The organism is Geofilum rhodophaeum, assembly GCF_002210225.1.
Classification (GTDB): Bacteria; Bacteroidota; Bacteroidia; order Bacteroidales; family Marinilabiliaceae; genus Geofilum; species Geofilum rhodophaeum.
Genome location: NZ_MWUJ01000007.1, coordinates 1 through 115,343, shown reverse-complemented (window position 1 = coordinate 115,343; position 115,343 = coordinate 1). Strand labels below are relative to the sequence as shown.

75 protein-coding genes and 2 tRNA genes (1 of these 77 running past the window's edge) are annotated in these 115,343 nt (G+C 50.3%); 45 read left to right on the top strand and 32 right to left on the bottom strand.

The annotated features are described in order from the left end of the window. From B4W65_RS08545 to B4W65_RS08530, 4 genes are all read right to left on the bottom strand, one after another. Positions 1–318: the 5' portion of a hypothetical protein gene (locus B4W65_RS08545; RefSeq protein WP_088654728.1), read on the bottom strand. Its footprint begins 231 nt before the window's first position; the window shows 318 of its 549 coding nt (coding positions 1–318); the start codon lies at positions 316–318; its stop codon lies off the left edge, out of view. A gap of 106 nt (positions 319–424) precedes the next feature. Further along, positions 425–1,960, bottom strand: a complete 1,536-nt coding sequence (locus tag B4W65_RS08540) for a hypothetical protein (protein ID WP_088654727.1) — start codon at positions 1,958–1,960, stop codon at positions 425–427. A 134-nt stretch (positions 1,961–2,094) separates the two neighbouring features. Further along, the gene (locus B4W65_RS08535; protein ID WP_088654726.1) at positions 2,095–2,862 is read right to left on the bottom strand and encodes a LytR/AlgR family response regulator transcription factor; all 768 of its coding nucleotides are present in this window, start codon (positions 2,860–2,862) and stop codon (positions 2,095–2,097) included. A gap of 11 nt (positions 2,863–2,873) precedes the next feature. After that, positions 2,874–4,886, bottom strand: a complete 2,013-nt coding sequence (locus tag B4W65_RS08530; RefSeq protein ID WP_158522810.1) for a tetratricopeptide repeat protein — start codon at positions 4,884–4,886, stop codon at positions 2,874–2,876. Positions 4,887–4,997: 111 nt separating this feature from the next. On the opposite strand from B4W65_RS08530, the gene B4W65_RS08525 reads away from it, so the two are divergent. Then, positions 4,998–5,837, top strand: a complete 840-nt coding sequence (locus B4W65_RS08525; RefSeq protein ID WP_088654724.1) for an AraC family transcriptional regulator — start codon at positions 4,998–5,000, stop codon at positions 5,835–5,837. Here B4W65_RS08525 and B4W65_RS08520 read toward each other — a convergent pair. Next, positions 5,764–7,965: a cation:proton antiporter gene (locus B4W65_RS08520; RefSeq protein ID WP_088654723.1), complete on the bottom strand. Its 2,202-nt coding sequence runs from the start codon at positions 7,963–7,965 to the stop codon at positions 5,764–5,766. The two genes, B4W65_RS08525 and B4W65_RS08520, sit on opposite strands and share 74 nt — an antisense overlap. Positions 7,966–8,179: 214 nt before the next feature. Between B4W65_RS08520 and B4W65_RS08515 the strand changes: the two genes are divergently transcribed. The 7 genes from B4W65_RS08515 to B4W65_RS08485 all read left to right on the top strand — a co-directional run bounded on the left by B4W65_RS08515 (position 8,180) and on the right by B4W65_RS08485 (position 14,940). Continuing rightward, on the top strand, positions 8,180–8,707 hold the full coding sequence (locus B4W65_RS08515) for a YceI family protein (RefSeq protein WP_088654722.1): 528 nt from the start codon (positions 8,180–8,182) through the stop codon (positions 8,705–8,707). Positions 8,708–8,767: 60 nt separating this feature from the next. After that, a complete protein-coding gene (locus B4W65_RS08510; RefSeq protein ID WP_088654721.1) occupies positions 8,768–9,487 on the top strand; it encodes a pirin family protein in 720 nt (239 codons plus the stop codon). Positions 9,488–9,523: 36 nt separating this feature from the next. Further along, positions 9,524–10,348, top strand: coding sequence for a 4,5-DOPA-extradiol-dioxygenase (gene ygiD, locus B4W65_RS08505; protein ID WP_088654720.1), 825 nt, complete (start codon positions 9,524–9,526; stop codon positions 10,346–10,348). A gap of 145 nt (positions 10,349–10,493) precedes the next feature. Further along, the gene (locus B4W65_RS08500; RefSeq protein WP_088654719.1) at positions 10,494–10,826 is read left to right on the top strand and encodes a type II toxin-antitoxin system HigB family toxin; all 333 of its coding nucleotides are present in this window, start codon (positions 10,494–10,496) and stop codon (positions 10,824–10,826) included. A 14-nt stretch (positions 10,827–10,840) separates the two neighbouring features. Next, positions 10,841–11,281 (top strand): helix-turn-helix domain-containing protein, encoded by a 441-nt coding sequence (locus B4W65_RS08495; RefSeq protein WP_088654718.1) that lies wholly within the window; start codon positions 10,841–10,843, stop codon positions 11,279–11,281. 76 nt (positions 11,282–11,357) lie between these two features. Further along, complete coding sequence (locus tag B4W65_RS08490) at positions 11,358–12,128, top strand: copper resistance protein NlpE N-terminal domain-containing protein (protein ID WP_088654717.1); 771 nt, start codon at positions 11,358–11,360, stop codon at positions 12,126–12,128. Between the two features lie 64 nt (positions 12,129–12,192). Further along, positions 12,193–14,940, top strand: a complete 2,748-nt coding sequence (locus B4W65_RS08485) for a LamG-like jellyroll fold domain-containing protein (RefSeq protein ID WP_088654716.1) — start codon at positions 12,193–12,195, stop codon at positions 14,938–14,940. 37 nt (positions 14,941–14,977) lie between these two features. On the opposite strand, the gene B4W65_RS08480 is transcribed toward B4W65_RS08485, so the two are convergent. Continuing rightward, on the bottom strand, positions 14,978–17,026 hold the full coding sequence (locus B4W65_RS08480) for a DUF6055 domain-containing protein (protein ID WP_088654715.1): 2,049 nt from the start codon (positions 17,024–17,026) through the stop codon (positions 14,978–14,980). Between the two features lie 157 nt (positions 17,027–17,183). Here B4W65_RS08480 and B4W65_RS08475 point away from each other — a divergent pair, with 157 nt between their 5' ends. Further along, on the top strand, positions 17,184–19,640 hold the full coding sequence (locus B4W65_RS08475) for an immunoglobulin-like domain-containing protein (protein WP_158522809.1): 2,457 nt from the start codon (positions 17,184–17,186) through the stop codon (positions 19,638–19,640). 41 nt (positions 19,641–19,681) lie between these two features. Next, on the top strand, positions 19,682–20,128 hold the full coding sequence (locus B4W65_RS08470) for a hypothetical protein (protein WP_088654713.1): 447 nt from the start codon (positions 19,682–19,684) through the stop codon (positions 20,126–20,128). Between the two features lie 102 nt (positions 20,129–20,230). Here B4W65_RS08470 and B4W65_RS08465 read toward each other — a convergent pair whose 3' ends face one another. Continuing rightward, positions 20,231–22,654, bottom strand: a complete 2,424-nt coding sequence (locus B4W65_RS08465) for a sugar-binding domain-containing protein (RefSeq protein WP_088654712.1) — start codon at positions 22,652–22,654, stop codon at positions 20,231–20,233. A 178-nt stretch (positions 22,655–22,832) separates the two neighbouring features. Between B4W65_RS08465 and B4W65_RS08460 the strand changes: the two genes are divergently transcribed. The 4 genes from B4W65_RS08460 (at position 22,833) to wecC (ending at position 32,684) form a co-directional block, all read left to right on the top strand. Then, entirely contained in the window at positions 22,833–25,943 is a 3,111-nt protein-coding gene (locus B4W65_RS08460; protein ID WP_088654711.1) for a glycoside hydrolase family 2 TIM barrel-domain containing protein, read from the top strand. A 75-nt stretch (positions 25,944–26,018) separates the two neighbouring features. Continuing rightward, positions 26,019–30,491: a rhamnogalacturonan lyase family protein gene (locus B4W65_RS08455; protein ID WP_146697753.1), complete on the top strand. Its 4,473-nt coding sequence runs from the start codon at positions 26,019–26,021 to the stop codon at positions 30,489–30,491. A 168-nt stretch (positions 30,492–30,659) separates the two neighbouring features. Further along, complete coding sequence (locus B4W65_RS08450; protein WP_205741241.1) at positions 30,660–31,379, top strand: aspartate/glutamate racemase family protein; 720 nt, start codon at positions 30,660–30,662, stop codon at positions 31,377–31,379. A gap of 87 nt (positions 31,380–31,466) precedes the next feature. Next, a complete protein-coding gene (gene wecC, locus B4W65_RS08445; protein WP_088654709.1) occupies positions 31,467–32,684 on the top strand; it encodes a UDP-N-acetyl-D-mannosamine dehydrogenase in 1,218 nt (405 codons plus the stop codon). Positions 32,685–32,689: 5 nt separating this feature from the next. On the opposite strand, the gene B4W65_RS08440 is transcribed toward wecC, so the two are convergent. Together B4W65_RS08440 and ilvD are read right to left on the bottom strand one after the other, a co-directional pair. Next, complete coding sequence (locus B4W65_RS08440) at positions 32,690–33,250, bottom strand: DNA-3-methyladenine glycosylase I (protein ID WP_088654708.1); 561 nt, start codon at positions 33,248–33,250, stop codon at positions 32,690–32,692. Positions 33,251–33,260: 10 nt separating this feature from the next. Continuing rightward, a complete protein-coding gene (gene ilvD / locus B4W65_RS08435; RefSeq protein WP_088654707.1) occupies positions 33,261–34,940 on the bottom strand; it encodes a dihydroxy-acid dehydratase in 1,680 nt (559 codons plus the stop codon). Positions 34,941–35,178: 238 nt separating this feature from the next. Between ilvD and B4W65_RS08425 the strand changes: the two genes are divergently transcribed. The 8 genes from B4W65_RS08425 to B4W65_RS08390 all read left to right on the top strand — a co-directional run bounded on the left by B4W65_RS08425 (position 35,179) and on the right by B4W65_RS08390 (position 48,364). Next, the gene (locus B4W65_RS08425; protein WP_088654705.1) at positions 35,179–35,718 is read left to right on the top strand and encodes an RNA polymerase sigma factor; all 540 of its coding nucleotides are present in this window, start codon (positions 35,179–35,181) and stop codon (positions 35,716–35,718) included. Positions 35,719–35,825: 107 nt separating this feature from the next. After that, positions 35,826–37,052, top strand: coding sequence for a FecR family protein (locus B4W65_RS08420; RefSeq protein ID WP_158522808.1), 1,227 nt, complete (start codon positions 35,826–35,828; stop codon positions 37,050–37,052). Between the two features lie 61 nt (positions 37,053–37,113). Further along, positions 37,114–40,413, top strand: a complete 3,300-nt coding sequence (locus B4W65_RS08415) for a SusC/RagA family TonB-linked outer membrane protein (protein WP_088654703.1) — start codon at positions 37,114–37,116, stop codon at positions 40,411–40,413. 48 nt (positions 40,414–40,461) lie between these two features. After that, positions 40,462–41,886: a RagB/SusD family nutrient uptake outer membrane protein gene (locus tag B4W65_RS08410; RefSeq protein ID WP_158522807.1), complete on the top strand. Its 1,425-nt coding sequence runs from the start codon at positions 40,462–40,464 to the stop codon at positions 41,884–41,886. 5 nt (positions 41,887–41,891) lie between these two features. Beyond that, on the top strand, positions 41,892–42,365 hold the full coding sequence (locus tag B4W65_RS08405) for a hypothetical protein (protein ID WP_240509518.1): 474 nt from the start codon (positions 41,892–41,894) through the stop codon (positions 42,363–42,365). A gap of 92 nt (positions 42,366–42,457) precedes the next feature. Continuing rightward, positions 42,458–45,262 carry a M16 family metallopeptidase gene (locus B4W65_RS08400; RefSeq protein ID WP_088654700.1) on the top strand — a complete coding sequence of 935 codons (2,805 nt, stop codon included), beginning with the start codon at positions 42,458–42,460 and terminating at the stop codon, positions 45,260–45,262. Positions 45,263–45,300: 38 nt separating this feature from the next. Next, positions 45,301–46,779 carry a hypothetical protein gene (locus B4W65_RS08395; protein ID WP_088654699.1) on the top strand — a complete coding sequence of 493 codons (1,479 nt, stop codon included), beginning with the start codon at positions 45,301–45,303 and terminating at the stop codon, positions 46,777–46,779. A 79-nt stretch (positions 46,780–46,858) separates the two neighbouring features. Next, the gene (locus tag B4W65_RS08390) at positions 46,859–48,364 is read left to right on the top strand and encodes a calcineurin-like phosphoesterase C-terminal domain-containing protein (protein WP_088654698.1); all 1,506 of its coding nucleotides are present in this window, start codon (positions 46,859–46,861) and stop codon (positions 48,362–48,364) included. A 91-nt stretch (positions 48,365–48,455) separates the two neighbouring features. On the opposite strand, the gene B4W65_RS08385 is transcribed toward B4W65_RS08390, so the two are convergent. The 5 genes from B4W65_RS08385 to B4W65_RS08365 form a co-directional block, all read right to left on the bottom strand. Continuing rightward, a tRNA-Arg gene (locus B4W65_RS08385) sits at positions 48,456–48,529 on the bottom strand. A 105-nt stretch (positions 48,530–48,634) separates the two neighbouring features. After that, the gene (locus B4W65_RS08380; protein WP_088654697.1) at positions 48,635–49,084 is read right to left on the bottom strand and encodes a hypothetical protein; all 450 of its coding nucleotides are present in this window, start codon (positions 49,082–49,084) and stop codon (positions 48,635–48,637) included. Between the two features lie 27 nt (positions 49,085–49,111). Further along, positions 49,112–49,972, bottom strand: coding sequence for a hypothetical protein (locus B4W65_RS08375; protein WP_088654696.1), 861 nt, complete (start codon positions 49,970–49,972; stop codon positions 49,112–49,114). 47 nt (positions 49,973–50,019) lie between these two features. Continuing rightward, complete coding sequence (locus B4W65_RS08370; RefSeq protein ID WP_088654695.1) at positions 50,020–51,183, bottom strand: hybrid sensor histidine kinase/response regulator; 1,164 nt, start codon at positions 51,181–51,183, stop codon at positions 50,020–50,022. A 60-nt stretch (positions 51,184–51,243) separates the two neighbouring features. Continuing rightward, positions 51,244–54,417, bottom strand: a complete 3,174-nt coding sequence (locus tag B4W65_RS08365; RefSeq protein ID WP_088654694.1) for a PAS domain-containing sensor histidine kinase — start codon at positions 54,415–54,417, stop codon at positions 51,244–51,246. Between the two features lie 109 nt (positions 54,418–54,526). Here B4W65_RS08365 and B4W65_RS08360 point away from each other — a divergent pair, with 109 nt between their 5' ends. Further along, positions 54,527–56,704: an ATP-binding protein gene (locus tag B4W65_RS08360; protein WP_088654693.1), complete on the top strand. Its 2,178-nt coding sequence runs from the start codon at positions 54,527–54,529 to the stop codon at positions 56,702–56,704. Here B4W65_RS08360 and B4W65_RS08355 read toward each other — a convergent pair. Genes B4W65_RS08355 through B4W65_RS08340 form a run of 4 tightly spaced genes read right to left on the bottom strand, consistent with a single transcriptional unit; the run spans position 56,701 to position 66,080 of the window. Then, positions 56,701–59,697, bottom strand: a complete 2,997-nt coding sequence (locus B4W65_RS08355) for an ATP-binding cassette domain-containing protein (RefSeq protein WP_088654692.1) — start codon at positions 59,695–59,697, stop codon at positions 56,701–56,703. The genes B4W65_RS08360 and B4W65_RS08355 overlap by 4 nt on opposite strands. Positions 59,698–59,721: 24 nt before the next feature. Continuing rightward, positions 59,722–62,988: a PAS domain S-box protein gene (locus B4W65_RS08350; RefSeq protein WP_088654691.1), complete on the bottom strand. Its 3,267-nt coding sequence runs from the start codon at positions 62,986–62,988 to the stop codon at positions 59,722–59,724. Between the two features lie 12 nt (positions 62,989–63,000). Further along, positions 63,001–65,070, bottom strand: coding sequence for an OmpA family protein (locus B4W65_RS08345; protein WP_088654690.1), 2,070 nt, complete (start codon positions 65,068–65,070; stop codon positions 63,001–63,003). Next, complete coding sequence (locus B4W65_RS08340) at positions 65,055–66,080, bottom strand: PorP/SprF family type IX secretion system membrane protein (protein ID WP_158522806.1); 1,026 nt, start codon at positions 66,078–66,080, stop codon at positions 65,055–65,057. The genes B4W65_RS08345 and B4W65_RS08340 overlap by 16 nt, the downstream gene beginning before the upstream one ends. A gap of 186 nt (positions 66,081–66,266) precedes the next feature. Between B4W65_RS08340 and B4W65_RS08335 the strand changes: the two genes are divergently transcribed. Further along, entirely contained in the window at positions 66,267–70,625 is a 4,359-nt protein-coding gene (locus tag B4W65_RS08335; protein WP_158522805.1) for a PKD domain-containing protein, read from the top strand. Positions 70,626–70,635: 10 nt separating this feature from the next. Here the strand turns inward: B4W65_RS08335 and B4W65_RS08330 are convergent, their stop codons facing one another. Further along, positions 70,636–71,193: a hypothetical protein gene (locus B4W65_RS08330; RefSeq protein WP_088654687.1), complete on the bottom strand. Its 558-nt coding sequence runs from the start codon at positions 71,191–71,193 to the stop codon at positions 70,636–70,638. Positions 71,194–71,528: 335 nt separating this feature from the next. On the opposite strand from B4W65_RS08330, the gene B4W65_RS08325 reads away from it, so the two are divergent. The 3 genes from B4W65_RS08325 to B4W65_RS08315 are packed head-to-tail and all read left to right on the top strand — an operon-like array spanning position 71,529 to position 77,118. After that, positions 71,529–74,006 carry an OmpA family protein gene (locus B4W65_RS08325; RefSeq protein WP_088654686.1) on the top strand — a complete coding sequence of 826 codons (2,478 nt, stop codon included), beginning with the start codon at positions 71,529–71,531 and terminating at the stop codon, positions 74,004–74,006. Between the two features lie 15 nt (positions 74,007–74,021). Beyond that, complete coding sequence (locus B4W65_RS08320; RefSeq protein ID WP_146697751.1) at positions 74,022–75,638, top strand: hypothetical protein; 1,617 nt, start codon at positions 74,022–74,024, stop codon at positions 75,636–75,638. Positions 75,639–75,684: 46 nt separating this feature from the next. Beyond that, the gene (locus B4W65_RS08315; RefSeq protein ID WP_088654684.1) at positions 75,685–77,118 is read left to right on the top strand and encodes a DUF5723 family protein; all 1,434 of its coding nucleotides are present in this window, start codon (positions 75,685–75,687) and stop codon (positions 77,116–77,118) included. A 62-nt stretch (positions 77,119–77,180) separates the two neighbouring features. On the opposite strand, the gene queF is transcribed toward B4W65_RS08315, so the two are convergent. Further along, positions 77,181–77,621 carry a preQ(1) synthase gene (queF, locus tag B4W65_RS08310; RefSeq protein ID WP_088654683.1) on the bottom strand — a complete coding sequence of 147 codons (441 nt, stop codon included), beginning with the start codon at positions 77,619–77,621 and terminating at the stop codon, positions 77,181–77,183. Between the two features lie 111 nt (positions 77,622–77,732). Here queF and rlmD point away from each other — a divergent pair, with 111 nt between their 5' ends. The 4 genes from rlmD (at position 77,733) to B4W65_RS08290 (ending at position 84,599) form a co-directional block, all read left to right on the top strand. Beyond that, on the top strand, positions 77,733–79,142 hold the full coding sequence (rlmD, locus tag B4W65_RS08305) for a 23S rRNA (uracil(1939)-C(5))-methyltransferase RlmD (RefSeq protein ID WP_088654786.1): 1,410 nt from the start codon (positions 77,733–77,735) through the stop codon (positions 79,140–79,142). Between the two features lie 98 nt (positions 79,143–79,240). Then, positions 79,241–81,844: a xylan 1,4-beta-xylosidase gene (gene xyl3A / locus B4W65_RS08300; protein WP_088654682.1), complete on the top strand. Its 2,604-nt coding sequence runs from the start codon at positions 79,241–79,243 to the stop codon at positions 81,842–81,844. 40 nt (positions 81,845–81,884) lie between these two features. After that, positions 81,885–83,036, top strand: coding sequence for an alpha/beta hydrolase-fold protein (locus B4W65_RS08295; protein WP_088654681.1), 1,152 nt, complete (start codon positions 81,885–81,887; stop codon positions 83,034–83,036). 12 nt (positions 83,037–83,048) lie between these two features. Further along, a complete protein-coding gene (locus tag B4W65_RS08290; protein ID WP_088654680.1) occupies positions 83,049–84,599 on the top strand; it encodes a carboxylesterase/lipase family protein in 1,551 nt (516 codons plus the stop codon). Positions 84,600–84,601: 2 nt separating this feature from the next. On the opposite strand, the gene B4W65_RS08285 is transcribed toward B4W65_RS08290, so the two are convergent. Continuing rightward, positions 84,602–87,073, bottom strand: coding sequence for a TonB-dependent receptor domain-containing protein (locus tag B4W65_RS08285; protein ID WP_088654679.1), 2,472 nt, complete (start codon positions 87,071–87,073; stop codon positions 84,602–84,604). Between the two features lie 195 nt (positions 87,074–87,268). Between B4W65_RS08285 and agaR the strand changes: the two genes are divergently transcribed. From agaR to B4W65_RS17210, 4 genes are all read left to right on the top strand, one after another. Further along, positions 87,269–88,051 carry a transcriptional repressor AgaR gene (gene agaR / locus B4W65_RS08280; protein ID WP_088654678.1) on the top strand — a complete coding sequence of 261 codons (783 nt, stop codon included), beginning with the start codon at positions 87,269–87,271 and terminating at the stop codon, positions 88,049–88,051. A 9-nt stretch (positions 88,052–88,060) separates the two neighbouring features. Next, a complete protein-coding gene (locus tag B4W65_RS08275) occupies positions 88,061–88,783 on the top strand; it encodes a class I SAM-dependent methyltransferase (protein ID WP_088654677.1) in 723 nt (240 codons plus the stop codon). A gap of 267 nt (positions 88,784–89,050) precedes the next feature. Then, complete coding sequence (locus B4W65_RS08270) at positions 89,051–93,082, top strand: Ig-like domain-containing protein (RefSeq protein ID WP_088654676.1); 4,032 nt, start codon at positions 89,051–89,053, stop codon at positions 93,080–93,082. Between the two features lie 39 nt (positions 93,083–93,121). Next, positions 93,122–93,310 carry a hypothetical protein gene (locus B4W65_RS17210; protein ID WP_146697750.1) on the top strand — a complete coding sequence of 63 codons (189 nt, stop codon included), beginning with the start codon at positions 93,122–93,124 and terminating at the stop codon, positions 93,308–93,310. A 95-nt stretch (positions 93,311–93,405) separates the two neighbouring features. On the opposite strand, the gene lepB is transcribed toward B4W65_RS17210, so the two are convergent. The 7 genes from lepB to thrS form a co-directional block, all read right to left on the bottom strand. Further along, positions 93,406–94,263 (bottom strand): signal peptidase I, encoded by an 858-nt coding sequence (gene lepB, locus B4W65_RS08265; protein ID WP_146697749.1) that lies wholly within the window; start codon positions 94,261–94,263, stop codon positions 93,406–93,408. Positions 94,264–94,344: 81 nt separating this feature from the next. Further along, the gene (locus B4W65_RS17205; RefSeq protein ID WP_146697748.1) at positions 94,345–95,784 is read right to left on the bottom strand and encodes a S26 family signal peptidase; all 1,440 of its coding nucleotides are present in this window, start codon (positions 95,782–95,784) and stop codon (positions 94,345–94,347) included. Positions 95,785–95,795: 11 nt separating this feature from the next. Beyond that, the gene (gene dapB, locus B4W65_RS08255) at positions 95,796–96,509 is read right to left on the bottom strand and encodes a 4-hydroxy-tetrahydrodipicolinate reductase (protein ID WP_088654674.1); all 714 of its coding nucleotides are present in this window, start codon (positions 96,507–96,509) and stop codon (positions 95,796–95,798) included. 135 nt (positions 96,510–96,644) lie between these two features. Further along, positions 96,645–96,995 carry a 50S ribosomal protein L20 gene (gene rplT / locus B4W65_RS08250; RefSeq protein ID WP_088654673.1) on the bottom strand — a complete coding sequence of 117 codons (351 nt, stop codon included), beginning with the start codon at positions 96,993–96,995 and terminating at the stop codon, positions 96,645–96,647. A gap of 96 nt (positions 96,996–97,091) precedes the next feature. Next, positions 97,092–97,280: a 50S ribosomal protein L35 gene (gene rpmI / locus B4W65_RS08245; RefSeq protein WP_449404137.1), complete on the bottom strand. Its 189-nt coding sequence runs from the start codon at positions 97,278–97,280 to the stop codon at positions 97,092–97,094. A 40-nt stretch (positions 97,281–97,320) separates the two neighbouring features. Then, positions 97,321–97,821 (bottom strand): translation initiation factor IF-3, encoded by a 501-nt coding sequence (gene infC / locus B4W65_RS08240; RefSeq protein WP_146697747.1) that lies wholly within the window; start codon positions 97,819–97,821, stop codon positions 97,321–97,323. A 196-nt stretch (positions 97,822–98,017) separates the two neighbouring features. Then, positions 98,018–99,958, bottom strand: a complete 1,941-nt coding sequence (gene thrS, locus B4W65_RS08235) for a threonine--tRNA ligase (protein ID WP_088654784.1) — start codon at positions 99,956–99,958, stop codon at positions 98,018–98,020. A 189-nt stretch (positions 99,959–100,147) separates the two neighbouring features. On the opposite strand from thrS, the gene B4W65_RS08230 reads away from it, so the two are divergent. The 3 genes from B4W65_RS08230 to B4W65_RS08215 all read left to right on the top strand — a co-directional run bounded on the left by B4W65_RS08230 (position 100,148) and on the right by B4W65_RS08215 (position 103,557). After that, the gene (locus B4W65_RS08230) at positions 100,148–102,337 is read left to right on the top strand and encodes a S9 family peptidase (RefSeq protein ID WP_088654670.1); all 2,190 of its coding nucleotides are present in this window, start codon (positions 100,148–100,150) and stop codon (positions 102,335–102,337) included. A 221-nt stretch (positions 102,338–102,558) separates the two neighbouring features. Continuing rightward, positions 102,559–102,642 (top strand) — tRNA-Leu (locus B4W65_RS08220). Between the two features lie 102 nt (positions 102,643–102,744). Further along, positions 102,745–103,557, top strand: coding sequence for an ADP-ribosylglycohydrolase family protein (locus B4W65_RS08215; RefSeq protein ID WP_088654668.1), 813 nt, complete (start codon positions 102,745–102,747; stop codon positions 103,555–103,557). A gap of 467 nt (positions 103,558–104,024) precedes the next feature. Here B4W65_RS08215 and B4W65_RS08210 read toward each other — a convergent pair whose 3' ends face one another. The 3 genes from B4W65_RS08210 to feoB form a co-directional block, all read right to left on the bottom strand. After that, the gene (locus tag B4W65_RS08210; RefSeq protein ID WP_088654667.1) at positions 104,025–106,934 is read right to left on the bottom strand and encodes a glycosyl hydrolase 115 family protein; all 2,910 of its coding nucleotides are present in this window, start codon (positions 106,932–106,934) and stop codon (positions 104,025–104,027) included. A gap of 125 nt (positions 106,935–107,059) precedes the next feature. Then, positions 107,060–107,269, bottom strand: a complete 210-nt coding sequence (locus B4W65_RS08205) for a FeoB-associated Cys-rich membrane protein (RefSeq protein WP_088654666.1) — start codon at positions 107,267–107,269, stop codon at positions 107,060–107,062. 33 nt (positions 107,270–107,302) lie between these two features. Then, on the bottom strand, positions 107,303–109,798 hold the full coding sequence (gene feoB / locus B4W65_RS08200; RefSeq protein WP_088654665.1) for a ferrous iron transport protein B: 2,496 nt from the start codon (positions 109,796–109,798) through the stop codon (positions 107,303–107,305). A 138-nt stretch (positions 109,799–109,936) separates the two neighbouring features. On the opposite strand from feoB, the gene B4W65_RS08195 reads away from it, so the two are divergent. Continuing rightward, complete coding sequence (locus B4W65_RS08195) at positions 109,937–110,233, top strand: thiamine-binding protein (protein WP_088654783.1); 297 nt, start codon at positions 109,937–109,939, stop codon at positions 110,231–110,233. Between the two features lie 42 nt (positions 110,234–110,275). Here the strand turns inward: B4W65_RS08195 and B4W65_RS08190 are convergent, their stop codons facing one another. Further along, positions 110,276–110,650 carry a DUF3276 family protein gene (locus tag B4W65_RS08190; protein WP_088654664.1) on the bottom strand — a complete coding sequence of 125 codons (375 nt, stop codon included), beginning with the start codon at positions 110,648–110,650 and terminating at the stop codon, positions 110,276–110,278. 219 nt (positions 110,651–110,869) lie between these two features. Here B4W65_RS08190 and nusB point away from each other — a divergent pair, with 219 nt between their 5' ends. The 6 genes from nusB (at position 110,870) to B4W65_RS08160 (ending at position 115,250) form a co-directional block, all read left to right on the top strand. Beyond that, a complete protein-coding gene (nusB, locus tag B4W65_RS08185) occupies positions 110,870–111,814 on the top strand; it encodes a transcription antitermination factor NusB (protein ID WP_088654663.1) in 945 nt (314 codons plus the stop codon). A gap of 86 nt (positions 111,815–111,900) precedes the next feature. After that, positions 111,901–112,218: a preprotein translocase subunit YajC gene (gene yajC, locus B4W65_RS08180; protein ID WP_240509517.1), complete on the top strand. Its 318-nt coding sequence runs from the start codon at positions 111,901–111,903 to the stop codon at positions 112,216–112,218. 91 nt (positions 112,219–112,309) lie between these two features. Next, on the top strand, positions 112,310–113,359 hold the full coding sequence (locus tag B4W65_RS08175; protein ID WP_146697746.1) for a CdaR family protein: 1,050 nt from the start codon (positions 112,310–112,312) through the stop codon (positions 113,357–113,359). 32 nt (positions 113,360–113,391) lie between these two features. Continuing rightward, a complete protein-coding gene (coaE, locus tag B4W65_RS08170; RefSeq protein WP_088654661.1) occupies positions 113,392–113,988 on the top strand; it encodes a dephospho-CoA kinase in 597 nt (198 codons plus the stop codon). Beyond that, positions 113,989–114,708 (top strand): TerB family tellurite resistance protein, encoded by a 720-nt coding sequence (locus B4W65_RS08165; protein WP_088654660.1) that lies wholly within the window; start codon positions 113,989–113,991, stop codon positions 114,706–114,708. A gap of 113 nt (positions 114,709–114,821) precedes the next feature. Beyond that, positions 114,822–115,250 (top strand): DUF5606 family protein, encoded by a 429-nt coding sequence (locus B4W65_RS08160; protein WP_088654659.1) that lies wholly within the window; start codon positions 114,822–114,824, stop codon positions 115,248–115,250. Positions 115,251–115,343 lie beyond the last annotated feature (93 nt).

Here is a 115,343-nt window from a genome sequence, read left to right as displayed (position 1 = left end):
ATAGGAGTTGCTCAGCGGATAAAGTCCGGTGGTCAGCTCCATGTCCTCCTGCGAAAAGCGGCTGATGCCGATTAAAAATGTGGATTCGGCAGGGTTGTGCTGGTCCATAAACTCGAAGCTGTTGACGTAGAGTTCGGAGTCTGCATCAAAGTGTTCGAAATAGGAGCCCAGAGCTTTGTATTCGCCTTCTACTTCTCCGCTTACGCTGAGCTCGGTGTTGGAGGCTATTTCCTCCATTTCGTTTTCGTTTTCGTCTTCGGAACAGGCGTTGAAGCTTATAAGCGCCAATAGGGCCATAAAGTTGGTGTACAGTTTCATAATGTTTTTTGTTTTTTGAATGGAAGGGCCCTTGCATGATAAGGAGCCCTCCTTAGTTTATTTGAAGACGGATCATGCCCGTTGTTTTGTCTTGTTCGGTTGGTGCTTACAACATAATGACGTTGTAGAGGTCGCCGTTGAGGTTGGTGGCTGTCAGGTTGTCGCCTCCGCTGATTTGCGTGTTCATGGTGCGGTAAACCCCGTAGCCGTCGCCGTCTTCAAAATGGGTGTTTTCGATGTAGAGCGAGCCGCTGCGAATGGCGATGTTGGCTTTTTCGAGTCCGCTTCGTAAGACGGCCGAACCAGCATTTTTGATGTGTAGGTGGTCGATGTGGTTGTCAAAACTGGCCATTTCGATGCCCATCCAGGTGGCGCCTCCGCCGTGCTCTCCTTCTATGAGTACCTGATTTTCGGCTTCTCCTTCGATGTGCAAGTGACCGTCGATGGCCCGAATGTAACTGTCCTGGGTCATTTTTAAGTGGAGACCGGCTTGAAGGGTGAGTTTGTTTTCGATGACGATGCGCTCGGCCAGATAGGGCACGTTAAGGGCCTGCCATTCTACCGGCGCATCGGGGGTGTTGCCCAGCTTGCCATCGGCGTCGATGGCATCGATGTCGTTGCCGCTGTAGTCCGATTCGGCATCTAAAAAGTGAAAGGCATCGGGACGGGCAAAGACGGGGCGCTGGTTGTTTTTATACACATTGGCGATGTGGGTCAGGTGCTGATCGGGGTTGCCGGTGACGATGCCCAGTTCCAAAGCGGCTCCGCTGGCATTGCTCAGGGTGCAGCGCTCCATGTGCAGGCGCCCTTCGTTGCCCAGGGTGATCATGCCGCGGTCGTTGTTGCGGTTTTTGCCGCCATCGGAAATCTCGACATATTGCAGTCGGTTGTTGGTGGTGTTCGATACAAAGCGAATGCTGTGCCAGTAGCCGCGGATGGCTTCCTGACCGCGAATTATGATGGGGTTTGCTTCACTTCCTACGGCCGAGAGGTAGCTGTCCTGATTCACATTGATGTAGGCATTTTGGCTCATCTCGATGATGACGCCGGGGGCTACGTCAATTTCGCTGCGGTGGAGACTTAAGGGTCCGATAATGCGGTAGTCGGTCATGCCCGGAGGGGTGGTGGGCATCCAGGTTTCTTTCAGGTCGTTGAGGTCGCCGGAGAGTTCTACCACCTGGGCATCTACATCGACCGAGACCAGGGCGGTTTGGGTCTCAAATTCGGTGGAGGCGGTGACTCTAAAGGTGAATTCGCCTACATCGTAGGGGTGGAAGGTGGCTGTGGCTGTGCTGGCCTGTTGCAGGTATTCTTCCAGAAAATGGTCGCCGGGAAAACTTACTGCTTCCCATTTAAAATCGATGGCTGCATCGAGTTTGTCGTGGGTCTGTGAAGCATCTAGTTTTATGGTTTGGCTGTACCGGGCTTCCAGCTGATTGTCCACTATGAGCTCCAGACTGTCGGGGCGAAGTTCTTCTTCTTTGTCGTCTTCCTCTTCGCAGCTGCTGAAAAAAATCAGGGTAAAGAGTGCGGTGAAGACCAGCAGGAGGGTGGCCCCGCTGCGCTTGATGTTTCTGAGTTCCTCCTGCGGTGTTTCGGCCGACTGAATGTGGCCTTTGTGTGTGTAGGTACTTGTTTTCATCTTGAGTACTTTTGGTTGGTTTAACATTTAATTCGTACTCAAATGTCCGAAATGAAAGGGCGTCAAAAAACAGCAGATTACCCGGTGGCGGGTTCCGATGAGTAAGTGGTGCTTTTGAATGAGAATTTGGTCGCCTACTGGTTTTTGCTGATCACTTCGAAGAGTTGGGTGAGCAGATCTTTGCGGCTTTTGCTGACGGGCAGGCGTTTGTCGTCTTCCATGATGACGTAGCCGCCGTCGTTGCGGTGGTATTTTTTGAGGTAGTTGGGGTTGATGAGGTGGCTCTGGTGGATGCGCAGGAAGAGGTAGTTGCCGAGGGTTTGCTCTACTTCTTTGAGGGTTTTGCTGATGAGTTTTTGGCCGCCGTCGGCCAAAATGATGCGGGTGTAGTTGTTTTCACTCTGACAGTAGGCGATTTGGGCGACTTCAATGAATTCAAAGCCGTCGGCTACGGGAATGGCTATTTTGTTTTTGAGGAGGCCTTCGGTTTTGATTTTTTGGATGAGTTCGCGGACGGCTGTTTCGCTGAGGAGCATTTTTTGGGTTTGGCGCTGGCTCTGCCAATCGCCCAGCAAGGCTTCGAGGTCGTCGATGTCGACGGGCTTCAGCAAAAAGTTGTAGGCTTTATTGCGAAAGGCGCGTACGGCGTATTCGCTGTGGGCGGTGGTAAATACCACATCAAAGTGGATGTGGGGGAGCAGTTCGAGCAACTCAAAGCCGTTGATGCCGGGCATTTCTACATCGAGAAAAAGCAGGTCGATTTGCTCGTTTTGAAGGCGCTCGAGGCAATCCTGCGGTCGGGTCGATTTCAGCACAATTTCCAGGTCGGTTGTTAGCGACTGGAGGTCGAGGGCGAGACTCTCTACGCAGTGTTTTTCGTCGTCGATGATGGCTATACGCATGGTTTAATGATTTAGGAAACGGGGAGGTTGATGCTTAGTTCTACCCGGGTGCCAGCGGCTTGTTGCTGCTCATCTACCAGGTCGATGGTTTGCGTGCGCAGGGTGTTGTGGGTTATTTTGTTGTAAAGGGCGATGCGGTCGCGGGTAATTTGCAGGCCCATGCTGCGGTGTCCTTTGGTGGGTGTTTGGGGCTTGCGACTTCGTCCTACCCCGTTGTCGCTGATGCTGATGCGCAACTCTTGCTGGTGCTGTTGCAGCTCAATGTGCAGCACTTTCTGTGCTTTTGTACTGGGGATGAGTCCGTGCCAAATGGCGTTTTCGAGGAAGGGTTGCAGCACCATGGGGGGCAGTTGAATGTCCCTGAGTCGGTCTTTAAGTGCCTCGGGGGTGTGGACGACAAAATCGAGGTCCTGGTCGAAGCGCAGGGCTTCGAGGGTGACGTACTTTTGGGCCAGTTCCAGCTCCTGCTCCAGGGCCACACTCTGCTGTTTGCCGGTCTCCAAAAGTTCGCGCATAAATTTACTCAGGGTGGTGAGGTATTTGATGGCTTCGCGCTGCTGTCCCTTTTGGATGAGGTATTTGATGGAGTTGAGGCAGTTGAACAGAAAGTGGGGATTCATTTGCAGGCGGGTGGCCAGGATTTCGGCCTGCCAGAGGTTGCGCTGAAACTCTTGCTGTACCTGCTCGTGGCGATGGGCTTCGCGGGTAAGGCGGATGTTTTTCTTCAGGTTGAGGTTGCGCAGGATGAGCACTACAACGGTGGTACTGGTCAGCAAAATGAGCAGGAGGGCTACGTAGAAGTTGCGTTCCCTTTTGAAGCGCTCCTGCTGGGCACTGAAGGCGGCTTCCCGGGTTTCCTGCTGGGCACGCAGCAGCATGATTTCGTTTTCTTTTTGCTCAAAGTTGTACTGCATTTGCAGGCCCTCCATGACCGATTGCTGTTGCAGTACATCGAGACTGTCTTTATAGGCTTCAGATATTTTGTTGTAGTGCAGGGCCCTGGCGTAGTTGTTCTGCTTTTCGAACAAGCGGGAGAGCCTTTCGGCGGTGCCGGCAATCAGGGCTTTGTGTTGGCCTTGCTCAGCCAGTTCCAGGGCCTGACGGTAGTATTGTTCGGCCCGTCCGGTCTGGTTCAACGCCTCGGCAGTCTGCCCCAGGTGGTGAAGGAGGTCGGACATCTTAAGTCGGTTGTTTTCCGCTTCAAAGCCCCGGAGGGCTTGCTGGTAGTAGACGCGTGCCTGTGTGTAGCGGCCTTCAGATGAGGCATTATGTCCAAAATACTCGTAGGTGATAGCCAGTCCGTGTCCGTCGTTGATTTGCTGGTTGATGGTCAGGAGGCGTTCGAGCAAGTGCTGGGCTTGCCGGTGTTCTTTTTGCCGGGTGTGGTAGCTGGCCATGGATAGGAGGTTCATGGCCATGCCGCGTGGGTTGCCTCTGACTTCTTCTACTTCGAGGGCACGGGTGAAGTGCTGCGTAGCTTCGGGACTATCGGGATTGATGTAGCTGAGGCTGTTGCCGAGTCCGTTGCTGGCTATGGCGATGTTGCGCAGGTCGTTTTCTTCTTCGGCCAGGCGCAGGGCGTTGAGGTAGTATTCTACGGCCAGGGCATGGTCCTGGTTGTAACGTGCTGCCACGGCGGCGTTGTTGGCAAAGCGCATAAGGTAGCGCTTGCGGTCGCTGCGCGCCTGGGTCAGTTCGTAGGCTTTGCGGTGGAGGGGGATGGATTGGGCGTAGCGTTGATTGTAGCGGTAAAGCAGGCCCAGGTTGTCGAGACTGTTGGCCATGAGCAGGGTGTCGCTGCCTGTGGCTGCCCAATCCACGGCCCGGCGGGCATAGAAAAAGGCGGAGTCTTTTTCCGCCTTGTTGCGGTTGAGTTCGCGGGAGAGGCGTATGGCGGTTTCTACTTTTTCGTTGAGGTCTTCGGCATAGTTCAGACTGAGGCGGAGACTGTCGGCACCAGACATGGCCGAAAGGTGGGCGCTCAAAAGAAGCAGGACCAGAGTGACTGTTGAGTACTTGCGCATGGGGCTGACTTTATGAGGGGTGCATGACTTAACATAAAGGAGCAACATTGTTGGGGCTGCTTTGTTCAAAAAGGCTGATTGTCCTCGTCAAATTTGACTTATCTTTAGACTATGGATAGATTGTTTACTATTGAGCGTATTGATGCGGAGCGGGCGCGGCAGATTGCGGCCCAACCCGATGAGGTGCATGTGCACGACTTTGAGGAGCTGATTGTGGGCATCAGCGGGGGATTGGAGCATACCATCAATTGTGAGGTGGCGCAGGTGGCGGCGCCTTTGGTGGCCTTTGTGGCGAAGGGGCAGCCGCACCGACTGGTAACGCGGGTGGTGGAGGGGCAGTTTGATATGTGGGTGCTGCGTTTTAAGAGTGAATTCATTGCCGAGACGGTGTTTCAGCTTTACTACAGCTTTCATCAAAAGGCCAATGTGTCGCTGCAAACGGGCACTTGTTTCAATCGGCTGGGACAGCTTTGTGAACTGATTGATTTGGAGATGCGTCATCCTGCGCCCGATTTGTCGGTGGTGCGCCACTTGTTGAGTGCGCTCTTTATAATGATTGAGTCGGAAAAGAAGAAGGTGGCGGCCGATGATTCGGAGGGACTGGCCATTCAGAACGAGAGTTTTCTGGCTTTTTTAAAAATACTGGAGGACAATTTCAGGCGACCTTTAAGTGTGGAATTCTATGCCGAAAAACTCTTTATGTCGTCGCGCAACCTCAATTTGATCTGCCAGAAAATTATGAACCAGAGTGTTTCGGAGCTGATTGAGACGCGTAAGCTGACCGAAGCCAAGCACCTGCTGGCCCACAGTGCCAAGTCGGTCTCCGAAATTGGCTTTGAACTGGGCTACAACGAAAAGTCCTATTTTTCCAAGGTCTTTAAGAAGAAGGCGGGGGTGACCCCGTCGGAGTTTCGGGAAGAGGCAGCTGTTCTTTTGAACGGCGCTTCCTGAAAAGACCCGCCAGGGTTTTGCCGATGCCGTCGATTTTCTCCACCGTTTCCATCAAAGAGGGGTAGGTCAGGTCCACCTTCTCGTCGTCGATGTTGACCTGCGAGGGGTAAATCAACAGGAAGTTTTGGTGCTTGAGGTACTTGTTGATGAAGGCCGGGATGTAGGCCATAGAGCTGTTGTAAGAGGGCAGGTTTTCGCGACTCAGTACAAAGGTGATGTTGTCGTCCTTGCGGAATTTGTCTTTGATCAGCAGCAGTTCCTTCCAATCGCTGAGCTCCATGAATGCCACTTTGATGGGGTGGTGCAGGTGAATGCTTTTGATGAATTTGAGGGTTTCGGGGGCGGCATAAAAGATGATGGTGGCGCCGGTATTCAGGGCCATGTTCCATATTTTGGCCAGCCAAAAGGAGAAGCCGGTTTCCTGTTCGGCTTTTTCGGGAATCAATACAAAGTGGCGGCGGATGGTGGCTATCGGTTGATGGGGATGGTAGATGTAGGTGGTGATGTTGCTGTTGCTGAGAATGTTTTGCGTTACCTTGCCCAGGAAAGAGTCGGACAGCCCTTTGCTCTCGTGCAGACCCAGCAGCAAATCGGTGATGTTTTTTTCTTGCAGCAAGTGGGTGATGCCTTTTACGGGACTGTCGCTGTAGCGCAGGGAGGTTTTTATTTTCAGGTCGGCTGCGGCTGCAGCCACCAGGGCCTTGTCGAGCAATTTCTTGGCCTTCATTCCGGCATCGGCATCGTTGCTGTCGCTGGGCACCACACTCAGGGCAATGAGTCCGTCCCTATTGCTTTTTGATTTCAGGATGGTGCTGATGTTGATGAGCTCTTCGAGGGTATTGGGGTTGCTGATGGGGATTAATATGCGCTCGGGAACGTCGGAGGGCGTGTTGTGGGCCTGGTCGGAATAGGCGATGCTTTGGGCGCCCCGCTGGGTGGCGAAGGAGGCGATGGTACAGGTGACCAGAATCATGATGATGGTGCCGTTGAGCACGTGGTCGTTGAGCAGGCGCAGGGGTTCGCCCAGTTCGTTGTAGCCCAAAATGATGTTGTAACCTACCAATACGGCAGCCAGTGTGGCGGCGGCCTGGGAGTTGGTGAGTCCGAAAATCAGCTGGCGCTCTTCTTTCGAAAAGCGGAAATTCTTTTGGGTGAGCCAGGCGGCCAGGAATTTAGCGAGGGTGGCGATGGCACTCATGATGAAGGCCACCAGCAAGGTCTGGGTATCGCCAAAAGCCCGGTAGTCGATCAGCATGCCCACGCCAATCAAAAAGAAGGGGATGAATATGGCGTTGCCTACGAAGTTGACCCGATTCATCAAGGGCGAAAATCTTGGGATGAGGCGGTTCAGTGCCAGTCCCGCCATAAAGGCGCCGATGATGCCTTCGATGCCGGCCCATTGCGAAAATATGGCGCCCAGAAAAACGATGACCAGTACAAAGATGTATTGCGAGACGCTGTCGCTGTAGCGCTTGAAAAACCAGCGGGCGATGCGTGGAAAGACCAGCAGAATGACGAGGGTGGAGGCGGTGAAGGACAAAAGGAGTCTTACCCAAAAGGCCCCACCCATGGTGCCGTTGGAGGTGCCCACGACTATGGCCAGCACCAGCAGGGCCAGGATGTTGGTGATGAGGGTGCTGCCCACGGAAATGTTCACGGCCCTGTTTTTGGCGATGCCCAGTTTGCTGACGATGGGGTAGGTGATGAGGGTGTGGGAGGCAAACATACTGGCCAGCAGCACCGAAGTCATGGGCGGGAAGTCGAGCAGGTACATGCCCGCCAGGGTGCCGAGCACCATGGGGATGAAAAAGCCGTAGAGGCCCAAAACGGTACTCTTCCCAATATTCTTTCGGAAATCGTTTATGTCGATTTCCAAACCCGACAAAAACATAATGTATAAAAGTCCCGCCGTACCCGATAAAATGATGCTGCTGTCGCGCGCCAGCAGATTGAGTCCGTATGGCCCAATGACCACGCCTGCCAATATCATTCCCAGTAAGTGCGGCAGGCGCAGGCGGTCGCTCAGGATGGGAATGACCAGAATGACCACCAGGATGATCAGGAACTTGAGTACCGGATCGCTGATGGGAAAACTAAAATCCAAAATATCGAGGAAATGAAGGCTCATTGGCGCTTAATTAGACCCTAAAATTACGCATTTTCCGAAAAGTACCACACTGCTTCCGATTACTGTTACCCCTTGCCCTTGTTTGTGCCCTACTTTTGTATCGTAGTTCTTTTACAGCTAAGCTCCAGTTTTTCGAAAGCAATGTTTGGGTGCTTTCTTTTTAAAGAATGTAAAAGGAGTAATTGTTTACTTAAACACTTAAAAATTTAATATCATGGAAAATGCAAAATGGGTATTGGATCCCACACACAGCGAATTGACTTTTAAAGTAAAGCACTTGATGATCAGCAATGTTAAGGGCGAATTCAAGACTTTTTCGGCCAGTATTGATCAGGAGGATTTCAGCAAAGCTAAGGTAGCCGTAACGGTCGACAGTGCATCGGTTTATACCAACAACGAGGACCGCGACAAGCACCTGAAGAGTGGCGATTTTTTTGACGTGGAGGCGCATCCCGAAATGACTTTTGAGAGCACCAGCTTTGAGAAAGAGAGCGACGATGAGTATGTGTTGAAGGGTAAGTTGAGCATCAAGGGCGTAAGCAAGGAGATTAAGCTGGATGTAGAGTTCGGCGGTGTCAACAAGGATCCCTGGGGCAATCAGAAAGCCGGCTTTTCGTTCAGCGGAAAAATCAATCGTAAGGATTGGGGCCTGAACTGGAATGCCGCGCTGGAAACCGGCGGCGTACTGGTGAGTGATGAGGTGCGTATTTTCGGCGAAGTCCAGTTTACCAAGCAGGCTTGAAACCGGGCTGTGCGGGAAGCAGGTAAGTAATAGTTTAAGCAACAGTTAAATAACAAGAATATGGCTAAGACCATCTTACATAAGGCAGACAGTCGTGGTGATGCCAACCACGGCTGGCTGCACAGCCGACACACGTTCAGCTTTGCCAATTATCATGATCCCGAAAGGATGCATTTTGGCGCGCTGCGGGTGTTGAACGACGATTGGGTGCAGGAGGGCATGGGTTTTGGTACCCATCCGCACAACGATATGGAAATTGTTTCCATTCCCCTGGAGGGCGACCTGGAGCATAAGGACAGCATGGGCAATGTTACCGTTATACGTAAGGGCGACATTCAGGTGATGAGTGCCGGAACGGGCGTCACCCACAGTGAGTACAACAAGAATGCTGATCAGCCGGTGAAGTTTTTGCAGATTTGGGTCTTCCCCGATCAAAAGGGGCACCGTCCCCGCTACGATCAAATCAGTCTCCGTGCCGAAGACCGGCACAACCGCCTGCAACAAATCGTCTCGCCCAGTGCCGACGATGAGGGCGTTTGGATGCATCAGCAAAGCTGGTTTCACCTGGGGCATTTTGATGCAGGAGCCGGGGCGAGCTACAAGCTGAAAAAGGAGGGCAATGGCGTTTATGCATTTGTACTGAAGGGCGCCTTTAAAGTGGGTGCTACCGAATTGGCACAGCGCGACGGTCTGGGTATCTGGGAAACCGCAGGCTTTGCCCTGGAAGCCTTAGAACCCGATTCCGAAATATTATTAATGGAAGTCCCCATGAGCTGGTAATCCCAGCCGGGGCATGGGGCTGTAAAACTTATACTTATGTCACTTTCTTTATTGAGTAAGATGGCCGGGGACTTTCGGCCAACGCCCCCCATGCCCGTCTTGTTTCTGGGTCACGGAAGTCCCATGAACGCCATCGAGGAGAATGAATTTGTGGCCGGTTTCAGACAGGTAGCGGCGGATTTGCCGCGACCGGCGGCCATTTTGTGCATTTCGGCCCACTGGGAGACGCGGGGTACGCAGTTGACGGCCATGGCGCAGCCGCCTACCATTCATGATTTTGGGGGCTTTCCCCAGGCCTTGTTTGAAGTGCAGTATCCCGCCCCGGGCTCGCCCGCCCTGGTGCAGCTGACCCGGGAAACCGTGCAGTCGGTCCACCCGGAGCCCGTGCAGACTTGGGGCCTCGACCACGGTGCCTGGAGCGTGCTGCGTCATTTGTATCCCGAGGCCAATGTGCCTGTGGTGCAAATGAGTCTCGACTACCTGCAAACGCCCGACTATCACTATCAACTGGCGCGGGAACTGCAAGTACTGCGTGAGCGTGGGGTGCTGATTGTGGGCAGCGGCAATATGGTGCACAACCTGAGGTTGCTCGACTGGCGTCGGATGAACAGTCCCTTTGCCTTCGACTGGGCCGAGGAGGCTTCGGAAAAGATGAAGCGCTTTTTACAGGAGGGCGATCACAAGCGCCTGATCAACTACCGCTGTCACGGTAAGGCCTTTGAGCAGGCCATTCCCACGCCGGAGCATTATTTGCCCATGCTGTATGCCCTGGGCTTACAGCAGCCGGGTGAAAAGCTGGTCTTGTTCAACGACCGGCCCCTGGGCGGAAGTCTCACCATGACCTCCTTTCAAATCGGCTGAGGCCGATTTGACATTTTGCTATTTTTATCGTTGTTTTGTTTCAACCTTTAACCCCTTGGTATGAACATTACTTCTGAATTTCCTCCTTCAATATTCTTTAAAGTTGCCTTTTGTGAAACTTTTGCTTATCTTTAACAGCGGTAAGATGAAAGTTCATTTAATCAAAAGATTATCCATTGATTCTTATTCAGCTGCGCATGCCGATGGGAAAGCTGCTTTTGATCGATGGGTTTATCTCGTGAGACAAGCCTATTGGAAGGTGCCAGCTGATATTATTAAAACTTTTAATCATGCAGATATTTTGGGTCGGGGTGTCAATCGGGTGGTTTTCAATATTGGCGGCAATTCTTACCGATTGATTTGTAAATATTTCTTTGGTAGAACAATGGTTCATTTATTTGTAGTTTGGGTGGGAACACATGCTGAATATGATAAGCTTTGTGGAGAGCAGAAGCAATATGATGTGAATATGTTTTAGGAAAAAGGGGACTTATGGCAAAATTAAAGTACACGGTAATTAAAAACCCGACTCAATACGAGGAATATTGTGGTTTATTGCTTTCCCTTTTGGAACAAGAGGGTGCCGATGTTGAAGAGGAAGTGGAATTGTTGACTTTACTGATTGAAAAGTGGGAGAGCGACAATACTGTGCTATCTGAAGCTGATCCGGTGGAGTTGTTGAAGAGTCTGATGGATGAACATAATCTAAAAGCTGTAGATCTTTCTCAGATTCTTGATCTTTCGAAGGGCACCGTCTCAAAAATTTTGAATTATCAGAAGGGCTTTTCTAAAGAAACGATCCGAAAACTGGCTGATTACTTTAAAGTAAGTCAGGAAGTTTTCAATAGAGCCTACCCTTTGGTTCATTCTATAAACAGGCAATATCCGGATGCGCGTCTGATGAACACGGTTAAAGAAGTTTCTGAACTGTAAGGCGCATATTTCTTCCTGCACTACGCAACCCTGCAGCTTTTTTCGTATCTTCCTTGTTTAATCTTAAAGAGAAAGTATGGAAAAGTATAGACTGCAGAAATTTGTTTTGTTGCTTATGTTGATGGGTGCCGCTTTGGGTTCCTGTAAAAGCAAGCAGGCGGTGAGCAGTGCAGCTGAAAGCAGCCCTGCTTGGGCGGGGACTTACAGCGGCGTGCTGCCTTGTGCCAGTTGTCCCGGTATTGTTACCATACTGCAATTGAATGGCGATCTTTCTTACCGTTTGGAAACCACCTACCTCGAAGAAGAAAACGGCAGCTTCAGCGACAGTGGCAGCTTTCACTGGAACGAGCCGGGCAGGGTACTTACCCTGGATAGTCCCGACAATACCGAGGCGCCAAGTATGTATGCTCTTGCCGATGGACGTGTGATTCAATTGGATATGGAGGGGATGATGGTTACCGGACAGCTGGCCGACAAATATGTGTTGACGCCGGTGGCTCCTTTGGAGGAGAAGTACTGGAAGCTGGTAGAGCTTAATGGTAAGCCGGTGGGGTTTTTGGACGACTGGAACCGGGAGCCGCATGTGCGTTTTCAGTCGGCCGATCAGCGGGTGAGCGGTACAAGTGGTTGTAATTCCTTTTTTGGAAGCTATGCGCTTGAAGGGGAGAATCAGGTGGTGTTTTCCGCCCTGGGCGCCACAAAAATGGCCTGTCCCGAAATGTGGGTGGAGCAGGAGTTGTTTCAAGTGCTTGATGGTACTGTCGACTATGCGGTGAAGGGTAATAAGCTCACCTTCAGCAAGAATACACAGGTGTTGGCACGTTTTGAATCGGTGGCACTTTATTAAACCGCGTGCTGTTGGCCCCTCCGGGGGTTGCTTTAGTGGCGTTGAACACTTTTAGAGAGAGACTATGATGAGGAAGATTCAACTACTATTGCTGGTTTTTTTTTTAACGTCTGCTTCCTTAGTGGTTGCTCAAGGCTTTGTTCATCCCGGATTGCTCCACACTGAAGAAGATTTTGAACGAATACGGGAACAGTTGGACGATGGACATCCTGCTGTTGTTCAGGCTTATGAAAACCTTAAGGCCAATGAATGGTCGCAGTCCGATGTGGCCACCTGGCCGGTGGAGACCATTAAACGTGGTATTGCCGGGGATGAAAACTATATGAATGCTGCCCGGGGTGCAGCCGCCGCCTACCAAAATGCCCTGCGCTGGAAAATAAGCGGGGAGCAGGCACATGCCGATAGAGCTGTGTTTATTTTAAACGCTTGGGCGGAGACTTGTACAGGAATTCATGGCAACACCAATATGTCGCTGGCAAGTGGAATTTATGGCTACCAGTTTGCCAATGCCGCTGAGCTGATGCGCGACTACGATGGTTGGGATCCTGCTGCTTTCAAGAAGTTTCAGGAGTTTATGATGCGGGTGTTTTATCCCACGGCCCTCGATTTTTTGACGAGAAGGCACGATACCTGGGAGCGCGGATTTCCGGGGCATTACTGGGCCAATTGGGGCTTGTGTAATGCCTTGACTGTTATGAGTATTGGTGTTTTGTGCGACGATGTGTTTGTTTACAATCAGGGTGTTTCTTATTACAAGTATGATTTGGTGGGGAGCTTTAACGAAAATCGCACCTCGCCTGTTGAGAATGACGGTTTAAATGAGTTTTTGGGAAATCTTGTTCCCATTCTTTATGAGGACGAAAGGGGACCCTTTGGTTATTTGGGGCAATGTCAGGAATCGGGTCGCGATCAGGGGCATTCCACCATGGCTGTGGGACTGGCGGTGGATATTGCACAGACAGGCTGGAATCAGGGGGATGATTTGTTTGCCCACATGGACAATCGTCTGGCTGCCGGATTGGAGTATGTTGCGGCCTACAATTCGGGGATCGATGATTTGCCCTGGGCGGAATACCGTTACCGCAGCGTAGGTACCGCAGCGCATTTGGCCTGGGTGCAAACCTGGAACAATGAGCATGCCCGAGGGCAGTTTCGCCCTTACTGGGACCGCGTAATTGGGCACTATACCGGAATTAAGGGCATTTCTATGCCCTTTTCTGAAGCTATGCGTAATAAGGTTGTGGCCGATGCAGGGGGCAGTGGTGGCACCAGTGGCGGCTACGATCACCTGGGCTATTCCACGCTTACCAGCACCCGTCCGGCAGCCACTCCCGAAAGAGCCCCAACAACTTTACAAACCAGTATTGTTTATAAGGGCTCAAACATCCCCCGGGGCGAATTGATGCATGTGGAGCCGGGGACTACAGTAAAGTTTGTCCCTGCTTTGCCCGATGGAGAAGTCGATACCGGAAACTGGACCTGGAGCACAGGGGAGGCCGGCAAAGATTTGGAGCTGGTGGCAGACAGCAGCGGATTGTATCGGGTTAAGTATGTCAATGCCAGTGGTGTTGCCAGCACCCAATTGTTCAGTATTGCTGTTAATCTTCACATTAACGTGGAGCCTGTCGGTCCCGCCTATTCCATTGCTGACGGTCCTGTTGAAAACAATGCTCATGTGCGCGTTTTAGCGGGACAAAGTGTAGCGCTGATGCCTGTGCTGAAATCAGGATGGGAGGGTGGATCCTGGATGTGGAGCGATGGAAGCAAGGAAGAAACTCTGGTGTTGGAGCAGATTGGGGAGGCCAGGGAGGTTTCCGTAGTGTACACCCTCAATGGGGAGGACTTTGAGCTTACCTATCGTATTTCGGTGCTCCCATTTGAAGGTGCTTTTGGTTACTGGCCCATGGATGAAGCCGAAGGGAGTGTAGTTAATGATGTTTGGGCCGGAAACAATGCGGAAAAACTAGTGGGTGGATGGACCAATGGGATAGCCCAAGGAGGCATTTTTTTAATGGATGCTGCTTCCTCTTACTTGCAATTTCCCACCGGCTTTATCCGCCCTTTAAGGGAGTTTAGTATTTCTATATGGGTCAAGCCAGCGGCCCTTGAAGGCTGGGCGCGTGCCTGGGATTTTGGCAGAGGGACGGATTTCAACATGTTTCTTACGCTAAGTGCAGAAGGGAATGATCGGCCTTGTCGCTTCGCCATTAAGGCCGGAGGGGCTGAGGAGCAAATTAACACCACGCAGGTATTGGAGCTGGGAAAATGGTCGCATTTAACCATAACGAGGAGTGGCAATATGGGCCTTATGTATCTGAATGGCAAAGAAGTCGGTCGAAACAGCAATATGACGCTTTTCCCAGCGGATTTGGGCTTAACGAATCAGAATTATGTTGGAAAATCGCAATGGCCAGATCCCATGTTCAACGGGGTTGTTGATGAACTGCGGATTTATAGTAAGGCCCTGAGTCCGAATGAAGTTATGGCGCTTACGAACCTGGTTGTCCCCGAAACCCCTGTGCATTTGCCCGCTTATCGGGAGGGTGGACCTCAATCAAAGTTGCGGGAAGACGCCTGGACCATTTGGCCCAATCCTGTTGCGACTGACCTGAGGATTGCCCCGGCACCGGATTTGGCCCATGGTCTTGAAATCGGAGTTTTTGACAGCAGGGGTACCCGACTGGCATTGGTCACAAAGCAGGAAGAGGATTCCTATGTTGTAGAGATGGGGGGACTGCCGGCAGGGGTATATTTTGTTGCCGTACAATATGGAAGTCGACGTTTTGTTAATAAAGTTGTTAAAGTGAACTGATTAGAAAAGTACACACTGATTTTTTTTTTTGGTGTTTTTATCTCACTATAACCTTTAGGGTGCGCTGGTCGGCCCTCAGCAGGTAAAGGCCGTATGGAAGGCCCTGGGTGCTGAGGGTAGTGCTGTTTTGTGCTCGACGCACGGCCTGGCCCTGAAGATTAAAGAGCTGCAGCTGTCGGCAGCTTTGGCTTAATTCCAGGTGGTTTTCATATACACGCACCTCTGGCAGGGGACTGTCCTCAGTGTCTGGTCCGGAGGTGAGGGTGGTTGGGACATCTTCTTCGCCAATGTTGATGACGAAGGTAAAGGTGGCTTGTACAGTTGGGCCGGAGGCCGGGGTGTAAACAAGGGCTTGTTGCAGGGTAAATTGATTGCCCAATTGATTCACGTTGGGGTATTGGCCCAGGTTGAAGCTGAGGTTGTTGGTCTTGAATTCAGAAAAAACACGGCTGTTGTTGCCCCAGTTGGTGGTGTTTCCGGTGGCGTTGAACCAGTGCCCGGGGGCATTGGCGGTGGAGTTGTAGTTGAGGGTTCCGTTGGGTTGTACAGCGGCATAGCGTATGCTGTTGCCAATTTTGTCTTTGAGATCGGACAGTTGCAGCTTAAAGGCACGGCAAACCCTTTCCCAGTCGGGCACTACCGGACTCGAGGGATAGGGATTGGCATTGCCGGTAAAGGGAAGTTGATACAAGGTGTAGCTGAGGTCGATGTTTTCAGGTTCCGCTTCGGGATTAAACTCGAATACGCCGTAGGGGTTGGTGTTGGTAAATTTTAGCTGGTAGGGCCATTGCTCGTCGTTGCTGTCGTCGTCGTCCCACAGGTGTTGGGCATGTGCCAAAGGGGCGCCCACCACAACCAGCCAGAGGCGGACGGCGTTTTGGGGACTTTCAAAACTGAGTCGGTCGCTGGGGTTACTGTGGTTGAAGCGGTTGAATTTTGGCGCGCGCATTTCGCCGTACCAGCGCTGGCCGTTGTCGAGCAGGGCCACTACGCCGTAGCGCCACCCCGCATAGGCATAGCGGTTGGTGCGGTAATCTTCGGAGCCGGCCAGGCCTTCAAAATCGATGTGTACGGTGGTGCCGGGTTCCGGCAGGTTGAGTCGTATGGTATTGTAGCCGTAGTCTTCGGGACAAACTTCGGGCGCGATGCGCCAGAAGTTATTGTCGGCCGCCAGCAATTGGGCAGTGGGGTGACTGTCTTTTTGGTCTTTGGCCGTTTCGGCAAAAACGGGCAAGTCCCAGGTCAACAGGCGTGCTGCAGCCTGGTACATTTCATCGTTAAATTGGTCCTGGTTCAGGTTGTTCAGTCTCTTATAGGCCATTACCGGATCTTCGGGAAACTGGGATTGTTGCCACAGTTGGCCAATAAATTCCTGACCATGCAGCCAGGTCCAGTAATCCTGAATAAAGTAACTGGCGTAACGAGGCGCTTCGTGCAAGAGGTTTTTGTGTCGCCAACCCAGGTACTGACCGTAATTGTGGTTGGTGAATTGCTCGTTGGGAAAGACTTTGAAGGCTTGCCATTGGGCGCATTGTTCCCACCAGCCGTTGCCGCCTTCTCCATTAGGTCCCAGACCGTAGCGCCAGCCTCCGGGAAACCCGTCGGCCTGCACCTGGTACTGAAAGCAGTGGGCCACCTCGTGGGCTACGGTTACCCCGGCTGCCTGTCCGGCCGATGCACTCAGACTCAGTAGTCCAATGGTCTCGTCCACCCCTGAGCCATTGGCCTGCCAATCGGTGCTGTAGTGCAGCAGAATAATCATTTTGTAGCGATCGGTTTTAGATTGGCCCTCATGTACAAAGCGCAGTTCGTCGCGGTAGAAGGCAAAACTGGTCTCGGCAACGCGCAGCACCTGATCTATGTTGACCCGATAGGCGGCATCGCTTGCGGTGGCCGGGTCGCTGCCGTAGCCCGCTTCCCAAAACAGAATAAAATTATCGGTCTGCCTGCTGCGTTGCAGGCTCCATTGCCGGGAGTTGTCGTTGAGGTCGCTGTATCCGAAGGACGAGGGAATGTGAAGGTCTTTGGCCTGAAGGCCGAAAGACATTACCAGCATCAGGGTGAGGAGGAATAAACTGCGCATCATTGGTTCTTTTTTTAGGCAAGATAAGGAATTTGCCTGCCCGTGCTGCAGTGGGTCGAAAAAGTGCAAAACTTTATCGAATGCCTACCAGCCATGGTCTTAAGCTGGCTTGGCCTGCGTTAGGGGATTGGTTATTTTTAAAAATTGTAAAACGATGTTTATGTGTAGAAATAACGTAGGTGTTTTCTTTTTGTTGTGGGCCCTGTTTTTGGCGGGTCCGCTTTCTGCAGCGCAACTGCGCCTGCACCATTCATTTGATGAATCTTTGTTGGAGGGGGATTTGTTGCATGCCGAGGTGGGTGCTTACAGTGCCACCCTTAGAAATGGGGCGCAGGTACAAAGCCTGGGTGCGTTTAGGATTCTGAATCTTGGTGCTTCCAATGGCTATCTCGATTTGGGCGCTGCTGCCGGGGGCTTGATGAACCAATTGGAGGATTTTACCATGTCGACCTATTTGTATGTGGGGTCGGATACCGATTTGAGCGTGCATGGGAATTTTGTGTGGAATTTTGGGCATTCTACCGATGTGGCCAATGCGGCCAACGGTGTGATGTTTTTTTCGGCCCGGGGCAGTCGCTATGCCATAAGTGAAACCCACTGGCAGGGCGAGGAGGGGGTCAATCCCAATTTTTTGTTTCCTAAAGGGGCCTGGCAGCATTTGGTTTATACCCAAGAGGGAGCTACGGGAACAATTTACTTGAACGGCACGGTGGTGGGCAGTGGCACGGTTAACCTTACGCCTGCCGACCTGGGGGCTACTTTGTATAATTTTTTGGGCCGTGCTTCGTATGCGAGTGATGCTTATTTAAAGAATGCTTTGTACAGCGATTTTAGAATATATGAGGGGGCCCTGGATGCTGCGGAGGTAGGTGCTTTGGGTCAGTATTGTGAGGACTTGCAGGCTGCTTTGATTCAGGAGCAACTGGAGCGGGTTGCGGCTGGTTTTGAGTTGGAAGGTGTGGATGCAGTGGTACAAAATCTGGAGCTTCCTTCCGAATTGGAAGAGGGAATTGGTCTGAGCTGGTCGTCCTCCCATCCAGAGGTCTTGAGCAATTCCGGGGAAGTGACGCGTCCCGCTGTAGGGGCCGACCCGTTTCAGCTGAACTTCACGCTTACTTTGAGTAAGGAGGGGCAGACTTTGGACAAGGTTTTTGCTGTAAGCGTGTTGCCCTGGCTCGATGATGCCGCTTCGGTTATTCAAGATGTGGCTGCCTTGAGCTTGAGCGGCAATCTGCAAAATTTGCGGAGCGACTTGTTGTTGCCCACAGGGGGTGTGGAAGGGTCGGTGATCAACTGGACTTCGAGCGAGCCGGGCTTTATTGCCGACGATGGTTCTTTGCAATCGCTTGCGGCCGAGGGGGCCGGCAAGCAGCTGGTGGTGCTGACTGCCCGGGTGAGCAAGGGTGCTGCCCTTGAGCAACGCGATTTTGAGGTTTGGGTGGCTGAGGACGAGGGTTTTGATGCCTATCTCTTTGCATATTTTTTGGGTAACGGTGTGGGCCAGGAAGCGGTTTGCTATGCGGTGAGTGAGGACGGATATAATTTTACTGCCCTTAACAACAATAGGCCGGTTATTGCTGCGGATACGATCAGTTCACGTGGAGGGGTGCGTGATCCGCATATTCTGCGGGGACCTGATGGTTGGTTTTATATGGTGTTGACCGATTTGTATGTGCCGAACGATGGCTGGTCCAATCACGCTATGGTGTTTTTGCGCTCGCGCGATTTGATCGACTGGGAACATTCGGTGGTGAATATTCCCCAGACTTTCCCGGAGTTTGCCGATGTGAGTCGCGTTTGGGCCCCGCAATCGTATTACGATGAGAAGGAAGATAAGATTATGGTGTACTTTTCGATGTTACAGCCCGGTGGGGTAGATATTATTTACCATGCTTATGCCAATGCCGATTTTACTGGACTGGAGGGGGCACCTCAGCAGCTGTTGTTTCATCCGGAGGGCCGTGCCTGTATTGATGGAGATATTGTGTTTTTTGAGGATCAGTACCATTTGTTTTTTAAGACAGAGGGCTCGGGCAACGGCATTATGAAAGCGGTCTCGGATAAGTTGACGGGAGGCTATGTGGTGGAGCAGCGTTATTTGCAGCAGACAAGCGATGCGGTGGAGGGTTCCTGTGTGTATCGTTTGACAAATACCGATACCTTTGTGCTGATGTACGATGTGTATATGCGTGGCGTTTATCAGTTTACCAGAAGCAGTGACCTGGCCAGTTTTGAGGTGATCGACCATGAGGTGTCGATGGATTTTTATCCGCGTCATGGTACGGTGATTGCGATTACAGCGGAGGAGCTGGCGGCGCTCAATGCCCGCTATGGCGATGGCACAACGCAGGTGAGCACGCCCTCCGTTGACCGTGCCCGGCTGCTGGTGCGTGGCGACTTTGCAGGCGGGCAGCTGTGGGTGGAGCATGAGGGGCGTAGTTCCGACTCGGCACTGATAAAGATATACAGTTTGTCGGGCGCTTTGATTCATAAAGCGCCTGTTTCCGGGGGAGCGGCGACCCGGATCAATACCGGAGCCTTACCTGCTGGTCGGTATGTGGTGGTTCTTGAAGAGGAGGGTAGGCCTTTGGCTGCGACTAAGTTGCTGTGGTATTAGTACTTTTTTTATACCTTTAAGTTTAATTTAACCTACTCAAAATGAAAAAAATTGCTTTGCTGGTTCTTTGGGCCGGGATCATGACTGCCTGTAAAATGGGGACGACAACCGAGACAGAGGCGCCTGCCCAAGTTTCTTTACAGCAGCAGCTGTTGGGCACCTGGCGTCTGGTGGAGGATGATCCTGCCGATAGTCTCCAATACCGAACCATGGTATTGAAGGAAGATGGTACTTTTTTCTCGGAGGTGGTGCGCGAACCGCATCGCCGCGCTTACAATCATGGTCGTTACCGGATATTGACCGATTCGTCGATGGTTACGGTGCATGATGAGGGGCCCGACTGGCATGCTTCTACGGCCAATGTTTATAAGGTGCTGATGGAGGGCGACCGGTTTTCGCTTCAGGGTTACTATGTGTTTCCGATTGGTAATGGAAATCTTACCCGTGCGGTGTGGATTGATGAGGTCTGGGTACGACAGAAGAAGTAAAGGGAGCAGGTCCCTGCAAAAGTCTCAATAAAAAAGGCGATCCGCTGTGGATCGCCTTTTTTGTTGCATGATTTTGCTGCGGACTTCCGCAGCAAGAAAGTTCTATTCTGCTTTTAATTGAACGGCGGCATTTTCCAGCCAGGGGTGCGACAGTACTACCGTACCTTCACCTGCTTCGCCGGTGGCTTCGATGTAAACAATCATCCGGCCTTTGAAAACCCGCAGGCGGTTGTTGGTGTAATCGCCCATGTCCTGTGGATTGCTGGCTTCCATGCCCAGTAGCTTAAAGGGGCCGTCGACCCGGCACAGCAGTTCTTCGTCAGAAAGAAGAACGGGGCGTCCGGCTTCATCGCGAATTTGAATTTCGATTTGAGCTACACCACGGTTTTTGCTCACTACGTTCTGGCTGTTCCAAACTTGTGCGTCAATGGCATGGGGGCGACCGCTGGTTTCGATTTCGAAACGTGCCGCTTCTTCCCCTTTGATGTAACCAATCGCTTCAAGTTTACCACTTTGGTAGGGGATGTCCCAGTGAATGATGCCCGTTTCGTCGTTCAGGGCAATGGGTGCGCCTATTTTTTGGCCGTTGAGCAGGAGTTGTACTTCCTCGCAATTGGTATAGCTCACCACGCGTACATTTTGTCCCTCACGGTAATTCCAAAGTGCATCGGCGTCGGTCGATAAGTAGTTGCGTCCACTGCGTGTCGGGTAGCTGCCCAGGTAAACCATAGGCTGGTCGGACCACAAACTTTGACGGAACCAGGCCCTGGGTTTTTTATAGCCGGCCAAATCGAGCAGACCTGAAGTAAAACCTCTGGAAGGCCAGCGGTGGGCCTCACCCAAATAGTCGATGCCCGTCCATAGGAACTGACCAAAAATGTAGTCCTTGTCGCGCACGTGTTTCCAAGCCTCAAAATCGTGCCGGTTTTCACTGCCATAAAAAATGCGCTCCGGGTATTTTTGGTGGTCCTGCTCGTAGCGGTTTTCGGTGTAGTTGTAGCCCACGACATCAAGCGCACCCGGATAATCGGTCTCGTTCGACATCACCGGTCCCGCCAGTCCCGCAGTCACCGGACGGCTAGGATCGTACTTGCGCACAATGGCTGCCAGGCGCTCGGCAATGGCTCCCAGGCGGTCGGCGTGCGGCTGGTCTTTTTGAAAACCCCGTACGTGCTGTTGGCCAATACCTGCCTGGTCCAGAACAGGGTGGGAGTAGGGGTCGTTGGGGTAATCCACCTCATTGCCGATACTCCACATGACCACACTTACATGGTTGCGGTCGCGCAGTATCATATCTTTGAGGTCCTGGTCGGCCCACTCTTCATGAAAGGCGGCGTGTCCCTGAAAGCCCGGGCTCCCCTGGTTCCATCCTTCGAGCCACTTCTTCTTCGGAAATTCCCACTCGTCAAAAGCTTCGTTCAGTACCAGAAGGCCCAGTTCATCGCAGAGTTCGTACAAATCCGGTGCCTGAGGATTGTGGCTGGTTCTGATGGCGTTGGTGCCCAGGGATTTAAGTTCTATCAGGCGTCTCTTCCATACCTCACGGGGCACGGCTGAACCAAGACTGCCGGCATCGTGGTGCAGACAAACACCTTTCATCTTCATATTGACTCCGTTCAGGGCAAAGCCCGTGTTGGGGTCAAAATCTACATAGCGAATGCCTACGCGGGTTTCACTGCGGTCGATGACCTTGTCGTCTTGCTCGACGGTAGTAATCAGGGTATACAGATAGGGATCGTCCAGCGACCACAGTCTGGGCTGATTAACACGCATATTTTGTTTCAGTTCTTGTTGGGCATTGCCGTTTACATTAAGGCGTGAGCTGGTGCTGGCTACGGTTTGGCCTGTGGCGTTACGCAGCTCCTGTTTTACCTGCAAAACGGCGCGCTCCTTGCTGTGGTTGCTTACGGTGGTTTGCACCTGGGCACTGGCCCTGCGTGTGCTTACCTCAGGGGTCGAAAAAAATACGCCCCACTGGTTGATGTGCACCTCCCCGGCCTTTACCAGATATACATCCCGGTATATGCCCGACCCGGTGTACCAACGCGAATCGGCATGCTCACTGTGGTCGACCCGTACGGCCAGGGTGTTGCGCTCTCCAAAACGCAGGTGAGGCGTCAGGTCGTAGCTGTGCGAAATGTAACCGTTGGGTCGCATGCCCAGGCGTTGGCCGTTGATGAAGACCTCGCCGTTGCGGTAAATTCCTTCAAAATAAATGTAGATTTTCTCTCCTTCCCATTCGGCAGGAACATCCAGGGTTTTGCGGTACCAAGCTATGCCGCCGGGCAGATAGCCCGTGGCACTGGCCCAGTGGGGACTGTAAGGTCCCTCTACGCTCCAGTCGTGGGGCAAATGAAGCGCCCGCCAGCGGCTGTCGTCAAAGTCCGGGGCGGCGGCTTCTGCGGGGTCGCCCTTATAAAACTTCCAGTCGTTATTCAGCAAACTGGCTTCACCAAAACCGGGCTTCGCCTGTGTCTGAAACAAGGCCGTTGCTAAAAAGGCCAAAAGTAATAATGATTTACGCATACTCTAATTTTAAAGGTTTTTGGCAAATTACCTTTTTTGTTGGCGCGCGGCAATACCTCGTAAAATCCGAAATACAGAATGTCGAATAAGTGCAAGCTTTTGCCTGTTTTCCGCAAGACAAGGGGCGCGGGGTTGCCTTATTTTGAAAAGGCTAAAGATTTAAGGAAAAACTGAAAATATGATGAAGAGAATTATTGGCTTTGGGTTTTTGTTGGCGGGACTGTTGGGTGCCGCTCCGGCAATGGGGGCAAAGGATTGGGAAAATCCCGAGGTTTTTGCCATTAATAAGGAGGCGGGACACGCCTCCTTTTACAGTTATGCTTCGCTGGAGCAGGCTTTGGGCTTTAACAGGGAGGCCTCACCCTGGTTTCGTCTGCTGAACGGGCAATGGAAGTTTAACTGGGTGGAAAAGCCGGCCGATCGTCCCCTAGATTTTTTTAGAGAGGATTACGATGTGTCCGATTGGGCCACTTTTCCTGTGCCTGGTAATTGGGAAATTAATGGTTACGGGGTACCTATTTATGTTAGTGCCGGTTTTGGTTTTACTTCTGATCCGCAGCCCCCGGCCATTCCGCACGACAACAATCCGGTAGGGTCGTACCGTCGGACTTTTGAGCTGCCTGCCGAATGGGAGGGACAGCGGGTGTTTCTGCATTTTGGTGCGGTAAACTCGGCCATGTATGTGTGGGTAAATGGGCAAAAAGTGGGCTATTCGCAGGATGCCAAATTGCCTGCGGAGTTTGATGTCACCTCTCATGTCCGCCCAGGTGAGAACACCCTGGCGGTGGAAGTCTACCGTTGGAGCGATGGGTCATATTTGGAGGACCAGGATTTTTGGCGGCTTTCGGGTATCGAACGGGATGTGTATTTGTATGCCGTACCTCAGGTGCGCTTGCGCGATTTCTTTTTTAAGCAGGACCTGAGTGCCGATTTCAGTACGGCCGATTATGAGGTGGTGATGGATTTACGGAATCATTTGGGTAAGGAGGAGCGAGGTGGTGCCGAGCTGCAATTGCTTTATGGACAAGAAGTGGTGAGCAGGCAGCACCTGGAGTGGGCCGTAGCTGCCGATGCAGAAGAGCAGCTGCGTTTTAAAGGCAGGCTTGAACAGCCTAAGCTTTGGCATGCAGAGGAGCCTGAATTGTACACCCTGGCTTTGGTCCTGAAGGATGCCAAAGGCCGGGAAATACAGGCCACGGCTGTAAAGGTCGGTTTTCGGTCGGTGAAAATTCAAGGGGGGCAGTTGCTGGTAAATGGTAAGGCAGTGCTTTTGAAGGGGGTTAATCGCCACGATCACGATCCCTTTAGCGGACATGTGATTTCGGAGGCCTCGATGCTGGAGGACATCCGGTTGATGAAGGCCAACAATATTAATGCGGTACGTACCAGTCATTATCCCAACGATTCACGCTTCTATGAGTTGTGCGATGCCTACGGGCTCTATGTGGTGGACGAGGCCAATATTGAATCGCACGGTATGGGCTATGGCGACAGGAGTCTGGCAAAAGACAGCCTCTGGATGGGGGCGCACCTTGATCGCATCGAACGTATGGTGGAGCGGGATAAGAACCACCCTTCTGTCATCGTTTGGTCGCTGGGTAATGAGGCCGGCAACGGAGTTAATTTTGAGGCCGGATACGATTGGATCAAAACCCGTGATCTGAGTCGCCCCGTTCAGTACGAACAGGCAGGGACCGGACGCAATACCGATATTGTTGCTCCCATGTATGCCCGCATCGATCGTCTGGTGAGCCACGGCTTGTCTTGGGATCATCGGCCACTCATCCTATGTGAATACGCACACGCCATGGGCAACAGTGTGGGCAATCTTAAGGAGTATTGGGACGTGATGGAGCAATACGGCAATCTGCAGGGCGGCTTTATATGGGACTGGGTGGACCAGGGCTTGGCTAAATATACCGATGATGGAACACTTTACTGGGCCTATGGCGGTGATTTTGGACCCGAAGGCACACCTTCGAGTCAGAACTTCTGTATGAACGGACTGGTGCGGCCCGACCGCAGTGCCAACCCTTCGTTGCATGAGGTGAATAAGGTGTACCAATACATCAAAGCGGCGCCGCTGGATTTTGGCGGTGGACAGCTGCAGATCAGCAACACTTACGATTTTATTGATCTGGACCGCTTTGAGTTTGACTGGGCACTGCGTTCGGAAGGAAGCACTTTGGTCAGTGGCAGCTTTGGTTTGGGCGGACTGGCTCCCGGAAAATCGGCCTCGGTGCAGCTTTGGGAAGAAGAGCCGCAGCTGCCTGAAAACCAAGAGGTGTTTTTGCATCTGCATGCCCGTCTCTTGAATCCCTGGGGCTTGCTGGATGCCGGTCACGAATTGGCCCGTTTTCAGTTTGCCCTTCCCTCACGCGCTGATGGTCCTGCTGCCCCGGAAGAGCAGGCACCCGGCGATTTGCGATTGAAACAGCGCGGCGGAGAACTGCTGTTCTCGGGTAAGGATTTTATTTTCCGTTTTGACAAAGCGAGCGGGACCTTGCTGGAATGGACCAAAGGCGAGCGGGTCGTGCTTGATGGTGGTCCCACCCCTGCCTTTTGGCGGGCCCCCAACGACAACGACTATGGCTACAATATGTTGCAGAAGTTGGGCGTATGGCGTTATGCCCAGGACAGTTTAGAGATGGAGGCGCTGGTCGTGCATTCCCCAAAATCGGGAGAGGCCGGTCTTGATCTCACTTATCAGCTTCCCAATGAATTGGGACAAACCGTATTGAGTTACCGCATTGGTGCCGATGGCAGTCTGGCCATTAGTCACCGTTACCAACCGGGCAGGGACCGGTTGCCGCCCTTGCCACGCTTAGGACTCCGGTGGGTATTGCCTGGTGATATGAATAAGATCAAGTGGTATGGTCGCGGTCCCTGGGAAAACTACCCCGATCGCAAGCATTCAGCTTTTGTAGATGTGTATGAGGCCAGTGCCACGGAGCTGCTGGAAAACTATCCTGCTCCTCAAGAGAATGGCTATCGCAGCGATATAAGATGGGTCGAGGTGGCCAATCAAAATGGTCTGGGCATAAGGATAACAGGTGACGATCTGGCTGGTTTCTCTGCCCTGCATTTTAGTCCCGAAGACTTTACCACCCCGCAGCGCGGGATGTTGCATACGGTTGATTTGGCACCCAAAGATGAAGTGTATTTACATGTTGACCACTGCATGATGGGTGTTGGCGGCGACACTTCCTGGGGGGCGCGTCCCCATGCCGATTACACTGTTTTTCCTAAGCCTTATACCTACCGTGTGGTGCTGAAGGCCATAGAATAAATGTTGTGCTTGTTTAGTTTGGCCTTGTATTTACATGCAGCTTTGTTAAATTTGCTTAATAAAATCAGTTGTACTATGAAAAAACTGCTGCTTCTGTTGATTTTTGTTTGGGGTGCTTCTGTCTATGCCCAACATCCTATGGAAAGCTTGGACCGGGGCCTGGTGGCCGTAAAGGTGGCGTCCGGTGTGTTTGTCGGCTGGACCCTCCCGGGTGAGGAATGGCACACGGCGACCTATAATTTGTACCGTGATGGCCAAAAGATGAACGATGTTCCCTTGGAGGTTTCTAATTTTGTGGACCCGGCCGGCACCCTGGGCAGTCGCTACGCTGTTGCTGCGGTGATTAATGGCGAGGAACAAGCCGTTTCAGAAGAAGTGGCCGTTTGGCAACAACAATACAAAGAGCTGAGCCTTGATCTGCCTCCGGGTGGCCTTACGCCGGATGGGGAAGCTTATTCGTACACGGTTAACGATATGAGTACGGGGCATTTGAACGACGACGATGTGCTCGATTTGGTGGTGAAGTGGGAGGCCCTGGGAAGGGACAATTCGCATGCGGGTTACACCGGAAACGTTATTCTGGATGCTTATACCATGGAGGGGGAGAAGTTGTGGCGCATTGATCTGGGGAAGAACATCCGCGCCGGCGCGCATTACACCCAGTTTATGGTCTACGATTTGACTGGCGACGGGATCGCTGAAATTGCTTGTAAAACTGCTCCCGGTACGGTAGACGGACTCGGCAACTTCCTTTCTGAAGGACCCGCTGCCACTGCCAATCATTCGGCCGATTACCGCAATGCCGGGGGGTATGTACTGAGTGGACCCGAATACCTGACCGTGTTCGACGGGCGCACCGGCGCCGAATTGAGCACCGTGACCTATCATCCGCCACGCGGTAATGTGGATGCCTGGGGCGATGGATACGGTAACCGCGTAGATCGCTTTTTGGCTGCCGTTGCCTATTTGGATGGCGAGCGGCCCAGTCTGGTAATGACCCGTGGCTATTATACCCGTTCGGTTTTGGCTGCTTATGATTTTGATGGAAGCGAGCTCAGTCTGCGCTGGGTGTTTGACAGCGATACGCCCGGAAATGAGGCTTATGCCGGTCAGGGCAACCACAACCTGAGTGTGGCCGATGCGGATGGCGATGGTCGCGATGAGATTATTTTTGGGTCCTGTACCATCGACGACGATGGTACAGGCTTGTATTCCACGCGGCTGGGACATGGAGATGCCATGCACGTGAGCGATTTTGATCCTTATCGTCCCGGATTAGAAGTCTTTCGTTGTCTGGAATCGGGAGAAGGCGGTTCGGTCTTGCACGATGCAGCCGATGGTTCCATCCTCATTCGCCATCGCTCGTTCAGTGATTGCGGCCGTTGCATGGCCGCCAACGTCAGCAACGAGACCCACGGGGCTCAGGTTTGGGGTTGCAGTCCCGTTTACTCGGCCAGCAGTCGCGACAATGTGGATCACCTTGGATTGCACACCTCGGTTAATTTTCGGATTTTTTGGGATGGTGACCTGTTGAGTGAGCTGCTCGATCATACCCGCATCAGCAAGCCGACAAATGGCGCAGTTCTTTTGGATGCACCCGGCGCTTTGTCGAACAATGGCTCCAAGGGCAATCCGGCTTTGCAGGCCGATTTGTTGGGCGACTGGCGGGAAGAGCTGATTTACCGGACCAACGATCCATCTAAAATCCGGATTTATACCACTGTTCATCCCACCGAACATCGCATTTATTCGCTGATGCACGACCGCCAATACCGTTTGGCCCTAGCCTGGCAAAATGTGGGCTATAATCAGCCGCCGCATACCAGTTTCTTTTTGGGTGAATTGGAGGGCATAACAACACCTCCGCCCCCCAAACTGAGCAATGGGCGATATGTTTACAACAGCGGTGCCGAATGGGATAAAACGACCCCGGGCTGGACGCTCGATGGTGCGGCAGTGAGCTATGAAGATGGCAGTCATGTTTACTTTACGGACAGCGACAGCCGGGACAAAAGCCTTTTGTTGAATGTCGTTTATGCTCCCTCCTTTGTAACGGTGAATACTGCCGGTAGTTTTGAGTTAAATGCCGAAGGAGGAAGCCTGGAAGGGGCTATGGGCATGGTGAAGCAGGGTTCAGGCCGCTTTATGTTGAAAGGGCAGCACAGTTTTACCGGGGTAACCGAGCTTTGGGAGGGAACTCTTGCTCTTGAGGGTCACTTAGCAGCCAGTCCCGTTTGGGCCAATTTTTCGACACGACTTGGCGTGGCAGGTGATTTGGGGGCGGGCCTGACTTTGCGCCGTGGCGCACAGCTCCTCGTTGGGGGCGAATCGCTGGCAGGCAGCACCACCGTTTCGGGTCCCTTTGTTGTGGAAGAAAAGGCGGAGCTGGTATTCGATATGAATGGTTTGGAGGTGGCCGAACGCGATCTGTTGACCATAAACGGGGAGGTCGATTGGAGCGATGAAACCGTGGTGCGGGTCAATGCCAACCTGGTAGAGGGATTGGCCGCCGGTACGTATGTGTTGATTGATTTTCCTGAGGGCATCAGCGGTACCACAGGGACTTTGGTGTTAAAAGGGATAGAAGGGTTGCCTGCTGAGCTGTCGTGGCTCAACGATCAGCTGGTGCTGACGGTCAAGGAGGTGCGCCCTGTGGGACAGGCTTTTTGGCGGGGCAACATAAGCGATGAATGGGATTTGGTAAAGACCGAAAATTTTTGGGTTGAAGACGCAGCTTCCTACTTTGTAAGTGGTGATGCGGTAGTGGTGGATGATGCGGCAGAGCTTAAAACGATTCAGCTTATGGAAACCTTAATGCCTGCTTCGGTGCTGTTTGACAATGAGACCGATTATGTGCTTACCGGAAACGGTAAGATTAGTGGAGCCGCTACGCTTACGAAGCAAGGCAGTGGGAAATTGTCGATTCAGAATGTCAACGATTTTAGTGGCAAATTAATGGTTGAAGAAGGTGAACTTGAAGTGTTTGCACTGCCCAATGCCATCGATGGCTACGGCTCCATTGGCGGCGTTTCATCCAACGCCGGCCTATTTGAAATCAATGGGGCAACGCTGCGTTTTGCTCAGGCAGGAACAGCAGAGCGCGCAATGACAGTAGGCAACGAAGGGGCTGTATTACATACCGATGCATCGGTGAGTTGGAATGGTCGTATAATTGGGGGTTCTGTTGAAAAGACCGGCGTGCATACTCTGAGTCTGAGCGCCGCCAACACCAATCAGGAGTTGGTGCTGAAGCAGGGAGCGGTACAATTGACTACCGAACAGGCCCTGCCCGGGCAAAAGGTCGTTTTTGAAGGGGGTGTCTTGAGAGACTTTGACAGCGGTGGCAGCTACAGTTCTTCCAGTTATCCCCTTGTTGTAGAAGAGGGACAGGTGGGAACCCTGTATGCCGATGGTCGTTGCACCTACAGCAATACCCTGACGGGTGCCGGGGAATTCAGAATAAGTATTCCCTGGGTACGTTCCGATTTTGCGGGTAATTGGAGTGATTTTTCCGGCACCATCAGGTTGATGACCGATAATTCTTTCCGGAATTATAGTACACACGGGTATGCTCAGGCCATTCTTGATTTGGGAACGACAGGTGTGTTTGACGATATGCTTACGCAAACGGTACGTTTGGGTGCCCTTACAGGAAGCGGACGTTTGTGGGGTGCTGCTGCCTGGGAATTGGGTCACCGCAATGAGGACTTTTCTTTTGGAGGAACCATTACCAGTGGAAACATCATAAAAGTAGGCAGCGGTACCATGCAGATCAATGCCGACTTGTTGTCCGTTGGCACCTTCAGTGTTAATGAAGGCGGAGTGCTTATTAACGGCAGCACCAGCGGTCCCGGTAGTGCTCAGGTGGTGGTACGGGCAGGTGCTCATCTTAGTGGAAACGGTCGGGTGAGCAATCAAGTGGTGGTACAAAAAGAGGGCGTTTTGTATGCCGGTTACTATCGGCCCGGGGCGCCAGTGGTTGGTTCTTCTTTTCGGGTGGCCAATGTGCACTTGAATTCCGGGTCTCGGTTTCGGGTACAGGTCGATTTGGCTGCCAATCGGTCAGACCGTATGTCTACCACCGGGAACTTTGTCGCCAACGGCGTACTCGAAATGATTAATGTCTCTGACTTGCCCTATGAACCAGGTATGTCGTTTCAATTGGTTCGCCTGGCCAGTATCGATGGGGAATTTGAAGCCGTTGAGCCTGAATCGCCTGGCGAAGGTCTGGTTTGGGATCTGAGTACTTTTACCAGCGATGGAACCATCAGAGTAGCTGCTGCCACCAGCATTCCGTCCACCGAGGCGGTGGGCTCCTTTAAGGTTTATCCGAACCCCGGAAAGGGTTTGTTTCAAATGGCGTTGCCAGGAGGCACTGGTGTTGGTTTGGTGCATGTCGAGAACCTTCAGGGACAGTTGATACGGAGAATTCGAATTTCTTCGGGCGAAAAGCCCGAACTGGATCTCAGTAGCCTTGGATCGGGCGTATATGTGCTTCATTTGTATATGGATGGCCTTCGCTACAGTACCAAGGTTGTTGTACAATAAACAAGCGCTACCTGTTTACTTTGCAGTCCTGCCCTTTGGCAGGACTGTTTCTTTGTGTTCTGAGTTAACCTGCTGAAATGGGGGGAATAAAAAGAAGGACTTTTAAGTCCTTTTTTACAGTACGATGTTATAACTTTGGTCTAACATCAATTTTAAACCCTTTGCATTATGGCCATACACTTGAAAAAAATAGGATTGATAGGTGGTCTCGGACCCGAGGCTACCATTGATTATTATAAGGCGCTGATCGATTCCTTCAAGCAGGAAAATGAGGGGCGACTGGATTACCCGGAGATGGTGATTTACAGTGTGAATATGGAACATTTTATCGGCCTTGTGAGGAAGGGCGATTATACGAACGCCACCGCTTATCTGGCCGATAAATTACAAGCCCTGGAGCGGTCGGGCGTCGATTTTTTGGCACTTACCGCCAATACACCCCATTTGTTTTTCGACGAATTGCAGGCGGCCGTTAAGTTGCCTATGATCAGTATCGTAGAAGCCGCCGCTCGTTATGCGGTGGCGAAGGGGATAAAGCGGGCGGGACTCATGGGCACGTCTTTTACCATGTCAGCCGGCTTTTTTCAGGAGGTGTTTGCACGCTATGGCGTAGAGGTGGTGATTCCTTCGGAGGAAGACCGCAATTACATCAACGAAAAGTTGTTTACCGAAATTGAGTTGGGTGTCTTTAAGCCGGCCACCCGGGGGGGACTTGTCGACGTGATTGCCCGGATGAAGGAGGCGCAGGGTATCGACGGAATGATCATGGGCTGTACCGAACTGCCCTTGATTTTGCCCGACAGCAGTTACCATGGGGTGCATTCACTCAATACCACGCAAATTCACGTGGCCGAGCTGGTTGCTGCCTGTAAAGGCGGAAGCTTTTGAGCAACAGCGTCCTTTGCTTGATGAACAAAGCCGTCTGCTAAGTCCGACTTGCTTAATTTTGCTTTGTCATCAAGAAAAACAAATCGTATGAAGCTAAAGGGCGTTTCAACCGTTGGACTCGGTTACATTGGTCTGCCTACTTCGGCCTTGATTGCCTCTCGCGGCATTTCTGTGGCTGGAATGGATGTGAATGCTAAGGTGGTGGAAACCATCAATAAAGGAGAAATACATATTGTGGAGCCCGACCTGCAAGTCTACGTGGCCGAGGCAGTAAAAAAAGGTCTGCTGAAAGCCTCGGAAGAGGTTCAGCCGGCCGATGTGTATCTGATTGTGGTGCCCACACCTTTTTTGAGTAATCATGAGCCCGATATTTCCTTTGTGCAGGCCGCTACCCGCAACGTGCTGCCTTTGCTGAAAGAGGGCGATCTATTTATCATAGAATCCACCTCACCGGTCGGGACCACCGAAAAAATGGCGGCCCTGATTTATCAGGAGCGGCCCGAGCTGAAGAATAAGCTGCACATTGCCTATTGTCCCGAACGCGTACTGCCCGGCAACGTCATGTACGAGCTGGTGCACAACGACCGGGTAATTGGCGGAATGGACGACGCGGCCACGCAAAAGGCCATGGATTTTTATCGTCTTTTTGTAGAAGGGGACTTGCACGCCACCAATGCACGCACGGCAGAGTTGTGTAAGCTGACGGAGAATTCGAGCCGCGATGTACAGATTGCCTTTGCCAACGAATTGTCGCTTATAGCCGATAAGGCCGGCATCAATGTTTGGGAGCTGATCCGCCTGGCCAACAAGCACCCGCGGGTGAACATTCTGCAACCGGGTTGCGGAGTAGGTGGGCACTGTATAGCGGTAGATCCCTATTTTATTGTGTCGGAATATCCGCTCGAATCGCAGCTCATTGGTAAGGCTCGGGAGATCAATAATTACAAATCATTTTGGGCGGCAGAGAAAATTCAGAATGCACGACTCGCCTTTCAGTTGAAGCACCATAGGAGTCCCTCTTTGGCCATTATGGGCCTGGCCTTTAAACCCAATATCGACGACTTGCGCGAATCACCGGCCAAATACATCGCCCACAAGGTGTTGCAAAACTCCAATGGGGAGGAAGTCCTCCTGGTAGAGCCCAACCTGAAGGACCATCCTGTATTTAAACTGACGCCCTATGCAGAAGCTTTTGAAAAGGCCGACATTGTTGCCTTTTTAGTGGCGCACAAGGAGTTCAGAACCTTAGCCCGGGAGTGTGGCGACAAGGTGGTGCTCGATTTTTGCGGAGTGTGGGCGGGTTAAAGGACTCATGATTTGTCTCCCTGCATCCACAAGGGATTTTGGACGGCTATTTCGGCAAAGCGGGGGCAATCCGGGCTATGGGCCCCGGGCAGGTAGCCGATGCTCATTAAAAACTCATTGACAATTTCGCCGCCGGTGAATTTGAAATGCTGCTTAAAAAGTTTTACCCACTGGGGCAGAGGCAAGGGATGCTGGCTTTCGAGCCAGCGCTCAAAGGAGCCGTGTGCCGACTGAAGTTCCAGTATTTTTTGGGCGTTGTAGATGGCCGCCTCCACTTTAAGTCGATTGCGGATGATGCCGGCATCGGCAAGCAGCCGCTCACGGTCGGTCCGACCGTAAGCGGCTACTTTTTTGATGTCGAAGTCGTCGTAGGCCTTCCTGAAATGAGCTTCCTTCCTGAGGATGGTTTCCCAGCTGAGTCCCGCCTGGTTGATCTCCAGCAACAAGCGACCGAACAATTCATTGTCGTTGTGCAAAGGAAAACCATAGTCGCGGTCGTGGTACCTCTGGTGCAGCCGGCGGCGCTCCCCTTCGGGCAGCGCCGCTATGTAATCGCAATAGGCCATGTTCTTTGGTTTAGGCGTCGGTGACGCAACCCTCGGAGGCCGATGCCACCGAGCGACGAAATTTCTTTAAGATGCCGGTAAGGGCAGGGCCTTCCGGGCGTTTCCAGTTTTTTCTACGGTCGGCCAGTTCCTCGTCACTCAGATCCACCGTAATGCTGTTTTGGGTGATGTCGATGCAAATGCGGTCGCCGTTTTGAAGCAGACCAATCACACCGCCTTCGTAGGCCTCCGGAGTAATGTGTCCCACCACAAAGCCGTGTGAGCCGCCTGAAAAGCGCCCGTCGGTAATCAGGGCTACGTCTTTGCCCAGGCCGGCACCCATTACTGCTCCCGTGGGTTTCAGCATCTCGGGCATACCGGGACCGCCTTTGGGTCCGCTGTTGCGAATAACGATTACTTCGCCGGCTTGTACTTCACTTTTGATGCCTTCGATGGCGGCTGTTTCATTGTCGTACACCCGTGCAGGCCCTTCAAAACGCTCGCCTTCTTTTCCGGTGATTTTGGCCACGGCGCCTTCCGGTGCCAGGTTCCCGTACAGAATTTGCAGGTGCCCGGTCTTTTTCAGCGGTTGATTTAGGGGGCGAATGATTTTTTGATCGGCCGGAAAATCAGGTACTTCCTCCAGGTTTTCGCCCAGCGCTTTACCTGTTACCGTCATACAATTGCCGTCGAGTACGCCTTCTTTCAACAGGAACTTCATAACGCCGGGAATGCCGCCAATGTCGTGCAAATCCTCCATCAAATACTGCCCGCTGGGCTTCAGGTCGGCCAAATACGGCACCCGGTTGCTGATGGTCTGGAAATCGTCGAGACTTAAAGGTACATTAACGGCTTTGGCCATGGCAATCAGGTGAATGACGGCGTTGGTAGATCCGCCCAGGGCCATGATCAGCGCAATGGCATTTTCAAAGGCTTTGCGGGTCATGATGTCGCGCGGCTTCAGGTCTTTCTCCAAGAGTACTTTTACGGCGGCCGCAATGCGTTCGGCTTCGCTTTGTTTTTGGGGACTCACTGCCGGGTTGGAGGAGGAATAGGGGAGACTCATGCCCATACATTCGATGGCGGCCGCCATCGAATTGGCCGTGTACATCCCGCCACAGGCCCCTGCTCCGGGTATGCTGTGCTTGATGATGCCCTTGTAGTCGAAGTCACTGATGTTCCCCCGCAGGCGTTCGCCATAGGCCTCAAAGGCAGATACAATGTTTAAGTCATTACCCTTCCAGCTGCCCTTTTTTACCGTGCCTCCATACATCATGAGTCCCGGACGATTCAGGCGTCCCATGGCAATCATGGCACCGGGCATGTTCTTGTCGCAGCCCACCACAGGTACCACCGCATCGTAAAACTGCGCCGCCACCACCGTCTCAATAGAGTCGGCGATCAACTCCCTGGAGGGCAGTGAATACATCATGCCGCTGGTGCCGTTGGTAATGCCGTCGCTCACCCCAATGGTATGAAAAACCAGTCCGTACAAATCCTCCTGCTGATCCACCTCCTTTTTAACGGCTGCCGCCAGATCGTTCAAATGCATGTTGCAGGGGTTGCCCTGAAAACCGGTACTTACAATACCCACCTGGGCCTTTTTCTGGTCGTTCTCGTCCATGCCTATGGCATGTAACATCGCCTGGGCTGCTGGCAGACTGTCGTCCTGGGTAATTAAGCGGCTGTACTTATTGAGTTGCTGTGCCATACTTCTTGCTTTTACTTGTTTTCTGGATGTGCAAGGTGAACAAGCAAGGTAAGCCTTTTGTTGAGGATGAAAAAGTCTTTTTTTGTGCTGCATTGTATGCTTTGCTGTCAAAATACTGGAAGATGCATAGGTTTTCGCAGCTGTTGTTACAGCTATTTACTATTTTTGGGGCAGAGGACAGGCACCGGATGAATCGGAAGAATGATGTAAAGGGTGAATAATAAGTAAGCAAGAGGCGATGACCACAGATAAGGTACTTTGGCAAAGATTTAAGGAGGGGAGTGAAGCCGCCTTGTCTGAGATCTACCATCGGGAGGTCGACCATTTGTATGCTTATGGACTTAAGTTTACTGGGGATAAGCAGATGGTGTTGGATGCTGTGCAGGATTTGTTCGTGGCCCTGATGCGCAGCCGACATAAGCTGGGAGCGACCGACAATATTCGTTTTTATTTGTTGCGCGCCCTACGCAGGCGCCTTGCTTCAGAAGTAAAGAGGGGGGGGCGCTATACCTCCCTAGAGAAGCTTCAGGAGTTTTCGGTCAGGCCCGTAGAGGAAGGTCTGATTCATGAGGAAGGGGAACAGGAAAAGCGCAATCTGCTGTCCCAGGGCTTGGCTTCCCTCAGTCAAGCCCAGCGCGAGGCCCTGCATTACCGTTATTTTAGTGAATTAAGTTACGATGAAATTGCTCAGATCATGGAAATGAAGCAAGCAACTGTTCGTCAATTGGTATCCAGAGGTATTCAGGCACTTAAGCGCTTTTGGAATGGGCTGGAATGACAAACTGAAACTTTTCCTTATTTTTTTCTGATTTTTTGTCACAAAAACCACACTTGCTCCTTTTACTTAATAAAGGGGACTGCTGTGGACTGGCGAATTGTATGCTCATGAACTGGAAAAATTATTGCGGAAAAACCGTTGAAGAATTGTTGGATGATACATCCTTTGTGGCTTTGGTGAAGCAAAGCAGATCAGAAGAATGCTTGCCCCCGGAAACGATGGAGCCAGAAGATTGGGTGGAGCTCATGCGTGCCAGGTCCTTCATTTTAGATATGAGTGAGCTTAGTCCTGATTTGCTGTTGGACGAAAAGGATAAGCTGCACTTATGGCAGAGCATTCAAAAGGAGGCAGGGTTTTCAGGGGGAAACCGGAAAGTGAGAAGAAGTGTTTTGTTGAACGTCTGGCGTCCTGTTGCGGCTGTTTTAGTCCTGGCATTTGTGGCAGGGGCTTACTTTATATGGAGTGGCCAGGAGCTTGATTCCACCTACGTTTTTTCCGGGAGGGAGAATGTTGAAAGTATGAGCAGTCCCTTTTTGGTTCTTGAGGATGGGGCGCACATTCGTTTGAATGAACAAGAGTCAGAGGTGGTTGTTTTAAAAGAACAGCGTGTCATCCAAATCGGAAAAGACAGTCTGGTCAGATATACTTCGCGCAGGGGGACAGAGGGGGAAATTCAAGCAATGAATGAGATAGTGGTTCCTTATGGGACCCATACAAAAATGGTGCTGTCTGATGGCACAAAGGTTTGGCTCAACGCCGGCTCCAAATTGGCGTTCCCATCGGAGTTTAATACACAGGAGCGCATGGTGTTTCTTGAAGGAGAGGCCTATTTTGAAGTGGCGAGAGATGTGGTGCCTTTTATAGTGAAAGTAAAGGACATGAGGGTGAATGTATTGGGTACTGCTTTTAACATTTCGGCCTATCCTGACGATCCAGGTATTGAAACTGTTTTGCTGAAAGGTCGTGTTGCTTTGGAAACAGGGAGTGGACTTCGTACCCGAAGTCAGGTAATGCAACCCTTGCAAAAGGCCACTTTTAATCGAACCGAAAGACGGTTTCTGGTGGAGGAAACTTCCAATGCAATGGCCTTTGTTTCATGGAAGGAGGGATGGTATACCTTTTCAAATGAGGGTTTGGCTGCGGTGCTTCAAAAGATGGAGCGCTATTACAACATACACTTTACTTACGACCAAGAGGTTTTGAAACAAGCCTTGCCCATTACCGGAAAGTTGGATATGCGTTTAGGTGCAGATACTGTATTCGCTATTGTAGCCAAGGTGTCGAAGGTTGATTTTATCAAAGATGGGAACAGTTACGCCCTTCGTCTGCCGTGATTTTATTACGAATTGGCATGAAAACGGGTGTTTTGTTAGTTAGGAAATTTAGCAGTGAATTATGACGAATTGGAAATTATTACTTGTCTCTTTTATGATCTCGGTGGTTTCGATAGCGGGCAAAAGCTATTCGCAGGAACTAAATCTGGATTTGAATAGTGTTCGTCTGGTTGAGGCCATCCGTGAAATAGAAGCGGTCAGTGGATACAAGTTTATATACAGCGAGGAGACTGTCGACTTAAATCGAAGGGTAAGCATTTCGGCTGCCAGAGACAATATAGACCAGGTGCTTGAGGAGCTTTTTGAAGGCAGCTCGAACAGTTATGAATTGGTGAATGAACAAATTATTGTTTCCACAACGAGTAACCAGCAGGGGCAAAACCAAAATCAAGCTCAGCAAACACGTTTGGTAGTGGGTCGTGTAACAGACGCCCGTAAAGAAGCTATTCCGGGAGTTAATGTCATTCTGAAAGGGACCAACCAGGGGGTGGTAACAGATGTTGATGGCATGTTTGAGATTCGTGTCCGGATGGGACAGGAGGAAGTGCTGCAGTTTTCCTTCATTGGGATGCAGCCCCAGGAAATTGAGGTTGGCAATGAAAGTATGTTTAATATCACTATGCAATCGCAGGATCAGGTGATTGACGATGTAGTGGTGGTGGGTGCCTACGGAAAGCGACAGAATCAGATGGATATGGTGGGTAGTGCTTATCAGGTGAGCTCAAAGGATATTGAGGTGTTGCCGGCTGGACGGGTAGATTTGCTCTTGGATGGCCTGGTTCCGGGACTTACTATTGAACCCAATACCGATGCTCCGGCCAGCACACGGAGCAGATACAATACACGGGTTAGGGGTGAAGCCTCCCTGGCAGCTTCCAACGAGCCGCTATGGATTGTAGATGGAACACCCATCTATACCGGAAACAATACCAATATGGTAGTCGGAATGAGTCTTTCGGTAAGTCCCCTCTCCTATATCAATCCTGAGGACATCGAGTCTATTACGGTTCTTAAGGATGCTTCTGAAACGTCTATTTATGGGGCCAACGGTGCCAATGGAGTCATACTGGTAACCACCAAGCAGGGTAGGGAGGGGGAGCAAAACATTCGGCTTTCAGCTCGTTACGGTGTGTCGCGCATCAACGAATCTACTCGCTTTAAGGTGTTGGATGCTCAGCAATATATGGATTTGGCCAGAGAAACCTACAACAATGCGGGTCTTGATCCCACCTACTTTCCCTTTCAAGACAATGCGTTGAATTCCTATTCCACAGCTGGTACCGATTGGTACGATGTTTATTATGATATGGGTCAGAGCTATCAAGGCAGCCTGACTTTGTCGGGAGGCAATCAGCGCTCGAAGTACTACGTATCCGGAGGTTATTATAAACAGGAGTCAACCGTTATAGGCAATGATCAGGAGAGGTATTCGCTTAGGGTGAACAACGAATTGAAACTGGCTGACAAATTGACAGTACATATAAGATCTTCAGCTTCTTACAATATCAATAATATTTTCAACCCTGGTTCCAGTTATTATGAAACATTGCCCATTTACGACGTTTACAATGAGGATGGGAGTTTTCGTTTGAACAACCGCTATGTTGATGGTCGGGAAATTAATGGTGATCCCTTTTGGCGTACTGCAAGATTTTTCAATAGGGTGGCCGAACGGGAGGAGAACGATCACCGGCAGCGCTCTTTTGCTTCCAATTCCAATCTGGCACTGGAGTATCAAATTATGGACGGTTTATCCTTAACCTCACAGATAGGTGTGGATTTCCAGAGTAACTACGAAGATGTTTATAAAGCCAGAACCAATTGGTCGGGTATGACCTCCTCTGGCGAACCGGTTGGCTATTCTACACGTGGGCACTCAAATTTTTTGTATTGGACCAATATCGAGCGCCTTAATTATACTAAAGATTTTGGCAAGCACAATGTGAATGGTTTGTTGGGCTTTGAACTGGGCTCAAAGGAATATAGCCTGGTAAACGCGACTGGTTCGGGTTTTGTGAACGATCACATAAAGGAGATTTCCTATGCGGTAGATCGCAGGGGGTCCAGCAGTTCCAACATTGACCGCTCCATGTCCTTTTTTGCCAGGGGTGGCTATTCCTACGCTCGCAGGTACTATTTTACCTTTAATGTTCGTAAGGATGGGGATTCTGATTTTGGTGACGATGTTCGTTGGGCCAACTTCGGGTCAGTGGCCACATCGTGGAACATTCACAACGAGTCCTTTTTTAACAGTGCGCTGATCAATATTTTGAAACTTAAGGGAAGTTTTGGTAGTAACGGCAACTCTCGTTTGGGAACCAACCAAGCCAGAGGGGTCTATTCTTACAATCAAAGTGACAACTATTACGGTCAGGCCGGTGCCGCCATGTCGACCAGTCCCAATCCCGGTTTGAGCTGGGAAACCACCTATATGACCAATGTGGGTTTGCGTGTGAAGTTCTTTAACCGCATCGACATTGATGTGGAGTGGTACAACAATAAGACCATTGATTTGCTCAGTAATCTGGATGTGTCGCGCACCACAGGAACAACGCGCGTGCACAGAAATGTTGGGTCAATTCGCAACAGAGGCATTGAGGCCGTAATCACCACCACCAATTTGGTGAATGATAATTTCAGGTGGACGACCCAATTGAATATGTCTCATAATCAAAATACCCTTCTTGAGCTGTACAACGGAATAGAAAAGGTAATGGGTACTAAAATTTGGGAAGAAGGACACGGTTTAGATACCTACTACCTGGTGCGTTGGGCCGGGGTGGATCCCCGGGACGGGAGTCCCATGTGGTACGATGCCAGGGGCAATATTACTAAAACCTACAACTATGCAGACCGTGTACCTTATAAATCGTCCTCTCCCGATTTAACTGGAGCCCTTATTAATAATGTCAGCTATAAAAACTGGGAGCTTCGGGTTTTATTGAACTATGTACTTGGCGGCTATGGCTTCAGTTCCTTCGGTCGTGGTACCTCTTCGGACGGGCTCAATATTATGTCGGAGAACCAGTCTGTTAACCAGCTGGATCGTTGGCAAAAGCCGGGTGATATGGCTTTGGCTCCCAAACCAATTTGGGGGGTTTCTACCGGATCGGTGATGAATTCAACCCGCTTTTTGCATGAGAAGACCCATGTGCGTTTGCAGAATATATCTTTGTCGTATGCTTTTCCACGACAATGGATGGAAGCTATGAATCTGGGCAGTGCGCGGATGTCTTTTATTGCAGACAATATTGGTCTGTGGACGCGCTACGATCAAAAAGATCGAAACTCGTATAGGCAATCGATGAGTGGCTATCCCATGGAAGCCATGTACTCGTTAAGTCTCGATTTAACTTTTTAATCAGCAGAAAGGATGTTTGACATGAAAGTATTCAACAATATTTATAGAATGGGGAAAATAAAAAAATGGAGCGTGCTTCTTCTGCTTACCATCGGTCTGGGATGGAGCAGTCAAAGCTGTGATTTTTTGGATGTTGATCCTATTGGGCAGACCAGTATACCGGTTTTCTTTTCGGATATGGAGGGCATACGTTCTGCGCTGCCCGGGGCATACAGCGGGGTGTATAAGTATTATGATTCTCAGTTTTTGCGTTATCCCGAGTTGGCTGGTAACATGGTTCATCTGAACATTGTAGGCGGCAATGCAGATATGATTGATCAGTACAATTTTACTTCTGATCCGGAATCGGAAACTGGAGCAGTAGGCTATATCTGGCGTTACATTTATGAGGCCATGGCCAACATCAACAACATTATTCAGTATCAGCCCGACTTGTTGCAGGCTTTCCCCAAGCATCAACAGGAGTTGGAGCAAATTATGGGGGAAGCATTGTTTTTACGAGCCTTAGCGCATTTTGACCTGGTTCGGGTTTACGCCCAGCCCTATAATTATACTTCTGATGCTTCTCATCCGGGCATCCCTGTATTACTGAAAACGCCTGGTGCCGATGACAATGTGGGACGAAGTTCGGTGGCCTTTGTTTTTCAGCAAATTGTTGCTGATTTGGAACATTCCATTGAGTTGCTTAAGGACAAGAATGTGCATAATCCTTACCATGCCTCGGTATGGGCAGCATACGGGCTTAGAGCCAGAGCTGCATTGTACATGGAAGATTGGGAAAACGCCATTCGTTATGCCGGCTTGCTTATAGATGAATTGCCTTTATCCACCGGCGAAAACTATTTGGCTATGTTCAACGGAATGATTCCCGGGGACGAGATGATTTTCAGGGTCAATGGTTTGGAAAAGAGTTCGAGTCTCTCTTCCTTTTATTCTCCCACGTCGCCCGCTGCCATTCCAGCCGACACTTTACTTGCTCTCTTTGACGACCCGAATGATATAAGACTTCAACTGTTGCAGAATGAAGATGGCGCTCCGGCGTGTAGAAAGTACTTCATTACTGCCAATGTTAGTGATTTGGACAAGCACTATGATCCCATTGTTTTAAGGCTGTCTGAAATGTATCTTATTCGTGCAGAGGCCTATGCCAATACCAATCGAGGCAGTGAGGCGGTTGGCGATTTGAAGGCCATTATGGCAAGAGCCTCCGGGCTTTCGCCCGATGATCTTAATGTTTCAGAAGATGAGGCGACCTTATTGATCATGATAGATAAGGAAAGGGCCAGGGAATTGGCTTTTGAGGGCCATCGATTTTACGACATCATTCGTCGCAAGCAATCCCTGATACGACCTGTGAAGACTAATTCGACGGTGCAAGAAATTAGTTATCCGAGTGATTTGTTTGTTTTGCCCATTCCCCAAAAAGAACTGGACACCAATACCAATATCGTTCCTAACCCCACAGTAAATTAACGGATATGAATCGTATGAATTTGAACAAAGCAGTAATGATGCTTGGGGTGTTGACCTTGTTGTTCAGCGCTTGTGACAAAGAGGAGCAGGAGCCCTTTGACCAGCCTTTTGTGCACATTATGCATCAGAACGTTTCGCAGGTAACTGTTTCTGCAAAAGCCAATGTGCTTGGCGAGTATTATGTTTACCTTAGTTCTAAGCCCCGTTCTGAATCTTTGAAAGTACAGTATGACCTAACCGTTGGCGAGGGGCTTACAGAAGGAGTCGATTATGAGTTGTTGAGCAGTGGCACCGAACTGACTTTTTTACCCGGAATTTACCGCATGCCCATTCGTATCCGTTGGATGGCCAATGCATTAGATCCCGAAGCCGAAAACAGCCTTGTTATTTCATTGGTTGCTAACGACGGGGGACTTATTATGGGATTGCCGGGACCCGATGCCTTACAAACTGAGCTGACTATAACCAAGGTTCCTTAATGAGTGCCGGTGGATGTACGATTTTCCGCTTTTAAAGCAGGGAGGCCGTTTATCCTGCCGGATTGTATATTTTTATTTTAAAGACTGTATTCATGATTAAATTGTTTTGGAGTTTGTTTTTGGGTTTTGTTTTTATGTGGTCTGGTGCTGCACAAGAACTAAAACAGACCCCTCACCTTACGGAGGGAAAGCTGGGGAATGGACTCACTTACTATATTTATCCCAACGATTTTCCAAAAGATGAGGCTGTGTTTCGCTTGTTTATTAAAGCGGGATCGGTTTTGGAAGAGGACGACCAAAAAGGACTGGCTCATTTTTTGGAGCACATGGCTTTTAATGGTACTCAAAACTTTCCGGACAACGGACTCATTCAATTTTTGGAAAGAAAGGGGGCTAAGTTTGGTGTCGATTTTAATGCCCATACATCGCTCAACGAGACAGTGTATAAATTGTCTATGTCGCTTAATGAGCCGGGCATCTTAGATTCCAGCTTAATGGTTCTTTCCGATATTGCGGGACGGCTCACCCTGGACAGTCTGGCCATCGAGGACGAACGCGGGGTAATTGTATCCGAGTGGCTTTCGCAAACCGGTCCCAAGCGAGATGCGCAGGAAGCTTTTTTAATGGAGCTTCTGAATGGATCAAGGTATTCTGAGCGCCTAACGATAGGGGATACAGCTGTTATTAAGCATTTCCCTCATCAGAGATTAAGAGATTATTACGAGAAGTGGTATTCTCCCAACATCATGGCTGTTGCGGTAGTTGGCGATGTTGATGTAAAGGAAACGGAGGCGCTTTTGCAGAAACATTTTGGGGACTTGGAATGTGGTCTTGCCGGTGAACTTCCGGAGTTTTTGATACCTGATTTTGCTGAAGTGGGGGTGCGCAGGGTAAGCCATGAGTCGCTCAATAAAATTGAGTTTAATATTATTCAGTTGACCGACCGTCCTTCAGCGGTTGTCAATGAGGAGGATTACAAGAATTACCTTCAGCGTCAGTTGTTGAATCAACTCATCAGGGGGCGTTTTGGTACCCTTTCGTTCAACCATCCCGATTACAAATCGGGCAGCTATTCAGTAGGCGGCTTCATCAATGCCAAGGGGGTTTTGATGGGATCGGCCGAGTTGGTGCCCGGTAAGGTTTATGAAGGCATGAAAGCCTACATGACCCGGGTGGAACAGCTATTTAGATATGGTTTTGTGCCTTTGGAAATTGATAAGGTGAAAACCCGCTATCTTAATAGTTTGCGTGATAAGGCGGAGTCAAAATCTCCAACGCCGTCTTCTTCGTATATGGACGAGCTTTATGCTGCATTTTATGTCGGACATAAGTTTGTTACCAGGGAATTAGAGTATCAGTTGGCTAAAAAGTACATTAAGGAAATTGATTCTCTGGCATTGGTTCAGCAGTTGCAAGAGCTCCGGGCACCCGAGGCAACGCGCTTCCTTTTGAGCTATTTTGATCAGGTTGGAGAGGAGCTTCCTTCAGATGAAACCATAATGGCACTTTATGATTCATTGCAAACGGCAGATATAGCGCCTTTTGAATTGGATTATGAGCTGTACGATGAATTGTTGGAGAAAAAGCCAAGGAAGAGGAAGCTTAAGGAGCTGAACTGGGAGGAGGATTTGGAGGCGCATCACATTCGATTAAAGAATGGCGCTGAAGTCATTTACAAGTACTCCGAGCGGGATCGGAATCGCATTGTCTTTAGTGGCTTTAGAGAAGGAGGGCTATATGCCCTTGACAGCACTGATTACGTCAATGGCTTGGTTGCTGGCAGGTTGGCCACGCTTAGTGGTGCCGGGCGCTTCTCTCGTGAGAGCCTTAGTCACTACCTCGCAGATAAAACCGTTTCTATGTTGTTTTTGATAGAGAAAACGAGATCGGGTCTTGTGGGTAATGCAGATCATCAAAATGTAGAGGAGCTTTTTCAGTTGTTGTATTTGCGTTGGACCCAGCCCAGAGCTGAGCGGGAAGTGTTTGAACAAATAAAGGAACAATCTATTGAAAAGTATCTGACTGAAAATAAAACGGCCACCGATACCTTTTATCGTGATTTGGGATTGTTGATCAATGGCGACAGTTATACCCGCAGGGAGCTTAGTGATTCGCTGCTGAATAACGAACTGAGCTACGAGCGTATGTTGCCCGTTTTTAATCAGAATTTTGGCAGTGCAAGAGGATATAAGTTTGTGATTTTAGGGGATATGCCCTTTGAAGAAATCAAGCCCCTTATTGAACGATACATCGGTGGATTGCCGGGAGGTAAAGTGGATACCGGCTATCGTTATAGCGGACCGGTACTTCCGGAGGCTCCTCTGGTGTTTGAACGTGCTGTAGGAGACTCGCCACGAGCTACGGTTTCGTTGATGTTTCAATCCACCGAAATTGAGGGGGATATGGATCGTTACAAATTGGTTGCTGATATGACCCAGTCGGTATTGCGAACCCGTTTGCTGCAAACTTTGCGTGAAGAAATGGGTATGGTTTACAGTGTGGGTGTGAGTACCGGAAGCACGATTCATCCTTCGGTGCTTCGTAGAAGTACCATTCGATTTGCCTCCAATCCGGACGATGTGGATGCGCTCATCGACCGGACCAAACAAGAACTGGAGTTGTTGGCAGGCAATCCGGATTTGATTCTTCCCATTTTGGCGGATGTGAAGCTTAATATGATTCAAAAGTGGACTTCCGATCAGCAAAGAAATATGTTTTGGAGTCGCTCCATTCGCAACAGTCTCTTCAATAAAGAAGATGGGTGGGACTCATTTTTGAAGTACGACCAGTGGGTGGAGTCCGTTACAGCTGAAGATGTGGCTGCTGCTATATATAACGATTTTATTGCAACACCTGTTATTAAGGTGATCCTTAATCCCAAGCCCGAAGTGAAGTAAGTAAACGATCATCCATTTATTAATTAAAATCAAGTATTATGAAAAGGACTGTTTTTAGTTTGTTGTATCTGTTTATTATGGCTGGTTTATTTGTGGCCTGTGACGACGACGATGACGATATGCCTGTTTATGGAGAGGCTGAATTGGTGAGCTTTGGTTTTTACGCTGAAGACAATCAGGAGGTTTTGCTGACCGACTATGTGGCTACCTCTGTTGGCCAGGAAATCAGAATTGCCTTGCCTGATTATGTGGACAAAACGGCTCTCGTAGCTCGTTTTGAAGCCACGGAGAACGATGTGGTTACCGTTGGTGAAGAGGTACAGGTGAGTGGGGAAACGGCAAATGATTTCTCTACGCCTGTTGATTATGTGGTAACTGAAGGAACCAACAATAGTATGTATACGGTTGTAATAGACCAATTACCTGATGCTGTTTGGGGGCCCCTGACCAGTGATGCGACCAATATGCGTGAAATCGTGTTGAAGGTGAATCCTGCCAATCAGTTGCCTTACATTGGTTTCGTTCAGTCGGGTGAGACCACCGACGATTACCTGGCAGGTGTTTTGGCGCTTGAAGAAGGCGTACTTGCTCCGCTGGGTGGTTTGGCTTCTGAGGGGCGTGCATCTGGCATTTCTTTAACTTTTAGTCCGGAAGGAACTCCTTTTATCTCCTTTGCTGACTTTACAGCCGAAGTAGGGCAGAGTATGAGTGCGATGACATACAACTCGGGAGCCTGGAGTTATGTAGGTGGCGAGAGTGGAAAGGGCATTACCGATGTTCGTATGGGCAACAGCGAAATTGTTTTGAAAAACGACGGAAATCCTTTTGTCTTTGCTATGAACAATGCCGCAGGAGCTTTGATCCGTCGTGAGTTGAACATTTCAGAGTACGATGGTTCCAGCTGGTCGACTTCTGTAGCTATGCCTGGTCGTGCTTCTGATATGATTGGCTATATTCAGGTAAGCAAGAACGTTAATGGGGTAGTGTACCTGACCGTTTACAATCAGAATGTCGGTTCCATTTCGGTGTACAGTTATGCAGATGGTGCCTGGACTACTTTGTCTGATGACTATCGTGATGAGAACTCAACAGGAATACACTTGCGTGATTTGGACATGGACGTGGACGCCGATGGCAACGTATATGTTGCTGTTGCGGATAATGCTTTGGGTGATGATGTATTTCGTCCCAAAGTGATGAGATTGGATGCTGAAACCGGCAGCTGGAGCAATATTGGATCAGCCATTGATGTGGATTTTGCAACCACACGTGAATTTAGCCTGGCGCTTTCGCCGATGGGTGTGCCTCATCTGATGTTTCGCGACACTAATTTATTTCCTGCCGTTGTAGGGTTTGATGAGGATGCTCAGGATTGGACCAGTCCGGTAGTTTTGAGTGAGGTGGAGTCGTCTGACCTGTCGATGGCTTTTGCTGCAAATGGGGTGGCTTATGCCATCTTTACCAGTGCCAATAATGACCAGACCAACTTATATAAGTACGATGTACCTGTAGAATAATTAGAGTGGGTAAAAAGGGGGGGAAGGGGTGCGCCTTAGGGAGCACCCCTTTCTTTAATAATGCTTAGAAACAATTCTTATGATGCGTCTTAGGTTTATTTGGATCTTGTTCCTTATGCTGTCTGGCACCAGTTTCAGCTTGTCTGCACAATCTGGGCCAGCATGGATTGCGGGGCTGGTTTTTGAAGATGTTAATGACAATGGTCGTATGGATGGTCGGGAACGCGGACTGAAAGGGATCGGAGTTTCCAATGGAGATACCATCGTTTTGAGTGATAGAAATGGGCGATTTAAGCTTCCTGTTGCGCCCGGTGTCAGCGTGTTTCCTATTTTGCCTGCCGACTATGGTCTGTCGTTAGGTATTCAGAATGGCGATTTCGTCTATTTGCCACGTCCCGAAGAGCAAAATAAGGAGCTGCTGTATTTTCCATTGATAAAACGAAAAGCATTATCGCAGTTCCGAATGAGTGCTGTTGGCGATATGCAGGTCGATAATCTTCAAGAACTGCACTATGCCCATCAAACGGTGCTTAGTGAATTGGTGCAGCGTCAGGATCTTGATTTTCATTTGTTTTTAGGTGATCAGGTGAACAGTGACAGCGGTTTGGAAACTAAAGTAAAAGCGGTTTTGAATCAGCTCCAGGCTCCGGTGTGGACTGTTTACGGAAACCATGACCGGTCGGTGCAGGCGGTTTGGCAGGACAGTGTGTACAATTCTCATTTTGGGGCCAGCACTTATGCTTTTACGTATGGCGAAATCCATTTTGTTGTCCTAAATAATGTTTGGTCGGATGGCTCCAGGAGTTACCACGGCAGGTACAGTGACAGCCAGTTGCGTTTTTTAGCCAATAACCTGAAACTTCTTCCAAAGGATCAAACGGTGGTTATTGCCCAGCACATTCCTATGGTCTTTACCCGCAATCGTGACGACTTGTTGGCCTTGCTTGGTGAGGATCGCCGTGTTTTGGTCTTATCGGGGCACACCCATCGAGTCAGTCGTCATTTTTTTGGGGAAAATGTTTCAGAATTAGTTGTAGGTGCTTCGTCGGGGAATTGGTGGACCGGAGAGCGCGATTTTCGGGGTTTGCCCCATGCAAGCATGCAAGACGGGAGTCCACGAAACTATTTTGTTCTTGATTTTGAGGGCAGCGACTATAAATTTCAATTTAAGGGGGTGGGAATGGATGCGCAGCAGCAAATGCATATTTGGCTGGCTGGGCAGGACAGCATTGACAAAACCTGGGCAGTAGATTTAGAAGGTACTTTGGTGGCCAATATTTACGCTGGCTCTGAGAAGACCGAGGCATATTTTCAGGTCAATAACGGTGAATGGATAAAAATGGAAAGAACCCGTATGGCTGATCCTTCGGTTCAACGCTTGGTGGCGCTCAATAGGGCCGATGTTTACCCAAGTGCCTACAGTCAGCGTTCTGCCCTCAGGTCATCTGCGTCCTCGCATATTTGGACGGCCAAATTGCCCGATTTGGAAGGGGAAGGCCCCATTCTTCGCATCAACATTATGGCCCACGATGACTATGGGTTTTCAGCTGTAGGAACCACCCTGTTTTTTAATCCCGCAAAGTGACAGAATAATTCCTTTGTTCTTATTTGGGTTGCAGGAATTGAAAAGAAAAACCGCAAACCCTTGTAAAACAAAGATTTGCGGTCTCGAACCGTGATCCGGTTGGGATTCGAACCCAAGACCCACAGCTTAGAAGGCTGTTGCTCTATCCAACTGAGCTACCGGACCAGACCGTTTTCGGGGTGCAAATATAGCAAAAAATGGGCGAGTGCCCATTTTTTAAGTCGATATTTTGCCGTGTTATCGGGTTTTTAAAGTTGTGCGGCCATGGCCTCAGCGATCGCTGCGGTGGTAGTGAATCTGAACCCCTGCACATTCGGCATTGCGGTCGTCGAAATAATGTGGTGCCGAGAGTTCCAATTTTACTTTCATGGTGTTTTGAATGACAAACAATTGGGTTTCCTTAAAATTGTCCACTGCGTTGTCGTACAAAACCATTTGGTCCTCATCGTCGCTGATGAGTCGGAAATGAATCTTTCCCAGTCTGCGGTGTCCGCAAACTGAGACAAAATATTCGCGGTCGCCATAAAACACCTGGTTGATGACGGTCTTTCGTGCCTTGCGTACGGTAACGGAGCGCGTTAGTGAGCTGGCTTCGAAATGCTTGGGGGCCGACTCACAGCGTTTGTCGTAGCCGCGACAACTTTGTGCCTTGACTTGGGGAAGACCACCAGCAAGGAGCAAGGCCGACAGCAGTATAAGTCTTGTGAATATCGTTTTCATGGAGCATGCCATTTTATCGGTTCTACACTATTCTCTCACCCACTTAGCACGCAGCAGGTTGATTTCCTGGTGGATGTTTTCGATGGGGTTGACTGCTTTTGCCTTGGCCGGAGCAGCACCCAGTACCATGGCGCCATCGTCGCGTTTGTTGCTGGTGGTGGCTTGTGGACTTTTGGCAAACTCGTCAAATGCCGCAAAAACACCTTCAAAGTCCTTCATCACCTGCGCTTTCTGGGTCTCGTTGAGGTACTTGTTGAACATGCTTTTGAGCTGGTCCAAAATCATTTTCTGGTCCCAGACCCGCATCCTAAACCCGTCCTCTTTCAAATCAGAATCGGAAGAGTTGAGCGCCAGATAAAGGGCTTCAATAAAACCGCCGGCCGAAATCAGGGCATACTCGCCAAAGCGGTCGGTGTCGTGCAGGTTGGCAATCACCATCAGGTACAACTCATCGTAAATGTTGTTGATGGAGTCGATGCGGTTCATATTGTTGAGCATACGCTCTACCAAACCCTCAATTTCGGCAGGAAATAAATTCATGCTCTTGCCGGAGCGCTCGGTGACTTCAAAGTAGCGCAGGGCGGTGCCCGACTGCTCAAAACTGCCTGCGTAGGCCATGTCGGCCAGGTACATGCCAAAAGCTACCAGGCGCTCTTTGGAGGTCTGGTATTTGTCGCTGTTGGTGGGACTGTTCATCAGTTTTGGCGTGTAGGTGATTTCGTTGTTGTGTATGTACGAGAGAATCTCCTCGGGGGAGGGCACGGCATAGTATTCCACCACCATCTCTTCCTGCGACACCGCTATGTCTTGTGCGGTAGTCGTCATCCAACTGCCCATCATCATCAGAAGGGCCACTGTGGTTTGTTTCATTGCGGAAAATTGCTTCATATTTGTTGCTTTGATTGCTGTTGTGTTTGCTGTTATCGTCGGCCGCCTTATTCTATATACAAACCAAAAATCAAAAGCAGGCCGTTGTTGTCGGTTCGGTTGCTTACTGTTAATCTTCCCAAATGGGCTTCGGCAATCATGCGGGCAAAGTTGAGCGATTGGTTGCCGGTGAAAAAGGTGTCGAAATAGCTTTCTATTTCCTGGTCGCTGACATGTGGGCCGTTGTCCTTGAAAAGGAGACTCACGCCGTTGTTTTGGTGTTCAATTTCGATACTCAGTACCGCATCGGGCTCGTTGCGTTCCAAAAAAAAGTCGAGAACAATTACCAGTCCCGCCATCAAAAGCTGACTCTCGCCGGTTAGTAATACGGTTTGGCCCGTACTTTTGTTATCTATTTTAAGTTGTTTTCGCCGAATTTTTTCGTCCAGCTGAAACATGGCAAAGCCTATCAGCTTGCCCATTTCGAGGCGCTCCGGCTTTAAAGATGCGCTGTGCGACTGCAATTCTGTGATGCGCAGGGCGGCGTTGACAAAGATTTCAATCTTGGAAAGAGAGTGGTCGATGCGGTCGACCAGCTGAGCTACTTTTTTAGAATCGACCTTGTACTTGATGACCTGCAGCATGGCGGTCACGTCGTTGAGCGAACCGGAAACTTCATTTCCCAAAAGGTTCAGGAACTGTTGCTTGGATTCTTCGAGGCGCTGGAGTTCGCTGTTGCGGTGACTCAGTTCGCTGTTGGTCTTTTCAAGACTGCTGTTGAGTTCTTCCAGGTTCTCGGTCTTTTCTTTTACGCGGGCTTCGAGACGCTTATTCATGGTCTCGAGCAGCTCGCGGTTGGTTTTAAGTTCAATTTGGTTTTTGACACGAATTTCCAGCTCCCGTGCGTCGTAGGGCTTGGTAATGTAATCCTCGCCCCCTGCCTCAAAACCCTGTACCACACTGTCGCGGTCGGCTTTGGCGGTGACAAAAATGACTGGGGTTTTTTGCAGACGGGGCTGCCCTTTGATGCTGCGGCAGACCTGAAAGCCGTCCATGCCGGGCATCATTACATCCAGTAAAATCAGGTCAAAATCCTCCGTGTCCAGCCACTGCAGTCCCGCTTCCCCATCCAGCGCAAACTCCGTTTCGTAGCCGGCCTGTACCAGAATGGAGGCGGCCACCTGAATGTTTTTGGGGTTGTCGTCAATGATAAGTATGCGTCCTTTACTCATATTTTTGGTCTATTGCTAAGTGCGTGTACGCAAATATCGGACAAATTGTTAAAGACTGCCTTATAAGTCCTTTAGTTTTGCGTATTCTTCCAGTTCGGCTACAGCCCTGTTCAGTGCCTCTACATCAAAAGTGTCGGCCGATTTTTGCAGGCGCTCTGCATAGGCTTGAAGCAGCCGGTCGTCATGCGTCTTGCCTGTCTTCTGCAAAATCCCTGCCAAGTCAGGAATTTGTTTGAAAGACATGCGTTGCCGAAAAGCTGGCCACACATTTTTCAGGGCCTCGTGTACGGCCTCGCGACAAGCTCCCGCTATTTCAACAAGGTCGCCCCCCCTTTGTTGCAGCACTTTGGGCAGCTGGTCTGCATGCTGACCTTCTGCTCCCTCCACCATCTTACAGTTTTTCAGGGTAACGGTGAAGGCACTGCCGGCACCGGGACTGCTTTCTACGTCGATGCTGCCGCCCATTAATTGCACAATGCTGCGCACAATGCCCAGGCCCAGACCCGTGCCCCCAAAACGACGGTTGTCCTGGTCGTCCTGCTGCGTAAAGTCTTCAAATATCTTTTTCAAAGATTCTGCCTTGATCCCTATCCCCGTATCGGTAATCCGAAAAGTCAAGTCCACCATATTGTTGACCCCTTCTTCGGCCCGCACATACAAATCGACCGAGCCGCGCTCCGTAAACTTAATGGCATTGCCCAGCAGGTTGATCAGTATCTGCCTAACCTGCAAGTCGTCGAGCAGCAAGAGCCTGGGCATGGGCTCGTCCACCACCACATTAAACACCAAACCCTTTTCCTTTACATTGGGTATGAACATGGTCTCGGTCTCACAGATCAGGTGCACCAGATTGACCGGACGCAGCTGCAACTCGATTTTACCGGCCTCAATTTTGGAGTAATCCAGGATGTCGGTAATCAAGCGCAGCAGATTTTGACCGCTCTTTTTAATGCTTAAGAGATATTCTTTTTGTACCGGATCGCTGACCGTATTGTTGAGTACGTCGGTAAAGCCAATGATGGCATTTAAAGGGGTGCGGAATTCGTGACTGATGCGTGCCAGAAAGGCACTTTTGGCCTTGTTGGCCGCAATGGCTTCTTCGCGCGAGGCGATCAGTTGCTGATTCAGTTCCTTTTCTTCCGTAATGTCGATCGACAGTCCCACCACCCGCTCAATTTCTCCGGAATCGGTCAGTCGCATGATGCGTCCGCTGCTTTCGTACCAGCGGTATTGTTTGCCTTTCATGCGCATGCGTGTTACCACCTTAAAGGAAGGGGAATTGCTGTTTCGGTGCTCCTCAACAGCCGCCATGGCCGCAGACAGGTCTTCGGGATGTACCTTGTCGATAAAGTTGTTGAGTAGGTGTCGGTTACGGGCTGTTTTTCCGCTTTCGCCTTCCGTGTATTGTGAGGTCGTAGTGAATTCGTTGAGCAGGGGACGCGCATCAAAGGTAAAGATGTTGGCCACCTGCATCGCCAGCTCCAGCTGGTCGATGGTCTCCAGCAGTCGGTCCTCCTCCTGTATGCGGTTGATGGCCAGGGCAAACATATTGCTCAGGTTTTGCAGGTGCTCCAGATCGTCCTCCTCGTAATCGCTGCCTTTGCCTGCCACCACCATGATGCCCTTAAATTGCTGATTAAAGTATATCCCGGTAATGCAGAAGCGCTCAAAGGGCAGCAATTTGCGAATGGACTGTTCGTTGATGAGCAGGTCATCCTCTTTGTTAATGATACGGTCCGAAAAGCTGCGCAAAGCCTCCGTATCCTTCTTTTTGTCCGGGGCATGAAAGCAGAAATAGCTTTCGAGCAGCATAATGGCGTTGTTGTAATCGGCCGGAGGGTCGGAATAGACCGTGGAACGAAGCTCCTGCGTCAACGGATTGCGGTAGGCCAGAAAGGCAAATTCACTTTCGGTAATTTCCAGCGCATACTGCCGTACCAGCAGTTTTACGGAGGTCAGTTGGTTGTGCACCGTCAGTTCCTTGCTGATTTCGGCCAGACTCTGATTGTAGCGCGATTCTTTAAGCAGGTTTGCTTCCACTTGCTTTTGGCCGCTGATGTCGTTGCAATAGTAGCAATAGAGCCCTGAATTGCTGCGGTCGGGCATAAATACATGCACGCGCACCGGGTGTAGACTCCCATCTCCTTTGTGGTGGAAGGCTTCAAACTCCAAATAGTCCTCTTCCTGCAGGGCCCGCATGATTTGTTTCCACCAGCTTAAATCAATGGCCTGGTTGATTTCAGAAATGTTTTTTCCTTCGGGCTTGTCGTCGAAATTCTCCCGAGCCTGTCGGTTGGCGTACAAAATCTTTCCCTGCTTGTTCAGGTAGTAGAATTCCGAAGGCGAAAATTCCAGGGAGAAGCGGTGAAGCTCCATTTGCTCCTTGTAGGATTTTTCGCGACTTAAATCTTCGATGATAAGAATGGAGCCTTCCAAAGTCCCCTGCTCCGTATAGATGGGGGTAATGGTCAGCTGCACCATCAAGTCACGTTGTTTGCAGGTGGTGAGCAAGCCCTCCAGTTGATGGTATTCGTGACGCATTTGCTTGATCATGGGCCAATCGAGCAGCAAGCCATCCTTTTCGGGATTTCGCAGGGTCAGCAGTTTGTTCAGGAACTGCGCTCGTGCCTCCTCCGGCGTGCACTCCATCAGTTGAACCAGCTGTTTGTTCCAGACCACCAGTTCGCCCAGGGCATTGAGCACCATAATGCCGTCCTTGTTGTGTCTGAAATAGGCATGCAGACTCGCCTGTGTATCGGGCAGTTGGGGGTGGGCCTCTGCAAAATACGCCGTGGTTTCTCCCGTATTCTCGTTGACTGCCTCCTGCGAAGCGGCGGGGCTGAGGGAGTGGAAGGTGAGCAGTATGGCTGGTTTTTCCAGCGCTATGGGATGGACGGAAAAGCGCAGCCGCCAAGGGCCGGGTTGCCGGCCCTTGCGCAGCAAAAAAAGACCGTCCTGTTCTTCCCCAGGGGCATCGTCATCAAAAGCTTTTTGGGTGATTTGCCACATTTTGCATTTGGCGCAGCGTGCGCTCTGGCCACAAGTCCCCGCTTCAGGGGCCTCCACACAGGCTAAAAGTTGTCCCAGAAAGTCCGGCAGCTCCTCTTCTTCCTCCAACTGTAAGAGTCGGCGCAGGTTGCTGTTGGCAAAAATAATGCGTTGCTGCTTGTCGATCAGCACCAGGGGCTGGTCAATGGCCGACAATAAAGACCGGGCCACTTGCTCTTCCATCATAATTCTCCACTTATTGGTTCGGCTTAGGCGGTAATACGCAGTAATTGTTAAAAAGGTTGTAGCGTGGTTTACTAAAGTTTTAGTATTTTAGACACAAATTAAGTGTGGTATGAAGAGAATTTGGGGACCGGCACTGCGCATTGCTTTGGTGTATTTGCTTCTTGGGGTGGCATGGATCTGGCTGTCGGACCGTATTCAACCCGGGTGGGCCCATACGCCCGAAGGGATGCTTTGGTTCCAGACACTGAAAGGGGTTACATACGTCGCCATAACCGCCCTGCTCTTGTATGTGTTGATATACCGACAGATGAATAAGCAGGATTTGCTTATTCGCTTGTTGCGCAAGCGCAATCGTTTGTTGCAATTTGCACTGGTTAAGTTTGGGGGACTCCGGGTTTTGTTGGTGGATGCTGAAAATCAGGTGATACAAGGATTTGGACAGGGGGCACTTTGGGGAGGCAAGTCTATGGCACGCTTGAGTGGGACTTCGCTGTTGGAGTGGACCGGCGAAGGTCCCCTGAAAGAGGAGTTGGTAGCCAGTCTTACCCGGGCGCGAGACAAGCGCAGTCCCGTAAGTCACAAGCTGCAACTCGACGGCAAGTACTACCGCATTAAAATTTTCCCGATGGAAAGCGGGTCGGGCGATGGCGTTTTGTTGCTTTTGGTGGAGGACCTTACCCGCCTGGTCAGCGACAAAAAGCAGCGTCTTCACCTGGAGCGCAGCCTGGAAGCGCAGCGTTCAAAAATTGAGGATGCCCAATCGACCCTGCGCAGCAGCCGTTTGATGTTTCGGGAGCTGCTGGAGACGGTGAGCGATGGCGTGATCGTTTGGCAACCCGGAGCCGATGGAAGGGCGGACCTAATTGAGCACATCAATGCCGCTGCCCTGGCCATGCTTGATTTGCGAAGCAGTGAGCTCCATCCGGAAACACTCTGGGCCGCTTTAGACGTGGAAGATCAAAAAGATTTGGAGCGCTTTGTCAACAACGATTACCGGGTGAACCCCGAATGCAGTCTTTCAGCCCGCGTAAAGGTCCTGGCCGCTAAGGGGACCTTAATTTTGAAGGCACGTTACGTTAATAACGGTTGGCGGCCCTACATCTTCACCATTTTGCGGATGCAGCAGAATGAGGCAGAAGTGCAGGTGCGCAAAAACTATGAAGAAATGCTGTTTCAACAGCAGAACATGGTGGACCAGAGCAATCGCTTAAAAACCCTCTTTTTATCTAATCTGTCGCACGAAGTACGTACGCCCATGAACGGCATTCTGGGTTTTGTGGAGTTGTTGGAGCAAGATGAGGTGAGCGAAGCCCAGCGGGATTATCTGATCATGATCCGTCGCAGCAGCGACAATCTGCTGAAGATCTTGAATGCCCTGGTTGAAGTGGCGCGACTGGAAAACGGACAGGTGATTGTAGAGAAGGATTGGATGGAGCCTGGGGAACTGATGGCCGATCTGGAGGTTTATTTGCAACAAAAATTGAAGGAATGTTCAAAAGACCGCATAGCAGTAAGTGTGCGCTTTGATGCCGCAGAGGTGCCGGGTAAGGTGTATGTCGATCGCGACAAGTTGGAGAACACCCTGCATTTGATTCTGGACAATGCGGTGAAATTTACCCAGGAAGGAAAAATAGAATTGGGCCTGGCTTACGAGAAGGAAGGGGATCAGCTGCTCTTTTGGGTCAGCGATACCGGCATAGGTATTAAAAAACTGAGTAAGTACCAGCTGTTTCAGCCCTTCATGACCTTCAACGATGCCGAAAAGGTTTTGTATGGGGGACTTGGTCTGGGCTTGAGCATAGTTAAAGGAACGATGGATGCCATGGGGGGAGACGTAGATGTGGATTCAGAACCGGGTAAGGGCAGTCGTTTTTTGCTTACGCTGCCGCTGAATATGCGCGATGAGGGCAAGCCGGATGCAGAGGAGCGCCTGCGCAAGGTGCTGGTGGTACAGTATGGGCCCGATGCCTTAAAAGAGGTACGTGAACAGTTGCGCCGGCACAATACCAAAATTTACTATGCCCACGATGGGGCAGCCGCCATAGATATTCTTTTCGAAAATCGCGACATTGATCTGGTGATTACCGATGTACGCCTGTCCGACATGGACGCCTATGAGTTGATTAAGGCCCTCAAGCGAATCAAACCAACGGTCGCCGTGCTGGCTCAGACCCCCTACTTTGTCGGTGAAGAGAAACTCCGCTGCATGAATGCCGGTTTCATCGACTACTTGGTAAAGCCCCTCGATTATTTGGGGGTGGTGCGCCTCTTGAACCGACTCTCCTAAATGCGGGGTTTGCGCAGCAGTACAAGGACTAAAAAGAGCAGACTCATCAGCCAAATAACCAGGGTGTTGAAGCTGTGAGTATTCAGGGTCCAGCTGCCCACTCGTTTGGCCGGAGCGTAGAGATGGGCGCGTCCCCAGCGGTGCTCCGGAATATGGTACACAGGTGCCATTTTGCGGATAAATTTCTGGTCGGCCACGCGAACCTTTTCCACATTGGTTTCGTCGACCACTACCTGCTGCAGCTTTTGGTTGGTGCTTTCCTGTAAAAGGCGGTACTTGTCGTAGCCCATCGCCTCAATCAAACTGTCCTTGTACATTTGATGGCGGTTGTTCTCCTTCAGCAGTTCCTGACGGCGCTCGCCCAGAAAGTTGCTGAAATCCTCTCCCTTGATGACTCCGCCGGCGTACAGTGCGCCATAGCTTGTGTCGTTGAGCGCTTCAATTTGCCGTATGCCGTCTCTTATCAAGTCAAAGTCCGCCGAATCGGTACTGAGTACCCGGGTGGTGCTCCAGCTTTGGCCAAAAAAGTGCTTTTCCATTTCAGGAATCAGGAAGTTACGGGTATAACCACTTTCATTGATGCCTTTTTCGGTCCGGTACAACTCCCGGGTATAGGCGCTTTCGAGGTAGAGACTCACCGATACACCTTCGTACACCCAGCGCGACAACATCGGCTCACTGATGAGCGGAACGTATTTGTCGGAGGCAAAAATGGGGTTGATTTTGTTGAAGTCAATAACTGCTCCTGAAAACAGAATTTGGGGGATCAGCACAAAGGGAATGGCCAAATATACCGAGGCCATGGTCTTGAAAATCGACGAAAGGACCAGGCCCATTACCGAAGCGGCTACGGTGGTGGACCACAGCAGCACCCAGGCCTGGGTGTTGCCGCTGGGGACTTCCAGAATCCATTTGCTTACCCATACGTAGGTCAACATTTGCAGGGCCGAGAGTACAATCAGATAGCTCAGTTTGGAAAAGACGAAGGAGCCGTAACTGAGTTCCAAAAACGATTCCCGGTTCAGCGTTTTTCGATCCTTGATGATCTCTCCCGATCCGCTCATAATGCCCACAAACATGGCCACAATTACGCTCATAAAGATAAAGGGAGGTATGTTGTCGTTGAGGTGATAGCTGTAGCTTTCATTAAAGGGGGCAATGTAGCGCGAGAAAACACTCAGCAGCAAGGCCAGCACCGGAGGCAGGAGCAGGGCCAGCAACAGTTCGGAGTAGTTGGAAAACTTGGTCAGCAGGTTGCGTTGCAGATACAGTACAAACTGCCGCAGACGGCCCGGGGTCTGCACCGGCTGGGGTTGTAGTTTTTCGATGGGGCGGGCTTCCTTGGGGGGACTTTGTTCCAGGTGTCGCAAAAAGCGACGGTGCCAGCGTTCGGGACTAAATATTCTTCGTGTTTCCTTGCGTTCCTGGGTCGCAATGTTGCGACTCTCAATAAGGTGAAAAATATCGTCGGGATTCAGGTTGCCACAGGTCTGACATTCGTTTTCGCCTGCATCAGCCAGTCTCAGGGCCTTTTTGAGGTAGGAGGGCACCTGCATGGCCGGGCCATAATAAACGGCGTATCCGCCCTTGTCGATGAACAGCAGCTTGTCGAACATCTTGTAGATGTCGCTCGAAGGCTGGTGGATGTTCATAATGACCAGACGCCCCGAGGCTGCCGTCTTTTTCAGAATCTTCATGATGTTCTCCGAGTCGCTGGACGATAAACCGGAGGTGGGTTCGTCCAGAAACAAGATGCCCGGATTACGAATCAACTCAATGGCGATGTTCAGGCGCTTACGCTGGCCCCCGCTGATGACTTTGTCGAGTGGATTGCCCACCTTAAGCCGACGGATTTTGGTCAGGTTGAGTTCTTCCATGACCTCATTGACCAGCTGTTCCCGTTGGGGGCGATCGAGGTCCTTGTGGGCCAGACTTGCAATAAAGTACAGGTTTTGGAAGGCGGTGAGCTCTTCGATCAGCGCATCGTCCTGCGGCACATAGCCAATGTGTCCCTTTACAATATCGGGATGGTCAAAGACTTCTGTGTTGTTGACGCGAATGCTCCCGCTGTAGGGTTTCCGGGCCCCGATCAGCAGGTTCATCAGGGTGGTTTTCCCTGAGCCACTTCCGCCCATTATGGCCACAATTTCGCCCGAACTGCAGCTGAAACTCATGGGCTGGATACCATAAACCCCATTGGGAAAGCGAAAGCTGATGTTCTCGGCTTCCAGGACCAGCGGCTGTAATTGCTCTGCAGGGGTAAGGGCACGGGCCACATCGTTGTAGTAAAAGTGCTGATTTTCACCGGCGTGAATAACGGTGCCCGGTTCCAGGATATAGGTCCTGCGTTTGTACAGCTTGCGGTCGTTGATTTCGAAGTAGGCCTGACCGCTGACTTTCAAAAGAATGGTGTCGAGCGAAACAATGCGGATAAAAATCAATTGTCCCTCCAGGTTTTCTTTGCAGTCCACCTTTACCCCCTCTATTTGCAGGTCGCTGTTGTCGCTGATCAAATACAGGGGATTGTGAGCACTTACCTTTTGGTAGTTTTCGGTGCTGAAAGCCATGGCGTCCTCAAAATCGTCTCGCGGAATTTCCAGTTTTTCGGCAATGCTGTGTATCAGTCTGGACGATTCTCCGGCAAGGTAAAAGGAGGTGCGACCCGACATGTAGGGTATGTACTCGATGAGGTAGATGAGGGCCAACATGCGGTGGTCGGGCAGGACTTCACGGCTGAGTATGTAGCAGTTGGCATCGATTTCGGCCTCAAAAAAGCGCTCGAACTCCTCTGCGCCATGGTTGTTCTTATAATCGAGATAGTCCTTAATTTTCTGACGGAAATAATCCATAAAACGCTCCGTCGTTTTTTCGGTGAACAAGGACGACAGATACACCTCCAGAATGTTGGTGATCAGGGTGTAGCCCTTGCCCGGCTTAAAAACCGCCACCAGGGCAAATAACGAAACAACGGAGGCCAGTGCTTTTTCCTTCATTACTTAAACTTTTTGCGCGTAAAATTATTTTTCGCGGTTGAGGTAAAGGTTGAGCTTGTGCAGCAAGGCTTCTCTTTTAATGGGTTTGGACAGGTAATCGTCGCAACCAGCTGCCAGGGCTTTATCCTTATCGCCCGACAAGGCATAGGCTGTTTGGGCAATGACGGGTAGGTCGGGGCGCAGTTTTTTAATTTCCGCAGTGGCTTCGTAACCACTCATGACGGGCATTTTTACATCCATCAAAACCACCGATATTTCCGGATGCTTTTGTACCATATCGATGGCTTCCTGACCGTTGGAGGCATACAGGGTTGTGATGTCCTGGTCGTCCAGCATTTCCTGAATAATGATTTGATTCACCGGCACATCGTCGGCCACCAACAGGGTGGCCTTGGATGTCAGTTCGATATTGTCTTTTACCAGTGGTACATTTGTCTCCGCGGTGGCCGGCTCGTAGGGCAGCCGAAAACGGATGGTGGTTCCCTCGTTGGGTTCCGATTCCATATCAAATGTGCCACCCAGCAGCTTCAAATACGATTGGGTGAGCGCCAGTCCCAGTCCCATTCCGTCTTTTAGTCCCGTAATGCTGTTGCTGCCCTGATGAAATTTTTCGAACAACAGCGCTCTTTTTTCTGCCGGAAAACCCACACCGCTGTCCTCCACAAAAAACTCCAATTGATTGTTTTTTAGGCGACAGCCAAATTGAATGAGGCCCTTTCGTGTAAACTTATAAGCATTGCTGAGGAGGTTGAAGAGGATTTGTACCACCTTGGTCTGGTCGAGCAGCACTTCGTCGCTGTTTCTTGGAATTTGGGAATTCACCCTCAATGTGATGTCCGGTTTGGCGGTGGTTACCTGAATCTGGTTGTACACGTCGTTCAGCAACTGGTTGATGCCCACCTGGTTCTTCTGCACCTTGGCTTGACCCGATTCGAGCAGGGCCATGTTGATGATGTTGTCCATCAGACTCAGCAACTGGTTGCTGCTTTTGATGATGGTGCGTGAGTACAACGCCCGCTTGTCGTCGGGCAGGGCCTCGTCGGTCATAAATTCGGAGAAACCCACGATGGCATTGAGCGGGGTGCGTACCTCGTGCGAGAGGTTGTTGAGGAAGGCGGTTTTCAGGCGGTCGCTATCCTCCGCCTTTTCCTTGGCCGCCACCAGTTCGAGCTGCAATTGCTTATCCTGGGTGATGTCTTCGCTCACCACCACGTAATTGGTGATGGTGCCCTGCTTGTCGCGCAAGGCGCTGATGCTGTAGCTTTGCCAGTAGGGGGCGCCGCTTTTGTTGCTGTTTTGGTATTCGCTCCGCCAGATTGCTCCGGCGCGCAAGGCCGCCCACATTTTTGAAAACTCCGGTTCGGGGGTATGGTTTGGCCGCAGCACCCGAAGAACATGCCCCTCCAGCTCGTCGAGGGTGTAGCCGGACGTTTCCATAAAACGGGTATTGGCAAATTCGATGCGACCTTCGGTGTCGGTTATTATTACGGAAACGGGACTGTGTTGGGTGGCGTGGGAGAGTCGTGCCAGCTGATCATCGGCCTTCTTCTTTTCTATCATGCGCCACACGGTATCCATCAGTACCGACAGGTTAAGGATGTCGCGTTCGGTATAATCTTCTTTTTTGTTGGCGAGGCCCACCACTACAACCACTTCCTTATCGCTGATTACCGGCAGCGTCAGATACTTTTCAATTTCAACGTGACCTTCGGGATAGCCTTTCTTTAATGGGTGAATTTCTTTAAAGTCGTTCAGGAAAAGGCCCTTGCGTTGCCGCACCGCTTCTCCCCAAAAACCGGATTTTTCTAATTCGAAGCACCTTTGCGGGGGCAGTTTGCACTCGTCCATAACCTGACCCGACATAGCTACGGTTTCAAATTGTTCGGTTTTGTAGTTGTAGGTGTTGATGAAGCCCAGGGCGCTGTCGGTCTGCTTTATGGCCTCGTCGAGGGCAAAGTCGAGCAGTTCCTTAATCCCGGCCGTTTTCTGCTGCATCAGGTTCAGCATACTGCGCAGGCGTTCCTCGTTTTTTCCCTGCTCCCGCCGTGCTTTTTTCAGGGCGCTGATATCGGTGCAGGTAAAAAAGCCCAGGGAATTCGGGTCTTTAGGGTCGATAAGTGCGGAATATACAATGACATCAATGGGTGTCCCATCTTTGTGTTTAAGTGTGGTTTCGCACATTCCTTGGCCTCGCTCCGCAACCATCTGATTAAGGACTCTTCCAACTCGTTCATCCTCTTCCTTGGTAAAATGCAAAAGGCCTATGTCCTGCCCAATAAAATCCTCCTCCCTATAGCCAAATAGTTCACATAAGCGACTGCCTGCTTCTACAATTGTCCGTCCATTAACTACACCCATTCCTACAGGAGAGACTTCAATAAGCGCAGAGTAGCGCTTTTCAGAATGTCCCAAGCGCCGCACTGCACGGCGAACCTGCTGGCGCATGATCAAAACCACCACCCCCAAAAACAGCAGCAGGGCAGCCCCGCCGTACAGCCAGGGCCTTACCCGCTTGAACTGATAGCCGCTTTCGTAAACCTGAAACCATTTGTTGTAAAGTCGGTCGTAGGTGCCGTTGGTCTTAAGTTGAAACAGACCCATATTCAGGGTCTGAATCAGTTCTTCGTTGCCCTTGGCGCCTGCCATGGCGTAGCGGCGGGGTTCAATGGAGGAAGTGCGTACCACCACTTTGTTGAGCTTGTGCTTTTTGAGTAAGTAAGCGCCTTGGAAATTACTCATCAGCGCCGCATCGTATTGCCCCCGGTTGATGAGTTCCAGTCCCTCCAATTGATCCGTTACCGCTATTATGTGCGTTGTTAGTCCCGTTTCCAGCAGGTAGTCGTGCATCAAATCGCCATCTTGTACAATCACCTCTTTGCCGCGCAGCTCTTCCAGCGTTTTGAAATTTTTAGTTGCATGCGTGAAAATTCCGAAGGTCATTACACTGTGGGGGAGTCCGAATTCCAGCTCTTGGGCACGGGCGGGGGAAATCATCATGCCGGTAATGATGTCGATTTCCCCGGCTTTGAGTTGTTTGCGTACGGCGGCCCAGGGCTCGAGTTGTAATTCGTACTCAAAATTGAGCTCTTTGGCAATCTCCCGGAAGAGCTCCACGTTAAAGCCATCGGGTTCGCCCTCTGCGTTGATGAACTCATAGGGCGGGTAAAACTGGTCGCCTTTGACCAGAATTTTTCTTCGAATGGGCTCATATAGGAGGGAGTCGGCCGATTCCAGGGGGAGGGCCGACTGAAACAGAAGGAGCAAAAACAGACTGAAGGAGAGGACTTTCATTTGATTTTGGTTTTAAGGTTGGTTCATGCCCCGAAGGGTGAATTCGGTGCGTCGGTTCTTTTGTCGCCCCTCCGGATTGTCGCTGCCGTCGGGATGCTTGTTGGGGGCCAGGGGGCGTTCCTGGCCGTAGCCTACTGCGCTGAGTCGGCTGCGGGAGATGCCTTTGCCGGCCAAATGACGGACTACGCTGGCGGCACGCTGTTCGGACAGGCGTTTGTTGTAGGCGGGACTGCCCACATCGTCGGTGTGGGCCGCAATTTCGACTTTTACGTGGGGGTAGCGTTCCAGTATTTGAAGCAGGGTGCTGTCGAGCACCGAGCGCGCTTCGGCCGTTAGTTCGGCACGGTCAAATTCGTAGTAAATGTTGTCGATGACGATGGCTCTTTGGGGAATGGTGTTGAGGGCCACCGTGTCCATTTGAAGCACCGAGCCTTGGTCCATGTTTTTGGTAGATACCGAGAAGCTGCGCTCGAGTAGGGTGCTGTCGACTACACTGAGGCGATAGTCGGCATTGGGATCGACCCACACTTCGAAACGGCCTTCGGCATTGGTGCTGACTTCCTGCAGAAACAGGGCGGAGGCAGAGTCCTTGACCATGGCAATGGCTACGGGCTGGTTCATTATGGCTGTGCGGGTACTGTCGCCCACCATAGGTCGGTCGGGCCTGTGGTCGAGCAGCTGCTCCTCCAAGCGGTCCTCGCGCATCAGTTGACCGGTCAACAGGACTCGGGGCGCTTGTTTTTCCCTAAAGGCAAAGAGGTGGTCGGCCGGTACGGGTGCTTCTTGCTGTTGGAGACCGGGTCGGTTGCTGACGAGCAGACCAAATTGGCCCGAAAAGTTTTTGATGTAGTCGAAATCGTCGAAGGACGAGTTGATGGGCACACCGGCGTTGACCGCGGGTTCCCAGGTAACCATGTTGCCCGAGGCATAAAAGACATCCATGCCCCCGTAGCCCGGCCAGCCGTTGGAGCTGAAGTAGAGGCGGTGGGAGGGCAGGTCGAAGAAGGGCGTGATTTCATCGCCGGCGGTGTTGATGAAGACGCCGGCATTCTCTCCCTTGCGGTAGCTGTTGTTGCGCTTGTTGTACACGGTAAACCAGATGTCCATACCTCCGGCCCCGCCGGGCCGGTCGGACACAAAATAAAGGACTTCCATGGAGGAGTCGAAGAGGGTACCTACTGCGGGTTGGGCCGAGGTGAAGCGGGGATGGTTCACTTCCGGGCCCAGGGCGACGGGTGCACTCCATTCGCCGTTTTGCAGGTGCGACACGTAGATTTGGCAGATTCGCCGTCCCCGATGGTCGATGAAGCAGCGGGTGGCGTAAAACCGTTCTTTGTCGATGGAGAATACGCCGCGACCGGTATCGAATTCGGGGGTGTTGACAAAAGGCGTTTCGGGACTCAATTGGCCCACCCAGCTGCTGTCGGCCTGCTGTTCGGCTCTGTAAAACTGCCGCGTGCTTTGGTAAGCTTCGGTCAGGTCGGTCTCCCCGGGGGCATTGGGACGGATGCTGCCATAAACAAAGGCTCCGTCGCTCAGTAAAACCGGTCCGTACACCATATTGCTGTGGTTGATACTCGCGGGCAGGGGATTTACTGCTGTGGTGACTACTGTGTCGCGCGCAGCAAGGCCCATGTGACAGCCGGCTATTTCGTTTTCCATGCGGCTGCGGTTGAGACTGCGATCGCCGATGCGGCGGTGGCGCAGGCGCAGTACTTCGAAGTGCTCCAGGGCTTCTTCGTAGCGCCCGAATATTTTTTGGGTGGCGGCCAGGTAGAACTGGGCCTCCAGGTTTTGACGGGGATTGCTCTGGTAGAGTTGCTCAAAAAGCTGCAGGGCTTTTTGGTACTGCCGGTTTTTCAGGTAAAGCTTTCCCAGTTGCAGGCCTATACTTTGCTCGTCGGGTTGTCGTCTGTACCATTCCTCAAAATACTGTTGGGCCTGCCAGTTGTCGCTGACGCGCAGCGCACTTTCGGCATAGCCCTTCACCTGCCAGTCCTTAAGCACCGAAAGCGAATCGGCCTCTTGGGCGGCGGCACTCAGGGTGCAGCACAGCAGCAGTATGGTCAGTATCTTTCCCATTGTATGTTTCTTTGCGTGATTGGCGTGCCGGGCAGTACCCAGCTGAGACTCATTTCAATGCCTAAGGCGGAGATGCTGTTGTGGCGCGAACGTGAGATGTCGGTGTCGTAGGCCACCAAGAAAGTCCAGTATTGCCAGCTGCCCCCCAGCGAGAAGATGAGGGAACGGGCATCGCTGAAATCGGCCTGACGGATATGCAGTCCCGCCAGGAGACTGTTGTGCCGGTTGAGCCAGGGTTCGAGCTGGTAGCCGAGGTTGGCGCCTAGGAGCGACAGGCGTGCTTCCCCGGTCTTCAGCAGAAAAGCAGCAGGGATGGCAAACAGACGGTGGCCCAGGTCGATGTCGGCCTTGGCATGCCAAATGTGCTTCATGGGCAAACGGTAGCTTTCTCCAAAGAGCGTTTCGTCGGGACGGTTGATTTGCTGCAGGGAGTAACCGGCCAGCAGCAGTCCACGCTTCATTTGGTAGCCGTAAACCAAGCCCAGTCCCGCATCCAGCCAAAAGCTCCGGTTGTTGTCGAGCTGCTCGCCCGTGGGCAATCCCGGGTCGAAGCCGCCCGTGCCCCGGTTGTACTGGTCGGGAAAGCTGGTGTCGCTCCAGTTTATTTGGCGGTAAACGGCGGCCACTTGCAAACCGGCGTGCAAATGGGATTTTTCGCCAATGCGCAGTCCGTGCCCCCCGGAAAGGTTAAGCCGGTCGGCCGGAAAGGTGCTCCCTGCGGAATTGTCGCGACTGTAATACAGGCCGGCATCAATGCGCTCTTCCTTATAATAAAAGGGCTTTTCGAAACTGAGGTAGGCAGTACGGTAGTCGTTGCCCAATTGGTGGCCTTGTTGTCGAAAGAGGCCCACCGCCCGCATGTCGCCGTTGTAGCGTCCGGTGTTGGCCGGATTCAGCGTTAAATGCGCACTGTAAGCCTGCGAAAAATGCAAGCCCTGAGCACGAAGCACGCAACCCCAGCCTTGAAGCAACAGTATAAGGAGGATATATCGGTAAAAGCTTTTTTGCATAAGTGGCATTTTGTTCCGACTCAAAGTAGCGCTTTTATTTTTATTGTGCAATTGCTTTCTTATATTGCATATCGCTTGTTCAAGCCTTATTATACCAAGCTTCCTGTAAAAGGTTTCCGATTATCCGGTCCTTTTTGGTGGGACTTGAAAACTATTTGAGGAAGCTGTATTTAACCAAAGATGTCTATGTTAATTCGGATGCGTTTGTTGATGATATTGGGGTTGTGGAGCGTTGTGGCATGGGCCACAGCGCAGTTGCAGGCCGACTTTTCTGCTTCTCCCACCACGGGCTGTGCTCCCTTACAGGTGAGTTTTAGTAATTTGTCGCCTACGGGCAGTGGCTATAGTTACGAGTGGGATTTTGGCAATGGTTCGGTTTCTACTGCCGTAAACCCCAATGCCGTATATGTGAACCCCGGCACTTATACGGTTACCCTCAGGGTGCAGTATGAGGGGGAGACCGTCAGCACCACCAAGGAAAATTTTATTGTGGTGGGGGCCTTGCCGGAGGTGGCTTTTGAACTGCTCAGCGATACGATTGGTTGTGGACCCTATACGGTTAATTTCAATAATTTGAGCAGTGATCCGCAAGCTTCGGAACTGACCTACTCCTGGAGCTTTGGCGATGGGAACGGCTCCAGCCTTGAAAATCCCGAACATACTTATGGTCCGGCCGGCGACTTTGATGTGACGCTGGTGGCGGAAAATGCCCTGGGCTGCCGGTCTTCCGCTACGGAGCCGGCACTGGTGCATGTGTTGCGACCACACGCCATTCTTGGGGTGGATCCGGCCACTTCATGCAGTGGAGAACTGGAGGCGCAATTTACCAACAATTCTCTGGCGCGCAGTGGCTTCACTTCCTTGTGGGAGTTTGGCGACGGGACTACTTCCACGGAGCATGCGCCTTTGCACCATTACACTGCGGAGGGCAATTACTCGGTGGCTTTAACGGTGACCGACGATATCGGCTGCAGCTCAACGGTCCGTCGTGAAAACCTGATTTCGGTGGTGGAGACCAAAGCCGATTTCACCATGTCGGCCACCACCATTTGTCCCCGCCAGAGTGTCCGCTTTACCAATACCAGTGCGCATGCCGATAATTTTCTGTGGCGCTTTGGCGACGGCAGCACCAGTCGCTCCGCTTCCATCCAAAAGTCTTACCTGGAACCCGGTACCTATGAGGTGTGGCTGATTGCCGACAATGGGGTGTGTGCCGACAGTACCATGCAAACGCTGGTGGTAGAAAGGGTAGAGGCGGATTTTACGGTGTCGGACGAGTTTGTCTGCCAGCTCCCCGCGACCCTGCGCTACACCGATGCCTCGCACAATGCCGCCAGCTACGACTGGCGTTTTGGGAGTGGTGGGCGGTCAAGCGCTGAAAACCCAAGCGTAACCCTGCCCGAAGAATTGCAGTTGCAAAATGGGCGCGCCACTTTTTCCGATACCCTCATTGTTACCAGTCCCCATGGCTGTACTTCCACGGTGGTAAAAAAGAACCTGGTGGAGGTGGTTTTGCCTCAGGTGGCGATGACCCCGGCCGGCAGCGATCCGGCCCTGGCCGGCTGTGTGCCTATGTCGCTCAGCTTCAGCGATCGGACCACTTACGCAACCGATAAGGATGAGGTGGTGGCGATGGCCTGGCGGGTAGGCAGTGGCGCCTGGCAAAGCGGCAGTTCTTTGGACGTGTCGCTTGCCGAAGCCGGGAAAGTGCCGGTGCAGTTGCGGGTAACAACCGAAAAGGGCTGCGTACGCACCCAAACAGAACAAATCAACGCCGGAGCGCACTTGACCGTCGATTTTAATCGCTTGGGCTCCTACGAGCGCTGTGCTTCGGAAACCGTGGTGTTTGAAATCACTTCGCCGCCGGCAGCCCAGCGCACCCGCGAGATATGGGACTTCGGCGACGACGCCGAAGTCACCCTGCCCGTGCCCTTTCACGATTATGAAAAAACGGGACAGATGGATGTCTCGCTTACCATTTACAACAACGGTTGCCCATCCACCATCACGAAAAGTAAGGTAGTCAACATTCTGGGTCCCTATGCCACCATGGAGGTGCAGCGGAATTGTGCCGATCCCCTGAATTATGCTTTCAGCGCAGAGGTCTTGGATGCGACTTCTTATCAATGGGATTTTGGCGACGGTTCGTCTCTGGTTACGCACACGCTTAATCCGCAACACCGCTATGCCGAATCGGGCAATTATGTGGTGACTTTTACGGCTTTTAATGCGGAGAGCGGCTGTGATTATGTGGTGACCCGCGAGGTGTATGTGCGGCAGCTCAAAGCCGACTTTGAGTTGAGTTCCGGCAGACCCTGTCTGGGTACCACCCTTACCCTCGACCCTTCGGCATCCATCGATCATTCGCCCTTTTCTTTCAACAACCAAACGGTGCGCTACGTGTGGCTGTTGCCCAAGGAAGATAAGGTGCTGACCAGTATGGAGGCCCTGGACTATGCTTTCACAAAAAAGGGCAGTCACCATGTGTCGCTGGTGGTACAGGATGCCAACGGCTGCAGAGATACTTTGACGCAAGAGCTTTTTATTTACCAGCCGGCACCCAATTTTGAAGTGGATTACCAAACAGGCTGTATGCCCGTCACTTTTGGTTTTACCGATCTGAGTGTTTCCGAGTCGCCCCTGGTGTCGTGGAACTGGACCTTTGGTGATGGAGCAAGCTCCACAGAGCAGCATCCAACACACGATTATACCCAATTTGGCAGTTTTAATGTGAGTCTTGAAGTGACCGATGAAGTGGGTTGTGTGCATCGGGTGACCAACAACCAGGCGGTTCGGGCCATATCGCCCAGTGCGGCCTTTGGTGCCGAGGATCAAGAGCTTTGCGTGGGCGACACCATTGCCTTTTTCGACACCTCCAACAGCGAGATAGTTGCCTGGCGCTGGGAGTTGAGTGATGGACGGGTCTTTACCGAAGCCCGGCCTGAGGTGCTTTTCTCCACCCCCGGAAGGTACTCCCTTAATCTCCATATTGAGGATGTTCACGGTTGTGAAATGACACATTTCGAGGAGGACTTTTTTGATGTTCAGGAACCGCCTGTGGCCGACTTTGAGGCCGATGTGTTGGCGGCCAACTGCTACCCCTTGTCGGTGCAGTTCAGCGACCTGTCCCAAACGCCTTACCCCGGCAGCTGGTCGTGGCACTTTGGAGAGGGCGACAACCTGTCCGAAGAGCAGCATCCTTTCTTTATCTATAATCGTCCCGGTAAGCACACGGTCTCACTGATCAGCAGGACCACCTACGGTTGTGCCGATACCATTGTTAAGCCGGCTTATATTGAGGTGGGCGGACCCTATGCCGAAATGGTGGTGGATGAGGTGGTTTGTCGCAATGCTGAGGTCCGGTTTTCGATGGCAGATGCCCGCAATGTGTACGATATGCAATGGGATTTTGGGGACGGTTACTCGGCCACCGGGGACGAAGTGTCTCACCTTTACTCGGCACCTGGAACGGTTAACCCTGTGTTGTATTTGCGCAGCGATGCCGACAATACCTGCAACAAAGCCATAGTAGATACCCTTGAGGTGTGGGATCTGAGGGCCCGCTTTGCTTTCGCCGACAACAGTGAGGCGGGGTGTGTGCCCCATACGGCCCTTTTGCAGAATCAGAGCCTGAATGCCACACATTACCTATGGGGATTTGGTGCCGGGCAGCAAAGCACAACAGCCGATATGGAAATGTATTATTCCGAAGCCGGCTTATATCCTCTGGAACTGATCGCCTATTACGAGCCACTGGGTTGCAGCGATACCCTGAGGCATGTCGGTGTGGAAGTATTTCCCTTGCCGGTTATTACCACATCGGCCGACACGCTTATATGTTATGGTACCACTGCTCAGCTTTGGGCTGAAGGAGGGGAGGCTTATCGATGGTCGCCCAATGATTTTGTTTTTAATGCCGGCCAGGCAGCAACCCTTGCTGCACCGGACGAAAATACGCTGTACCAGGTGGAAGTAACCGATCACAATGGCTGTGTGGACAAAGACAGTGTAGCCGTTCTTGTTCAGCAATATCCGGTGGTTTACCCCAGAGATACCACCCTTATTATTGGGGAGACGGTCGCCTTGGATGTAAGTGATGAAGGTATAGCATCTTACAGATGGTCGCCAGATTTGTACATCGAAGAGGGTGCCACCACTCCCAATCCTGTGTTTAAGGCTACAGAGACCACGGCCTATGAAGTGGCCGTGCAAGACACCAGCGCTTGTTTTAATCTGAGCTATCCCTTTGTCTTAACGGTCGAAAAAAAGTATTCGGTGGCCGTGCCCGATGCTTTTACACCCAACGGGGACGGCATCAACGACAGAATTTTTGTACAAGGGTGGGGCCTGCGCGACCTGGTGGTGTTCCGGATTTACAATCGTTTTGGACAGGTAGTGTACGAATCCAGTCGGCTTGATGAAGGTTGGGACGGCACCTGGAAGGGGAGTCCCCAACCTGCAGAGACCTACAGTTATCAGGTGCAGGTACGTACCGAGGAAGAGGCTTTGCTGGAGAAAAATGGAACCTTAAAGTTAATACGCTAAGCGCAGGAGCTTAATCAAAATCGAGGGCGGCAATGGAGCTGCGGCTGTAAATGTCGAGCAATTCCAGAACCCGCTCTTTTTTTATGCCTCCGGATATGAAGCTGAATTCTGAAGCAAAATGACGCACATCGGTTACCAGCATCTCCCGTATGCGTCGTTCCATGTCGTAGCTCCCGCCTACATAAATCTCCTGTTCTATTTGACGTCCCAGCACCAGTTTGAGTTCCTGCTTACTGAGGTTGTCCTGTTCGCTCATTTCCACTACATAGTTGGCGTAAGATTCGCTGTTAAACAGAATGAAAGCCAGCGCTATCCGGCGTCGGGCCGGTAAATCGTAGAGGTACTTGTCTACCTTTTGCAAAAGTTCGCTGTGCAAGAGCGTATCGAGTTGGCCATTGCGGGCCAGTGCGGCACAGATGCGGGTAAAAAGCGGATCGGTTTTTTCTTCGCTGAGGTCGTCGCCATAAACCATCCACTTTAAAAAGTTGCCCTTTACAATATAACCGAACTCCACCAATGCCTGATTTACATCGTTGGTAATGTGCAGGTAATTGTCGCTGCTCAGCATTCTGTCCGGACTTAGTAGTTTTAAGTGGCTCATGGGATCACATAAAAAATCTACCGAAAATAGTGAAAATTTTATAAAACTGGTTCTTTGTTCTACTTCCTTGTTTACAGAATGGAGGTGGTTGGTTGGACTAATGATCAGGCGTTTGTCTGTGTTGACGCGGTTTATGCCGGTGGTTTGTATATGTTAATGAGTCTTAAAACCCGTCGTTGGTCTTCTTTTTTATTTCGTTGGTCCTTTATTTTTGTAAATTGGTCAAAACTCTGGCTGAAACATCAAAAAACGCAACTGAAACGAATTTCTTTGCGTACTAAAAGATTTAAACCACAATTCCTATGAAGAAACTTTTCCTTGGAAGCCTTCTGCTGATTCTGCTGGCCTTTGGCAGTCGCGCGCAGGAAGCGGTATCCCTGTCCAAGAATGAAATTGTTGCACTCACCGGTCCCCAGCAAGAAGGGGTGGTCAATGAACAATTGAAAAAAGGAAACGCCTTTTATCGTAAAGGTTTTCACAGTCATGCCTACCGGCATTACCGTCAGCTCTTCGAAATGACGGCCGCCTCGTCGGCTCTGAACTATCGCTTGGGGGCCAGTGCTCTTTTTGGTGGTGCTGCTGCAGAAGCGGCCACGTACCTTCAGGCGGCCGATCCTTCGGTAGCGGGTGATTATTACTTGTTGTTGGGTAAGGCCCTGGTAGCCGCCAAGCGGTTTACCGCAGCCGAGGCGGCCTACAATACCTACTATGCCAGTCTGGGTTTTCTGGGCAGAAGCAGTTTTGAAAAGGAATATCAGCGCCTCTTGCAGAATTGTAGATACGGAGCTGTTGCCGTTAAGGACTCTCTGCCTTATTTTATTGAAAACATGGGCCCGGGTATCAACAGTTATTTTGATGAGTACGCTGCCTATGAGATACATGCCGGAAATGTTTTCTATTATACCAGTCGACATCCCGAGCGCCTGCCGCAAAAACCGGTGGCCCGCTTCAGCTCCAGAGAGCGTATTTTTGTGGCCAATTATACCAACGGAGAGATTGGCGATGGTGTAGCGGTGAACCACCCAAATTCGCGCAAGCACATGGGGGTTGCAGGTGTGGATCCTGCCCGGTTGAATCTGTTTGTTTACCGGGGTAAACAGCGCAATGGTCGCCTCATCGATTACCAAATGGGGTATCGTCGCCTGCACCTGGCCAGCTATTTGCGGGGGGCGGTTAATAAAAAGTTGTACAAAGAAACTTCACTGACTGTTTCTGTTGATGGGCACGCCTGGTTTGTCAGCGATCGCAGAGGTGAGGGTGGAATGGATATTTGGTACGCACGTCGCAAAGGCGATTACAAATACCGAAAGGCTGAAAATATCGGTTCGCTCATTAACACCTCCAAAGATGAGATTGGCGCTTATGTCAGTCCCGAAGGACGCACCTTATATTTTGCCTCTAACGGCCACGAAGGCTTTGGTGGCTTTGATATATACAAGTGTGAGCGTCAGCCCGATGGCACCTGGGGAGAACCCGTCAATATGGGTTATCCGATTAATACCGCTGCCAACGAAATGTATTACATCCCCACCTCCGACTCTACCAAAGCCTTTATGGCCAGTGATCGCGATGGCGGATTGGGCGGACTGGATTTGTATGTGGTCCGTAAGGATACCCGCATTCCTTTCGAAGTTTGGGGAGAAGTCAGGGATGCCGACAACGGCAACCTTTTGCCCGCCCGCGTAAGCATGATCGATCTGGAAGCCGGTCGCGCCCTTTTCACCGTAGATGCCGACAGTCTTTCCGGAGAGTATTACCTGCCTATGGAGGACGTAGGTGCTTATGCGCTTCAGGTAAGTGTTGACGGTTATGTGGGTGTTACCGATACGCTTGAGATGCCCACTCTTAGGCACAGTAAGTTGCGTCGCGATTACAATTTGGAGCGCTTATTGCACCCCTATACCATTTGGGGAAATGTACGGGATAAGGACAGTGGTGATGCCCTGGAGGCCAGGGTGGCTTTTTGGTCGGACAGCGACTCTCTGGAGTTGGTCGGTGCCTATACCGAAGCGGCTACCGGTTATTATTCTATAACTTTGGCCGATAAAGTAAACGGGGAGTTACGCGTTAGTGCAGAAGACTACCACAGTGTAGCCCATCCGCTTACTGCTCTGGCTATGAAAGGCGATAACGGCGAATTGAACATCGATTTGGAGAGCAGTCGTCTTCAATACGTACACAGCGGAAGAGTCACTGAAGAAGGCAGCGATAAAGCTGTAGCAGCCCATATGGCAGTGTATGCCGCAGGTTCGCAAGACCCCGTTATGGTGGTGCAGGCCGACAGTGTGAGTGGTCGTTTCAGTATGGCTCTGGATCATACCGGTCCCTTTTTGCTGGAGCTGAATGCAGAGGGTTATTTCTTTTTGAACCGTCCCCTGAGTTTCGATACCGACTCCACTTTGTTGGTGCGCAATTACAGCATGCAGCCCATGGAAAAAGGTGCGCGCATTGTGGTCGAAAACATCCTGTTTAACACTGGGAAAGCCACTTTGCGTACCGAGTCGTACACCGAGCTCAACAAGTTGGCACGTTTGCTCAACGAGAATCCAAGCGTACGAATAGAAGTGAGCGGACATACCGATAATGTGGGTTCGGCCGCCGTTAACAATCGCCTTTCAGGTGCCCGTGCGCAAAGCGTTAAAAGCTATCTGGAAATGCAAGGTGTTGCTGCAGACCGTATGGAGTCGGCCGGCTACGGTTTTGATAGGCCCATAGCCCCCAACGATACTGAAGAAGGTCGTGCGGCCAACCGCCGGGTAGAGATTGAAGTGATTGACTAAGACCAAAAACAGCGAATGATGAAAAGAAATAGTTTTGTTTTATACCTGTTCTTGTTGATGGTGACACCTGCCTTGCTGGTCTCGTGTCAACAGGATGATATTGTGATTAACGAACTGCAGGAGGACGATGGCCGCGAGCTGGCTTTTGCCGGTCCCTTGGCCAGCATCGACTTCAGCGTATACGATATGATTGAAGACCTCGATGAGAACCTTTGGTTTGGGGGGGACAGTCTGGTTTATTACCTGCATCGTGAGCCGGTTATGGTCAGCTGGTCGCATCTGGTTACCCTTCCGGAGGTTTATGAATTCTGGACTTTTAGTATGCCGACTGAGCTGGCTGCTCCTTTCAAAGCTGGTACAACAGAATGGGATTACAGCGAAGAGGTGATGTTCAGTCATCAAGACGATGTGCGTTACGACCAGTTGTTGATGAAAAGGGGACAGATGATTTTAAGTCCCCGCTTACCCATGGGTTTGTCTGGCTCGGTGCGTATTCAAATCCCCGAAGTCAGTAGCAACGGAGAAGCGTTTGAAATTGTGCTTCAGTCGGGCGATGATGAGTACATTGATTTGAGTGGTTACCAGTTGGATTTTACCTCAAACGAGGTGGAGCCTTATAGAAGTCGTCTTACTGTGAATTTTAAGGTGGAAGATTTCAGCGGGTTTCCTATGAGCGATCAGGTGACCTTGGGTTTTCAAATGAGAGATATGGATTACGAATCGGCCTACGGTTATTTTGGATACCAGGAAGCCGACGAAATGGATGCCAGTCTGAGTTTCGATTTTTTTGACGAGATCGAGTTTGACGAGCACATCGACATCGCCGACTTTGAAATGGATGTGGAAGTGTACAACAGCATAGGGGTGCCCTTTTATGTGGAAGCGACCAATATTCGTTTCTTTCACGCAGATGATGAGACGCCCGTTTTGCTGGAAATGAACGATGAATCCACCATTGGATTCGACTACCTGCCTGCTGCCACTGCCGGCAATCCCTTGATTCCCGGCTACGGTAATTTTATCGTTAACGGCAGCAATTCCAATGCGGTTGAAATAGGCAACAGCTCCCCGGCCAGAATGCTGGCCGATATATATGCGAGCAGCAATCCGGAGGCACCTGCTGGTGTTGAGGCGCCCGATCAGAATTTTATCTTTTCGGAGCGTGATCTGGAAGTTGATCTGGTGTTGAAGGTGCCTTTTTATTTTTGGGCCGACACTTATGCACGTATGGATACGGTGGAGTTTGATTTTATGGACATCATAGATGGGTCGGAAGACGAGGTGGACCATGTAGAGGTAGCGGAAGTGTTTTTTGATTTCGAAAACGAGCTGCCCATTCAAATTGAAGTTGCGGCCTGGGTAATCGATGCCGAAGGACAAAAAGTTGATGATCTTTTGGACGCCAATACCGAATTTGTAAAAGGGGGAGACAAGGGAGCCCCGGCAGCGACTTCTTTTAAGGTGGGACTGACTGCCGCCCAAATTAGTTTGTTTAAGCAACGAGAGGTTAAGAATATTGTGTTGGCCTATGAGTTATCCACCAGTAAGGGAAGCACAGCGGTTAAAATCTATGGAGACAGCCGTTTCAGAGCCAAGGTGTCTGCCGAGCTGAACGGTTCCATGCCACAGTAATCCCTGATCTTGCGTTAGAACTATCAACCCCCTAATTTTGAATACAATGATGTTTAAGAAATTTATATATGGTTTGGCGGGACTGTTTTTGATCTCTGGTCAGGTGTTGGCTCAGGATCCAATGGCCCTCTACTTTATGGAAGTTATTCCCCAGACCAAGTACACCAATCCAGCCATGCAGCCAAGAGCCAACGGCTTTTTTGCCTTGCCCAATGTCAATGCCTTGTTTCAAAGCGACCTGGCCTTTTCGGATGTTTTTCAGGATGTCGGCAGCGAGTGGGTAAGTCCACTCAGTAAGCGCTTTAATTACGGCGACCTTTACGATGCTTCGGGCCAGGCTTTTAACCTTAACGAGCAGACTGATTTTCAGTTGCTGGGACTGGGGTTTCGTACCGGACGGGACTACATTTCAGTAAGTCTCTCCATGAAAGGGGCGGTGGCCATGGGCGTACCTTCCGATTTGTTTCGGATCACCGATAAAGGTTTTCCCAATGGCAGTCGTTTCGATTTCAGTACCCTGAGAACAAAAATGGTGACCTATAAGGAAATCAATATCGGCTACAGTCGTGAGTGGACCGAAGATCTTACCCTTGGGGTTAATGTTAAGCCGCTTTTTGGTGTGATGGGCGGAATGACCGACATCAGTCGTTTTGAGTTGCACACCAGTCGTGAAGTCTTTGATGTATATGTCGATGGCAAGGTTTACACCTCGGCTCCTCTCGAAATAGAAGAGAACGAAACGCCCGGCGATTTTCCCGAGTCGATAGAAGGACGAGACATGGACGATGAGTGGGGTTCTTACTTCAGCTCTTTTAAGAACCCCGGTATTGCCTTTGATTTCGGTGCCGTTTACCAATTGAATAATCGTTTGGAATTGTCGGCAGCCCTTACCAATTTAGGATTCATCAAGTGGAAGGAAGATTTGAATACGCTTTCGTTTGGTGGTCACTATAGTTTTGAAGGACTTGAGGTGGACGGATCCAATAAGGACGACCTGGATGAAGCCCTGGATGCCATCGGCGATTCGTTGAAAACAGTAATAGATTACACTACAGGTGAAGAGCAGTTTTCAATGGCTTTAGTTCCTGGCTTGTATGTGGGTGCACAATACGAGTTGACCAAGTCCTTGTCCCTGGGCGTGCTCTCCCGCAGCCTCATGCAAAAGCAGAATTTCAGACAGGAGTTTAATCTGTCGGCCAACTGGCAGCCCTATACCTTTTTGGCTCTCAACGCCAACTACGGTTACCGGGTTAAAGGTGGCGGCGGTTTGGGTGGCGGACTTTCTCTTTTGCTGGGTCCCGTTCAGTTTTTTGCCATTGCCGACTATCTGCCTACCCATTACGCCAATGTGAACTTTGATGGCGACGAGTTCACCATGTTTCCCAATCAACGAGAGCTCAGTGTCAAACTGGGGCTCAACCTGATTTTTGGTCGACATGGTTACCGCAACCGGCCTATGCTGGCGCCTGCTTCTTTGTAGGGTTGGGCTTGTATAAGATCAAAAAAGGCTGCCTTAATCGGGCAGCCTTTTTTGATGAGGTGTTACAGCGTTACCGACCATTGGTCTTCGAGATTGCTCTTCCAGTCGCTGAACTTTTCGTTGCCGCCCCTTACCTTCCAGTCGCTGTCGATGGTCAGTTTGCTGCTGATGCCGCCCCGGGGATTAAATACCATAACCACACGTACGCGTTCCGGCTCGTACACTTCCATCAAATGATCGTAAAACACATTGATGAGGCGCTCGTACGACACGGTAATGTTGCGCAGGTGATACACGTATTGTTTCAGTGATTTGAGTTCGATGATTTTATTTTTAGGATAAAATGTGAGAAAAACATCGGCAAAATCGGGTTGCTCCTTTACCCCTAAGAAGGTGAACTCAGGAATTTTAATCTTGATTTCGTAGGCTTCACCGGTAGGATTGGGCAGCCCCTTCAGAATGGAAGCGTCTATGTCCTTGTAGGTCAATATCTTTTTTTCCATGATAAGTTGTAATGTGTTGTTGGCTTTGAAATTGAAAGCGCAAAGTTAGTGTTTTAGTTCAGTTGAAAAAACTTTTCCTACCTTTGCGCCAAATTATAAATGCAGCAAAAAGTGGGAAGATCCAGAAGAAACAAGCCCTTGTTGGAGCGCCTGGTGGTGACCGATGTGGCGGCCGAGGGAAAGGCTATGGGAAAGGTAGACGATAAGGTGGTTTTTGTGACCCAGGCCGTTCCGGGCGACATCGTTGACGTGCAGGTGAATAAAAAGCGCAGGTCCTACTACGAGGGTTTTCCGGTGAAATTCCACCACTATTCCGATTTGCGGGTTGAACCTTTTTGCGCGCACTTTGGGGTTTGCGGCGGTTGCAAATGGCAGAGTCTGCCCTATGCCGAACAACTTAAGTTTAAGGAGCGGGAAGTAGTCAACAATCTCCAGCGCATAGGCAAAGTGGAACTGCCCGAGGTGCAGTCCATCATGGGCTCCCCCGCCGAGCGCTTTTACCGCAACAAGCTGGAGTTCACCTTTTCGAACAAGCGCTGGTTGAGTCTCGAAGAAATGGAGCGCGAGGAAGAAGTGAAGAACAAGAACGGTCTGGGTTTTCACATTCCGGGAATGTTTGATAAGGTGGTGGACATTGCGCAATGTCATTTGATGGCCGAGCCTTCTAATGCCATTCGTAATGCTTTGCGCGAGTATGCCCTGGCCAATGCATTGCCCTTTTACGATTTGCGCGCAAAAGCGGGACTTTTGCGCACCTTAATGATACGCAATACTTCTTTGGGTGAGGTGATGGTGGTGTTGTCGCTCTTTCAGGAGGACGAGTCCGCCCGCAAGGCCTTGTTCGATCATCTGATTGGCCTTTTTCCCGATGTTACTTCCTGGATGTACGTCATCAATCCCAAGGCCAACGACACCATTGGCGATTTGGACATTCAGCTTTATGCCGGTCGCGACCACATATTTGAGGAGATGGAGGGGCTGAAATTTAAGATTGGTCCCAAGTCCTTTTTCCAGACCAATTCTGAGCAGGCCCTGCATCTGTACCAGGTAGCGCGCGAATTTGCCGGCTTAAGCGGCAAGGAGGTGGTGTACGACTTGTACACCGGCACCGGCACCATAGCCAATTTTGTGGCCCGCCAGGCGGCCAAGGTGGTAGGCATCGAGTACGTGCCCGAAGCCATTGAAGATGCCGTGGTCAATGCAAAGATCAACCAGATTGACAATACTGTGTTTATGGCGGGGGACATGAAGGACCTGCTTACTGCCGAGCTGTTTGAGGAGCACGGTCGCCCCGATGTCATCATTACCGATCCTCCGCGTGCCGGAATGCATGCCGATGTGGTGCAAACCATCTTGAATGCGGCTCCCGATAAGATTGTATATGTGAGCTGTAACTCGGCCACTCAGGCGCGTGATTTGCAATTGCTGGATTTGCGCTACCGCGTTACCCGTGTGCAACCGGTGGATATGTTTCCGCATACCCACCACGTTGAAAACGTGGTCTTGCTGGAGCGGCGCTAGGGGGCGACTTGTATCTGATTTTAAAGGTATCGTGTCTGAAATCAGAAGCAGAAGTCCCAAAAGCTTCTTACTTTTAAGGGTTGTTAACATGTTATGCCATGAAAGTAAGAAGTTTGTTCTGCGTTTTGGGCTGTCTGGCCTTTTTCGCTCAAGTAGGCGCACAAGTATATCCTTTTCAGGATCCGAAGCTTAGTTCGGAGGAACGTGCCCGCGATTTAATAGGCAGGTTGACTCTGGAAGAGAAGGCCTCTTTGATGTGCGACCAGTCCGAAGCCATTCCGCGTTTGGGTATCAAACGCTTTAACTGGTGGAGCGAAGCGCTGCATGGCTATGCCAACAACGACAGCGTGACGGTTTTTCCACAAAACATTGGTATGGCCGCCTCCTTTAACGATACGCTGGTGTATCAAATTTTCGATGCTGTTTCGGATGAGGGGCGTGCTAAGTACCACCAGGCCATGCGCAGGGGCGAAGAAAACCGCCGTTTTCTGAGTCTCTCGGTATGGACCCCCAATGTTAATATTTTCAGAGACCCCCGTTGGGGCAGGGGACAGGAGACTTATGGAGAGGATCCTTACCTGACTTCGCGTATGGGCGTTCAGGTGGTAAAAGGTTTGCAGGGGCCGGAGGATGCCCGTTACCGCAAACTTCTGGCTTGTGCCAAGCACTTTGTGGTACACTCGGGACCCGAATGGAGTCGCCACGAGCTTAATGTAAACGATGTGAGTCCCCGCGAGTTTTACGAAACCTATATGCCGGCCTTTAAGGCACTGGTCCAGGATGCGGATGTGCGTCAGGTGATGTGTGCTTACCATCGTCAGGACGATGAACCCTGTTGCAGCAACACCCGTTTGTTACAGCGTATTTTGCGCGAAGAATGGGGCTATGAGCATTTGGTGGTGGCGGATTGTGGTGCCGTTACGGACTTTTATACCACCCATGGCGTGTCGTCAACACCGGTACACGCTGCCGCTCGTGCGGTAATGGCAGGCACCGATGTGGAGTGTATTTGGGACAACTATCATTATAAATTGCTGCCTCAGGCTGTAGAAATGGATCTGGTTCGCGAGGAGGACATCGATCGGAGTTTGATGCGTGTGTTGATCGGGCGTTTTGATCTGGGTGAAATGGACGATGACGAGCTGGTGCCCTGGGCGCAAATTCCTGCCTCGGTTTTGAATAGTAAAAAGCATCAAGAGTTGACTTATAAGATGGCGCAGCAATCCATGACCCTGCTGCACAACAAAAACAATGTGCTTCCACTCAACAAACACGCTGTTGAGAAAATTGCGGTGGTTGGTCCCAATGCCAACGACGAAGTGATGCTCTGGGGCAACTACAACGGCACCCCCATTAATACCATTACCATTTTGGATGGCATTCAATCCAAGATTTCTGAGGATAAAGTGTTGTACTATAAGGGGGTGGACTTGGTCGATAATAAAGTAACGGTTAGCTATTTCAACAAAATTCGGAGTGATGGTCGCCGTGGTTTTGATGCCACCTATTGGAATCATCCTGATTTTGAGGGGCAGCCTGTTGTTAAACAGCAGATAGCCAATCCTTTGTTTTTGACAGCTGCCGGTCAGCATGAATTTGCACCCGGGGTTTGGCTGGAAGATTTTTCTGCTGTTTACGAGGGAGAATTTGTAGCGGAAGCTACGGAGGATATTGTGTTTAGAGGCGGAGCAACCGGATTTTATGAATTGACGGTAAACGAGGATACATTGACCTCTTACACCAACTGGAGAACCACCAATGCCAAGCTGCATTATCGGGTAGAAGAAGGGGAGACTTATCGCATTAAAATACGCTATGCGCAACGCGAAAACTGGGAGGCCAACATTGAGTTTGATTTTGGTCGTGAAGAGGACGTGGATTATACATCATTGATTAAGAAACTGGATGGCATCGAAACGGTGGTGTTTGTAGGTGGACTTTCTGGTTTGCTCGAGGGAGAGGAGATGCCGGTAGCATATCCTGGGTTTAAGGGTGGCGATCGCACCGACATGGAGCTTCCTGCCGTGCAGCGCAATGCGCTAAAAGCCCTTAAGGAAGCCGGTAAAACCGTCGTTTTTGTGAATTGTTCCGGATCAGCCATCGCTTTTGAACCCGAGCTGGAAAGCTGTGATGCCATTCTGCAAGCCTGGTACCCCGGCGAAATGGGTGGATTGGCTGTGGCCGACGTACTCTTTGGGGATTACAATCCTGGTGGTAAGCTACCGATCAGTTTCTATCGCAATTCCGATAAGTTGGGCGATTTTGAAGATTATTCGATGAAGGGGCGTACCTACCGTTATACCACCGACTATCTTTTCCCCTTTGGTTACGGACTCAGCTATACAAAGTTTGAATTGGGCAAAGGCCGTTTAAGCAAGACCAAGGCTTCCACTTCAGAAGCCATCGAATTATCCGTTCCTGTTAAAAATATAGGGGACAGAGACGGGGTGGAGATTGTTCAGGTTTATGTGCGCAAGGTAGGCGATATTGACGGTCCGCTCAAAACCCTTAAAGGATTTCAGCGGGTTGAACTGGCTGCCGGAGAAAAGACCAAGGCCAACATTACTTTGCCGCCCACATCTTTTGAGTTCTACGACTGGGAACAACGCAAAATGGCCATCGTTCCAGGGGAATACGAAGTCTTGTACGGCAACAGTTCCGACGCAAAAGATTTGACGCCCCTGAAGGTGGTCCTTCAATAAAAGCTGAAAGTGCTTATTTATTACCTTAATACTATATCAAATGAAAAAACCGATTACAGCCTTTTCAGGCTTGTTGACTGCCGGTCTGTTGATGGCTGCAGTAAGTCAGGCCCAAGTGGTGGAAGACTTCAAGCCTTCTGCAGCCAATCAAAGTGGGAAAGAATACCCTATGGTTAATTCGGAGGGCAGAGTGCGTGCCCAGATTCATGCGCCGGAGGCACAGCGTGTGCAGCTCGATATTGGTGCAGTAAAGTACGATATGCTTAAAGATGAAAACGGGGTGTGGACCGGCGAGTCGGCGCCTCAGGACGAGGGTTTTCATTATTATCAGTTGAATATTGACGGCGCATCGGTGCCCGATCCGGGCAGTTTGTATTTTTACGGCGCCGGACGTTGGGGCAGTGGGGTTGAAGTGCCTGCCCACGATCAGGATATTTATGCCTTGAAGAATGTGCCCCATGGCGTGGTGAGCGAGCAGATCTATTATGCCGAAACCACCGGGGACCTGCGTCGTTGCTTTGTTTATACGCCGTTCTCCTACAACAAGCATCCCGAGAAGCGATATCCTGTTTTGTATTTGCAGCATGGGGGTGGCGAGAACGAAACAGGTTGGTCGAACCAAGGACATGTTAACCTGATTATGGACAATCTCCTGGCCGAGGGCAAGGCCCAACCTTTTATTATTGTAATGGACAATGGCACCTGGGATTTTAGTGGTCCCCGAAAAGAAGGTGCCCCCTGGCCGCCGGAGGGGTGGACCGATGGTTTTATGCAGCGTCTTTTGGAAGACATTATTCCCATGATTGACAGCAACTATCGCACTTTGGCCGATGCCGGGCATCGTGCCATGGCCGGTTTGTCAATGGGCGCTATGCAAACGAGGGTCATTACCCTGTCACACTCTGAGGTGTTTTCGCAAGTGGGCATGTTCAGCGGCGGAAGCATCAGAGAAGACGACCTGGCAGCAAACCCTGACTTTAGGGACAACAACAAGTTGTATTTTGTGGGTTACGGCAGTCGCGAACTGGAGAGTGGTCGCTACAATATGGGGGGAGATCCTGAAAATAATGTGGCGCGTTTGAAAGAGTTGGGATTAAACACCTACTTTTATGTGTCGCCCGACACCGATCACGAATGGCAGACTTGGCGACGCTCGTTTTATCGCTTTGCCCAACTTGTTTTTCAACCCTAAAAGAACTGAGTAATGACCAGATTGTTAGTTGTTTTGATTGCTGTCTTATCTTTAAGTGCCTGTGCTGAGCTTCCGCCTGAGCAGGTAAAAGTGCAACAAGGCATTGTTGAGGGAAGTATTGAAGGGGACTTGCGTGTGTTTAAAGGCATCCCCTTTGCTGCCCCTCCCGTTGGTGAACTGCGCTGGAAAGCGCCGCAGCCCGCTGAAAGTTGGGACGGCGTTAAGTCGACCAAGGAGTATGCCCCGGCACCCATGCAGGGCGGCAATCCGGCTTCGGGAAAGAGTGAGGACTGTCTTTACCTCAACGTATGGACCCCGGCCCATACTGCCGAAGAGCAACTGCCGGTAATGGTGTGGATTTATGGGGGAGGGTTCAGCTTTGGATCGACCTCTGACCCCGTACACAATGGCGAGCACCTGGCCCGTAAGGGGGTTGTGGTGGTCAGTGTGGCTTACCGGGTGGGACAGCTGGGCTTTTTGGCCCATCCCGAGTTGAGTGCCGAGAGTCCCAACGGCGTATCCGGTAACTACGGACTGCTCGACCAGATTGCTGGTCTGCAGTGGGTCAAGGACAACATCGCCTCCTTTGGAGGCGACCCCAACAAGGTGACCATCTTTGGCGAATCGGCCGGCGGCATTTCGGTAAGCATGCTTTGTGCTTCGCCGCTGGCCAAAGGTCTGTTTCAGGGTGCCATATCGCAAAGTGGCGGTTCTTTTGGTCCCACCCGCTCAGAAACCTTTCCCGGCGAAAACATGAAGACCTTGGAAATGGCCGAGCAGGATGGGATGGCTTATGTGGAAGCCAAGGGCTTGAGTTCCATTGCCGAAATGCGTGCCTTGCCTGCCGAGGACTTGATTCCGCAGGGATGGACCATGCCCGGGGGCTGGCCCATTGTAGATGGCTATGTGTTGCCCGGCGACCAGGTGGCATTGTACGAGCAAGGTGCTTACAACGATGTGCCTGTACTGATTGGTTACAATTCCGATGAAGGCCTGAGTTTTCCGGCTGGAAGAACCGCCGAGGAATATGTAAGTAATGTGCGCCATCGTTTTGGCGATCACGCCGATGCCCTGTTGGAAGCCTATCCCTTAACAGATGGAGAGGTGAAGCGTGCTGCTCGTAACCTGATGCGCGATGCAGCCTTTGGCTGGCATACCTGGAAGTGGGCCCAATTGCAATCGCAAACCGGAACGGGTGAAGTGTTTTACTACTACTTTGATCAGCACCCCGAATACCCCGCCGATTCGCCCCAGGCCGATCACGGCACGCCCCACGGCGTGGATGTGCCTTTCGTATTTATGCACATTGATCCCGAACATCCGCACACTCAGCCTGGCGATCAGGTACTCTCAGAGATTATGGGTACTTACTGGACCAACTTTGCCAAGTACGGCCATCCCAACGGAGAGGGTCTGCCCGAGTGGCCTGCCTTCAGCGCCGGGAATCCTGCCGTTATGTACTTGGGGCCCGATGCCCGTCTGGGCGAGGTGCCCGATGAGGATGCCTTACGTGTTTTGGATGCTTATTATCAGGAACGCCTGAGCCAGGGAAATAAGGAATAGGGCTAAAAGCCCTCTTCCCCTCCCGGTCCGCCCTCATCTCTGCCGCCACCGTTGCCACCGTTTCGTCCCAGATTTTTCTGGTTGAGGCGGTAAACAAAAGTCAGACGAATTTCCTGACCGCTCCAGCGGTGTTCGTTTACAGAGATGAGGTCGGGCTGGTTCAGCTCATAGCGAAACTTACGACTGTTCAGCACATCACGCACATTTAAACTGAGCGTGCCGTTCCCTTTCAGCACCTCTTTGCTGAACGTGGCATTCAACATGTAAAAGGGCAGGCGCTTGCCCTGCGTAGTTTCTTGTTTGCCGCGGTAAAAAAAGGTCGTTTGAAAACTCAGGTCGTTGTCCCAGCGCATGCGCGAGTTGATGCGTGTGTCCCAGGAGTAAGTGTCGGCACTCAAATCCATCCGCTGTTCGTTGTATTCAAAAACCCCTTCGGTTTGCATGCGGTAAAAGTTGAAGTTGGTCGATAGGTCCCACCACTTGAGTGGACTAAATGACAGGTTGGTCTCCGCCCCGTAGGCATGCCGCTCGGCCAGGTTACGGGGAACCGAGTAGGTGATGCCGTTGTCGTCGACATAGCTGATGCGCTCTATTACATCGCTGGTGTGGCGGTAATAAATACCGGCGTAAATTGATGAATTGTCGGTCGAATACACCCAGCCACTCTCGTAGGCATCGGTAAACTCAGGCTCCAAATTGGGATTGCCTGTGCGTATGTTGCGCGAATCGCTGAAGCCGTAAAAAGGATTCAAGCTCCAAAAATGGGGTCGGTTGATGCGTCGGCTGTAGCTGATTTGCCAGGCATTGTAGGTCGAGAAATGGTAGGTGGTGTGCAGGGTAGGGAAGAAGTGTAGGTAATCGCGCTGGTTTTTAACCGCCCCTTGTTCCAGAAATGTGGTGATGTCTGAATATTCGGCACGTAGGCCCGCCTGAACACTCACCGGTCCAAATTTGTCGGCCCCCTGCAGATAACCGGCAAACACATTCTCGTCGTAGCTGAAATTGTTCGTGTATTCGGGCAAGGCCGTCCAGTTGCCGTTCTCCAATTCCTCCACCTCGTAAGGGTTGCGTATGTTGCGCAGCTCACTGCGCAAACCGGCTTCCAGTCGCCCCTCTTCCCCAAAGGGATGCACATAGTCGGCCTGAAACAACCAGTTTTCTTCCTGCTCCTTATTGTACACCTGCTGAAACAGCTGCTCGTCGGCATCTGCTCCCAACAGCACCGTTTCGGTAAGGTCCGACTCCTCCGTTTCACTGTCCTCCATGTATTGCACAAAAGCATTGAGGGTGTGCGCTTCATGGTCGCTGAACTTTTGCTCAAAATTCAGGGAGTATTCCATATTGCGTTCCATTTCCGTCTCCAAGTCGACCCGCTCCGAAATGCGGAAGGGCTCGTTGCTGTCCTGCGCAAAGTCGCTGTAGCGCACGCTGCCCAGATTTTCTTCATCGTCGAAACGCACCAAGGCCGCCGCAGTAAGCGTGGCGGTGGGCGTTAAAAAGAAATCCATGCCCCCACGCAGGTTCTGCGACCAGCCACTGCGATTGCGTTCGTTGTCGATGCGGGTGCTGAAAGGCGGATTGGCCTGCGGAAAGGTCTGGTCGCTAAAACCGCTGCCCTCCCTTTCGCTGTACCGAACCCCATAATTGATGAAGTAATTGACCTTTTCGCGACGGAAATTTACATTGGCCCCCGCCGAATATCTTTGTGGGAGGCCCACCGTACCCTCAAAGGACCCGTTGACCCCTTTGCGCTGGTCTTTTTTCAGAACGATGTTGATGATGCCCACCATGCCCTCTGCCTCGTAGCGGGCACTGGGGTTGGTGATGACCTCGACCCGCTCGATCATGTTGCCCTGCAGGGCGCGCAATGCTTCCGCATTGCCCGCATTTACCAGTCCCGAAGGCTTCCCGTCAATGAGCATACGTACACCGCCACTTCCGCGCAGCGAAACATTGCCATCGGCATCTACCGCCACCGTGGGTATGTTGTCGAGAATCTCTGCCGCCGAATTGCCCGAGTTGGACAAATCTGCCCCCACATTAAACACCTTGCGGTCCACCCCAATCACCATCTCGCTGCGCTCACCGGTTACGGTCACCTCGTCGAGATCGGTTGCTGAGGAGCTGAGTGCGATTGTGCCCAAATCGAGCTGCTCACGACGCGTGCTCAATTCAATATTTGAAACCACCTCCTTGTTGTAGGCCACAAACTGCACTTCCATGTAGTAGTTGCCGGGCGGCAGCGTAAAGGTGAAGCGTCCCGTCTCGTCGGTTATGCCCCCATCTACCAAGGTAGAATCGCTGTTGTAAACAGCCACCGTGGCATAAGGCAGCGTTTCGCCCCCGCTTTGGTCCACCACCCGCCCCGTAATGCCCGAAGCTTCGCTTACCGGTTCGGCCTTGGCGCTAAAGAAAAGTGTTGTTAAAGAAATAATGCTGGTGAAAAGAATCTTACTCAGAAGTATTTGCTTCATTGGATGTATTTCTTGGTTTATGGTATTGAGACAGACGCACAGGGCAATTGTTTAACGCGGTGTTTCAGGTTTATTGTTAAAGAATTGTTAAGAGGCCGCACTAGATATATGGTTGCCTCTGCTGTGCGGGCTGCTTGCACTGTTTTTTGTTGAAAAAGAGGTACCTTTGCAGTTGAAGCATCAAGTAAAGGAGCCATGAGCAATTACAATCCCGAAACCACTGCCGGACGCAGGGGACTCATCATTAAACTGGTCGATGAACAAGGTCAGGTAAATGTGAACGAACTCAGTGAGCAGTTTGGGGTGAGCGAGGTAACCATTCGCAACGACTTGGCCCATCTGGAGCAGAAGAACCTGCTCATTAGGGCCCGGGGCGGCGCCATCAAAACAGAGAAAGCTTCGCTCGACCTGCGTTTTTTGGAGAAGAAGAGCAAGCACGTGCGCGAAAAAGAAGCCATTGGTCGCAAAGCCGCCCGCTACATCGACGATGGCGATACCATAGTGGTGGACAGCGGAACCACCACCCGCGAAATTGCCAATCACCTGAGTCGCTTCAACCGCCTCACCGTTATCACCAATGCCCTGAACATAGCCAGTTCGTTGGCCGATATGGACAACATCACCATCATAATGCCCGGAGGCATTATGCGGCACAACATCCTTACCCTGGTGGGCGCCATCGCCATCGACAACTTCAAGAAATTCTTTGGCGACAAGCTCTTCCTGGCTGCCGACGGCATCGATGTGAACCTTGGCCTTTCGTCGCCCGACCTCGAAGAAGCTGCCCTCAAGCGCACCATGATAAAAATGGCCCGCAAAGTGATTGTGGTAGCCGACTCCTCCAAATTTGGCAAACGCCACCTGGCCGTCATCTGCAACATCAGTCAGATAGACGTGCTGATTACCGACCGTGGCATAACGCCCGACCACAAAGAAGCCCTCGAAAAAATGGGGGTAGAAGTGGTAGTAGTAGATTAACGTTACCTTATGATACAAGCGCAGTTTGATGCCCTGGGACAGGCCGGGATGGATTATTTTTTGAACGGGCAACGCAGCACCGACATAAAGGTGTGGAGCGATATTGCAGAGAACGACACCCTGCCGGTGCACTACCTGTTTCGGAGCTATTTGGAGATGCCCGGACTGGAGCAGAAAGCCCTTGCTTTATGCAAGGGCCGCGTGCTGGACATTGGTGCCGGTATGGGCAGTCACACCCTGTACCTGCAGGAGCAGGGACTGGACGTAAGCGCCCTGGAGCTTTCCCCCTTAGCCTGCGAAGTGATGTCGCGCCGCGGCGTGCAGCAGGTCATCAACGGCGACTTCTTTACCGTGCAAGCCCCGGAGACTTTCGACACCCTTTTGCTGATGATGAACGGCATAGGACTGGTAGGCACCGTAAACGGCTTTGGTCGCTTTTTTAAGCAGGTAAGTAAACTGCTGAAGGCGGGGGGACAAGTGCTGATGGACAGCTCGGACCTGCGCTACCTCTACATAGACGAGGACGGCAGCATGCTGGTGAACCTGAACGGCCGCTACTACGGCGAAGTAGAATACCGCATGAGCTACGGCGACTACAAAGGCAAACGCTTCAAATGGCTGTTTGTCGATGACGAGCTGATGGCCCGCTATGCCGAAAAGAACGGCTTCCGCTTCGAAAAAATTGCCGACGGTCCCCACTTCGACTACCTGGCCCGCCTGGTGAAACTCTAGTTGAACCATTGCGCACCCTGTTTGTTTCCTTTAATCAATAATTCGACCACTTACGGCAACTATTTGACCCTGTTTTGCGTACAAATTGCTAATATTACACCTGATTTGTAGTATTTACATCAATACCTGCTGATTTGCTTGCGCAACAAGCCCTTACAAACAGTCAGGCCAAGTGGAGAAACCGGGAAACCCCTTTACATTTAAACGGGTGCTGAGCAGTAAAATTTCTTTGTTAATTAAAAGTCTTAAAATCATAAATCCAAAAGTATGAAACAATATTTACTCAAAGTGTGGATGACAGCCGCCCTCAGCCTTCTGGCACTTGGTGGCGTGTGGGGACAGACGGTGACATACAGTCCTTCAATTGGAGCAACTGATGTAAGTGTGAGTCCTGTACTATCGATTGAATTTGATGGGGAGGTAACCCTGAATCCAGATGGATCAATAATAGTATACAATAGTGATTATTCCTCAATGGTGAGTTTGTCTACAGGAAGTGCTGGTTCACCTCCATTTTCTCCCCCAATTGGCCCGGACACCAGATTAATCATAAACACAAATGTTTTGACAATTGATTTGTCAACGTCTTCTTTGGATTTTGAAACCGAATATTGGGTTTATATTTCAGAGAGTGCTCTTGAGGTTGATGGAATTGCATGGAATCAATTATTGGCTATTCCGGGGGAATGGTCTTTTACCACAACAGCCGCCCCAACTCCGTTAACCGCGACTTTGTCTCCTGTTGATGATACTCCAAATGTACCCGTTTCTACTGCGACCTTTGAGATTACGTTTAGTGAGGATGTTGAGATGGCAGATGGTGTATTCTTTGTGAGTCTATTTGAAAAAGGTGTTACCCCTTCGAAAAGAAACGTGGAATTATATTCTGGTCTAATTAGTGGTACTATCGTTTCAATTGATTTTGACTTTCAATTTCTATATGGGAAAGAATACGAGATCGTCTTTCCAGCAAACGCCATTAAATCGGTAGCAACCGGGGCTTTGTTTCCAGGCCTTTCGGCTGGCGAATGGTCCTTTACCACGGAGGCAGCCCCTTTCACCATCGACCTTCAGGTGCCTGAGGATGGAGCAATTGATGTTGCTCTTAATGCCAGTCTTGTCGCAACCTTTAATCAGAACATTCAACTAGGGACTAGTGCCGCGGTTCATATTTATGACTATCTATCTGAATCGTTAGTGGAGACAATAACCACTGGACTTTCGGTTAGTGGTAGTGATTTAATTATTAATCCCACAACCGATTTGGCAGAAGGGACCCATTACTATGTGGTAATTCCTAATGGTGCAGTTGAAACTACTTCTGGAGCGCCATTTGCTGGTCTTTCAGATAAAGATGCCTGGGACTTTACCACCGTTTATCTTCCTTTAGAGAATCCAGTTCTTTCTCCAACCCATAATGCGGTTGGCGTATTGAAAGATGCAGTTCTGTCTTTGCAATTTGATAAGGAAATTGAATTGGGTTCGGGAACGATTGGTATATATAACGGTTCTACTCAGGAGAAGTTGTTTGATGCATCTTCTGCAGCTGTCAGCATCGTCAATAACAACACGCTTCAAATAGACTTGTCCAACAATCCTTTGCCAGAGTATGAAACTGTTTACGATGTTCGGATTGCTTCAACCCTCATTAAGCGTGTTGGTAGTGATGTCTATTTTGTTGGTTTTGATGCTGGTGAATGGTCCTTTACTACAGAGGTTCAGCCGGATCCAGTGCTCATGACTACTTCTTCTCTCTCTCCAGCAGATGGTGCTGTTGAGGTCTCCAGAGCTCCAACGCTCCAAGTTGGTTTTGATCAGGAGATCACCTGGGGCCCTTCTGGGGTTCTAACAATTCATCGTTCTGATAATGATGCTACGGCTGCAACAATTTCCAGAGAGCAAACAGGAGCATCGATTTCTCAAGATCAGTTGTCCATTGTTTTTTCTTCAGAAAGTCTCGAATATGGCACCGAATATTATGTGATCATTGATGAGGGTTTTGTTAAGGCCTTGAATAGCTCTGCTGTTTATGCTGGTCTTTCTGATGCAAACGTTTGGTCTTTCACCACCGAATCAGCACCCCCTTTCTGGGAAGAAGGGTATCCAAATATATCGAATCAAACTTTAACTGATTTTGATTTTAATGCTTGGGCAGATAATTCTGGCGTTTATTATGGAGTGGTTACCATGAGCAGCACGGCTCCTTCCGTTGAGCAAATTGAGCAAGGTTTAAATCATGGAGGGACTGCAGCTCGCATTGCTTTTAATGAAGTGGTTAATGACAATACCAATCCTTCGTTTACAACGGTTTCTTTTAATTCAAATACGGAATTGGGTAATACGTATTTTCTCCACGCCGTATATGAAAGTAATTCAAAGTACAGCGATGTAATTACTATTACCATTGACAGAGTTGTTCCTGAAATTCTAAGTTCCTATCCTGCAGCTGGTGAGCTTGTTTTTCCTGTTGAAGAAGCCTTGGAGATCAGCTTCACAGAGGCTGTAGTCGGGGCTGATGGGAATCCTTTAGATGCAAGTCATTTTTCTTTTGAACTAAAAGATGAAACCATCCCAGTTGATTTCTCAATTTCTGTTGTTACAGAGAGTGAAATGACAAAGGTCGTTCTCACACCGACAACCGCTCTAATTGAAGACACAACCTACACTATAACTATTTCTGAGGTCTATGATTTAAGCGGTAATCCTTCTGATCCTGTTAGTATAACTTTTGAAACCGATGGCGTTTCTACTTGGACTGGTGGTGGTAATAGTTCAGATTGGTCAGATCCACTAAACTGGGGAGGAGTTGATTTTGTTCAATACAAGAGTGTGGTAATTCAGAGTGGATCCTCCACTTTTCCGGAAATCACTACAGGTATCATTGATGTTCACAATTTAACCATTGAACCTGGTGCTGTTTTAACACATACCGGGGGGACGCTTAATATTACTGGTTTGTTCACATTAGAGTCTTCTGTAGATGTTAATGGATCATATATTAATAGTGGTGCTGTTGGTGCAGTTTTAAATGTGGAGGGTGGCAATGTTAATGTAGAACAGGTGATTAATAATATTGACTTGTCCTATGTTATTTCCTCTCCAACGGATGGCTCTACAGCGGACAATTTTGGTGGTTATTATCCACTCTACTATTATGAAAATTCTTCCGATTCCTGGCAGTCTATCTCTTTTTCATCAGCAATGACCTCTGGAGTTGGATATAGGATGTGGACGGATGATACCATGGTGAATTTTTCAGGAGACTTTAACATTGGTTCGGTTTTGGTTTCTTTAAGTAGAACCGATGGTCAAGGATATGGATGGAATTTTGTTGGTAATCCCTACCCTGCCGCAATTGATTGGAATCTGTTGAATGTTACAGGGGAGTCCACAGTAGAGGATAATTTTTGGATGTGGATGCCTACCCAAAAGTCTTATGGTTCGTACAGTGCCTCAACTGATATTGCAGTTAATATTGAATCTTCTAAGATTCCGTCTAATCATGGTTTTCTTGTAAAGGTAAAACAGGGGTTAACTTCTGGAAGTTTAGAATTTTTACCTTCCGCTCAGGTTGCTAATGATGCCATGTATCTGAAGTCTGCTTCTTCCAAGCCCCTTACTTCTCATTTTAAACTTGCGGGTATTTCTGCTGAGGGTTTTCGTGACGAGTTTGCTGTTGCTTTTGTTGATGGAGCTGTTGAAGGAGTGGATAGATATGATATGGAAAAGCGCTTTGCAAATCAACGGCACTTGTTTGAACTTTTTTCTCTATCGGGATCACTAAAATCTGTTATTAATTCTGTTCCAAATGTTGGTTTCATTGAAATTCCCTTAGGATATAATGCCCTTCAAACTGGGACGGTCGGTGTTGAGCTGGTTAATAGTAATTTAGAGGATGCAGTTGTCATTCTTGTCGATGAGCTTACTGATGAAGAAACGGTGTTAGAAGAGGGGGGTAGGGTTGATGTTTTCATTTCCCAAAAAGGTATGGTTAATGATAGGTTTAAACTTCGTGTTTCCAGAGTTGTTACATCTGATGTATCAATAGTTGTTACCGAAGAGCAAAATAGCCGCATTCGTGTTGTCGTTAAAGATAGAAATATTCATCTTTTTTTATCTGAACCAGGTTCTTACGAGGGCTTTATGATTTGTGATGTTCAAGGAAGGGTAATTCGAAGTGGCGCTCTTTCCGGTGCACAATTTGAATCCTTAGGTTCTTTTTCTGATGGGGTATATCTAATACAGTTATTCAATTCTGAAATAGGTTCTGTTGAGAACGTCAAGGTTGTTGTTTATTAAATTAATGATTACTTTTGAGCTGCCTTGATTTTACTAACTATGAACAGAAAGAGATTTTATAATAGGCCGCAACTGAATGAAATTTTACTTGATGTAGATATTTCTGTTTGTATGGCGACTGAAGATACTCCTCCTGATGTTGGAGATAAACCTGGTACCCAAGGCGCTTCTTCCTTCGAATCTACTCAGGAAGACGATTCCGGCATTAAGGAGAATCCTTTCAGGTAAATTAGGAAAACAGCACAAAACACAACACAAATACAAGCACGCCCTCTCTGCATAATGCAGGGAGGGCGTGTTGTTTTATAGGACTTTTATTTGCTTTAGCGGTGTTTGACGACGCCTACGATGTGGTTTTCGGGTACGGGGCCCCAGTAGCGGGAGTCGAAGGAGCGTGGGCGGTTGTCGCCGTGTACCCAGTAGTAGTTCATTTTAAAGGTGTAGCGTTTAATGGGGCGGTTGTTGAGGTAGAAGAAGCTGCTGCGTTGTTCGAGGTTTACGCCTTCAAAAACGCGGATGATGCGGCTGTAGAGGGGGTAGGTGTCGGTTGTGAGGGCAATGGCGTCGCCTTTTCGGGGCAGGTAAAAGGGGCCGAGGTTGTCGGCATTCCAGCGGTGGTTGTTGCTGGAGGGAAATACGTAGGGGTCGGGGATGCCGGGGGCGAGGGGTTGGAGGGTGTCGTTGGCTTGTTTGGGGCTTATTTGGAGGTGTCCGTTGAGGTGGAGTTGACCGCGGATGATTTGGAGGGTGTCGCCGGGGAGTGCGGCAATGCGTTTGATCATGCGGGGGCGTTGGTTCACTTCGAGGGCTTGGAGTTCGCCCCAGTGTTCGCTGGTGAGGAGGGTGTCGAGACCGGGGTGCTGGCGGCGGAGGAGGTAGTAGCTTTCGCCGGGTTTGTGGGGTACTATGGTGTCGGCTTCGGGAAAGTTGAAGACGATGATGTCGTTGTATTGTAAGGGGTGGGTCTGAAAGAGGCGGTTGTAGCGGTCGGGGTCGTTGACGAGGTAGCGCGGGCCGGGAATGAATTTGTTGACGAGGACGAATTCTCCGGTGTGTATGGTGGGTTCCATGGAGGAGGTGGGCACCTTCAGCAGTTCAATGCCGTGGCGGTATATGAGGTCGGAGAGGAGGAGGCCGAGTCCGACCCACAGTAGGATGTGGCCGATGTGGCGCTTTTTCATGGCTGGCGCTTTGGTGGTGAAATGAAAAAGCAGCGTGCGTCCTTGTTTGGGGTGATGCACGCTGCCTGTTTGTTGCTGTTGTTAATCGTTTTTAACCCATTTAAAGAAGCGGTTCCACCGGATGTTGCCGGGGAAGCTCTTGTCTTTGTTGAGGGAGAGCCATACCAGCAGGGGACGGCCTACGATGTGGTCTTCGGGTACAAAGCCCCAGTAGCGACTGTCGGCGGACTTATGGCGGTTGTCGCCAAGCATAAAGTAGTAGTCCATTTCGAAGGTGTAGCTGTCGGCGACTTGTCCGTCGATGTAAATTTGATTGTCTTTTACTTCGAGGGTGTGCCCTTCGTAGGCGGTGATGATGCGCTCGTACAGCAAGATGTTGTCGATATTGAGGGCCACGGTTTCGCCGCGTGCGGGCATTTTAAGGGGGCCGTAGTTGTCGCGACTCCAGTTGAAGTTTCTGCTGTAGGGGAAGACTTGCAGGCCGCTGTTGTTGGGACGGACTAGGTCTTTCTCGAGGCTTTGTACGAAGGGGTACTGGCGCACTTCTTCGGCCATGCTTTCGGTCATGGGCAGGAGGTAGTGGGGACCGTTGCCGCCTTCTAGGCGGTCGTCTTCGGAGATGCCGAGGCGCTCAAAGAAGCGCTGGTTCAGACGGGTGCCGTCGGTAATCAGATGGTAGTTGTGCTGCAGGTTTTCGGGATTGTCCACGGCTTCTCCGTTGATGTAAATCTGGTTGTCGCGAATCTCGAAGAGGTCGCCGGGCAGTGCTACGCAGCGTTTTACGTAATTGTCGCGCCGGTCAACGGGGCGGTACAGTACTTCACCAAAGCTGGCTTTGTTGTTGGCGATGATGGTGCGACCCAGTTCGTTGATGAACATGCGCTGTTGGTATTCGCTGTTGAATGTTTTGTCACGAAGCAGTTGGGGATTCTGGGCTACCTGATTGTAGCCGAGTTCGCGTATGCTCACGTAATAATCGGGGTTGGTTCGATTAAAGGCTACGGTGTCGCCGGTGGGGAAGTTGAAAACGACGATGTCGTCGCGTTCTACTTTACCAAAACCTTTCAGGCGCTTATAATCCCACTTGGGCCATTCGGTGTACGACTTGGTGTTGAGTAGGGGAAAGGTGTTTTGCACCAGGGGAAAGGCGATGGGGGTGTTGGGCATACGGGGACCGTAGCTTACTTTACTTACAAAGAGATGATCGCCCACCAACATGGTCTTTTCGAGGGAGGAGGTGGGGATTTTGTAGTTCTGAAACAGAAAGAGGTTGATCATGTATACGGCCACGAGGGCAAAGACCAGGGCGTCGATCCACTCGACCAGGGCGGAGGGCTTTTTGCCGTCTTTGCCTTTTTTCCAACTGCCCCAGGGGATGAAGCGACTGATGTAGATGTCGAAGACGATGGCGAGTCCCGCCAGCAGCCAGTAGTTGCCGATCCATATTACTACAAGGAGGTAAAGGAGGGCGGCCAGGGCAAATTTTATTTTTCTGGCCAGGGAGATGTCTTTAAAGTTCATGGATGCTTGTGTTAGAGTTTAAGGAGATCCGACATGGTGAGGAAACCTTTGTTTTTGGCGGCAAATTCTGCTGCAATTACGGCACCTAAGGCAAAACCCTGGCGCGATTTGGCACTGTGGTGAATGGTGATTTCGTCCACTTCGGATTCGTATTTAATGGTGTGGATGCCGGGGACTTCGCCTTCGCGTTGTGCTTCTATGGCTATGGCGTCGGGGGTTGATTGCTTGTCGAGCTCCCATTTGCTTTTGCGGTCGAGGTTTTCGATGAGGCCTTCGGCCAGGGTAATGGCGGTACCACTGGGGGCATCAAGCTTTTGGGTGTGGTGCACTTCAACCATGCTCACTTCGTAATCGTTGTGGGCGTTCATGAGTCTGGCCAGTTGCTTGTTGAGCTGGAAAAAAAGATTGACGCCGATGCTGAAGTTGGAGGCGTAGAAGAAGGTTTGTCCGTTTTCGCACATTTTTTTGATTTCGGGCAGTTTGTCGAGCCAGCCGGTGGTGCCGGATACAACGGGCAAATTGTGTTTGAAACAGGCCATGTAGTTGTCGTAGGCGGCTTCGGGACGGGTAAACTCGATGACTACGTCGGCGGTGGGAAAGCCTGCTGAGCTGAAGTCTTCGCCGTTGAAGGGGTCGATGCGTGCCACTACTTCGTGGCCGCGGTCCTGCGCTATTTTCTCAATGGTTTTTCCCATTTTGCCGTATCCGATCAGTGCAATTTTCATAAAGTCTTATTTTTTTGTTTCTGATTTTGCAATTACTGTGCCGCGCTTGTAGGGTTTTGAGGTGCGACACACAAAGATACAAAAAAAGCGCTTCTTTTAGGAAGCGCTTTTACTATGTAGTAAACCGACGTGCGGTTATGCTTTGGTGGCTTTTTTTACTACGGCCTTAAATGCATCGGGATGATTCATGGCAAGGTCGGCCAATACTTTGCGGTTGATGCGAATGTCTTCTTTCGCCAACAGGCCCATTAACTTGCTGTAAGAGATGCCTTCGAGACGGGCAGCAGCGTTGATACGCTGAATCCACAATGCTCTGAAGTGGCCTTTTTTGCGCTTACGGTCGCGGTAAGCAAACTGTTGACCTTTTTCCCAGGTGTTCTTGGCAACGGTCCATACGTTTTTCCTTCTTCCAAAGTAGCCTTTGGTAAGTTTTAAAATCTTTTTTCTACGTGCTCTTGAAGCAACAGCATTTACTGATCTTGGCATTTTCTACTGTTTTTCGAATGGTTAGCGTTCCCTTTCGGAAGCTTTTCGGCTAAGTCATTCAGATTAATAATTTGTTGTTGAAGCTTGTGTTTACGACTATTTCATAGCCAGCAACAGCTTCACATTGCTTTCGTCGGCCTTGTTAACCAGGGTCGCATAGGTCAGATTTCTCTTACGCTTGGTCGACTTCTTGGTCAAAATGTGGCTTTTGAAAGCGTGTTTACGCTTAATTTTTCCGCTTCCGGTGATGGTGAAACGCTTCTTTGCACCGGAATTCGTTTTCATCTTTGGCATTGTTGTATATATTTAGTTGATTAAAAGTGCCTTACTTCTTTTTGGTTTTGGGCGCAATGAACATGGTCATACGCTTTCCTTCCAATTTGGGCAGCTGTTCTACTTTTCCCAATTCCTCGAGTTCCTGGGCAAAACGTAACAACAAAATTTCTCCTTTGTCTTTAAAAAGGATACTTCGTCCTTTGAAAAACACGAAGGCTTTTACCTTGTCCCCGTCTTTCAAAAACTTTTCGGCATGTTTCAGCTTAAAGTTGTAATCGTGTTCATCGGTATTGGGTCCGAAGCGAATTTCCTTTACAGAAACCTGAACGGTTTTCTGCTTGAGTTCTTTCTGCTTCTTTCGCTGTTGGTACAGGAACTTTTGATAATCGATGATTCTGCAGACGGGCGGGTCGGCCTTGGGGGAAATTTCCACCAGGTCTAGCTCAAGCGCATCGGCCATTTTAAGTGCCTCGCTTGTAGCGAACACCCCTGGATTTTCAATGTTGTCACCTACCAGGCGTACCTGGGGAATACGAATCTGATTGTTGATTCTGTAATTGAATTCATCTTTGGGGGCTTGTCCCTGATTTCTTCTTGGTCTTATAATCCGGTCCTCCTATGATTAATTAGTACTTGCTTAAATTCAGTTTTTCAGGCTGCAAAGATATGTAATCAAAGTCAGACGAATAAATATATTGCCGAATTTTTTTTCAGCAATTTTATTCGTCTGTGTCTTTGTTTCTCGCTCAGGCGTCAATTTCTTCGAGCATGCCTTCTACTTCGGCGTTGATGAAGCGGATGAATTCTTCCACTTTCATGCTGCCTTTGTCGCCTTCGCCCTGACGGCGCACCGATACCGTGCCCTCTTCGGCTTCCTTTTCTCCTACTATAAGGAGGTAGGGAATGCGCTTGAGTTCGTTGTCGCGGATTTTCTTTCCGATTTTCTCATTGCGGTCGTCCAATATGGTGCGTACTTCGGCTTTGTTGAGTTGCTTTTGCAGCTCTTTGGCGTAGTCGTTGTATTTTTCGCTGATGGGCAAAATAACGGCTTGTTCGGGCGTGAGCCACAGGGGAAATTTACCGGCTGTGTGCTCAATCAATACGGCTACAAAGCGCTCCATGCTTCCGAAGGGGGCGCGGTGTATCATAATGGGACGGTGGGCGGTGTTGTCCTGACCGATGTACTCGAGCTCGAAGCGCTCGGGCAGGTTGTAATCGACCTGGATGGTGCCCAGCTGCCACTTGCGGCCGAGGGCGTCGCGTACCATAAAGTCGAGCTTGGGTCCGTAAAAGGCGGCTTCACCTGTCTCTGTGGTGGTGTTGAGGCCTTTTTCGGCACAGGCTTCTATAATGGCGCTTTCTGCTTTCTCCCAGTTCTCGTCCGAACCGATGTATTTCTCGGTGTTGTTGGGGTCGCGCAAGGATATCTGTGCAATGTAATCTTTAAAGTCGAGGGCTTTAAAGATGTAGAATATGATGTCGATTACTTTTTTAAACTCGTCCTTGAGCTGGTCGGGGCGACAGAATATGTGGGCGTCGTCCTGGGTAAAGCCGCGTACCCGTGTGAGTCCGTGCAGCTCGCCGCTCTGCTCGTAGCGGTAAACGGTTCCGAATTCTGCGAAACGGATGGGCAGGTCGCGGTAGGAGCGGGGCCGTGCCTTGTAGATTTCGCAGTGGTGGGGACAGTTCATGGGCTTGAGCAAAAACTCTTCGCCTTCGGCCGGGGTGTGGATGGGCTGGAAGGAGTCGGCGCCGTACTTGGCGTAGTGGCCCGAGGTTTCGTAGAGTTCTTTTTGTCCGATATGCGGGGTAATTACGGGGTCGTAGCCGTATTTTACCTGTACTTTTTTAAGGAAGTTTTCCAAACGCTCGCGCAGTTTGGCCCCTTTGGGCATCCAAAGGGGCAGTCCCTGACCTACTTTGGCGCTGAAGGTGAAGAGGTCGAGTTCTTTGCCAATTTTGCGGTGGTCGCGTTTCTGGGCTTCTTCGAGTTGTACCAGGTATTCTTCCAGCATTTTTTGCTTGGGAAAGGTGATGCCGTAAACCCGGGTGAGCTGCTTGCGCTTTTCGTCGCCGCGCCAGTAGGCGCCGGCCAGACTCAGTACTTTAACGGCTTTAATGGGCTCGGTACTGGGCAGGTGAGGTCCGCGACATAGGTCGGTGAAGCTGCCCTGCTCATAAAAACTGATGGTGCCGTCTTCGAGGTCGGTTATCAGTTCTACTTTGTAGGGGTCGTGACTGAAAAAGCTGAGGGCGTCTTTTTTGGAGACTTCGCGCCGCTTGTATTCGTTTTTTTCGCGGGCCAGTTCCTGCATTTTCTTTTCAATCCTGGGCACATCGGCTTCGGTAATGACGGTGTCGCCGGGATCTACGTCGTAGTAAAAGCCGTTTTCGATGGCGGGACCAATGCCGAATTTAATGCCGGGATAGAGGGCTTGCAGGGCTTCGGCCAAAAGGTGGGCCGAGGAGTGCCAAAAGGCGTGTTTGCCTTCGTCGTCTTCCCACTTGTGCAGTTTGATGCTGGCGTCGCCTGAAATGGGCCGCGAAAGGTCCCACAGCTGGTCGTTAACGGTAATGCTGAGCACTTCTTTGGCCAGTCGGGGACTGATGCTCTGGGCAATTTCGTAACCGGTTACGCCTGCTTCGTATTCACGTACCGATTGATCGGGCAGTGTTATTTTTATCATGTTGGGTGTTATTATTTGCTTGTTTTGAAACATGCAAAGATACATTTTTTGTGTGGTACGCAAAAGGGGATGCTCATTAAGTTCAAATGCATGTGTGGTTTTGAGCGGGTGGTGGAATGCTTTTTGATATCTTTGCCCGAGTGCACTATTTTTGTGTGAAATCTTTAGTTTTAATTTGAAGGATATACGATGAAGAGATTTTTGTTGGTGCTTGGGGCTATTTGTCTGACTGTGGCGCTTCCGGCGCAAAAGAAGGAGGCGGAATTGGCCGATTTTGTGCAACGGGGTACTTTTACTGCAAAGGGTTTGCAACAGATGCGGCCGATGAAGGACGGCAGGCATTATACGGTGTTGGAGGATAACGGCAGTAAAATTGTAAAGTATGCCTATGACTCGGGCAAGGCGGTGGAAGTTCTGGTGGATGTGCCTGCCTTAAAGTCGACCCCTATTCAAAAAATTGAGGATTATGAATTGAGTGAGAAGGAAGATAAGGTTCTTGCTTATGTGAACAAGGCGCCGATTTACCGACGTTCTTTCACGGCCGATTATTATGTGATCGATATTGCCCGTAAGGAAATTGAAGCGCTGTCGGAGAAGGGGGCGCAACAGGCGGCTGCCTTTGCGCCTGATGGTTACAAGGTGGCTTTTGTCCGCGACAACGATCTATTCATTAAAAATTTGCGCTTTGGTACGGAGACGGCGGTGACCAGCGATGGCGCGCGCGATACGCTCATTAATGGGGTGCCCGATTGGGTGTACGAGGAGGAGTTTGGTTTTAGCCGGGCTTTTGCGTGGTCGGGCGACAGTGAGGAGCTGGCCTTCCTGAAGTTCAACGAGTTGGAGGTGGATGCCTACAGTTTTCCGCTCTACCAGGCTTCGCATCCCGAGCGTAAGGAGTTTGAGCTTTACCCGGGCAGTTATCGCTATAAGTATCCGAAAGCGGGCAGCAAAAATGCGCAGGTGGGGGTACATGTCTACAATCTGCGGCAGCGCACCACAAAGTTGATGGATTTGCCGGCTGAGGAGGGCTATGTGCCGCGACTTCAATGGACGGGAGCGGCTGATGAGTTGGCGGTGTTGACTTTGAATCGCCGGCAGGATGTGCTGAATTTGTACCTGGTGAATTCGGCTTCGGGGGTAGCGCGCTCCATACTTACCGACCGCAACAAGCGCTACATCAGCGAGGAGGTGCTCGATAATGTGCACTTTTTGGAGGATGGCCGGCATTTTGTTTATGTGGCTGAGGAGGATGGCTACCGGCATTTGCATTTGTACGGCAAGGATGGTTTGAAGGTGCGTCAGCTGACTTCGGGAGAATGGGAGGTGACGGATTATTATGGCTTTGATGCGAAGAATAAGCTGTTTTATTTTCAGGCAGCGGCGACCTCGCCGCTGCGTCGGGAGGTGTACTCGGTGCGCATGGATGGTACGCGGCTTACGCGTTTGACGCCGCGTGAGGGCACCAACAGGGCCTGGTTCAGTAAGGATTTTTCGTACTACATTACTTCTTACGAAACGGTAAAAACGCCGCCGGTGTATGCGGTGTACGACAGTCGCGGTCGCGAGCAGCGGGTGTTGGAGGACAATAAAGTCTTGCTGCAGCGGGTGAAGGGTTTTGACTTGCCGCAAAAGGAGTTTTTTACTTTTACTACGCCCGAAGGGGTGGCGTTGAATGGCTGGCTGCTCAAGCCTTCAGGATTTTCTGAGTCGGCCACTTATCCGCTGGTCATGACCCAGTACAGCGGTCCCGCCTCGCAACAGGTGCTCGATCGCTGGAGTATGGGCTGGGAACATTATTTGGCTGCAAAGGGTTATGTGGTGGCTTGTGTGGACGGTCGCGGTACCGGTGCACGGGGTGAGGAGTTTTTAAAGCAGACCTACATGCAGTTGGGTAAGCTGGAGAGCGACGACCAGATCAGTGCCGCCAGGCACTTGGGTGCTTTGCCCTATGTAGATGCCGAACGCATCGCCATTTACGGCTGGAGCTACGGCGGCTTTATGACGGCCCTCTCGATGAGTCGCAGCGACCTGTTTAAGGCTGGTATTGCGGTGGCTCCTGTTACGCACTGGAAGTTTTACGACACAGCCTATACCGAGCGATTTATGCGTATGCCGCGTGAAAATCCTGCCGGCTACAACAGTTGGTCGCCGCTGGATTTGGCCGATCAGTTGGCGGGTCGTTTGTTTTTAATACATGGTACGGCCGACGATAATGTGCATGTGCAAAACACTTATGAGTATGCCGATGCGCTGGTGCAGGCGGGCAAACAGTTCGATATGTTTGTATATCCCAACCGCGATCACAGTATAAGAGGCGGTAATGCACGTATGCATTTGTTTCAAATGAAATTCGATTATTTGGAGCGCTGGCTCAAATAGGTGTGACCATTAGTCCTGTTCGGCTCAGTAGGCTGGAATGGGGCAGTGGGCCTTACGATTTAAAAGAGAGTTGCTTAGGGCAGCTCTCTTTTTTTGAGCGCTGGAAGGGTGAAAAAATCTTTCTTGATTTGTGTTTTTTTTTGCCCTCATCGCTTGGCAGAATAGGAATGTTTTCTACCTTTGCATCGCTGAAAACAAAAAGCGACAGCAAGCAGTGACCCGCCCAGATGGCGGAATTGGTAGACGCGCTAGTTTCAGGGACTAGTGTACGCAAGTACGTGCAGGTTCGAGTCCTGTTCTGGGCACTGAAAAAGCCTCTCGGAGTTTCTCCGGGAGGCTTTTTTTTATTTAAATACTAAAGTTTTTCTACCGATATTTGGGTTTGTAAGAAACTGAAAACAATTCAAATGAAGGTGCCTGTTTTGCTGGGCGGAATTGCCGGCGATGTGATTGGTTCAAAGTACGAATCCTTTAATACCAGAAGGACCGACTTTCGCTTATTTGGTAGATGGAGCAGGTTTACCGACGATACCGTATTGACGGTTGCCATTGCCGATGCCTTAATGAGCGGTGTTCCTTACGAAGTGCGATTAAGGGAATATGCGCTGCGCTATCCCGATGCCGGTTATGGCGATATGTTTATGGCCTGGGTACATCAGAAAGGGACGGCCGGCGATGTGGTTTCTTACGCAGCCGGAGCAGCTATGCGTGTGCCTCCGCTGGCCTATTGGTTTAACTCTATGGAGGAAGTCTCTGCTGCTGCAGATGCGTCTGCGCTTGCTACGCATCCGAGCGGGGAAGGCTTTGTTTCCGCAGGCCAAATGGCCCGCATCGTTTACAGAGTTCGGTCGCTGGGTTCCGGGGAGCGCAGTCAAAGCACAAAATTGCAGGTGCTGGGCAAGGATGTTGTTATAGACCCAAGTGTTTCCATAAGTCAGCTGAATCGCCCTCATGATATGGTTTTCCGTGCCAGTACGGTGCTTAGTCATGCCGCCTATGCTTTTTATCACGGGACCGCTTATGAGGATGTTCTTCGCCTGGCCATTTCCATAGGAGGCGACAGCGATACCATTGCGTGTATGGCCGGAGCTATGGCATATCCCTTTTATCGGGATATGCCTGAGGATATTTATTCCGGTGTTATGGAGCGCTTGCCGTCCGACTTTGTGACTGTTCTCAACCGCTTTGATAATACATTACAGGCTCGTTCTTCGAAATAGTTTTCATTTATTACAAATTTGTCTTCCTGCTTTCTTCATTTGTCCACCTGTTAGCTGCAGTACCTGCTTATATTTGTTTTGTTATTAAAAGTTAATAATACTATTGCTAACCTTAAATTTATTGAGCTACTACCTCCATCGCTGCTCCTGTGGCCGCAGATAAGGGGGAGCTTGTTTCGGAAAGCTATTTCACCATTACTGGTGCACCTACGGATTCGGACTTTAATGCTTTAACTCCCGGAATATATGTGAAGCGGACGATCTACAGCTCAGGTCTGGTAGAAAGTACAAAAGTGGTTAAGGGCAGCAGATAAGAATCCGCAAATAAAGAACAGCAGATGATTATTGCATAGTTGATGTTTAGTTTGTTTATGGGAAAGGGCGACTCTTCGGAGTCGCCCTTTTTTGGTGTTAATCGTGCTTGTGTTGTAATCGTTCTGTTTTTTAGTTTTTTATGCTCTGGTGTTTTATTTGATACGGGTTTCAGTGAGGGGGGAATAGGACGACACGGCTCCGTTACGTTCAATGAGGATGCGGTCGATGATTACCCCTGGATCAAGGGCCAGAATTTTAAGGGTGTGCAAGCCCGCTCCCGACAGGGTATAGGGGATGCTGGTGATGGCACTGTTGCGCAATACGTTTTCTTTCCAGGTTTCGCTGCGACCATAGGTGCGATGGTCGAGCACCACCGGCTTGTTGTCGTTAATGGCTACTGCAAAGCGGTTGCTGTAAGGTTCGTGCAGGGGGTGTACCGGAAGGGTGTAGATGTGCAGGGTGACTTCTCCTCCTTTATCGGCATAAAAATCGTACTCCAGTATGGAGGGGTCTTTGAGCTCAGGATCAAAGTTCTTTTTCTTGGTTTGAAGAGGGTTTACCCAGACCGAGGCGCCGGTATGTCCTAAATCTTCCAGTACTTCCCACCCAAAGGCTTCGGAGTTGTGCAGACGGCTGTAGTTTTCGGCATAGATGCTGATGCTGCCACGGTCTTCAGCAAAAATGTGCTGCCCTGTTTTGGGATTTGTGGTGGGATTGTTGACGTACACTTGCAAGCTGTGCTGCTTGTCTGAACTGCCAATGCGTACCTGCCCGCGGGGTCGCCCGCTGGCAGGAGCTTTGTCCCAGTCGATGGATACCCAAATGCGTTGCTGCAACAATCCACTTTCCGGATCGAGTCGGCCTTCGGTGTTGCTCAATTTAATCCAATCTTCTGAGGCGCTGGCTTGCCAGTCCAAGGCTTCACTTTTGGTCAGAAAAATATCAACAAAATAGCTTTGTTGGGTGTGGCGATGAAAGGAGGGAAGGTATTGTGGGCCTTTCATTTCCTTAATGCGGCGTATTTGTTCATCTCCCTCAATGGCCAGTCCCCAATGGGCTGTGGTATTGAAGGTCCATTGGGGCAGCGGCGGCATGTCAAATACGGGGAGACTGCGTGGCTGGTGAAACATCATGCCTTGCCATTTGCCATTCGAGAGTTCGTTGTTGTAATAGCTGGTAAGGGCAACAATGCTGTCGTAGGCCGCCTGTGCTTCCAATGCAAGTTGGTTGGCTGCCAATCGGTTCTGTTGGGCATATAGGCCTGCCTTTTCCATTTTCAGGATGCGTTGGTTCAGGTAGCCTGCGGCCTTTACGGGGTAATGCACCAGCTGAAAGTAGGCGTCGTCAAGTCTTGGCGGAATCGCCCTGCGCAGCTCTTCACTTTTGCTTTGGAGTTGTGCCCATTTTTCGAGTCGCCGACCTGCTTCGTCTCCGGCCTCGTAATGCTTGTATTCGGTGGGGTTTACTTTGCGGGTGGGTTCGGTCTGACTCCAGCCCATAAATTCGGGGCGGCGTTCAAAGTTTAATTGATGATAATCCCACTTCATAGCGTCGATGTTGCTGCCGCTTTCCTGGCCAAAAATGGTTTGATACCACTGCTTATGGTGCCGACGAACCGCGGTAGGATCGGAGAACTGTTTGGCATCCCAGGCCATATCTAAAAACAATTGGGTATTGTATTCCAGAGGTTTTAAGTCGCCCACATTCACTACCCAGATGTTGCGTGCATTAAAATGATACGCCTTAATCATTTCTTCCCAAATAAGTGTGGGGTGGGTTGAGCTCAGCCAAAGGTAATCGTGGGGACGTCCCCAATAGGAAATGTGGTAGTAAATGCCACTGCCGCCTTTACGTGCTTGCTCTTGGGGATTGGACAGGCGTTTGATATAGCCGTAATTGTCGTCGGGCCAAACCAGGGTAATGTCTTCGGGCAGCTGCATGCCCATATCGTAGATGTCGAGCACTTCTTTATATGCGGTGAAGGCTTGCGGAACCTGAGAATGGTCGGCGTTGATGTGGGTGGCGAGCAGCTTACGTTGCTCGTCGATGATGTTTTCAAGTGCGGCAAGCTGTTCTTCTCTACTTCCGGCACCCACCATGCCCGAATCGTGTATGCCACGCATGCCCAGGGTGTAAACACTTTCGTTGCCTTTACTTTGCGCCACTCTTTCGTTCCAGTAAGACAGAACTGTGTCGCGGTTACTGAAGAAGTTGAAGTCGCCATACCGATCGTGGTCCCATTCGCCCACATTGTTCCGTAACATGGGCTCGGCGTGGGAGGTGCCAACCACAATGCCGTAGTCCTGTGCGGTTTTTGGATTGTCGGGGTTCTTATAAAAGGCATTGGTGCAGGGGTGCATAGCCGGCCAAATAAAGTTGGCACGAAGCCGCAGCAGCAGCTCGAAAAGAGCAGCGTAGGTGGCGGGACCAATGTTTCCTTCTTCGGGTTCGAAGGTGGATGAGGCCCAGGGGTTGAGTCCCCAGCATTCATCGTTCAAAAAGATGCCGCGGTATTTGACGGTGGGACTTTCGGAAACCATATCAAGAGAAGGGATGTCCAGGCTGGGCGTAGTTTCGGGACGAACATCGGCCCACCAGTGCCAGGGCGAGAGGCCCAATTGTTGCGAAAGATCGAAAATGCCGTAGGCGGCACCTCTTTTATCGGAGCCTGCAATTACGAGGGCCTTACGGATGGGGCCAATTTTAGTTTTCAGACTTTGAATACTGTAACGCTCCCACTGGTCTTCGCTGAGTTGGGTTTGGTAACGGCTTTCTTTTTCTACTTGTTGAAGAAGGGGGGATGGCAGACTGCCTACAATAATGGCTTCGGTTCCGCTTTCGTCAATATGGTGAACCAGTCTGGCAGCTGTTCCGCTTAGTTTTTCAAAATCTTTAGAAAGTGCTTCCGCAGCCAATAGAACCGTTTGCTCATCGTGGGCATCTACCACAATGGTAATTGGGTTTTCGGCGGAGTGTTTTAAAAAGTTTTGTGCTTGTCCTGTTAATACAAGTGTGGGGACAAACAAAAAGATAAGGAATAGAAGGAGTGATTTTTTCCGCATACTATGGATTTTGTTTGATTTCTTTGGATGGATTTCCGTCAAATATACAAACAAAATCTAAAATCGCGATTGTTTTTAGCTGGCCGTTTATAGTATTGGTACCTGCTTAGTAGCTTTGTTGCTGTTTACACAAGTGAGCGATGAGCAGTTTTTGATGCCGGTCCTTTTTGTTTACGTGCCAATTCTTCAAACAGATCCGATTTGCTGCCGCAGGAGCTGCATCCGCTGCTGCATGCGCTGCCTGCCTTAGTGCTGAAAAGTACACGCCAAAAACTGTACAGGGTGTATGCAATGGCGGCTGTTACGGTCAAATAGGTAAGAATGTCCTGTATCATAGTCTTGTCTTTTTGGCTTGAATAAAATTCGTATTATACAAACAGGCTGCCGATTTGATAAACGGCAAAGGCTACCAGCCAGGCCAGGGCAGTGGTGTAAAATATGGTAAAAGTGGCCCATTTCCATGCACCGGTTTCTTTTTTGATGGCGGCAATAACGGCTATGCACGGAAAATATATCAAGATAAACAGCAGAAAGGAGAGGGCTACCAGGGGCGTAAAAACCGGATTGCCCTCCTTGTCCTTATCGTTTTGTAAGTTTTGAACCAGGACCGAGTTGTCGTTTTCTTCGTCGTGGGCCGACTGGTACAAAACCCCCATGGTGCTTACTACAATCTCTTTGGCTGCAACGCCACTGAGGAGACTCACGCCCATTTTCCAATCGAAGCCCAGGGGGCGAATAAGGGGCTCTATGGCGTGTCCTATGCGGCCAATATAACTTTCCTCTTGTTGCTGGCGGTGCTGTTTCTGCTCAATCCTGCGGACGAGGCTGTCCTGCCGGGCAAGGACATGCTGCTTTTCGTTAGCTGGTGTTTGTTGCAACAGCTGCTCATAGTGCCCCCGGGTTTCGGAAAGTTCTGCTTCAAAGAGTTCGTTGCTGCTTCCGGTACGTGGAAAATAGCCCAGGAACCAAATGATGATGGAGGCAACCAGAATGATGCCGCCCATTTTTTGGAGGTATTGGCGGCCCTTATACCACATGTGGCGTGTTGTGCTTTTTAAGGTGGGCAGACGGTAGGGGGGCAGCTCCATAACAAAGGGTACCGCGTCTTTAATAAAAATGAAGCGCTTAAACAGTCGGGCCACTCCAACAGCTATCAGTATGCCGGTACCATATAAAATAAACAGCAAGGTGCCGGGGTAGTCGGGGAAAAAGGCCGCAATAAATAGAATGTAAACGGGCAGCCGGGCGCTGCACGACATAAAGGGGTTGATGAGGATGGTGAGCAAGCGACTGTTGCGGTCTTCGATGGTACGGGTGGCCATAATGGCGGGCACGTTGCAGCCAAAACCCATAATCAGGGGGATGAAGGATTTGCCATGCAGCCCAATTCTGTGCATCACCTTGTCCATAATAAAGGCGGCCCGTGCCATATAGCCCGTATCTTCCATAAAGGATATGAAGAAAAAGAGGATGAGGATGTTGGGGAGGAAGACAATGACGCCGCCAACACCGCCGATGATGCCATCAATAAGTAGGTCTTTAAAAGAACCTTCCGTCATCATTCCGTCCAAATAGCCCGATAATGCTGCCACGCCTGCCTCGATCCATTCCATAGGGTAGGCGCCCAGGGTAAAGGTCGATTGAAACATCAGCCACATGAAGAAGAAAAAGATGGGGAAGCCGAAGAGTTTGTGCGTGAGTATGTTGTCGATGGCTTCGGTCCTTCTCCTTCGTTTGATGGGACTCTCGCGGTAGGTTTCTTTAAGCGCTCCGGCTATGAAGCCGTAGCGCGCATCGGTAAAGGTGGTTTCGACCTCTTCTTTGCGGCATTCTTCAATTTTTTGCTTGTGTTCCTGCACCAAGTCCAACAACTGGTGGTGTTCCCGCTTTTTAAGATATTTGATGTAGCTTTTGTCCTGCTCCAACAGCTTTATGGCCAGGAAGCGTGGAGGGAATTTTACAGCAAGTTCGTTGGTGTTCTTTATCAGCTCTTCCACTTTTTGAATGGAGCCTTCGAGTTGCTCGCCAAAGTTGATCTTAACCGATCGGGCCTCGTCGATGCGCTCTTCGTAAACATCAATGACCTTGTCGAACAGTTTTTTGATGCCGCGTCCGCGGGAGCTCACTGTGGGGACTATGGGCATACCCAGCATTTTGCCCAGGTGCTTGTAGTCGAGGGTGTCGCCCCGACGTTGAAACTCGTCGTACATATTGAGGGCAATCACCACTTGCACATCCATGTGTATGAGCTGGGTGGTGAGGTAGAGGTTGCGCTCGAGGTTGGAGGCATCCACTACATTGATGATGATGTCGGGTGTTTTCTTGCGGATGTGGTCGCGCACAAAGACTTCTTCGGGACTGTAGGCCGATAGCGAATAGGTGCCCGGGAGGTCTGAGAGGTTGAAGGTATAGCCCTTATGTTCGAAGGTGGTGGTTTTTACATCGACCGTTACGCCGCTGTAATTACCCACGTGCTCATAAGATCCACTGGCATTGTTGAAGAGCGTCGTTTTTCCGCAGTTGGGGTTGCCCACCAGGGCTACGTTGATGTGTTTGCTTTTATCGCTGACGACTTTGGCAAGAGCTTCCTCGGCGTTGCTGGTGCCGTGGTATTCGGGATCTGCCGCTTCCAGTGCGTCGCTGATGGTCACCACTTCTACCAGTCGTGCTTCGCTGCGGCGAAGGGATACCTGGTAATTGAGTAGTTCATATTCGATGGGATCCTTGAGCGGGGCATTTTTAATGACGGTCACTTTTTTCCCTTTGATGAAGCCCATTTCGAGTATCCGGCGCCGGAAGGCACCGTGTCCCTTTACTTTTATGATGATGGCTTCCTGGCCGTTGGTAAGATCAGCTAATGTCATTGTGATGCCTGGTTTTGGCTTGGGTTGTTTACCTTTGTCAAGCCGAATGTTTTATTTGAACCGGCAAATGTAAGCATTGTCGGTGTTTACATCAATCCCCATTTTTGGGGTTTTTATTCATTTAATACTTTTTGTACCATGAAAAATAAGGTAGTGAACGTAGCGGTGCAGGTTTTACCCGTGGCGCATGATAAAAACAGCTATGCTCTGGTTGATGAGGCCATTGCGGTGATTGAGCGTTCGGGCGTGTCTTACCGTGTTACGCCTTTTGAAACGGTAATGGAGGGGACTTACGAACGTTTGATGGCGGTGGTGGAGGAGGTGCAGGCGGCCTGCTACAAGGCCGGTGCCGATACCTTGATGTGTTATGTGAAAATCCAAAGCCGTGCTGAAGGAGAGGTGCGGATTCTGGATAAAATGGAGAAGTACGATTAAACATTTTGATGCAAAAAAAAACGGCCCTCGGGCCGTTTTTACTTATTTGTGGAGATCTTCAAAGTCTATGTTGCTGTAGGGGGTTCCGGCAACCTGCTCCACTTCCTCTTCTTCTTTGTAAACGTTTGTGGATTCTTCGTTTCCCTGGATTTCCTTTATAAAGGCAATGGCCTCTTCCAGACCCTCGGAAAACTTGTCAAAGTCTTCTTTGTAAAGAAAAATTTTGTGCTTTTCAAAAAAGAAGCGCCCGTCGTCCTCAAACCGCTTTTTACTTTCGGTGAGCGTTAGGTAGTAGTCGTTCTTACGCGTGGCCTTCACATCAAAAAAGTAAGTTCTTTTTCCCGCTCTTACAGCTTTTGAAAAGATCTCCTCTTTGTCGTTTCTTTCAAAATCTGCATTTTTGTCAAATCCTTCCATCTCAATCAGTTATTTTGCGTTAGAATAAAAAGCGCTTTTGGTTACAATGGTCAAAAGTGCTAAATATTTTTGTAAACGCCTAAAGTTTGTTTACAATATTTCTTCATTATTTGCCTTCTTTAACCCTTGTAAATGTCTGGCAGACCGCATTAGCTTGTGGTTTTTAAAATTTCTCTTACATTTGCCTTTAGTATTTATTTTCAAAAAGTTCTTTCGGTAATGCTAAGTAGAAGACTGCTAAGGGTAAAGGTGATGCAAATGGTTTACGCCTTTAACAAAAATGGTGATGTATCCATACCAGAGATGGAAAAGGAGCTGTTCAAGAGTATCGCCAAATCGTACGAGTTGTATCATTTATTTCTTTTGTTAATTACCGATATCCACGCCTACGCCAAAAACCGTATAGAAAAAGGTCGGAACAAGAAAATTCCTTCTCCAGCTGACCTAAATCCCAATACCCGATTTATCGATAATGCGGTATTGCAACAGTTGGTCGATGGCCCTCATTTGCAACGGTATCTTGAAGTTACGCCACTTTCGTGGGCAGAACATCCCGAACTTATTCGTGGCCTCTTTAATCGGATCGTTGAATCGCCCCTTTACGAGGCTTATATGGACGATGATGCCGACGATTATGCTTCGCAGCAGAAGTTTGTTGTAAAAATTGTGGAAAAGGTTATTGCACAATACGAACCGCTGTATGATCAACTCGAAGAGCACAACATCTTTTGGAACGATGAGTGTGAGTTTATTATGAGTATGGTGATTAAAACACTGAAGGAGTTTCAGGAAGACAAGGGCCCCGAGCAGAATTATCAACCGGAATTTAAGGATGCCGAAGACCGTGATTTTGTGACAAGACTGTTTCGCAAATCGCTGGTTAAGCAGAATGAGTTTGTGGAGCTGATTCAGAAGTATGCCCAAAACTGGGATCTCGAAAGGGTGGCCTACATGGATATTGTTTTGATGCAAATTGCCCTGGCAGAGATCCTCGAGTTTACTGAGATTCCTGTTAAGGTGTCACTCAACGAATACATTGAGCTGGCCAAACATTACAGTACCCCCAAAAGCAGTCAGTTTATAAATGGTATTTTGGATAAGGTAGTGGAACACTTTCAGGCTGAAAAGGTATTGGTTAAAACCGGAAGAGGCTTGATGGAATAGCTGTAAATTGGGACGCGCTCACGGTAGAGTTGCGGTCGTTTACAGCGAGAAGAGTCAAACAATTGTTAATAATAAAAGTGAATTCTATGTTTAATCTGTTTTTATCAATGCCGCCCCAGGCGGCCGAAGCAGCCAATCCTTTGATGTCTCTGCTTCCTTTTCTGGCCATAATTGTAATTTTTTACTTCTTTATGATTCGCCCTCAAATGAAGCGTCAAAAGGAACTGCGTAAGTACCGCGAGTCGCTTAAAAAAGGCGACAAGGTGATTACTACCGGGGGTATCTACGGTCGTGTTACCGAAGTTAAGGATGCCTATGTGTCGGTTGAAATCGCTAAAGAAGTTGAAATTAAAATCGACAAATCGGCCATTATCATGGATATGACCGACGCCGTGCGTAAGTAAGCTTTTTGCTTAAGCCGTTTCAATATTTAAAGCCAATGCTTACATTTGTGAGGCATTGGCTTTTTGCTGGTGCTTAAAAACCGATGGGGTGGTGAAAAAAATATGGAATAACATGGCCTTGGGCGAGAAAGTGAGCGACTGGTGGTTCCGTTTGCGTAAAAGCAAGCACGGCGAATTGTTGCACAAATGGCTGAATAATAGGGATGTATATGTATTCCTTGTGTTTTTGCTTATAGCTACCGCTTTTTGGTTTTTAAACGCGCTTCGCGATACTTATCTGGCCGATTTTTCCTATCCCGTTCGCTTTGTTAATGTGCCCGACGATGAAATTGTGGTTGGGGGCACTGAGCAGAAAATTGAATTAAAGGTTCGTGCAAATGGTTACACCATAGTTCGGCAGCGGCTGAATCGTTCTTTTGTCCCCCTTGTTTTTGATGTTTCTCAGATGCGCCGAAGCGCTTCAAATGATAGAAGCGATGCCTGGGTGCTCACACGCAGTCAAACGAATCGGGTGCGCGAGCAGTTGTTGGTTGGAATGGATCTGGTGGAGTTGAGGCCGGACACTCTGGTGTTGCAAATAGATAAGATACGCGATCGTAAAGTTCCTGTTGTGCTCAAGGGTAATGTTGCCTTCGAAAAGCAGTTTTTGCAGGCGGGAGATTTGGTTTTTAATCCCGATTCGGTCATAATAAGTGGACCCGCCTCCCTGGTTGATACCATCGAGGCTATAGCCACGCAAGCATTGAATGTGGCTCCGCTGAGTGAGACTTACCAGCAGAAGGTGGCCTTAGAGCAGCTGCCCAGCGTAGAATTTAGTCATCGTGAAGCTGCACTTACCATCCCTGTTGAACCCTTCTCCGAAAAGACCATTAGTCTAACACTTCAGGTGATAGGCCTACCCGATAGTCTTCGGTTAAAGGCTTTTCCTTCAGCTGTGGATCTTACTTTTAGGGCAGGGGTAAGTCGTTTTGAATCTATCCAGGCCAATGACTTTCGGGCGGTGGTAGATGCTTCAGAGGTGCTGAAGAACCAGCGGCCAGGCCGCCTTCGGGTACGTATCGAACGCGTGCCGGAACAAATTCAGTCCTACGATTTTTCTCCCTTATTTGTTGAATATATTTTGGAACGCCGGCGTCCCTAGTGAGGACCCTGTGACCGGATAAAAACTGGTTTATGGCTTTTGTTGTGGGACTAACAGGAGGAATTGGTAGCGGAAAGACTACCGTGGGAAGGATCTTTTCGGCTTTGGGCGTTCCTGTTTATAACTCGGACTTGCGGGCCAGGGAGTTGACCAATAGTCATCCTCTGATTGTTGCGGGCTACAGTGCCTTGTTTGGGCAAGGTGTTTATGTGGAGGGCAGCTTGGATCGTGCCCGGGTAGCTCAGCTGGTCTTTGCCGACAAAGACCTTTTGAAGCAGGCCGAGGCCGTCGTGCACCCTGTGGTGCGCGACGATTTTACACAATGGCTTAAACAATGGTCGGTTCCCTACGTTGTTAAAGAATCGGCCCTTCTTTTTGAAAACGGAGCAGCCCGGGAGATGGATGCTGTACTCACAGTGACGGCTCCTGAGGCCATTCGTATTGCCCGGGTGATGCAGCGCGAAGGCTGTGAGGAAGCTGCCGTGCGACAGCGGATGGCGCACCAATGGCCCGAGGCCGACAAGGTGGCTCAAAGTACCTATGTGGTGGTGGCCGATGAGCAAAAACTTGTAATTCCCCAAATTTTGAAAATTCATCAGACTCTTTCGAGTTTAAGATTTGATAAGTAAATGAAGATTTTAAAAGTTCTGTTTAGTGCCGGCCTTGGCTGGTGGATGGCTGGTCCCCTCGGGGCCATTATTGGTGCCATTATAGGCAATATGATTAATGTGGAGCAGTACAGCGGCAACAGCCTTCCTGGCAGCAGTACGCGCGATGGTTTTGTGGCTTCGCTGCTTGTTTTGATGGCTGCCGTAATGAAGGCCGATGGGAAAGTGCTGCGTTCTGAGCTTGATTTTGTAAAACAGCACCTGCTCAAAATGCTTGGAGAGGAGCAGACCAAAGAAGCACTGGGATTGTTGAAGGAAATGTTGAATAAGGAGATTCCTCTGACCGATGTTTGCCATCAGATTCGCATCAATATGGACTATCAATCGCGAATTCAGTTGCTTCATTTGCTCTATGCCCTGGGTAAGGCCGATGGTTCGCTGGAAGGGGGCGAACGACAGGTTTTGCTTTCCATTTCGCAGAAGATGGGGATCAGTATGGCCGATCACCAGTCGGTACTCAATATGTTTTTTGACAATGTGGCCTCGGCCTATAAAGTACTTGAAGTAGAAGCCTCGGCCAGCGATGAAGAGGTAAAAAAGGCTTATCGTAAGATGGCTGTTCGTTTTCACCCCGATAAAGTGAGTCATCTGGGCGAAGAATTTCAGTCTGCCGCCAAGGAAAAGTTTCAGAAGGTCAATGAGGCTTATGAGAAAATTAAGAAAGATCGGGGGATGAATTAAGGCCCGGCTTATTCTCTTAAGGCAGAGGTCTTTCCTTTTTTAGTTTCCGCTAAAGTGATATAAGTGGTGTTGTTTTCACGTATTATTGTATTTTTGCAGCAAAATTTTTGAATATGGTTAAGGATATTTTAGCGATTTCCGGATATTCCGGTTTGTTTAAGCTGGTTTCGCAGGCCAAAAACGGCGTAATTGTTGAGTCGTTGATCGATGGGAAGCGCATGCCGGCCTATGCCAGTGCCAAGATCAGTGCGCTTGAAGATATTTCGATGTATAAGATGGACGGCGATATTTTGCTGGGTGAGGTCTTTGCCGAAATTTTTGAAAAGGATATGAATGTGGATCCCAAGTCGGATGCCAAAGCTTTAAAGGCCGCTTTTAAGGAAGTGGTGCCTGATTTTGATGAAGAGCGGGTTTATGTTTCGGATATCAAGAAGGTTTTTGCCTGGTACCGGCTCCTTAAGGAGAAGGAAATAATCACTGCCGATAGCGTAAAAAGCTATAAGGAAGAGCTGGCTAAGGACGAAGAGGAGCAAGAGGCTTAATTTTTTTTGCCTGATTGATTGAATGTTAAGCCAAGGTTAAATTTATTTTAGCTGATTCGTTTGGAAGAGGATAAAATTTGACCTTACTTTGCA

What these genes read in the sequence shown, in the direction of transcription:
- B4W65_RS08540 (WP_088654727.1), bottom strand. Translation starts at nt 1,960, where the DNA reads ATGAAAACAAGTACCTACACACACAAAGGCCACATTCAGTCGGCCGAA.
- B4W65_RS08535 (WP_088654726.1), bottom strand. Translation starts at nt 2,862, where the DNA reads ATGCGTATAGCCATCATCGACGACGAAAAACACTGCGTAGAGAGTCTC.
- B4W65_RS08530 (WP_158522810.1), bottom strand. Translation starts at nt 4,886, where the DNA reads ATGCGCAAGTACTCAACAGTCACTCTGGTCCTGCTTCTTTTGAGCGCC.
- B4W65_RS08525 (WP_088654724.1), top strand. Translation starts at nt 4,998, where the DNA reads ATGGATAGATTGTTTACTATTGAGCGTATTGATGCGGAGCGGGCGCGG.
- B4W65_RS08520 (WP_088654723.1), bottom strand. Translation starts at nt 7,965, where the DNA reads ATGAGCCTTCATTTCCTCGATATTTTGGATTTTAGTTTTCCCATCAGC.
- B4W65_RS08515 (WP_088654722.1), top strand. Translation starts at nt 8,180, where the DNA reads ATGGAAAATGCAAAATGGGTATTGGATCCCACACACAGCGAATTGACT.
- B4W65_RS08510 (WP_088654721.1), top strand. Translation starts at nt 8,768, where the DNA reads ATGGCTAAGACCATCTTACATAAGGCAGACAGTCGTGGTGATGCCAAC.
- ygiD (WP_088654720.1), top strand. Translation starts at nt 9,524, where the DNA reads ATGTCACTTTCTTTATTGAGTAAGATGGCCGGGGACTTTCGGCCAACG.
- B4W65_RS08500 (WP_088654719.1), top strand. Translation starts at nt 10,494, where the DNA reads ATGAAAGTTCATTTAATCAAAAGATTATCCATTGATTCTTATTCAGCT.
- B4W65_RS08495 (WP_088654718.1), top strand. Translation starts at nt 10,841, where the DNA reads ATGGCAAAATTAAAGTACACGGTAATTAAAAACCCGACTCAATACGAG.
- B4W65_RS08490 (WP_088654717.1), top strand. Translation starts at nt 11,358, where the DNA reads ATGGAAAAGTATAGACTGCAGAAATTTGTTTTGTTGCTTATGTTGATG.
- B4W65_RS08485 (WP_088654716.1), top strand. Translation starts at nt 12,193, where the DNA reads ATGATGAGGAAGATTCAACTACTATTGCTGGTTTTTTTTTTAACGTCT.
- B4W65_RS08480 (WP_088654715.1), bottom strand. Translation starts at nt 17,026, where the DNA reads ATGATGCGCAGTTTATTCCTCCTCACCCTGATGCTGGTAATGTCTTTC.
- B4W65_RS08475 (WP_158522809.1), top strand. Translation starts at nt 17,184, where the DNA reads ATGTGTAGAAATAACGTAGGTGTTTTCTTTTTGTTGTGGGCCCTGTTT.
- B4W65_RS08470 (WP_088654713.1), top strand. Translation starts at nt 19,682, where the DNA reads ATGAAAAAAATTGCTTTGCTGGTTCTTTGGGCCGGGATCATGACTGCC.
- B4W65_RS08465 (WP_088654712.1), bottom strand. Translation starts at nt 22,654, where the DNA reads ATGCGTAAATCATTATTACTTTTGGCCTTTTTAGCAACGGCCTTGTTT.
- B4W65_RS08460 (WP_088654711.1), top strand. Translation starts at nt 22,833, where the DNA reads ATGATGAAGAGAATTATTGGCTTTGGGTTTTTGTTGGCGGGACTGTTG.
- B4W65_RS08455 (WP_146697753.1), top strand. Translation starts at nt 26,019, where the DNA reads ATGAAAAAACTGCTGCTTCTGTTGATTTTTGTTTGGGGTGCTTCTGTC.
- B4W65_RS08450 (WP_205741241.1), top strand. Translation starts at nt 30,660, where the DNA reads ATGGCCATACACTTGAAAAAAATAGGATTGATAGGTGGTCTCGGACCC.
- wecC (WP_088654709.1), top strand. Translation starts at nt 31,467, where the DNA reads ATGAAGCTAAAGGGCGTTTCAACCGTTGGACTCGGTTACATTGGTCTG.
- B4W65_RS08440 (WP_088654708.1), bottom strand. Translation starts at nt 33,250, where the DNA reads ATGGCCTATTGCGATTACATAGCGGCGCTGCCCGAAGGGGAGCGCCGC.
- ilvD (WP_088654707.1), bottom strand. Translation starts at nt 34,940, where the DNA reads ATGGCACAGCAACTCAATAAGTACAGCCGCTTAATTACCCAGGACGAC.
- B4W65_RS08425 (WP_088654705.1), top strand. Translation starts at nt 35,179, where the DNA reads ATGACCACAGATAAGGTACTTTGGCAAAGATTTAAGGAGGGGAGTGAA.
- B4W65_RS08420 (WP_158522808.1), top strand. Translation starts at nt 35,826, where the DNA reads ATGAACTGGAAAAATTATTGCGGAAAAACCGTTGAAGAATTGTTGGAT.
- B4W65_RS08415 (WP_088654703.1), top strand. Translation starts at nt 37,114, where the DNA reads ATGACGAATTGGAAATTATTACTTGTCTCTTTTATGATCTCGGTGGTT.
- B4W65_RS08410 (WP_158522807.1), top strand. Translation starts at nt 40,462, where the DNA reads ATGGGGAAAATAAAAAAATGGAGCGTGCTTCTTCTGCTTACCATCGGT.
- B4W65_RS08405 (WP_240509518.1), top strand. Translation starts at nt 41,892, where the DNA reads ATGAATCGTATGAATTTGAACAAAGCAGTAATGATGCTTGGGGTGTTG.
- B4W65_RS08400 (WP_088654700.1), top strand. Translation starts at nt 42,458, where the DNA reads ATGATTAAATTGTTTTGGAGTTTGTTTTTGGGTTTTGTTTTTATGTGG.
- B4W65_RS08395 (WP_088654699.1), top strand. Translation starts at nt 45,301, where the DNA reads ATGAAAAGGACTGTTTTTAGTTTGTTGTATCTGTTTATTATGGCTGGT.
- B4W65_RS08390 (WP_088654698.1), top strand. Translation starts at nt 46,859, where the DNA reads ATGATGCGTCTTAGGTTTATTTGGATCTTGTTCCTTATGCTGTCTGGC.
- B4W65_RS08380 (WP_088654697.1), bottom strand. Translation starts at nt 49,084, where the DNA reads ATGAAAACGATATTCACAAGACTTATACTGCTGTCGGCCTTGCTCCTT.
- B4W65_RS08375 (WP_088654696.1), bottom strand. Translation starts at nt 49,972, where the DNA reads ATGAAGCAATTTTCCGCAATGAAACAAACCACAGTGGCCCTTCTGATG.
- B4W65_RS08370 (WP_088654695.1), bottom strand. Translation starts at nt 51,183, where the DNA reads ATGAGTAAAGGACGCATACTTATCATTGACGACAACCCCAAAAACATT.
- B4W65_RS08365 (WP_088654694.1), bottom strand. Translation starts at nt 54,417, where the DNA reads ATGATGGAAGAGCAAGTGGCCCGGTCTTTATTGTCGGCCATTGACCAG.
- B4W65_RS08360 (WP_088654693.1), top strand. Translation starts at nt 54,527, where the DNA reads ATGAAGAGAATTTGGGGACCGGCACTGCGCATTGCTTTGGTGTATTTG.
- B4W65_RS08355 (WP_088654692.1), bottom strand. Translation starts at nt 59,697, where the DNA reads ATGAAGGAAAAAGCACTGGCCTCCGTTGTTTCGTTATTTGCCCTGGTG.
- B4W65_RS08350 (WP_088654691.1), bottom strand. Translation starts at nt 62,988, where the DNA reads ATGAAAGTCCTCTCCTTCAGTCTGTTTTTGCTCCTTCTGTTTCAGTCG.
- B4W65_RS08345 (WP_088654690.1), bottom strand. Translation starts at nt 65,070, where the DNA reads ATGGGAAAGATACTGACCATACTGCTGCTGTGCTGCACCCTGAGTGCC.
- B4W65_RS08340 (WP_158522806.1), bottom strand. Translation starts at nt 66,080, where the DNA reads ATGCAAAAAAGCTTTTACCGATATATCCTCCTTATACTGTTGCTTCAA.
- B4W65_RS08335 (WP_158522805.1), top strand. Translation starts at nt 66,267, where the DNA reads ATGTTAATTCGGATGCGTTTGTTGATGATATTGGGGTTGTGGAGCGTT.
- B4W65_RS08330 (WP_088654687.1), bottom strand. Translation starts at nt 71,193, where the DNA reads ATGCTGAGCAGCGACAATTACCTGCACATTACCAACGATGTAAATCAG.
- B4W65_RS08325 (WP_088654686.1), top strand. Translation starts at nt 71,529, where the DNA reads ATGAAGAAACTTTTCCTTGGAAGCCTTCTGCTGATTCTGCTGGCCTTT.
- B4W65_RS08320 (WP_146697751.1), top strand. Translation starts at nt 74,022, where the DNA reads ATGATGAAAAGAAATAGTTTTGTTTTATACCTGTTCTTGTTGATGGTG.
- B4W65_RS08315 (WP_088654684.1), top strand. Translation starts at nt 75,685, where the DNA reads ATGATGTTTAAGAAATTTATATATGGTTTGGCGGGACTGTTTTTGATC.
- queF (WP_088654683.1), bottom strand. Translation starts at nt 77,621, where the DNA reads ATGGAAAAAAAGATATTGACCTACAAGGACATAGACGCTTCCATTCTG.
- xyl3A (WP_088654682.1), top strand. Translation starts at nt 79,241, where the DNA reads ATGAAAGTAAGAAGTTTGTTCTGCGTTTTGGGCTGTCTGGCCTTTTTC.
- B4W65_RS08295 (WP_088654681.1), top strand. Translation starts at nt 81,885, where the DNA reads ATGAAAAAACCGATTACAGCCTTTTCAGGCTTGTTGACTGCCGGTCTG.
- B4W65_RS08290 (WP_088654680.1), top strand. Translation starts at nt 83,049, where the DNA reads ATGACCAGATTGTTAGTTGTTTTGATTGCTGTCTTATCTTTAAGTGCC.
- B4W65_RS08285 (WP_088654679.1), bottom strand. Translation starts at nt 87,073, where the DNA reads ATGAAGCAAATACTTCTGAGTAAGATTCTTTTCACCAGCATTATTTCT.
- agaR (WP_088654678.1), top strand. Translation starts at nt 87,269, where the DNA reads ATGAGCAATTACAATCCCGAAACCACTGCCGGACGCAGGGGACTCATC.
- B4W65_RS08275 (WP_088654677.1), top strand. Translation starts at nt 88,061, where the DNA reads ATGATACAAGCGCAGTTTGATGCCCTGGGACAGGCCGGGATGGATTAT.
- B4W65_RS08270 (WP_088654676.1), top strand. Translation starts at nt 89,051, where the DNA reads ATGAAACAATATTTACTCAAAGTGTGGATGACAGCCGCCCTCAGCCTT.
- B4W65_RS17210 (WP_146697750.1), top strand. Translation starts at nt 93,122, where the DNA reads ATGAACAGAAAGAGATTTTATAATAGGCCGCAACTGAATGAAATTTTA.
- lepB (WP_146697749.1), bottom strand. Translation starts at nt 94,263, where the DNA reads ATGAAAAAGCGCCACATCGGCCACATCCTACTGTGGGTCGGACTCGGC.
- B4W65_RS17205 (WP_146697748.1), bottom strand. Translation starts at nt 95,784, where the DNA reads ATGAACTTTAAAGACATCTCCCTGGCCAGAAAAATAAAATTTGCCCTG.
- dapB (WP_088654674.1), bottom strand. Translation starts at nt 96,509, where the DNA reads ATGAAAATTGCACTGATCGGATACGGCAAAATGGGAAAAACCATTGAG.
- rplT (WP_088654673.1), bottom strand. Translation starts at nt 96,995, where the DNA reads ATGCCAAGATCAGTAAATGCTGTTGCTTCAAGAGCACGTAGAAAAAAG.
- rpmI (WP_449404137.1), bottom strand. Translation starts at nt 97,280, where the DNA reads ATGAAAACGAATTCCGGTGCAAAGAAGCGTTTCACCATCACCGGAAGC.
- thrS (WP_088654784.1), bottom strand. Translation starts at nt 99,958, where the DNA reads ATGATAAAAATAACACTGCCCGATCAATCGGTACGTGAATACGAAGCA.
- B4W65_RS08230 (WP_088654670.1), top strand. Translation starts at nt 100,148, where the DNA reads ATGAAGAGATTTTTGTTGGTGCTTGGGGCTATTTGTCTGACTGTGGCG.
- B4W65_RS08215 (WP_088654668.1), top strand. Translation starts at nt 102,745, where the DNA reads ATGAAGGTGCCTGTTTTGCTGGGCGGAATTGCCGGCGATGTGATTGGT.
- B4W65_RS08210 (WP_088654667.1), bottom strand. Translation starts at nt 106,934, where the DNA reads ATGCGGAAAAAATCACTCCTTCTATTCCTTATCTTTTTGTTTGTCCCC.
- B4W65_RS08205 (WP_088654666.1), bottom strand. Translation starts at nt 107,269, where the DNA reads ATGATACAGGACATTCTTACCTATTTGACCGTAACAGCCGCCATTGCA.
- feoB (WP_088654665.1), bottom strand. Translation starts at nt 109,798, where the DNA reads ATGACATTAGCTGATCTTACCAACGGCCAGGAAGCCATCATCATAAAA.
- B4W65_RS08195 (WP_088654783.1), top strand. Translation starts at nt 109,937, where the DNA reads ATGAAAAATAAGGTAGTGAACGTAGCGGTGCAGGTTTTACCCGTGGCG.
- B4W65_RS08190 (WP_088654664.1), bottom strand. Translation starts at nt 110,650, where the DNA reads ATGGAAGGATTTGACAAAAATGCAGATTTTGAAAGAAACGACAAAGAG.
- nusB (WP_088654663.1), top strand. Translation starts at nt 110,870, where the DNA reads ATGCTAAGTAGAAGACTGCTAAGGGTAAAGGTGATGCAAATGGTTTAC.
- yajC (WP_240509517.1), top strand. Translation starts at nt 111,901, where the DNA reads ATGTTTAATCTGTTTTTATCAATGCCGCCCCAGGCGGCCGAAGCAGCC.
- coaE (WP_088654661.1), top strand. Translation starts at nt 113,392, where the DNA reads ATGGCTTTTGTTGTGGGACTAACAGGAGGAATTGGTAGCGGAAAGACT.
- B4W65_RS08165 (WP_088654660.1), top strand. Translation starts at nt 113,989, where the DNA reads ATGAAGATTTTAAAAGTTCTGTTTAGTGCCGGCCTTGGCTGGTGGATG.
- B4W65_RS08160 (WP_088654659.1), top strand. Translation starts at nt 114,822, where the DNA reads ATGGTTAAGGATATTTTAGCGATTTCCGGATATTCCGGTTTGTTTAAG.